The sequence below is a fragment of the Microbacterium limosum genome (genome assembly GCF_036324365.1).
GTDB classification, from domain to species: Bacteria; Actinomycetota; Actinomycetes; order Actinomycetales; family Microbacteriaceae; genus Microbacterium; species Microbacterium limosum.
The window spans coordinates 732,317-847,659 of sequence record NZ_CP137080.1; the positions used below are offsets into that span (position 1 = coordinate 732,317).

A 115,343-nucleotide genomic window follows, 5' to 3' on the forward strand; every position below is an offset into this window, starting at 1 on the left:
GCCGCTCGCGCAGGAGTTCGTCTCCGCCGTGGGTGCCGTGCCGCGCCCCAAGTATGGCTGGACGGATGTCGCGCGGTTCTCGGCGCTGGGCGTGCCCGCCGTCAACTACGGTCCCGGCGACCCGCACCTCGCGCACCACGACGACGAGCGGGTCCCTGTCGCGCAGATCGAGGCCGTCGAGCGCGGCCTGCGGGCGTGGCTGAGCGCAGCCTGACCGACACGGGCGCGTCCGCGTCCGCGTCGGGGGCCACCCTCGCGCGACCCGCGGTCCGGGTCGCCATCGTCTACCTCGCCGCGCGGGTGCTCACGTCGGGCTTCCTGATCCTCGCCTCGATGCTCTCGCCCGAGGGCTCACGGTTCGGCAGGGGAGCGGACCTCGCGACCTACGTGCTCGCGTGGGACGCGCAGTGGTACTGGCTCATCGCCGTGGAGGGCTACCCGACCGATATCCCGCGCGACGACAACGGGGATGTCGTGCAGAACGCGTGGGCGTTCTTGCCCGTCTTCCCCGTCCTGGCCCGCCTCGTGGGAGCCCCCTTCGGCAGCTGGGCCGTTGGCGCCTTCCTCATCGCCCTCGTCGCGGGATATCTCTGCTGTCTCGTGCTGTACCGCATGTTCGCCGAGCGCCTGGGCGGCACCGCCGCGACCTGGTCGGTCGTGTTCGTCGCCGCGGGGCCGCTCGCGCTGCTGTTCCAGGTGGGATACGCGGAGTCGCTGTTCCTGCTGCTCATCCTCCTCGGCATCCGGCTGCTCGAGCGGCGCCGGTACCTCCCCCTCTATCCGGTCGTGCTCGCGATGGCATACGTGCGCCCGGGGGTGCTCGCCTTCGCCCTCCTGCTGGGTCTGGTCGGGCTCTGGCGGTGGTTCTCGCGTTCCCGCGAGCCCGTCTCCGCGGGGGAGATCGCGCACATCCTGGGCGTGGGGGCGCTCGCGACGGGGGCGGGTCTGTCCTGGCCCGTCATCGCCGGTGCGGTCACGGGGGATCCCACCGGGTACCTGGAGACGGAGCTGTCGTGGCGGCGCCTGTGGGTGGGGGATGCCGGCGCCTTCGTGCCGTTCGAGGGCTGGATCCAGGCCGCGCAGTTCTGGTTCGGCGCGACGTGGCGGGTGGGCGAGATATGGGGCTACGTGGCCCTGGCGGCGATCGTCGTCGGAAGCGCCGCGCTGCTCCTGTTCGAACCGCACGTGCGTCGTCTCGGCGTCGTGCCGCGCCTGTGGGCCGCGTCCTACCTCCTCTACCTCTTCGCCGTGTTCTTCCCACAGTCGAGCGTGTTCCGGCTGCTCTTCCCGCTGGCCCCGCTCTTCGGCGCGCTCGCCGTGCCTCGCAGCACCGCGTGGCGTCTCGCCGTACTCGGCGCCTGTCTCCTCGGGCAGTGGTGGTGGATCTGGAACATGTACGGAATCGGGAGCAACTTCTGGCAGATTCCCTGACGGCGGTATACCGGTGGGAGGGCAGGATAAACTAAGTCAGCTAGATTTCGCGACGAAAGGGGCCCGAGATGGCAGCCATGAAGCCGAGGACCGGCGACGGACCGATGGAGGCCGTGAAGGAGGGGCGCCTCATCATCGTGCGCGTGCCGCTGGAAGGGGGCGGCCGCCTGGTCGTCTCGGTCAACGACGCCGAGGCCAAGGAGCTTCACGACGTGCTCTCAGGAGTGGTGGGCCCGGCCTAGGGTTTCACGACAGGCATAAGGGCCGGTTACGCCAGTGGCGGACCGGCCCTTCTCTGTGGAGAGTGCGGCGGGCTCCTACTCCGTGAGCTTCGTCAGCTGCAGCAGGCCGTCGCCCACGATGGACAGCGCCGGCAGCACCGCCTGCGAGCCCTGCGTCTCCTGGATGAGCGAACGGAACGCCGTCGTGACGGCGTCGCGCTGCACCGGGTCGGCCACACGACCCCCGTGCAGGACGCGGGGCACGAGCACCGTCCCGCCCACGCGCACGAGCCGCAGGCCGTGCTCGACGTACTCGAGCACGCGCTCCGTGTCGGCGTCGATCATGACGATGTCGTATGCCGACTCATTCATGCGCGGCAGCACATCGGCGGCGCGACCCGTGATGAATCGCGCCCGCGCCGACGGGATCTTCGCGTCCTGGAACGACGAGCGCGCCGCGGCGAGGTGCTCGGGTTCGGCATCGATCGTCGTGAGGATGCCGCGCGGTGCGCCGTGCAGGAGCCACAGGCCCGAGACCCCGGCGCCCGTGCCGATCTCGACGAGATTCAGCGAGCCGCTCGCGGCGGCCAGTACCGCCGCCTGCGCTCCGACGGCGGCATCGACGGGCGTGATGCCGAGTTCGAGCGATGCGGCGCGGGCGCGCGCGATCGTGTCGGGCTCGACGACCTGTTCGGTCGCGTACCGCCAGTTCGCTTCCTGTCCGCTCACGCATGCCTCCGACCCATAGCGTAGGGCCCGATCCGTGCCCGCGGCCGGAGGCGCGGCGGTACCCTGAGGAGATGTTCTTCGGCCTGACGATCGAGAAGCTCTTGCTGATCGGCGTCCTCGCCGCGCTCATCATCGGGCCCGAGCGGCTTCCCCGGTACGCCGAGGGTCTGGCGCACCTCCTCGGGCGCCTGCGGGAGTTCCTGCGGGGCGCGAAGACGCGTGTCCGCGACGAGATGGGCTCCGATTTCGATGACGTGGACTGGCGCAAGCTCGACCCGCGCCAGTACGATCCCCGGCGCATCATCCGCGAGGCGCTGCTGGATGACCCGCCGATCCCCGCGGTCAAGCCCGTGTCCGCCAACCCCGCTGCGGCGGTCGCGCCCGTCGCTCCGGTGGCCGCGGTGCGAGCCCAGGCGCAGCCCGCGCGTGAGCCGGGAACCCCGCCGCCGTTCGACAGCGAGGCCACCTGACCGCGCGACGCGCTCAGGTGAACGAGAGCACCTCGTCGCCCCGCATCGCGTCGGTCGTCCCGCACGTCTTTCGGCCGGGCTCAGCCGGTGGTGAAGGGGAGGGAGCGTCCTGCGAGCCCGCGCGGGGCGATGAGCCGCGCCGCAGCCTCGAGGATCGCCTCTGACGCCGGGTCGGCGGGATCGGCGACCACGACGGGCGCGCCCTCGTCGCCGCCCGTGCGCAGGGCGGGACTGAGGGGCACCGAGGCGAGCAGGGCGACGGGCTCCGCATCGGTCGACAGCGCCTCGGCGACGGCCGCGCCTCCGCCCGAGCCGAACAGGTCCAGGCTCCCGCCGCCGCGCAGCGACATGGCGGCCATGTTCTCGATGACGCCCACGACGCGCTGCCCCGTCTGACGCGCGACGAGGCCGCTGCGGATCGCGACGTCGGCCGCCGCCGGCTGTGGCGTCGTGACGACCACGACCTCGGCGTGCGGCAGCAGCTGCCCGACGGAGATCGCGACATCCCCCGTGCCCGGCGGCATGTCCAGCAGCAGCACGTCGAGGTCGCCGAAGTGCACGTCGGTGAGGAACTGCGACACGGTGCGGTGCAGCATCGGTCCACGCCAGGCCACGGCCTGCCCCTCGTCGCCCTCCCGGAGGAACATCCCGATCGAGATCACCTTCACGCCGTAGGCGACAGGCGGCACGATGAGGTCGTCGATCCGGGTCGGGCGCGCGGTGCGGCCCGCGGCATCCACGAGGCCCAGCAGTCCCGGGATCGAGAAGCCGTGCACGTCGGCGTCGACGAGTCCCACCGACAGTCCGCGCGCGGCGAGGGCGACGGCGAGGTTGGCCGTGAGCGTCGACTTGCCGACACCGCCCTTTCCGCTCGTGACGGCGATGACGCGCGTGAGGGAGTCGGCGGTGAACGGGATGCCGCGGGGGCGCCCCGCGCGCAGCTGTTCGGTCAGCACGGCGCGTTCGGGCGGGGTCATCACCCCGAGCGAGACCTCGGCCGCCGAAACGCCGTCGACCGCGAGCGCCGCCTCGCGCACCTCGCGCTCGATCCGGTCCGATGCCGGGCAACCCACGATCGTGAGGGCGATCCCGACGCGCGCGATGCCCTCCTCGACCCTGATGTCGCGGAGCATCCCGAGCTCGGCGAGCGAGCGGCGCAGCTCGGGGTCGAGAACGCCCCCGACGGCGCGCCGGACGGCCTCCGACGGCGCTCCCGCGGCCTGCTCAGATGTCACGTGAGCCTCGGTCGGCACGGTCGCGGCGCTCGGCCTTGGCCCGGCGCTCCTCGCGTTCGGCGGCCGCCTCCGGGTCGTCCTGCGAGTCGTCGAGGTCGGCGAGCAGGTCCTTCAGCTCGGCGCGCAGCACGTCGCGCGTGACGATGTCGTCGGTCATGTCTCGCAGCGCCAGGCGCAGGGCCACGATCTCGCGCGCGAGGTATTCGGTGTCGGCGAGATTGCGTTCGGCTCGCTGGCGATCCTGTTCGATCTGCACGCGGTCGCGGTCGTCCTGACGGTTCTGCGCGAGCAGGATGAGGGGCGCGGCGTACGACGCCTGCAGCGACAGCACGAGGGTGAGGGCCGTGAATCCGAAGGCCGCCGAGTCGAAGCGCAGGTGCTCGGGCGCGATCGTGTTCCAGAGGATCCAGCCCGCGCAGAAGGCCGACAGCCCCACGAGGAACCAGGGGGTGCCCATGTTGCGAGCCACCCACTCGGTGGCGCGGCCGAAGCGGTCGCGCGAGGGCTGCGGCGCGCGAGAGCGCAGCCCGGCGCGGCCGAGGGGCGCGTCGAGGCTCTCGCGGCGGGGAGCGCGGGCCATCAGCGGCGCCTCGTTCCCGCGGCGCGCGCCACCGGGACGGCCGGTGGCTCGTCGGCGTCGTTCGTGCGCCAGTCGTCGGGGAGCAGGTGATCGAGCACGTCGTCGACGCTCACGACACCCACGAGGCGGTGGGCCTGGTCGATGACCGGAAGCGACACGAGGTTGTAGCTGGCGAGAAGCCGGGCCACCTCCGCCGCGGGCGCCGACGCCGAGACGGGCTCGATGGAGTCGTCGATGATCGTGCCGAGACGCTCGTGCGGCGGATAGCGGAGCATGCGCTGGAAGTGCACGACGCCGAGGAGGCGTCCCGTGGGCGTCTCGTACGGGGGCAGGGTGACGAAGACGGCCGCGGCGAGGGCGGGGTGCAGCTCGTGGCGCCGGATCAGCGCCAGGGCCTCGGCGACGGTCGCCTCGGCCGAGAGGATGATCGGCTCGGGCGTCATCAACCCGCCCGCCGTGTCGGGGCCGTACGCCAGCAGCGCGCGCACGTCCTGCGCCTCCTCCGGCTCCATGAGCTCGAGGAGCGCCTCGGAGCGGCTCTCCGGCAGCTGCGCCAGCAGATCGGCTGCGTCATCCGGCTCCATCGCGTCGAGGATGTCGGCGGCGCGCTCGTCGCCCAGCCGCTCGAGGATGTGCGCCTGCTCGTCCTCGGGCATCTCCTCGAGCGCGTCGGCGAGCCGGTCGTCCGGGAGCTGGTCCGCGACCTCGATCATGCGCTCCTCGGGCAGGTCGAGCAGCGTCGTCGCGAGGTCGGCCGCGTGCAGCTCGGAATAGGTCGCGACGAGCTGCTCCGCCGACTGGACGCCCCCCGGCTCCTGGTCCTCGCGGACGTCCTTCCACCCGGCGAAGGTCGTGGGGCCCTTCGCGAACGGCGATGCCGAGGTCTTGGGCCTGCGCAGGAAGAGCTGACCGATCGCCCACTCGCCGATGCGGTTGCGCTCGATCGCGACGTCTTCGATCTCGGCGCTCCCGCTGCCGTCGCGCAGGAAGACCTTGCGCCCGAGGAGCTCGGCGACCACGCGCACCTCGCCGCCGCGCTGCTGGAATCGACGGACGTTGATGAGCCCCGTCGTGATGACCTGACCCGTCGCGATGGTCGTGACGCGGCCGATGGAGAGGAACACGTGGCGCCGGCCGGGGATCTCCACGACCAGCCCGACCACGCGGGGCGGATCGTCCTTGCGGAAGACGACGACGACGTCGCGGACGCGGCCGAGGCGGTCGCCCGCGGGGTCGAAGACGGCGCAGCCGACCAGCCGCGCGACGAAGACCCTCTGCGTGCTCACGCCCCCAGCGTAGCCCGCTCATCGGATCCTCCCCGGGGTGGCGTGGGACAATGGCCGAATGAGCATGTGGGGTCCGAAAGCAGGCGGCAAGCGCGCCGACCAGGTGGGGGAGACCGTCGCGAGCTTCCCCACGTACGAGGGAGCCCAGAAGGCGGTGTCCCAGCTCATCGCGGGCGAGGTCCCCGCGCGGCAGATCGCGATCGTCGGGCTCGGCCTGCGCTCCATCGAGCGCATCACCGGGCGACTCGGCTACGCCGCCGCCGCACGATCGGGCGCCATCAACGGGCTGTTGATCGGCCTGCTGTTCTCGCTCATCTTCGTCGTCGGAGCCCCCACGGTCTCCCTGCAGGCGTTCGTGGGAGTGCTCTTCGTGGGAATCGCGATCGGCATGCTGATGAGCCTCATGACCTACTCGTTCGTGCGCCGCCGCCGCGATTACGCCTCGGTCATGCAGGTCGTCGCCGACCACTACGAGGTCACGGTCGAGGCCGAGGGGCTCGCCAAGGCGCGCCAGGTTCTCGGCCGTGCGTCCGAGTCCCCGGCTGCGCCCGCCGCGCCCGCCCCGGGGGCCGCCGCCCCGCCCGCACCGCCCCTGCCCCCGGCGACCCCGCCCGCCGACCCGCCCCGCTACGGCGAGCGCACGACAGAGCCGCCCCGGTACGGAGAGCGGATCGAGCAGCCTCGCCGCTCCGACGACGACGGGGATGCCGGGGCATCCGGCACAGGCGGCGACGAGAACCGGTGAAGATCGCCGTCGCCCTTCCGCGCGACACCGTGGAGATCTCGGCCGTGCTCGAGGGTCCGGCCGACCCGTGGGCGGCCGTCGTCCTGGCGCACGGCGCCGGGTCGGGGATGGAGCACCCGTTCCTCGTGGGGCTCGCGGGCGCGCTGAACGGCGCCGGGATCGCGACGCTGCGCTTCACGTTCCCGTACCGGGAGGCCGGACGCCGCTTGCCCGGCCCCGCGGCGCACGCGATCGCGACATGGCGGGCCGTGCGCGACCGCGCCGCCGATCTCGTCGACGCGCCCCTCTGGGCGGCGGGGAAGTCGTACGGCGGGCGCATGGCGTCGATGGCGGCCGCCGAGGACGGGTTCGCCGTGAAGGGCCTCGTGTACCTGGGCTACCCCTTTCATCCGCAGGGGCAGCCCGAGAAGACCCGGGGCGTGCACCTGGCGGCTATCCAGGAGCCGCAGCTGTTCCTCTCGGGCACGGACGACCCCTTCATCCAGCCGCGTGCGGACTTCCAGCGGGTCGTGGCGGGCTGCCCCGCTGGCCACCTCCACGAGCTCCCGGGCGCGGGGCACTCGTTCGAGGTGAAGGGCGCCCGGCGCCCCGCCGACGAGATCGGCGCGTCGCTCGCGCCGGTGCTGACCGACTTCGTGCGCGCTCGCTCCTGAGCGGCAGCTAGCGCGAGAGCCGGGTCATCCACGCCTCGACGTCGTCGGCCGTGCGCGGGATGTCGGCGGAGAGGTTCACGGGTCCGTCCCCGGTCATGAGGATGTCGTCCTCGATGCGAACGCCGATTCCCCGGTACTCCTCGGGCACGGTCACGTCGTCGATCTGGAAGTAGAGGCCCGGCTCGATCGTGAAGACCATCCCCGGTTCCAGGATGCCGTCGTAGTACATCTCGCGGCGGGCCTGCGCGCAGTCGTGCACGTCGATGCCGAGGTGGTGGCTCGTGCCGTGCACCATGTAGCGACGGTGGTGCCCGCCGCGATCGGCGTCGAGGGCCTCGTCGGCGCTCACCGGGAGCAGGCCCCACTCCGCCACGCGGGCAGCGATGACGGTCATCGCCGCCTCGTGCACCTCGCGGAATCGCGCGCCCGGACGGGCGGCGGCGAAGGCCGCGTCGGCCGCCTCTCGCACCGCCTCGTACACGCGGCGCTGCACGGGGGTGAAGCGGCCGGACACGGGGAGCGTACGGGTGATGTCGGCGGTGTAGAACGTGTCGACCTCGACGCCGGCGTCGACGAGGATGAGGTCACCCGGCACGACTTCTCCGTCGTTGCGGGTCCAGTGCAGGTAGCACGCGTGCGGTCCGGAGGCGGCGATCGTGTCATAGCCCTCCCCGTTGCCGTCGCTGCGCGCACGCTGGTGGAACACGCCCTCCACGACGCGCTCGCCGCGGGCGTGCGCGGTGGCGCGGGGCAGCTCGCGGATGATGTCGTCGAAGCCGTCGGCCGTGACGCGCACCGCGAGACGGAGCTGCTCGATCTCGAACGCGTCCTTGACCAGGCGCAGCTCGGAGACGAACCGCGTGAGGTCGTCGTCGACGCCGACCGTGAGGTCGTCGTCCGTGGCGGTGAACGCGTCGATGTGCGCCGTGGCCAGGCCGAGGTCCGCGGCGACCGCGCCGAGCGAGGGGCGCGGTCCGATCCAGAACTCGCCGATCGCGGCGTCCGCGTAGAACTCTGGCGTCGTGCGGTCGGCCCGCTCGCGGAAGTACAGCGTCGCGGTGTGCGCGGAGCCGTCGGGGTCGAGCACGAGCACGGAACCCGGCTCGCTGTCGTTCTCCCAGCCGGTCAGGTGCGCGAACGCCGAGTGCGGGCGGAACGGATAGTCGGTGTCGTTGCTGCGCTGCTTCAGTGACCCCGCCGGCACGACGATGCGGCGCCCCGGGAACGCGGCGGAGACGGCGCGGCGCCGGTCGGCGGCGAAGGCGGCCTGCGGGCGCTGCGAGACGGCGTCGTCGGGGCGCTCGGCCCACCCGCCCGAGATGGAGTCGAGGAAGCCCTGCCCGAAGCGCTGCCGGCGATTCGCGACCCCCTGCGGCTGTGCGGCCGCGGCATCCTGAGGGGCGGTCTCGATCGTGCCGGTCTCACCTGTTGCACTCATCGCACCAGTGTCCCATGCCGCGGCCGGCAGAGCTCAGGAGGTCGGCTCGAGCTGCACCACGAGGGGGCGGTGATCGCTGCCTGCGCCATCGAGCGAGTGGAGCACCACGGATCCGGTGGTGCGCCATCCCGAGGAGTGCAGGACGTGGTCGATGGGTGCCCCGACGAGCGCGGGCACGTCGGTGCTCCAGGTTCCGACGCCGCCGTTCCCGGAGTCGGCCGCGGCGTCGTGGCATGCCCCCAGCACCCCGCCGTCGACCCCGAACCGCGCCATGTGGTCGATCGTGGCGTTGAAATCGCCCGCCATGATGACGTTGTCGCCGGCGCACTGGTCGGCCAGCCACCGGAGGTCGTCGCGCCACTTCTGCATGTACGCCGGCCGAGGCGCCACCGCGTGCACTGCGACGACGATGGGGCCCTCCCCGTCGACGGGCATCGCCACGGCCGAGGGCAGCACGCCGGTGTTGCTCGAGCCGTCCGCGGAGGACTGGATGACGGCGTAGTCGCCGAGATCGGGGGTGATCAGCAGCGTCGTGGAGCCGGCGTCCCACGAGTCCTCGCCGAATTCGACGTGGTGGGCCCACATGGGGCTGCCGAGCTCGCGCATCGCGATCGCGACCTGCTCGCCCGTCTCGATCGTCGTCTCGGGGAGCGAGACGATCTGAGCGCCCATCGCGACGGCGGTCTGGGCCACCAGCGCCGGGTCGGTGGCCTCGCCGGCGGTGTTCCACGTCATGACGCGCACGCTGTCGTCGGTCGCAGCGGGCAGCTCCGCCGTCCCGAGGCCGCGAGAGGCGACGACGGCGGCGTTGGCGGCGCCGGCGGCAGCGAGCACGACGACCATCGACAGCGCGAACGCGCGCACGGGGCGGGCCGCGGCGAGGAGGAGGAACACGACCGCCGCGACGCCGAACCCCACCGCGAGAAGCGGCCGGAAGGAGATGATCTGGGCGACGGGGAACGTCTGGTCCAGGCGGAAGAAGCCCGGAAAGGTCAGCACCGCCGCCGCGATCGCGGTCAGCACGGTGAGAAGGACCCCCGACGCGCGCAACACGGCGCCGACTCTATGCGCCGCGGCTGGGAGAAGGACGCGAACGGCGGGGGAGGATGCCGAGCGCGGGCTACGATCGGTGGGTGGTCGGAGGGCATCGGGGTTTCGCAGGTCCGACCGACCTGCACCTGCACTCCGCCCGGTCGGACGGCACCGAGACGCCCGCGGGCGTCGTGCGGGCGGCGTACGACCACGGGCTGCGGACGATGGCGCTGACGGACCACGACACCACGGCGGGCTGGCACGAGGCGGCGCGGGCGGCGGCATCCCTCGGGATGACCTTCGTGCCCGGCATCGAGCTCAGCGCGAAGCACGAATGGCGGAGCGTCCATCTGCTCGCCTATCTCTTCGATCCCGGCGACGAAGGCCTGCGCGCCGAGACGGAGCGCATCCGGACCGACCGTCGCGGACGCGCCGAGCGGATCGTCGACCGCATCGGCCGGGACTTCGATCTCACGTGGGACGACGTGCTCGCCCAGACCTCCGACGGGGCGACGGTGGGGCGCCCGCACATCGCCGATGCGCTCGTCGCACGCGGCCTGGCGGGCGATCGCTCCGAGGCCTTCGCCGGCATCCTGCATCCCCGCGAGGGGTATTACGTGCCGCACTACGCCCCCGATCCGTTCACGGCGGTGCGGCTCGTCGTCGCCGCGGGAGGCGTGCCGGTGATCGCGCACCCTGCCCCGTCCGGCCGCGACCGCATGATGCCCGAGCCGGTGATCGAGGAGCTCGTCCGTCTGGGGCTGGCCGGGTTCGAGATCGATCATCGCGAGAACACGCCGGCGGGCAAACGCGAGCTGCACCGGATCGCGGCGGCGCACGACCTCATCGTCACGGGCTCCAGCGATTACCACGGCTCGGGCAAGCCCAACCTGCCGGGTGAGAACACCACGAGCGACGAGATGCTCGCGCGCATCCTCGAGCGCGGCACCGGTTCGGCGCCCACCGGGCCTTGACCGTCCCCGGCGCGGGCGGCGTCAGGGGGCGAGCGCCTTCGCGTCCGTCGACACCGGGATGCCGGAGCGCATCGCCGGTCCGCGCCCGCACCCGCCCGCGCGAGGTGAGCTCAGGCGCCGGTAGCGCCCGTCGGACGCCGCCGCCGACGACGCCGACGCGCGGGAGCCGGGTGTCCATCGTGGTGCTCGGCACCGCCGCCGTCGTGGGTTCCGCCGCCCTCGGCGCGCTTCTCCTCGGTCTGGACCGTCGCATCGCCGGGCGCCGCACCGCCCTCGCCGCCGCCCGAGCGTGAGCGCCGGCGACGACGACCCTTCGCGTCGTCGGATGCCGCGGCATCCGAGCCGCGGCCCGAGCGCTGGGTCTTGACCGACTGCGTCTTCGGAGCCGTCACGAGGCGGCCCTTGGTGCCCTCGGGGATGCCGAGGTCGGAGTAGAGGTGGGGGCTCGACGAGTACGTCTCGGTCGGCTCGGGCTGACCGAACTCCAGCGCGCGGTTGATCAACGCCCACTTGTGCAGGTCGTCCCAGTCGACGAACGTGACGGCGATGCCCGTCTTGCCCGCGCGGCCCGTGCGGCCCGCGCGGTGCAGGTAGGTCTTCTCGTCGTCGGGGATCGTGTGGTTGATGACGTGCGTGACGTCGTCGACGTCGATGCCGCGCGCCGCGACGTCTGTGGCGATGAGCACGTCGCGCTTACCGGCCTTGAACGCGGCCATCGAGCGCTCGCGGGACTCCTGGCTCATGTCGCCGTGCACGGCCGCCGCGTTGAAGCCGCGGTCGCCGAGCTCGTCCACGAGCTTCTGCGCCGCGCGCTTGGTGCGCGTGAAGATGACGGTCTTGCCGCGCCCCTCGGCCTGGAGGATGCGGGCGATGATCTCGTCCTTGTCGAGCGAGTGGGCGCGATAGACCAGGTGGCGGATGTTCGCCTGCGTGAGGCCCTCGTCGGGGTCGTTCGCCCGGATGTGGATGGGGTTCGACATGAACCGGCGCGCGAGCGTCACGATCGGCCCCGGCATCGTGGCGCTGAACAGCTGCGTGTGCCGCACCGCCGGCACCTTCTGGAAGATCTTCTCGATGTCGGGCAGGAAGCCGAGGTCGAGCATCTTGTCGGCCTCGTCGAGCACGACCTCGGTGGCGTTCGAGAGGTCGAGCAGGCGCTGACCCGCGAGGTCGATGAGGCGACCGGGGGTGCCGACGACGATCTGCGCGCCCGCCTTGAGCTGCTCGATCTGGCCCTCGTAGGCCTTTCCGCCGTAGATCGCCACGACGCTCGTCGGGCGGTTCGCGGTCAGCATGTCCATGTCTTCGAACACCTGGACCGCGAGTTCGCGGGTGGGAACGACGATGAGCGCCTTCACGCCCGGGGCGGGGTCGAAGCCCAGCCGCTGGACGACGGGGATGCCGAAGCCGAACGTCTTGCCCGTTCCCGTCTTGGCCTGGCCGATGATGTCCTGGCCCGGAAGGCCGAGGGGGATCGTCTGCTCCTGGATGGGGAACGCGTCGACGATGCCGCGCGCGGCGAGGGCGTCGACGATGTCCTGATCTACTCCGAGATCGGCGAAAGTCGTCACGGTGCGAGTGCCTGTCCGGCAGTGAGATGCTGCCTGTGTGTGCAGCGCCCGGGGGCGCGAGGGGTGGATCCACGCCCTCCACTCATCCGCAGGCGCGGGGCCCCGATCCATCGCCGGGGCTGCTCCAGCCTACCCGAGGCGCGCTGCGGGCCTCACGGGGGCGCCGCACCGTGCGCATTAGGCTGGGGCGGTGCTGAAATGGTTCCGGCGCCGGCGCACGCCCGGTCGCGTGCTCACCCTCCGTTCGCGGGGGGAGTCCTCGGACGCGACGCGTGTGGACTTCGCCGAGCTCGCCCCCGACGTGGACACGTTCCTCGGGCAGGCGGCGTACCTGCAGCTCGGATACTTCGAGACGCTCAGCCAGCTCATCACCGCCACGCCCGACCTGGCGGGCAAGGAGTCCCTCTCGCGGGCGGCGGGGGCCGCGCTGATCAAGCATCGCGACCTCGTGGCGCTCATCCGCGATCGCGGCGACGACCCCACCACGATCATGCTGCCCTTCCGCGAGCAGCTCGAGCAGTTCCGCCGCACGACGCGCGGCGAGCGGTCGATGGAGACCCTGCTCAGCGTGCACGTCACGGCGGGCATCCTCGACGACTTCTACCACGCGCTCGCTTCCAGCTACGGCGAGACGGGCCGCCGCGTCTCCCGCATCCTCGAAGCGGACGACGACCGCGGCGCCATCGTCGACATCATCGGCGAGGCGATCGAGGGAGACGGAGAATGGCGATCGATCCTCTCGCTGTGGGGGAGGCGCCTGGTGGGCGACACGCTGCTCGTGGCGCGCGCGGCCCTGTCGACGCAGGACGCGCTTGATCTCGCGGCCGAGAAGCGGGTGGAGCCCGTCTTCACCGAGCTGATGGCCGCGCACTCGCGGCGAATGGATGCCATGGGGCTGAACGCCTGACCCGCCCGGCCCTCGGGCCGGGCGGAACGATCAGCCGATGCCCAGACGCGCCCGCTCGCGCGCGTCGTGCGCCGAGCGCACGCGGGTGAGCGCCGCGACGAAGGCGACGGTGAGCGCCGCCGGGACGGCCAGGCCGATCAGCCAGAGGAGGAGGTCGGCCTCCGAGAGCCCCGCCCAGGTGAGGGCCGTCCACACGACGCCCGCGACGCCTGCGGCGAAGAGCGGCGCGACGGCCGCTCCGCGCAGGTCGCGGCCGGGCATCCCCCAATGCAGCGCGAGGCCGATCGCCGCGGCGACGACGAGGGCGAGGACGATGAACATGTCAGCCGACGAAGCCGACGCGGCGCTGCTCCTCCGTGCCGATCTCGACGTAGGCGAGACCCGCGGAGGGGACGATGTAGGAGTTGCCCTTCTCGTCGCTGAAGGAGATGTGCGACGAGCCTGCGTCGAGCGCGCTGATGACCGAGGCGCGCACGGTGTCGGCGGACTCCGCGCTCTGGAAGTTCAGCTCGCGGCCGGTGTTGGCGATGCCGATGCGAATCTCCACGGGTGACTGCCTTTCCTCGGGATGCGCGGCGCCCTCGCGCCGCCACGTCCGAGCCTATGACACCCGTTCGCGCTCGCCGCTCGCCCGCATCACGCTCACGGCGAACGCGGCGGGAGTGGAGATGTCGGATGCGGCGGCTACCGTCTTTTACGTGCCCGATTCCCTCCCGACCCGCGCCGGCGGACGCATCGACGAGCCCGACGAGCCCGACGAGCCCGACGAGCTCGACCCGCCCGCCCTCCCCGGTCTGGACGAGCACCAGGAGCGCGTCGTCGGGCTCGAGGCATCCGCGTCGGGCGTCGTCGTCGGCGGCCCCGGAAGCGGCAAGACGGCCGCGCTGATCGCGCGCGTCTCCGCGCTGCTGCGGTCGGATGCCGTGGATCCCGACCAGATCCTCGTGCTCACGCCCACGCGCGCGAGCGCCACCTCCCTGCGCGACCGCCTGCAGGTCGCCGCGGATCGGCCCACGGCCGGTCCGCTCGCGCGGTCGGTGGCCGCCTTCGCCTTCCAGATCGTGCGAGCACAGGCGGTGCACGCGGGCGAGGAGCCGCCCCAGCTGCTGACCGGCGCCGACGAGGACCAGATCATCCAGGATCTCCTGGCCGGCGACGCCGAGGACGCCGCCGACGGCAACGACCGGTGGCCGGCGTGGCTGCCTCCCGATGTGCGCGAGACCCGTGCCTTCCGCACCGAGGTGCGCACCTTCCTCGCAGAGTGCGCCGCGCTCGGGATCGATGACGGCGCCCTCGCGCGCCTGGCCCGCGCGGGTGGCCGCGAGGCGTGGGAGGCGATGGCGTCGTTCCTCGGCGAATACCGCGAGGTGCGTCGGTCGATGCGCGGCGCGCATCGCGACGCGGCGGGTCTCGTGAGGGAGGCGGCCGCGATCACGACGATGGCGGCGTCGGACGATGCTGCGCTGGGTGCCGCGTCGGCCCTGCGTGTCATCCTCGTCGACGACGCGCAGGAGCTCACCGTCGCGGGCGTGCACCTGCTCGAGGCCTGGCGTCGGCGCGGGGTCGCCGTGCTGGCCTTCGGCGATCCCGACGTCGGCTCGGGGGCGTTCCGCGGGGCATCGCCCGCGCACTTCGCCCGTTTGGCGGCATCCCTCGGCTCCGTGCACGTCCTGCACGGCACGCATCGCGGCACCCCGGCGATGATCGCCCTCGCGCGGCGCGTGACGGCGCGCATCGGCACGTCCGGAATCGCCGCGCACCGCGCCGCGCCGGTCCCGCCCGCGGCCGACGACACCTCGGTGCGCGTGCTCACGGCGCGTTCGGCCTCGGAGGAGCTGGATCGCATCGCGCGTCTGCTGCGTGAACGCCACGTCTTCGACGGGGTGCCCTGGCACGACTGCGCCGTCATCTCGCACGACTCGGCGCAGGTGCGGGTGCTCGAGGCCGAGCTCGCGGCTCGGGAGGTGCCCACGCGGGCTGCCGGACCCGGCACGCCGCTGGGCAGCCGCTCACCGGTGCGCGACCTCCTGGGGGTCATCGCACTCGCCGCGCGCGAGCCCGCATCGTGGACGGCCGAGGATGTCGAGGGGGTTCTCTCGGGCTCGATCTGCGGGCTCGACCCCATCGGTCTCCGAAGGCTCCGCCTCGCGATGCGCCACGCCGACCTCGCCTCGGGAGGATCCACGCCCCCGCGCGAGATGCTGCGCTCCGCACTCGCGAATCCGCTCGAGTTCTCGTTCGTCGACACGCGGGAGGCTCACCGCGCCGCCCGTGCCGCCCACACGCTGCGCCGGGTGCGCGAGGGGCTCGCGCGCCGCGAGACCCCCCACGAACTGCTCTGGAGCGTGTGGGAGGAGAGCGGTCTCGAGCGCTCCTGGGCCACGGCATCCCGTGGACACGGTCCCTTGGCGGCGCAGGCGGATCGTGACCTCGACGCCGTCGTGGCGCTTTTTGAGGCCGCCAAGAGGTTCGTCGAGCGCACTCCGGACGAGGACGCGATGGTCTTCGTCCGGCACGTGCTCGACTCGGACGTGGCCGAGGATTCCCTCACGGCGCCCGCCGTCGCCCCCGCCGTGCGCGTGCTGACGCCCGCGGCCGCGCTCGGCGAGCAGTTCGACACCGTCGTGGTGGCGGGGGTCCAGGAGGGTGTGTGGCCCAACACGCGCCTCCGCGGCGGACTGCTCGAGACCTGGCGTCTGGCCGATGCGATCGTCTCCGGCGGCGCGCACGAGCCCGACGTGCTCGACCGTCGCAGAGAGGCGCTGCACGACGAGCTGCGGCTGTTCGTGCGCGCGGTGACGCGGGCGCGGGCGATGCTGGCCGTCTCCGCCGTCGACGACGACGACACCGGTCCCAGCATCCTGTTCGACCTCTTGCCGGCGCCGTCGGTTCCGCCGGCGGGCAGTGAGCACCCCCTGTCGCTGCGCGGGCTGGTCGCCCGCCACCGGCGCACGCTCACGAGCGGCCGGGCGGACGATCCCCGCGCCGCCGGCGAGCTCGTGCTGCTGGCGCAGGAGGGCGTCGCCGGCGCTGCGCCCGGTGAGTGGTACGGGATGCTGCCGCCGACGTCGACGGCCGCCCTCCGCTCGCCCGAGGAGCAGGTGCGCGTGTCGCCCTCGCGGGTGCACACGCTCGAGGAATGCGAGCTGAACTGGGTCATCGCCGAGCTCGGAGGAGAGACCGCCAGCGCCGCGGCGGGGCTGGGGACGATCCTTCATTCGGCGCTGGAGACCGCCGGGGCAACCGACGAGGAATCCCTGTGGCGCGTCGTCGAGGACCGCTGGGGGGAGCTCGAGTTCGAGGCCCCGTGGCGGGAGCGCGCGGAGCGGCACCGCGCGCGGGATCTCGTGCGACGCCTGCACCGCTACCTCGTCTCCTTCGAGCGCGAGGGAGGACGGCTGCTGGACGCCGAGCCGCACTTCGAGATCCCGCTCACCCCGGGTGACGAGCACCGGGGCGAGGTCGTGCTGAGCGGGTACATCGACCGCGTCGAGGTCACCGGTGCGGGAGAGGTGGTCATCGTCGACCTGAAGACGGGTAAGAGGGAGCCGCAGACCGACGCGAAGGTGGTTGACAACCCCCAGCTCGCCGCGTACCAGCTGGCTCTCGAGCACGGGCTCATCCCGGGCGCCGACGGACTGCGTCCCGGCGGAGCGAAGCTGCTCGTCCTCGTGCCGACCGCCACGCGCCGGGACTGGGCCGAGCCGCGGCAGGCGCCGCTCGACGACGCCGCCCGCGCCGCGTTCCTGTCGCGCATCGACACGGCCGCCGCGACGATGGCGGGCGCCGCTTTCCGCGCACCCTTCGACGAGCACTGCCGGAAGGACCACTCGTACGGCCTCTGCCGCATCCACACGATCGGCGCGGTGAGCGCGCCGTGACCTCCCCCACGCAGGGTGGGCCGCGGGTGTCGGCTCACGCGATCGCCGCCGCGCTCGGCCAGTTCCCGCCCACCGACGAGCAGGCGGAGGTCATCGAGTCTCCGCTGCGCCCCGCCCTCGTCGTGGCGGGTGCGGGCAGCGGCAAGACGGAGACGATGGCCTCGCGGGTCGTCTGGCTCGTGGCCAACGGGCTCGTCCGTCGAGACGAGGTTCTCGGGCTGACCTTCACACGGAAGGCCGCGGGGGAGCTCGGCGAGCGGATCCGCCGGCGGCTCGAGCGGTTGTCCGAGTTCGAGGAGCGCGGCCTCCTGGCGCGCCTCGGCGCGTTGCACACGGAGGGCGCGCTGGAGGAGTTCGCGCGCATCGAACGCCGCGCGGAGCAGGAGCGCGACGCGGCGTCCCGCGCCGGCCGCGACACCGCGCCGATCGAGCTCCGGGCGCGGGCGGCGCGGACGGCGGCGCTGGATCGTCTCGCGCCGGTCGCCGTCCGCGTGGAGGGAGGGGATCTGCTGCAGCGGCCCACCGTCGCGACGTACAACAGCTTCGCCGATCAGATCGTGCGGGAGAACGCGGTGCTGCTCGGGCGCGACGCCGATGCGGCCGTGCTCTCGGAGTCCGCCGCGTGGCTGCTGATGCGCCGCGTCGTGCTCTCGAGCGACGACGAGCGTCTCGAGCACCGCACGGAGGCGATGTCGACGATCATCGACGGCGCGCTCCGCGTCGCGCGCGACGCCGTCGACAATCTCGTCGAGACCGATCGCCTCCGCACGATGGCCGCGGAGTTCGCGGACGTGCTCGAACGCCCGAGCGAAAAGCGTCTGCCCGACGGGGTGTACCGCGACGTGCGGGTCGCTGCGGAGAAGGTGTCGGGGCTCGCGGTGCTCGCCGACCTCGCCGACGCGTATGCGGCCGAGAAGGCGCGACGCGGGGTGCTCGACTTCTCCGATCAGGTCGCGGGGGCGCTGCGCATCGTGCGGGCCCACGCGGCCGTGGGGCACGAGCTGCGGCGCCGCTACCGCGTCGTCCTGCTCGACGAGTATCAGGACACGTCCGTCGTGCAGACGCTGCTGCTGTCCGAGCTCTTCGGCGGCGAGGCGGTCATGGCCGTCGGCGACCCTCATCAGTCGATCTACGGGTGGCGGGGCGCGAGCGCCGGGAACCTCGGCGGCTTCGCGCGCGCCTTCGGTCGCGGGGGATCGACGGGGGAGCACGCCCTCATGACCAGCTGGCGCAACAGCGATGTCGTGCTGCGCGCCGCCAACGCCGTCCTCGCGCCGCTCGCCGCCTCCAGCCCCGTGCCCGTCCGTCCCCTCCGGCCCCGTCCGGGGGTCACGGCGGGGCGCCTGGAGGTCGCCTTCGAGAACGACGTGGACGCCGAGGCGGATGCCGTCGCCGCATGGTTCGAGGCGGTGCGCGCCGAGCGCACCGCGCAGGGGCGCTCCACGCGCGGCGCGATCCTCTTCCGCGGGAAGAAGCACATGCAGCGGTTCGCGGACGCCCTGGCCGCGCGCGGCATCCCGCGTCACATCCTCGGCCTCGGCGGGCTGCTCTCCACGCCCGAGGTGGTGGATGTCGTGAGTGTCCTGCGCGTCGTCGACGACCCGACCGCGGGATCGGCGCTCATCCGCGTCCTCTCCGGCCCGAGGTTCGCGGTGGGGCTCGCCGACCTGCGGCTGCTCGAGAAGCTCGCGCGACGCCTGGCGAGCCACGACCACACGCTCGCGCCACTCGAGCCGGCCGTCGCGGACGCCGTCCGCACGGGTGCGGGCGCGGACCAGCCCGGGTCGATCGTCGAGGCGCTCGACTTCGTCGGGCGCGCGCGCGACGACCACGGCTGGCTGCGGGATTTCTCACCCGCGGCGCGCGAACGCCTGCGCGAGGCTGCGGCGATGTTCCGGGGACTCCGCCAGGCCGCGGCTCTGCCGATCCCCGAACTCGTGCGGATGATCGAGCTCGAACTGCGGCTCGACATCGAACTCGCCGCGAACGAGGCCCACGGGCCGGCGCGGATCGCCTCGGCGCAGCTTCGCGCCTTCACCGACGAGGTGCACGCTTTCCTCGCCGCCGATGACCGGGGCACGGTGCGCAGCCTGATCGCCTGGCTCGACCACGCCGAGCAGCTGGACGAGTTCGCGCCGCGCACCGAACCCCCCGAGGACGACGTCGTGCAGCTGCTCACGATCCACGGTTCGAAGGGGCTGGAGTGGGATGCCGTCGCCGTCGCCCGCGTCGTCGAGGGCGAGCTCCCGGTCGCACCCCGCGACACGAAGGCCTGGCTCGGCTTCGGGGTGCTGCCCTACGACTTCCGCGGCGACGCGGAGTGGCTGCCGCGCCTGGCGTGGCGTGCGCACGACGCCCCGACGCAGCAGGCGCTGAACGCCGCGATCGCCGAGTTCGTCGAGGCGGGAAAGACCCGCCAGCGCGACGAGGAACGGCGCCTCGCCTACGTCGCGATCACGAGGGCGCGGGAGCACCTGCTGCTGTCGGGCTCCTCCTGGGCGGGTGGGCAGAAGCCGAGGGAGCCCGCCCCGTACCTGGCGGAGATCGCCGCGGCCCTGGGCGTCGATCATGTGCGGCCCGAGCCGGGCGAGAACCCCTTCGAGGGCGACCGACGCATCATCACGTGGCCGATGGACCCCCTCGGCGAGGCTCCCCGCACGCGTCGTCCGCGCGTGGCGGCGGCGGCGGCGGCGGTCGCGGCGGCGGCGGAACGGCCGCCGATCGAGGCGTCCCGCGACCTCGCGCTCCTCCTCGCAGAGCGTCGCTCCCGCGGCGGGGATGCGCCGGAGCCGCCGGTCAGGGTACCGGCGTCCCGATTCAAGGACTGGGTCGGCGACTACGAAGGGACGCTGCGGCGCATCGCGCGTCCGATGCCCGAGCGCCCCTACCGCCAGACCCGGATCGGCACGCTCTTCCACGCATGGGTGGAGCAGCGTTCGGGTGCGGGCGGACGCGGGCCTTCGTTGGACGACGCCCTGTGGGAGCTCGACGACGACGAGGCCGAGGCCTCCTCGGCCTCCGACGACGATGCTGCGCGGCTCGAGGCGCTCAAGGGCGTCTTCGAAGCGTCCGAATGGGGGCCGCTCGCCCCCGTCGAGGTCGAGTCGGAGATCGACTTCGTTCTCCGCGGCACCCGGGGCGCAGCGCACGTCGTGATCTGCAAGCTCGACGCCGTCTACCGGCGCGATGGCCGGTACGAGATCGTCGACTGGAAGACCGGACGCCCGCCCGCATCCGATGCCGAGCGGGAGGAGCGGATGCTGCAGCTCGCGCTGTACCGCCTGGCCTACCACCGGGCGCGCGGCGTCCCCCTCGAGGAGATCGACGTGGCGCTCTACTACATCGCCGACGACCTCGTGATCCGCGGGGAGGGCTCCTACTCGGAGGAGGACCTGGCCCAGCGCTGGAATGCGGCGCGGGAGGCCCGCTGAGCCTCGCGGACCTCGTCGCTGTCATCGTGACCGGGCGCGGCGGAGCGCTCGCCCGCCGCTGCGCCGTCGGCGCCCGACTCGGCGGCGCCGGGGTCGGAGCGCCAGCCGGCCAGATCGATCGGGTCGATCGGGGCCGTGTCGGCGCCGGCATCCTGTCGCTCGTCCGGCCCGTCGTCGCCCCGCACGGTCGAGGGGCGGGAGAGGCCGGGCGGAGCCTCGGCGTCCTCGTGCTCGAGCTCCTTTGCGACGAACAGCGACATCATGCGGGGGTCGTACGCATCGGTCTGCATCGCCGTGGACGGCTCCTCCGGCAGCGCGGCGGCGGGCGTCCCCTCGTCGAGCAGGCGCATCGCCTCGTCCACGCCCGCGGCCGAGGCGGCGTCCAGGCGCGACCTCGACGATCCGAGGCCGTCCACCAGGGCGTCCAGGAGGGCGACGGCATCGTCGACGATGTCGGGGCGCTGCTGCTCGTGACCGTGCAGGAGCCACTTGGCGAACTCGAGTTCGGCATAGAGGCGGGCGCGGGTGCGCAGGTTGGCGTCGGGCGAGCGCGGGCCGGTCTCGGCGTACGCGGTGTACACGTCGTCGATCGCCTCGGGAGCGCCGGCCAGCCAGTGCAGGTCGACGGCGGGGTCCCCGACGCCGAAACGGTGCCACCCGAGCACGCCGACGACGGTCGGTGCGTCGCCGCGGTCCTCGAATAGGAAGGATGCCGCGCTGGTCTCACCGAGGATGACGGTGGACTCGAACCGCCACAGCTCCTCGTCGTCGATCGCCGAGCGCCACCGGGTCGCGAGGGCCGCGTGCAGCCGGCGGGTCGCCGCCGTTCGCTCGATCAGAGTCTCCACGGTGCGGCGGACGTCGGCGGGCGTGCGCAGGGGAAGCCCCTCGGCGCGCACGACGGAGGCGGGCAGCGCGTGCACGGCCGCCAGAGCGGCGCCGATGGATGACGCGGCGCCGGGCCCGGAGGGGATGTGGGGCGGCTCGATCCGGTACCCCGGGAGGAAGTCGGCGACGACGATGCGGTCGTCGCCGAGGGTCGCCTCCCCCCGCACCTCGGGCACGCGGAAGGGCAGCAGGGCGCGGGCGCCCGGCGTCAGCGCGCGCAGCGCGAGCACCTCCGCCGCCAGGTCGCTCGCGGCGGATTCGTCCGTGGGAACGCGCACGACGACGCGCGTGCCGTCGTCGAGCCCGAGCAGTGCCGCATCGTAGCGACCCGACTGCCCGGTCGAGAGCGTCGACGTGGTGACGGCCCCGACGCCCGGCAGGGCGGCGCTCGCCGCCGCGGCTAGAGTGAGGGGGGAGCGTGCCATGTCCCCAGGGTAGGTCGGCGCTCCGCCTCAGGATCTGCGCCACGCCCGCGAAAGAGGTCATCCATGACGCTGCAGCGCGCCGCCGGAGCGGTGCCCGCGCCGCGGGTCCCGCTCTCACGGGCGGCCGAGGAACGCGCCGAGCCGGACGTGATCGCGCGAGCCCTGCGCTCTCCCGGAACGCGGGTCCTCCGACTGCGCGAGGGAAAGGCCGACGTCGGCGCGGGCGACGCTCTCGTGCTGGTGGGCCCCGGCGAGATCGCGCCGGGGGACGCCGTCGCGCTCCTCGGCCGCGGCGAGGACGGCGGGATGATTCTGCTCGCGCTCGAGGAGGGCCACGCTCCCGAGGGCTGGGCCGAGCTGCGGGCCCTGGGCGGGGCGCTCCCCGCCGCAGACACCGCCCTGCTGACCGAGGCGCGCGCCCTGGGCCGCTGGATCTCCGAGTCCCGATACTGTCCGGCGTGCGGCGCGGAGACCGAGCTGCGCCAGGCCGGCTGGGCGCGGCACTGCCCCGGCTGCTCGCGGGAGCACTTCCCCCGCACGGATCCCGCCGTCATCGTCGCCGTCACCGACGGCGAGCGGCTCCTGCTGGGCTCGAACGCGGCGTGGGGGCCGGGACGCTACTCGTGCTTCGCCGGATTCGTCGAGGCGGGGGAGTCGGCCGAGGAGGCGCTGGTACGCGAGATCGAGGAGGAATCCGGCATCCTCGTCAGCGACATCGAGTACGTCGGCTCGCAGGCGTGGCCTTACCCGCGCTCGCTCATGCTCGGCTTCCTCGCCCGGACCGACGACGCCGGGACCGCGCGTCCCGACGGCACCGAGATCGTGGACGTGCGCTGGTTCACCGCCGACCAGATCGGGCTCGCGCTCGCCGGGGAGGGGGAGATCGGCCTGCCCGGACCGGCGTCCATCTCCCGCGGTCTCATCGAGCGCTGGCACGCACGGGCGAGCGCCGACGCATGACCGCCGGCGTGACCGGCCCGGACGGACCCGATCGCGCGCTGTCCGGACTCGACGAACGCCAGCGCGAAGCGGCCGTCGCCCTCCGCGGTCCCGTGCGGGTGCTCGCGGGAGCCGGCACGGGCAAGACCCGCGTCATCACGCACCGCATCGCCCACGGCGTCGACACGGGGGCGTTCTCGCCGCAGCGCGTCATGGCGCTCACCTTCACGACGCGCGCCGCGGGGGAGATGCGAGGGCGCCTGCGGGCTCTCGGTATCGACGGGGTGCAGGCGCGCACCTTCCACTCCGCCGCCCTCGCTCAGGTGAACTACTTCTGGCCCGTCGTCGCGGGCGGCGAGAGCGCGCCGCCGATCGTGCCGAACAAGGTGCGCGTCCTGGCCGATGCGGCGGTCGCCGCCCGCCGCGACCTCGACACGGCCACGCTTCGCGACCTCGCCGCCGACATCGAGTGGCGGAAGGTCGCGATGATCTCCATCGAGGCGTACGCGCGGCTGGGTCGCCCGGGGATCGGCCGCCTGGGCGGCGACGACGTCGTCGAGCTGCACGCCGCGTACGAGCGACTGAAGGACGAGCGCCGTCAGCTCGATTTCGAAGACATCCTGCTCGTCTGCGCGGGGATGATGGAGTCCGAGCCGCGCGTCGCGCGCGCCGTGCACGAGCAGTACCGGCACTTCACCGTCGACGAGTACCAGGATGTCTCGCCCCTCCAGCAGCGACTGCTCGAACTGTGGCTCGGATCGCGCGACGACATCTGCGTCGTCGGCGACGCGAGCCAGACGATCTACTCGTTCGCGGGCGCCGACCCCCGGTTCCTGCTCGAGTTCGAGCGGCGCCATCCCGACGCGACCCTCGTGCGGCTCGAGCGGAACCATCGCTCGAGCGACGACGTGCTCGGCGCCGCCAACACGCTCATGCGCGGGCGTCCGGGCGCTCTCTCGCTCGTGGCGGCGGGCGCCGAAGCGCCGGCGCGGATGGATGCCGAGGGCATCGCCGTCTCGGTGCACCCGACGGACGAGGCCGAGGCGCGCGACGTCGCGCGCTCGATCCGCACCGCGATCGACCGCGGCGCGCGGGCCGACCAGTTCGCCGTGCTCTACCGCCTGCACGCCCAGTCGGCGATGCTGCAGACCGCGCTTGCGGCGGAGGGCGTTCCCACGACGGTGCTGGGAGGGCGCCGGTTCTTCGACCTGCCGGAAGTGCGCGAGGCGGTGATGATGCTGCGCGGTGAGTCGGTGGCGCGCCCCCGGGGCGACCTCGTCGACGCGGTGCGCGACGTGCTGCGCTCGCTCGGACAGTCTCCCGAGCCGCCCGACGCGGCGGGTGCCCTCCGTGACGCGTGGGAGGCGCGCGCGGCGATCGCGCGCCTCGCCGAGGCGGCGCCGCCCGAGACGACGCTCCGTGCCTTCACCGACGACCTGGCGGCACGAGCGAAGGACCAGCACGAGCCGGAACGGCAGACGGTCACGCTCGCGACGCTCCACGCCGCGAAGGGCCTGGAATGGGACCACGTGCGCATCGTCGGCCTCGCCGAGGGCCTGTTGCCGATCTCCTACGCGAGGGGTATCGAACAGGCGGATGAGGAGCGCCGCCTGCTGTACGTCGGGCTCACGCGGGCACGGCGAACCGCTTCACTGTCGTGGTCGCTCCGGGGAGAGCGCGGGGAACGGGAGCCGTCGCGGTTCCTGGCAGAGCTCGGCACCCGCACTGCGCGTGCGGCGGGTGCACCCGGGTCTGCGTCGTCCCGTCCCTCCGCAGCTCGCTCGCACGCGCGGGGCCCCCGCCCGCCGCGCTGATCAGGCGCACCGTCTCGGCGGCGGCCTCGTGCGCGAGATCGGCGGGCACCGGCACGGGCGGAGCGTCGAGCAGCTGGGCGGCCAGCGCGGGCCAGTCCTCGTCGGCGTCGCGCCGCGCGAGATCGAGGCACGTTCCGCACGGAGTGACGCCGGGAACGATGAGCGGACCCACCGTCACACCCGTCCCCGTGGCGACGACGGGGAGATGCGTGCGGTCCGCGGCGAGGTGCGCTCGGGCGGTGCCGGGGTCGAGGACGTGATCGGCGAGCAGCACGACCGCATCGCACGCTGAAGACGGGGGATAGGGGGCGTCGTCGCCGTCGCGCCGTCGCTCCCACACGCCGACGCGCGCGCCCGTGCCCTCCAGGGCCGTGATGACGGCGCGGGCCAGCACGCCCCGCGCCGCGCCTCGGGGCGTCTCGACGAAGAGGCGCGGGATGACGGCGGCCCGCCCGGTGTCGGAGCGGAGCACGGCCCGACCCAGCCGGTCGAGGAACGCGCGCACCTCGCGCGAGTGGATGCGGGACAGGTCGGCCCAGACGTCGAGCCCCGACTCAGGGAACCCCCGCTGGAGTTCGCGCAGCAGCCGTCCCTGCCAGGGCTCGACATCCTGCAGGACGGCGTGCGCGTGGGCTCCGAACTGCAGGGTCGTGGCGTCGCGCCAGAGCGGGACGAGGGCGGGGTCCAGGCGAAGCATCACCGTCATCCCGCGATTGTGGCGGGGGATGCGCCGCCGAATCCCGCTATCCACACCGACCCCAAAGCCGGGAGCGGCGCGACGAGGTGTGGAGGAGGATCAGCGACCGGGCGTCGGCTCCCCGCCGGGCCCGTCGTCGTCCGCGCCCGCCGCGTCCGCGTCGTCGCCGGTCGCCGCGTCGTCCGCCGGATCCGACGGCTCCTCGCCCGCGAGGATGCGGGCGATCGCGTCGTCCACCTCGTCGGCCGCGTCGGCGGCGACGCCGCCCTCGCGGGATCGGATCCGCGCCACGAGCGCGTCGGGGTCGTCGATGTCGGACGCGCCGGGCATGAAGTCCGGGTAGTCCCAGAGCGCGTCGCGCGAGGCGACGCCCACGGCATCCGTCACGACGCGCCACATCATCGCGGCCTCCCGCAGCCGGCGCGGACGAAGCTCGAGCCCCACGAGCGAGGCGAGCGCCTGCTCGGCGGGCCCGCCGGCCGCGCGGCGGCGCCGCACGGTCTCAGCGATCGCGTCGGCGCGGGGCAGGCGCGCCGTGGCATCCGCCGTCACGACATCGACCCAGCCCTCGATGACGGCGAGCAGGTTCTCCAGCCGTGAGAGCGCCTCTCGCTGAGCCTCGGTGTGCTGCGGGAGCAGGGCACCGCTCTCGAGCGCCTGGCGCAGCTCCTCGGGACGCTGCGGGTCGAAGCGGCCCGCCAGATCCTCCAGGGCATCGGTGTCGATGTCGATCCCGCGCGCGAACTCGGTCACCTGGCTGATGACGTGCAGACGCAGCCACTTCGCGTGCCGGAAGAGGCGCGCATGGGCGAGCTCCCGCACCGCGACGGCGATCGCCAACTGGTCCTCGCCGATGTCGAGCCCGCTGCCGAAGTCGGCGAAGTTCTGCGGCAGGATCGCGGCGTCACCGGCCGGCATCACGGGGATGCCGACATCGCCGCCCGAGATGACCTCGGTCGAGAGACGGCCGACGACCTGGCCCAGCTGGGTCGCGAAGAGCGATCCGCCCACCTGGCGCATGAGCTTGCCGGCGCCCTGCAGCATCGCGCGCATCTCCTCCGGCGCCTGCTCTTCGAGCGTGCGGGTGAGGGCGTCGGCGATGCTCGTCGCAACGGGCTCGGAGAGCTCCCGCCACACGGGCATGCTCGCACGCACCCACTCGGCGCGCGTCATCACCTGCGGCGAGCGGGCGAGGCCGGAGATCGTCGTGGCCTCGCCCAGCCACAGCTCGGCGAGACCGAGGGCCGTGTCGAGTTCGACGCGCTGGCCGTCGGTCACGCTCAGGCCGCCGGCCTCCGACAGCTGCATCGCCTGTCGCTCCGCAAGCTCCCACGGGATGCCGTCGGCTCCGGACTCGAACATGCCGCGCATCTGCTGCATCGCCTGCGCCATCATGGCCGGGTCCACGCGCATGCCGGTCAGCCGCTCGATCTCGTCGGGGTCGATCTGGCCGCCGCCCATCATGCGCCGCAGGATCTCGGAGAAATCCTCGGGTCCGGGCTCGTCAGGATCCACTTCAGCCGCCTCCCAGCGTGTCTGCCAACGGTGGTTCTACGCTAGTCGCAGCACCCCGCGCCCTGGCGGCCGGGCTCCTCCTCAGCGTACGCCGACCGCGAACGCCCCATCCCGCCTGGACGGCGAAGAAAGGTTGTGCCGTGGCGCTGTTCGACGAGAACGTCACCGTCGCGCCCGCCCGGCGACCGCCCCTCCGTCGCGGCGTCCGCGCCGGATACACGGCCCTCGCGGTGGCCCTCGTGATCCTGGCGGCGCTGTCGTTCCTGCCCACCGGCTACGTCATCCAGCAGCCCGGACCGGTCTACAACACCCTGGGGGTGACGACCGGCGCCGACGGCGAGGAGATCCCCCTCATCCAGGTGGAGGGCGCGGAGACCTTCGAGACGACGGGCGCCCTCCATCTGACGACGGTGCAGGTGGTGGGCAACCGCGAGCGCACGCCCTCCTGGCTCGAGCTCGTGGGTGCGTGGTTCGACTCCTCCCGCGCGGTCGTTCCCCTCGACTCCGTCTTCCCGGCGGGCCAGAGCACGCAGCAGCGCAGCGAGCAGAACGCGGCGCTGATGGTGGATTCGCAGCAGGAGGCCACGGCGGCCGCCCTCTCGCAGCTCGGGTTCGACATCGATTCGCGGGTGCAGGTGTACTCCGTGCCGGAGGGGTCTCCCGCCGAGGGCATCCTGGAGCCCGACGACGTGCTCCTCGCCGCGGACGGCGAGCCGCTGGTCGACGTGGACGAGCTGCGCGAGGCCATCCAGCGCGCCGAGGGCGAGCCCGTCTCCCTCACCGTGGACCGGGGCGGCGAGCGGCGCGAGGTCGAGGTCACGCCGACCTACAGCGATGCGGACCAGACCTGGCAGATCGGCGTGACGATCATCTCGGACTACGACTTCCCGATCGACGTCACGATCCAGCTCGACAACGTCGGCGGCCCGAGCGCCGGCATGATGTTCGCGCTCGGCATCATCGACACCCTCACGCCCGACGATCTGACCGGCGGCGAGGCCGTCGCGGGCACCGGCACGATCACGGCCGACGGCGATGTGGGGCCGATCGGCGGCATCCGTCAGAAGCTCCACGGCGCGCGGGATGCCGGGGCCGACGTCTTCCTCGCCCCGATCGAGAACTGCGACGAGGTCGTGGGGCACGTGCCGTCGGGGCTGCGGGTCTTCGCCGTCGACACCCTCGACGACTCCCTCGCGGCCCTCGACGCCCTGCGGGAGGGCGGGGACCACGACGCCCTGCCCTCGTGCGAGACGCCCTGAGGCCCGCTCCCGGCGGCCCCACCGCGCGCGCCGCCGTCCCGGTTCCTCGCGGCACGCTCGTGGCTCGCGTACAGACCGGCGCGCCTAGGATGGAATGGTGACCACGACTTCTGCGCCGAAGCCGGCGGCCCCTCGCACCTCCCGACGCGTCGTGGCGATATCGCTCGCGATCGTCGCCGCCCTGCTCATCGGGTTCTTCCTTTTCGCGTCGCTGTACTCGGATTGGCTCTGGTACCGCCAGCTCGGTTTCGACTCGGTGCTGGTGACGCAGTGGATCGCCGGCGCGTCCATGTTCCTCATCGGGTTCTTCGCGATGGCGGTCCCCGTCTGGCTGACCATCCAGCTCGCCTACCGTCTGAGGCCCGTCTACGCCCGGCTGTCGAGCCAGTTGGACCGCTACCAGGAGGTCGTCGAGCCCCTCCGACGCCTCGCCATGTGGGGCATCCCGGTCTTCTTCGGCTTCTTCGCCGGCTTCACCGCCTCCACCCAGTGGGAGACCGCGTGGCTGTGGGTCAACGGCGTGACGACCGACATGGCCGACCCGGAGTTCGGCCTCGACACCGGCTTCTACCTGTTCGCGATGCCCTTCTACAGCGCCCTGCTCGGCTTCGTCTCGGCGGTCCTGCTGATCTGCCTCCTGCTCACCGGCGTCGTGTCGTACCTCTACGGCTCGGTGCGCGCGGGTGCGCGCGACGGCGGTCGCTGGGAGCTGCGCATCTCGAAGGCCGCGCGCATCCAGCTCGCCGTGCTCGCGGGCGTGTATCTCCTGGTCCAGGCCGCCAGCCTCTGGCTCGACCGCTACAAGACGCTCACCGAGACGGGCGACCTCATCACCGGCCCCGGGTACACGGGCGTCAACGCCGTCATCCCCGGGCAGGCCATCCTCGCCGGCATCGCCGCCCTCGTGGCGCTGCTGTTCTTCGTGACGGCGGTCATCGGCCGGTGGCGGTTCCCCCTCATCGGGACGGCGCTCCTCGTCGTCTCGGCGATCGTCGTCGGAGTGGGCTACCCGTGGGTCGTCGACCGCTTCCAGGTCGCGCCGAACCAGTTCACCCTCGAGAGCCAGTACATCGAGCGCAACCTCGAGATGACCAAGAACGCCTACGGCATCGACGGCCTCGAGAAGACCGAGACCACGGCCGTCACCGACGCCACGCCGGGCGCCCTGCGTGCGGACGCGGAGACCACGGCATCCATCCGCATCATGGACCCGGCGATCATCGGCCCCACGGTGCGCCAGCTCGAGCAGTTCCGCGCCTACTACCAGTTCACCGAGGTGCTCGACGTCGACCGGTACGAGATCGACGGCCAGTCCCAGGACACCGTGGTCTCGGTGCGCGAGCTCGACCTCGAGGCGCTCGGCGACGCGGCGACGTGGCAGAACCGCACCGTCGTCTACACCCACGGCTACGGCCTGGTCGTCGCGGCGGGCAACCAGCGCACGACCGACGGGAACCCCGTCTTCCTCGAGCAGGGGATCCCCACCACGGGCTTCCTGAGCGAGAACCCCGACTTCCAGCCCCGGGTGTACTTCGGCGAGAACTCGCCGCTGTACTCGATCGTGGGCGCCCCCGAGGGCTCCGAGCCGGTCGAGCTCGACTACCCGCGCGGGGAGGAGGGCGCGAACGAGACCAAGACGACCTTCACGGGCGACGGCGGGCCGAAGATCGGCAACCTCTTCCACCAGCTGATCTACGCGATGAAGTTCCAGTCGACCGACATCCTGCTCTCGGACTACGTCAACCCCGACTCGCAGATCCTCTACGACCGCGACCCGTACACCCGGGTGTCCAAGGTCGCCCCGTACCTGGACCTCGACGCCGATCCGTATCCGACGGTCGTCGACGGCCGGATCGTCTGGGTCCTCGACGGATACACGACGGCCTCGACGTTCCCGTATTCGCGCACCGTCAGCCTCTCGCAGGCGATCGCGGATTCCGCGAACCCGTCGCCGACGTTCGCGATCGACGACATCAACTACATCCGCAACTCGGTCAAGGCCACCGTGGACGCGTACGACGGGTCCGTCACGCTCTACGCGTGGGACCCCGAGGACCCGGTGCTCCAGGCGTGGCAGAACATCTACCCGGCGACGATCGAGCCGATCAGCGAGATGTCGGGCGAGCTCATGAGCCACGTCCGCTATCCCACCGACCTGTTCAAGGTGCAGCGGGCGATGCTCGGCCAGTACCACGTCGACGACGCGCGCTCGTTCTACCAGCGCGACAACGCATGGGCCACGCCGAACGACCCGCAGGACTCCTCGCGCCTGCAGCCGCCGTACTACCTCTCCATGCAGATGCCGGGACAGGAGGAGCCGACCTTCTCGATGTTCACGACCTTCATCCCGCCGGGAACCGGAACGGCCTCGCGCAACATCCTCACCGGCTATCTCGCCGTGGACTCCGACGCCGGCGGCGACGCGGGGACGGTCGCGGAGGACTATGGGAAGCTGCGGATGCTCGAGATCAGCGCCGACACGACGGTGCCGGGTCCCGGCCAGGTGCAGAACACCTTCGACGCCGATCCGGTGATCTCCGGCCAGATCAACCTGCTGCGTCAAGGACAGTCGGAGGTGCTCAACGGCAACCTGCTCACGCTCCCGGTGGGAGGCGGCTTCCTGTACGTCCAGCCGGTCTTCGTGCAGTCCTCGGGCGGCACGCAGCTGCCCACGCTGCAGAAGGTGCTCGTCGCGTTCGGTGACGAGATCGCCTTCGAGGACACCCTCGACGAGGCCCTCAACACCCTCTTCGGCGGCGACTCGGGCGCCGACGCCGGCGACGGCGAGGTCGAGCCCGAGCCCGAGCCGACGCCCGGGGAGACCGCGGCGCCCGGCGACGGGGACGCGGGCGACGGCGGCACCGGCGGCGGCACCGTCAATGTCGAGATCGACGCGCTCCTGCAGGAGGCCAATGCGGCGATGATGCAGCGCCAGGCGGCGCTGCAGGCGGGCGACTGGACCGCGTACGGCGAGGCCGATGCCCGCCTGACCGCGGCGCTCGAGCGCCTGATCGCGCTGACCGACTCGCAGTAGGGCGCGGCGCCCGCGGCATCCGGGCAGGTTTCGCGCCGTGGGGCAGGGAAGAACCCGCCCCACGGTGCAGGACCTGCCCCGTTTCCGCGTGCGGATGCCGCGGCTCGACCGGCGGCGGCAGGCATCGCGGATGCCGCGGCTCACGCCGTGAGGATCCACCACCAGATCAGCAGGAGCGTCACCCCGAAGCCGGCGAGCTGATTGAGCCACAGGAAGGCCCGCCACCCGCGCGTCGCGGCGTCCGCCGACGCATCGGGGATGCTGCGGTAGGGCCAGACCGCGACGAGATAGGGCACGACGAGCAGCCCCGCGAGCGGACCGGGCCACGTCGCGGCCAGCATGACGAGGCCGGCGGCGGCGTAGCAGACGAGGGCGAACCGGACCGTCCACGCGGCGCCGCGTGCGGTCGCGATCGAGGCGATCCCCGCCTCGCGGTCGGCGACGACGTCCTGCACGGCGCCGAAGGCGTGCGAGGCGACGCCCCACAGCGCGAACGCCGCGACGATCGCGACCAGCTGGGGCGTCCAGGCGGCGCCGGCGAGCACCAGGCCGTACACCGCGGGGGAGAAGAAGTGGATGCTGCTCGTGATCGAATCGGCGAAGGGCCGCTCCTTCAGCCGCAGCGGCGGCGCGGAGTAGAAGACGACGAAGAACAGGCTGGCCGCCAGCACGATCCACGACGCCGGCGGGCCGACGACCGTGAGGAAGACGACGAACGGCGCGCAGGTCAGTCCCGCCGCCCACAGCGTGATGCGGTGCATCCGCCGGTCGAGCACGGCGCCGTGGGCGCCGCCCTTGCGCGGATTGCGCAGGTCCGATTCGTAGTCGAAGACGTCGTTGATGCCGTACATCGCGAGGTTGTAGGGCACGAGGAAGAACAGGAATCCGACGACGAGGACGAGATCGATCTCGCGCACCGTGAGCAGGTAGGCGGCCGCGAAGGGGTACGCCGTGTTGATCCACGACACGGGGCGGGAGGAGACGACGAGCTCCCGCAGGATCCGTCCCGCGGTCAGGGGAGCGGGGGGTGTCACGGGGCCTCCTCGCGGCCGGAGAGCAGCGTCCACACGGCGGGCACGAGGAATGCCGCCGCGAGCGGGTAGGAGAAGTCCTCGAGGGGGGCGAGCCCGATCCGGAGGCCGCTGAGATGCTCGGCGGGGTAGGTGAAGAGGCCGACGGCGATCATGACGTTGTCGAACACGGCGGTCAGGGCCAGCAGGAGGACGGCGGCGATCGCGGAGGCTCCCATGCGCCGGCCGAAGTGCGGCCGACGGATCGTCGCGAGCGTCACCGCTGCCGCGACGAGGAGGAACGGCAGGACGATGAGCGGATAGGTCACGGGCCCTCCCCGCCCCGCGCCCGGCGGCGTCGCGAGCCCTCCTGCACGCGCCGGCCCGCCGCCCACGCGACCAGGGCCAGATAGCAGAGGAAGGCGAGGAAGAAGACCTCCTCCAGCGGAAGCTCCGGCGCGATCGTCACGCCTGCGTAGAGGGGGCTGTCGCCCTTGACGAAGACGCCGGTGAGGATGCCCACGGCATCCCAGGCGAGGAAGAACGCCACGCCGATGCCCGTGGCGGCCAGGGCCCGCCGGGGCGCGCGCCGGACGACGAGCCCGGCGCGCAGATCGATCAGCAGGATGCCGACGAAGGAGACGAGGATCGCGAGCAGATACCCTCCCGGCACGCTATCCCCGCTCCGTCGCGGGCGCGGGCGCGGGCTCCGGCAGGCGCGCCGCGGACACGTCCCCCGACAGGCGCTTCGCCACGAGCTCGGCCGAGATGAGGCACATCGGCAGGCCGATGCCGGGGAGCACGTCGGCGCCGGCGTAGTAGAGCCCGGAGACCTTGCGCGAGGCGTTCTTCGGGCGGAACAGGGCGCTCTGCGCGAGCGTGTGCGAGAGGCCGAGCGCGTTGCCCCGCCACGTGCGGAGGTCGGCGGCGAAGTCGCCGGGGGCGATCGTGCGACGCACGACGATGCGCTCGGCCAGGTCGTGCGCGCCGCTCCAGGCCGCGATCTGCGCGATCATGCGATCGGCCGCGCGCTCGACGGCGGGGTCGCCCGCCCCGTCGACGCCGCCACGCCCGATCCGGGCGTCGGCGGGCATCGGGACGAGCACGAAGAGGTTCTCGTGCCCCTCGGGGGCGACGGTGGAGTCGGTGGCGCTCGGGCGGCACACGTACACGGAGGCCGGGTCGGGCACCCGGGGGCTGTCGGAGAAGATCGCACCGAAGTTGCCGCGCCAATCATCGGCGAACAGGAGCGTGTGGTGCGCGAGCTCGGGCAGCTCGCCGCGCACGCCGAGGAGGATCAGGAGCGCGCCGGGGCTCGGGGTGCGTCTTCTCCACCATCGCTCGGGATAGGTCTGCAGGGCTTCGGGGAGCAGCGCGGTCTCGGTGTGGTGCAGGTCGCCCGCGCCGACCACGACGTCCGCCTCGTGCACCGAGGCGGTGCCCGCGGCATCCCGCACCCGCACCCCCGTCGCCACGGCGCCCTCGGTCTCTATCGCGACGACCTCGGCCCCCGTGCGGATGACGACGCCGCGCTCGCGGGCCAGGGCGGCGATGCGCTCGATGAGCACGGTGAAGCCCCCCTGCGGATACAGCACGCGATCGCCGAGGTCGAGGTGGCTCATGAGGTGGTAGAGGCTCGGCACCTCGAACGGCGAGCCGCCGAGGAAGACGGCGGGATACCCCAGCAGGCGCTGCAGCCGGGGGTCGCGGAAGCGGCGACGGATGTGCGTGTGGAGCGGGCGCGTGAGCAGGCCCGCGAGCCGCGGAAGGCGTCGCAGCAGGTCGCGATGGGTCAACCCCCGCAGGTTCTCATACGGGTCGTAGAGGAATCGGGAGACGGCGAGGTCGTAGGCGTCGCGGGCCGAGTCGAGGTAGGCGCGCAGGCGCCGCCCCGACCCCGGCTCGACGCTCTCGAAGAGGGATGCCGCGGCATCCGTGCCGCTGTGCACGTCGAGGCCGTCGGGGTCGCCCTCGGTGTACATGCGGTACGCGGGATCCAGGCGCACGAGATCGAGCTGCTCCGCCATGCTGGTGCCCAGGAGCCGGAAGTAGTGCTCGAACACCTCGGGCATGAGGAACCAGCTGGGGCCGGTGTCGAAGCGGAAGCCCTCGTGCTGCCACGAGCCCGCCCGCCCTCCGACCTCGTCACGGGCCTCGAAGACGGTGACCTCGTCGCCGCGGTGCGCCAGCAGCGCCGCCGTCGCGAGTCCCGAGACGCCGCCGCCGATGACGGCCACGCGGCGGGTCACGACCGGCCTCCCGCCATGCGCACCGGTGCCATGCCGAGACCGGCTCGGGCGAACAGCGCGACCTTCACGGCATCCGGCACGCGCACGCGCCCGTCCTCGGGACGGGCCCTGCGCAGCCGCGCGCTCAGCTCCGCGAACAGATCGTGCGCCGCCGTCACGGCGCGCCTGCAGTCGGGCGGGAGGAGCGGGATGACGTCGGCCGCGGCATCCAGATCGGAGTCGATGCGATCCAGCACGGCGGCACGGCCCGCGGCGCCCCGGATGCCGAGGTAGTCGCGACCGAGGTCGCCGCGGTCGGCGCCCTCGTCGCGCAGGAAGTTCACGTCCTGGAAGGCGGCTCCCAGGCGCCGGGCGCCCGTGACGAGCCGCTGCGGCGCGGGGCCCGGCCGGGGGGAGTCGGCGTTGACGAAGGCCTGCAGGCACATCAGGCCCACCACCTCCGCGGATCCGTAGACGTAGGCCTCGTGGGAGTCGGCATCGTGGGTCCTCACCTCGATGTCCGTGCGCATGGACGCGAAGAAGGGGCGCACGAGGTCCTCGCCGATCGCGCAGGCGCGCGCCGTGCGGGCGAAGGCGTGGACGACGAGGTTCGAGCTGAAGCCCGAGGTGATGGCCGCGAGCGTCTGCTCCTCGAGGGCGTCGAGCTCCCGGCGCTCCTGCTCGGGATCGAGGCCGGCGTCGCGGGCCGGCCCGTCGACGACCTCGTCGGCGATGCGCACGAGCGCGTACACGGCGCGCACGTGGCCGCGCACCCGGGGTCCGAGCAGGCGGCTCGCGAGCCCGAACGAGGTGGAGTAGCGGGCGATGACCGTCTCGGCGGCGGCCGCCGCCGTGCGGTCGTACAGGTCCAGTCCGGTACGGCCCGTGCGGGAGCGGGACGGTGTCGGGGTGTTCACGGGACGCGGGCCTCCACGGCATCGGCGAGGGCGCCGAGAAGATCACGGGCGGGAAGGGGGAGCTCCGCGTCGCGCAGCACGGCGCGGGCGTCGGAGAGGGACTGCTGGACGAGCTGCTCGAGGGCCGCGCGCGCACCGCTGGCGTCCAGGGCCGACTGGGCGCGCCGGACCGCGATGGGACCCGTATGCGCCTCCGCGAGGGCCGTCCGCACGTCGGGCCACGCGGTCGTCGCCCGAGCGAGCGCGATGAGAGCGGTCTGCTTCGCCTCGCGCAGGTCGGCGCCCTCCGGCTTGCCGGCCTGCTCGGACGTGCCGAACGCTCCGATGAGATCGTCCACCAGCTGGAACGCGAGGCCCAGCCGGCTGCCGTAGCGGGCGAGGTCGGACTCGGTGCTCTCGTCGGCGCCCGCGAGCACCGCACCTGCTCGCAACGGCGCCGCGAACGAGTAGACCGCGGTCTTGTCGTGGGTCGCGGCGAGGATGGCGGCCGCCTCGGGCGCGTCCTCGCGGAGCGAGTTCGCGATGTCGGCGAGCTCGCCGGCCGCCGAGACGAGAACCGCCTCGTCGAGCAGGTTCAGCAGGCGCTCCCTCGCCCCCTCCGGCGTGGGGGCGAGGGCGATCAGCCGCTGGGATTCGTGCAGGAGCAGGTCTCCCGCGAGCAGGCCGGCGGCGTCTCCGAGCAGCGCCGAGCCCGCGGCATCCGCGCCGTGGCCCTCGGCGTAGGCGCGGAACTCGCCCGAGACGTTCGGGACGCCGCGGCGAAGCGTGTCGTGATCGAGGATGTCGTCGTGCATGAGGAACGCCGCGTGCAATAGCTCGAACGAGGCGGCGACGGGGTAGAGCGCGGGGGTGTCGGCTTCGACGCCGCCGAGCGCGTCGAAGGTCGCCACGACGAGGGTCGGCCGGAAGCGCTTGCCGCCCTTCGTGGCGCGGCGCATCGCGGCGCCGAGGTCGGCGAAGGCGCCCCCGAAGGGCTGCATGCGCCGCTCGATGCGGGCCACGGCGAGGTCGACCGCGCCGTCGACCTCCGCACGACGCGAGCCGAGGAAGGAGGGTGAGAGGGGGGTCATGATGCGCGTCGCCCCGCGAGCGCGGGAGGGGAGCGGAAGAGCTCGAGCTGCTGGGCCTGCAGCACCAGCCACGGGCTGAAGGCCCACGGGGTGGCCCGCAGCGACGCGGCGAGATCGCCCGGATCCACCCACGTGGCGTCGAGCACCTCGCGGGGATCGGGTCGGAGCTCGTCCCGCGTGCGGGCGGTGTACACGGGGCAGATCTCGTGCTCCACGATGCCGCCGGCATCCGTCGCGCGATAGCGGAAAAGCGGCAGTGCGAGCTCGATGTCCTCGACGGAGATGCCCAGCTCCTGCTCGGCGCGGCGCCGCACCGCGTGGAGGAGGGGCTCCGCCGGGCGGGGGTGCCCGCAGAAGGAATTGGTCCACACGCCGGGCCATGCCCGCTTCTCCAACGCTCGGCGCGTGACGAGGATCCGTCCCGCGTCGTCCTGGACGTGGCACGAGAATGCGAGGTGCAGCGCCGTGTCCGTTCCGTGCACACTGGACTTCGGAGCGGTGCCGATCTCGTTGCCTTCGTCGTCGAGAAGGACGACCAGTTCGAGGTCCGCCATGGTGTCCGCTCCATCCCGTTTGCTAGTTTAGCTAGCTAATTCGTGTTGCCGATGATACACAGGAGGGCAGGGGGTGTCCACGCGACCGTGAGAGAGCGCGACGAGAGCATTCTCGCGGTCCTGCGCGCCCTCCGGGGGCTGGGCGACGCGCTCGATCGGATGCACGGAGCCATGGGCGAGGGCATGGACATGAACCAGACCGACCTCCGCGCGCTGCGGATGATGGTCGAGCGGGAGTCGCGCGGGGAGATCGTGAGCCCGCACGACCTCGCACGGCACCTGCGCATCTCGACCGCGTCGACGTCGAAGCTGCTGGACAGGCTCGAGCTCGCCGGCCACGTCGAGCGCCGGCCGCACCCGAGCGACGGCCGGGCGCGCATCGTCGTCCTGACGGAGCACTCCCGGCGAACCTTCTTCACGCACTTCGGCGAGCACCTGGAGACGATGGGACGCATCGCGCGTGAGTACAGCAAGCCGGAGCTGGCGACGATCGCGAAATTCCTCCGCGACATGGCCGGGGCGCTCGATCCGCGCTGAGCGCGATCGCACCCACGGCCGCTCCGGCCGCGGATTCGATGCCCGCGCGCGACACGCGGCGCAATCCTCGAAGATATGTCCGGTCGGGCGTACGCTCCTTCACATGGGATAGGAGAGGGTGCTCTCCCCGGTACATCCCGCGTCCGTCGGCAATGTCGGAGGCCGGATCTAGCGTGGGGAACCCACTCACCCAACGCCTTGTCGAACGGCGGCGGATCGCTCGATCCGCGGGCGACGACAGCCTGCAGGCGACCGGAATGCGAGATCAGAAGGAGCACCCCATGCCCACACCCGCCGACCGCGAGAAGGCCCTCGAATCGGCCCTCGCTCAGATCGACCGGCAGTTCGGGAAGGGCTCGGTCATGCGGCTGGGCAGCGACGATCGGGCGCCCGTGGAGGTCATCCAGACCGGCTCCATCGCCCTGGACGTCGCGCTCGGCGTGGGCGGCCTGCCCCGAGGGCGCATCATCGAGATCTACGGTCCGGAGTCTTCGGGCAAGACGACCCTGACGCTGCATGCCATCGCCAATGCGCAGCGTGCCGGCGGCATCGCCGCGTTCATCGACGCCGAGCACGCGCTCGACCCGGAGTACGCACGCAAGCTCGGCGTCGACATCGACCAGCTGCTGGTCTCCCAGCCCGATACGGGTGAGCAGGCGCTCGAGATCGCCGACATGCTCATCCGCTCGGGCTCGATCGACCTCATCGTGATCGACTCCGTGGCCGCCCTCGTGCCGCGGGCCGAGATCGAGGGCGAGATGGGCGACTCCCACGTGGGTCTGCAGGCGCGACTGATGTCGCAGGCGCTGCGCAAGCTCACCGGTGGGCTCAACCAGACCGGCACCACGATGATCTTCATCAACCAGCTCCGCGAGAAGATCGGCGTGTTCTTCGGCTCTCCCGAGACCACGGCCGGCGGTAAGGCGCTCAAGTTCTACGCGTCCGTCCGCCTCGACATCCGTCGCATCGAGACGCTAAAGGACGGATCGGATGCCGTCGGCAACCGCACGCGCGTCAAGGTCGTCAAGAACAAGATGGCCCCGCCGTTCAAGCAGGCCGAGTTCGACATCCTCTACGGCACCGGTATCTCGCGCGAGGGCAGCCTCATCGACTTCGGCGTAGAGCACGCGATCGTGAAGAAGTCGGGCGCCTGGTACACGTACGACGGCGAGCAGCTCGGGCAGGGCAAGGAGAACGCGCGCAACTTCCTGCTCAAGAACACCGACGTCGCCGCCGACATCGAACAGAAGATCAAGCAGAAGCTCGGCATCGGCGTGCCCAAGGCGCTCGCCCCCGTCGACGCCGACGTGCCGGTCAAGCGCCCGGCCTGATGGCGGTCCGCTTCTCCGACGGGGGCGGGGAGAGTCTCGCCCCCGTCCTCCCGCTCTTCCCCCGCGCCGTTCGCCCCTCGGGGGAGGAGCCCGGGCGCCCCGGGTCCGGGAGCACGGCGTGGCACGAGGAGGAGTGCCACCCCGACGCGCATGCGGCGCCCGTGACCCCGGCATGGCCGGCCTGGAACGCCGTGTCGGATGAAGAGACGCCGGTACCCGCCGCCGAGCGGATCGATGCGGCCGAGCAGCTGCTGCTGAAGAGGCTGCGCGGGCGTCAGCTCTCCGTCGAGGAGGCGCGCTCGCTCCTGATGGAGCGCGAGCTCGACGCCGACGAGGCGGAGGGGATCGTCGGCGACTTCGAGCGCCGGGGCTATCTCGACGATGCACGACTGGCCGACCAGCTCGTGCACGGGGCCCTCTCCCGCAAGGCCCAGGGTGCGCGCGCGATCGCGCAGGCGCTGACCGCTCGGGGCATCTCCCGTGAGGTGGTCGATGCCGTGATGGCGGACCTGCCCGACGACGAGGCCGAGCGAGCGCTCGAGTTCGCGCGGCAGAAGGTCCGCGCCATGCGCTCGCTCGAACGCGACGCCGCACTGAGACGGCTGCACGGGCAGCTCGCCCGGCGCGGCTTCGGAGGACCGGTCGCGATGACGGCGGCGCGCACCGCCCTCGACGAGGCGGGCATCGGAGCGTCGGGCCCCCGATTCCGCTGAGCCGGCCCGTCGCCGACGACCGCCCCCGCACCGGCAGGCGGCACACGCTCGTAGAATCGATGGATCATGTCCTCTCCCTCCTCCGCCCCGACGCTCATCGCGCCCTCGCCCGCCGCGCACGCCCCCGATGGAGCGGTGCGCACGTACGAGGTGCGTACGTTCGGGTGCCAGATGAACGTCCACGACTCTGAGCGCCTCTCCGGGTCGCTCGAGAGCGCGGGGTACGTGCGCGCCGAGGCGGGAACCGACGCCGACGTCGTGATCATCAACACGTGCGCCGTGCGCGACAACGCCGCCGGCAAGCTCTACGGCACGCTCGGCCACCTCAAGTCGCGCAAGGACAAGCGCGAAGGCATGCAGATCGCGGTCGGCGGATGCCTCGCGCAGATGGACAAGCAGACGGTGCTCGAGAAGGCGCCGTGGGTCGACGTCGTCTTCGGCACGCACAACATGGGGTCGCTGCCGAACCTCCTCGAGCGCGCGCGCCACAACGACGAGGCGCAGCTCGAGATCCTCGAGTCCCTCGAGGTCTTCCCCTCGACCCTTCCCACCAAGCGCGACGCGGTGCACAGCGGGTGGGTGTCGATCTCCGTCGGGTGCAACAACACCTGCACGTTCTGCATCGTGCCGAGCCTGCGCGGCAAGGAGCGCGACAGACGGCCCGGCGACATCCTCAGCGAGATCAAGCTCCTCGTCGACGACGGCGCGATCGAGGTGACGTTGCTCGGCCAGAACGTCAACTCCTACGGCGTGGAGTTCGGCGACCGCCACGCCTTCGGCAAGCTACTGCGCGCCGCGGGCGAGATCGACGGCCTCGAGCGCATCCGCTTCACGAGCCCCCATCCGGCGGCGTTCACCGACGACGTCATCGACGCGATGGCGGAGACTCCCGCGGTCATGCCGCAGCTGCACATGCCGCTCCAGTCCGGCAGCGACCGCGTGCTGAGGGCGATGCGCCGCTCGTACCGCAGCGAGCGATTCCTCGGCATCCTCGACCGCGTGCGCTCGAAGATCCCGCACGCGGCGATCTCCACCGACATCATCGTCGGCTTCCCCGGAGAGAGCGACGAGGACTTCGAAGACACCCTGCGCGTCGTGGAGAAGGCGCGTTTCGCCAGCGCGTTCACGTTCCAGTACTCCATCCGCGAGGGCACCCCCGCGGCGACGATGCCGGATCAGGTTCCGAAGGCCGTCGTCCAGGAGCGCTACGAGCGACTCGTGGCGCTGCAGGAGCGCATCAGCCTGGAGGAGAACGCCGCGCAGGTCGGCCGTGAGGTGCAGGTGCTGGTCTCCACCGGAGAGGGCAAGAAGGATGCCGCGACCCACCGCCTGACGGGCCGCGCCGAAGACAGCCGACTCGTGCACTTCGAGGTGCCGCCGGGATCCGAGACGCCGCGTCCCGGCGACGTCGTGACGGCGATCGTCACGCACGCGGCCCCGTTCCACCTCCTGGCCGACTCCCCGGACGCCGCGCCGCTGCGCATCCGCCGCACGCGCGCGGGGGACGCCTGGGACCGCTCGCAGAGCGAGTCGTGCGCGGTGCCCGCGCCCTCGGCATCCGGCGCCCCGCGTGCCGTCTCGCTCGGTCTGCCCGCCCTGCGTCCCCGCGCGTGATCGCACACCCCGCCGCCGCACCCTCACTCTGGGCCGTCGTCGGGGCCACCGGCACGGGCAAGAGCGAGCTCTCGCTCGATCTCGCCGAGGCGTTCGCCGCCCGGGGCGCGGCGGCGGAGATCGTCAACGCCGACGCGATGCAGCTCTACCGCGGGATGGACATCGGCACGGCGAAGCTCCCGGTGCACGAGCGGCGCGGCATCCCGCATCATCTTCTCGACGTGCTGGAGGTGAGCGAGGACGCCGCGGTCGCGGCGTATCAGGCAGCGGCCCGGGAGGCGATCTCGGGCATCCTCTCGCGCGGGGCGCACGCGATACTCGTCGGCGGCTCGGGGCTGTACGTCTCCAGCGTGCTGTTCGACTTCTCGTTCCCGCCGCGCGACGAGCGGCGGCGCGGCGAGCTCGAGGCCGAACTCGCAGAGCGCGGCCCCGGCCCCCTGTTCGCCCGGCTGCGGGAGCTCGACCCGGCCACGGCGGCGCGGATCGACGCGCGCAACGGCCGGAGGATCGTGCGTGCGCTCGAGGTTCTCGCCCAGGGCGCCCGGACGCACGGCGCCGCGCTTCCCGAGCAGCCGCGCGCGTGGCGGCCGGCGAGGATCGTGGGCCTGCACGAGGAGCGGGCGACCCTCGTCCAGCGGTTGGACGCGCGGGTCGAGCGGATGTGGGAGCAGGGGCTGCCCGCCGAGGTGGACGCACTCCGCGCCGCCGGCCTCGAACGGGGAATGACGGCTCGGCGCGCGATCGGCTACGCGCAGGCCCTCGCCCAGCGGGAGGGCGAGCTGACGGAGGCCGAGGCGATCGCCCAGACGCAGGCCCTCACCCGCAGATACGCCCGTCGGCAGGTGTCGTGGTTCCGCCGCTACGAGGCGGTGCGGTGGATGCCCGCGGGCGGCGCCGATGCGGCATCCCTGGTCGCCGCGGGTTGATCCGGGGGCGGATGACGGCGGCCGCGCCGAACTAGGCTGGGAGCATGCCCACCATCGCGTTCACGAAGGGTCACGGGACGGGGAACGACTTCGTCATCGTCGCCGACCCCGACGGCCAGCTGGACTTCTCCGACGCCCAGGTCGCCGCGCTGTGCGACCGCCGCTTCGGCATCGGGGCCGACGGGCTGCTGCGCGTGGTGCGATCGGCCGCGCTCGCGGAGGGGGCGGATGCCGCGGCATCCGGCGCCGAGTGGTTCATGGACTACCGCAACGCCGACGGCTCCGCGGCCGAGATGTGCGGCAACGGCATCCGCGTCTACGCGCGCTACCTCGCCGACGCGGGCCTCGCGGTGATCGACGGCGAAGGCATCCTCATCGGCACGCGCGCGGGAACCAAGCTCGTCACGCGCGTCGAGTCCGGTTTCGAGGTCGATCTCGGCACGTGGACCGTCGACGAGGACGGACCGCTGGTCCGGGCGCGCGGGCTGGTCGTCGCCCGCCCCGGACTCGGCATCGACGTCGGGAATCCTCACGTGATCGTGGCGCTGCCGGGCGACGACGAGCTCGACGGGCTCGATCTGTCGTGGCGGCCGGTGCTCGACCCGGAGCCCCCGGCCGGCGCGAACGTGGAGTTCGCGGTACCCGCCGACCCGCTCGTGCAGGCGGGCGTCGGCGTCATCCGGATGCGGGTGTTCGAGCGGGGCGTCGGCGAAACCCTGAGCTGCGGGACCGGCGTCGCCGCCGCGGCGCTCGCCGTGCGTCACTGGGCGGGGGCCGGTGCGCCCGACGTGTGGCGCGTCACGGTCCCGGGCGGCGAGCTGGGCGTGCGGATCCAGGCGCACGACGGGGGCGCGCACGTGCTGCTGTCGGGCCCCGCGACGCTGGTGTACTCGGGGGAGGTCGCCCTCGCCTGACGGCCGAGGCGGTTCGCCCGCCGGAGCGAGGGCGGGCGGTCAGCCGACGATGTCCACCGGCGCGGTCGGCGGGGTGCCGTGCCGGCGCACCTTCAGCACCCGGTAGCCACGACCCGTCGCGGCTCGGTGCACGCTGAAGCCCTTCTCGAACGTCGCGGCGAGCCAGCGCTGCAGCGAATCCGATCCGAGGTTCCGCTGCACCACGAGCCATGCGTCGCTGCGTTCGTCCAGCCGGGGTATCCACCGCTCGAGCAGTCCGTGCAGTTCGTTCTTGCCGACCCGGATGGGCGGGTTCGAGCGGATGGAGCGGAAGCGCACGTCGTCGGGAACATCCTCGGGCAGCCGGGCGTTGACATTGTCGAGGCCCAACTCGGCGGCGTTGCGTCGGACGAGATCCAGGGCCCTCTCGTTCACGTCCACGGCCCAGATCGTCGCGTGCGGCGACTGCAGGGCGAGGGTCAGCGCCACGGGGCCCCAGCCGCAGCCGAGGTCCAGGAGATTCCCGCCGGGAGGGGCGGGGGGAGTGTTGGCCAGCAGCACGGCGGTCCCGGCATCCAGGCGGTCGGGACTGAAGACCCCGCCGGCGGTGGTCACCTCCCTCTCTCGACCATGGAGGGGAACACGGATGCGACGGAGCTTCTCGGCGCTGGCGGGGGACGCAGAGAAGTAGTGGTCGCTCGCCATGGGAGCGAGCGTAGCGGGTCTGCCGCCCGACGCGGGAGACTAGAGTGCACAGACGCCGCGGAGGGGCACTGCCCCGCGGCGACGACGAGTGCGCGGCACGGCCGCGCACCGAGAGGACATCGATGACGGACAACACCCCACAGACCCCCGAGACCCCGGAGCTCGCCGACGACGCCGTCGCGCGTGTGCTGGCACGCGCCGACGCGCGCGCGGGGGTGCGGGTCTTCGGCGGCGCGCAGGCGCTGCAGGGTACCCGGACCACCGATCGAGGCGGCGACGACGGCGACCAGTGGGACCTCGAGGACCGGCAGGCGCTGCGCCGCGTCCCGGGTCTTTCCACGGAGCTCGAGGACGTCACCGAGGTCGAGTACCGGCAGCTGCGCCTGGAGAACGTGGTTCTGGCGGGGGTCTATCCGCAGGGCGAGCAGGAGGATGCCGAGAACTCGCTTCGCGAGCTCGCGGCGCTGTGCGAGACCGCCGGGGCGATCGTCCTCGACGGCGTGCTGCAGCGGCGACCGCATCCGGACCCGGCCACCTACCTCGGCCGGGGCAAGGCCGAGGAGCTGCGCGACCTCGTCGCGGCGGTCGGCGCCGACACGATCGTCGTGGACACGGAGCTCGCGCCGAGCCAGCGCCGCGCCCTCGAGGACGTGGCGAAGGTGAAGGTCATCGACCGCACGACCGTCATCCTCGACATCTTCAGCCAGCACGCCAAGAGCCGGGAGGGCAAGGCGCAGGTCGAGCTCGCGCAGCTCGAGTACCTCCTCCCGCGTCTGCGCGGATGGGGTGAGTCCATGAGCCGTCAGGCCGGTGGCCAGGTCGGCGCAGGCGGCGCGGGGATGGGCTCGCGCGGTCCCGGTGAGACGAAGATCGAGCTCGATCGGCGCCGCATCCGCACCCGCATGGCTCAGCTGCGTCGTCAGATCCGCGACTTCGCGCCGGCGCGCGATGCCAAGCGGGCCGAGCGCAAGCGCAACACGATCCCGTCCGTCGCGATCGCCGGATACACCAACGCGGGCAAGTCGAGTCTTCTCAACCGCCTCACCCGCGCGGGAGTGCTCGTCGAGAACGCGCTCTTCGCGACGCTGGATGCCACCGTACGCCGCTCGGAGACGGCCGATGGCCGTGTCTACACGCTCACCGACACCGTCGGCTTCGTGCGGAACCTGCCTCATCAGCTCGTGGAGGCGTTCCGTTCGACGCTCGAGGAGGTCGCCGGATCCGATGTCATCCTCCACGTCGTCGACGCAGCGCATCCCGACCCCGCCGGCCAGCTTGCGACGGTGCGGGACGTCATGGGGGATGTCGGGGCCCGCGGCATCCGCGAGATCGTCGTCTTCAACAAGGCCGATCTTCTCGACGACGACGAGCGCCTCGTGCTGCGGGGCCTGGAGCCGGGGGCCCACTTCGTCTCCTCCCGCACGGGCGAGGGCATCCCCGAGCTGCGGGCCGCGGTGGAGGAGGCGCTGCCGCTGCCCGCCGTCGAGGTGCACGCGCTCGTGCCGTACGACCGCGGTGATCTCGTGTCTGCGGCGCACGACTCCGGGCTGATCGTGTCGGAGCGTCATGAAGAGGGCGGCACCGCGCTGCACGCGCACGTCTCGGCACGCTTGGCGGTGGAGTTCGCCCCGTTCCTGCGGTGACCCGCGCCGCCGCTCAGTGCAGCGGGAGCGTCGGGACGCCGGGCGTTTCGAACCCGAAGACCTGACCGAGGAAGCTCAGTTCGCTCTCGAGCGCCGTCACGATCGTCTCGGCACGACGGAAGCCGTGGGACTCGCCCTCGAACACCACGAGGGCGTGCGGGATGCCGCGGGCGGCCAGCGCGTCGCGCACGGCTTCGGACTGCGCCGGCGGCACGACGGGGTCGTCCGCGCCCTGCAGCAGCAGGACCGGTGCCGTGAGCCGATCCGTGCGGCTCAGCGGGGAGCGTTCGATGTAGACGCTCTCGGCCTCGGGCAGGGGGCCCACAAGACCGTCGAGGTAGCGCGCCTCGAAGTCATGCGTATCGGCGGCGAGGGCGCGCAGGTCCGCGACGCCGTAGCGGCTGATGCCGGCTGAGAACGCGTCGCTGGTCGTCAGCGCCGACAACACGGTCCATCCGCCGGCGGATCCGCCCTTGATCGCGAGGCGATCGGGGTCGGCGAGACCGGCCTCGGCCAGCCCGCGCGCCGCGGCGACGACGTCGTCCACGTCGACGACGCCCCACTGACCGAGCAGCCGCTCACGATAGGCGCGCCCGTAGCCGCTCGACCCGCCGTAGTTCACGTCGAGGACGCCGATGCCACGGCTCGTGAAGTACGCGACGGCGGGGGATGCCTCGCCCGCGACGTGCGCGGTCGGTCCGCCGTGCACGGTGACGACATAGGGCGGCCGCTCGTCCTCCGGGGCGGCGACGCCGGGGTTGGTGGGCGGATAGACGAAGGCGTGCACGGGGCCGTGCGGACCCTCGACGGTGAGCTCCCGTGCCCGCGGGTACCAGGCCGGGTTGCGCCCGAGGTCGCCGCCGCGCACCCGCACGGGGGCCGACGCGCCTGCGGAGGCGTCGACGAGCCAGAGGCCGGCGGGGACCTCCGCGCCGGCCCCGGTGACGAGGAGCCGGTCGCCGTCGGCGTCGCGCACGAGAATCTGTGCGCTGAGCGGCGTCGCGAGGGGGCGGGCGCCCTCGTCGTCGATGACGATGAGCTCGTCGCGACCCTGCGTGCGGGCGGCCACGATACGACCCGGGCCCGTCGGTGTGAACCACCGTGCCCCGAGGTTCCAGAGCGGGCCGCCGGTGTCGGCGTCGCCGTGCGTCAGCACGGTCGCCTCTCCCGAGCCCACATCGTGCCGGACGAGCTGCCAGCGGCCGGAGGAGTCGGTGGTGTAGAGGAGCGTGTCGTCGTCGATCCATGCCGGCTGCAGGACGGATTCGCCGGGGCCGCCCGCGAGGACGCGCTCCGTGCCGCCCTCGGCGACGACGAGGGTCGTGGCGTCCCACGGCATGGACGGGTGGGACCACGCGATGAAGGCCAGGCGGTCGCCCCGTGGCGACAACGCGGGCGCGGCGAAGAAGTCGTGCCCCGCCGCGAGGACCACCAGGCGGCCGGAGTCCTCCGCCGCGGAACCGTCGAGCGGGACCTCCATGATCGCGCGCTCCGGCACGCGGGCCTCGCCGTGCCGCTCGCTCACGGCGAGCAGACGGCCGCCCGCGATGGTCAGGTCGGCGAAGCGCAGGCCGTCACCCGCGGGGGTCAGCGCACGGGGGGCCGCTCCGGCGTCGGGGGACAGCCGGTATATCCGCTGGTCGGAATGCTCGACGAAGACGAGGTCGTCGCCGAGCGCCGCCCACGCGCCGCCGCCGTACTCGTGCACCCGGGATCGCGCGCTCCAGGGCGCGGGAAGCACCACTTCCGGTTCATCGCCCGGCCTGGTTCCCGGCACGCTCAGGATCGCCGTCCGGCCGCGCTCGGCCGGCAGCGATTCGCTCCACCAGATGCGATCGGCGACGAAGCGGGCGCCGTCGATGCGCGGCGCACCGCGGGTGACCTCGTGGGCATCCAACGGCGAGGGCCAGGACCCGAAGGGCAGTGTCGTGGTCATTCCTTCAGGCTACGCGTGCCCGGTGCGCCGGCCCCGGGGGGTCAGACCGCACGGAGCACCGCGACGACCTTGCCGAGCACGCTCGCGTGGTCACCGAGGATCGGCTCGAAAGCGGAGTTGCGGGGCAGCAGCCACGTGTGGCCGTCGCGGCGGCGGAACGTCTTGACGGTGGCCTCGTCGTCGAGCATCGCCGCGACGATATCGCCGTTCTCGGCATCCGCCTGGGAGCGCACGACGACCCAGTCGCCGTCGCAGATCGCGGCGTCGATCATGGAATCGCCGCTGACCTTGAGCATGAAGAGGTCGCCCTTGCCCACGAGCTGACGGGGGAGCGGGAAGATCTCCTCGACCTGCTGATCGGCGGTGATCGGGACGCCGGCGGCGATGCGTCCTACGAGGGGGACGAGCGCGGCATCCCCCAGCGACGGGGCCACGTCGGCGGGATTCTCGCCGCTGAGGCCCGGAAGATCGATCAGCACCTCGATGGCGCGCGTCTTCCCGGAGTCGCGGCGGAGGTAGCCCGACAGCTCCAACTGGTTGAGCTGGTGCGTGACGCTCGAGAGTGAGCGCAGGCCGACGGCGTCGCCGATCTCGCGCATGCTGGGTGGATATCCCTGCCGCTGGATGGCGCGCTGGATGACCTCGAGGATCGCGATCTGCTTGTCGCTCAGGCTCTTGCGGCGCCGGGTGCGGCGCCGTTCCGGGCTGTCCTCGCCGAGCTCCGCGTCGGGCTGGTCGGTGGTCATCGGGCTCTCCTTCATGCCGCGCGGCTCCAATGTCGGTGGCCCCTGGTGGACTGTGCGCACATCGGCCGCCACGGTCGAAAGGTTATCCGACAGCGATGGCGGATCGGCACATTCGTTCGAGCGTGTCGACCGATCATCCCCACACACGTTCGAAGAGGGTGTTGACGAATGAGCGTATTCGAAGATAGGTTCGGAACACAGATTCGCACCCGCACCGCCCGCCGTACGAAGGAGGAGCCCATGACCACAGCGACCATCACCACCGGGTCCCTGGGCGCACCGACGATGGGTGTCGCGCCGCGCACGCGACTGCGTCTGACCGACCGCGGCCGCCGAGTCGTGGCGGGCCTCCTGGCGGGTCCCGTCGCCGCGGCGATCCTGTTCGGCTCGCTCGCCGCGGGCGAGGCGCTGGCGTCGCGTGAGACGACAGCGTCGGCGGGCTCCTTCGAGACGGTCACGGTCGAGCCGGGCCAGTCGCTCTGGGCCATCGCGGCCGACGTGGCGCCGAGCGCCGATCCCCGCGACGTGGTCGACGAGATCGTCCGCCTCAACGCGCTGGAGTCCTCCACCGTGCGAGCCGGCCAGCAGATCGCGATCCCGACCTCGTACGCGCCGTAGCATGGGAGGGGTGAGTCCCCGCCTCGACGACCTGCCCCTCAGAGACGACCTCCGCGGAAAGACGCCGTACGGCGCACCGCAGGAGAGCGTTCCCGTCGCGCTGAACGTCAATGAGAACACCCATCCCGTTCCGCAGGAGGTCGCGGACGACATCCTCGACTCGGTCGCCGTCGCCCTCCGCGAGGTGAACCGCTATCCCGACCGGGAATTCGTCGAGCTGCGCGAGGCCTTCGCCGACTATCTCGGCCACGGCCTCGTGCGAGACCAGCTGTGGGCGGCGAACGGCTCCAATGAGGTGCTGCAGCACGTCATGCAGGCCTTCGGCGGGCCGGGACGCACCGTCTTCGGGTTCGCCCCCACGTACTCGATGTACCCCCTGCTGGCCTCGGCGACGGGGGCGACGTGGGTCGCGGGGGAGCGCGCTCACGACTTCACGCTCACCCCGCAGTCGGCCGCCGAGCAGGTGGCCGAGGCCGATCCCGACATCGTGCTGCTCTGTTCCCCGAACAACCCGACGGGGACGCCCCTGCCGATCGACGTCATCGACGCCGTCTACGAGGCCTCACGAGGCGTCGTGATCGTCGATGAGGCCTACTGGGAGTTCGCGCCTCGCGATCAGCGGTCCGCCCTCACGCTGCTGCACGAGCGACCGCGGCTGGCGGTCTCGCGCACGATGAGCAAGGCCTTCGCGTTCGCGGGCGCCCGTGTGGGATACCTGGCGGCCGACCCCGTGTTCATCGACGCCCTGCGGCTCGTCCGCCTGCCGTACCACCTCAGCTCGCTGACGCAGGCCGCGGCGCTCGGCGCGCTGCGGCACGCCGACACGATGCTCGCGATGGTCGACGACATCGTGGCGCAGCGCGACCGCATCGGGGCGACGCTCTCGGCGCTCGGATACGAGCCCTACGAGTCCTGGTCCAACTTCGTGCTGTTCGGTGGCGTGGCCGACCCCCAGGCCACGTGGCGTGCGCTGCTCGAGCGGGGCGTGCTGATCCGCGACGTGGGCCTGCCGGGAACGCTGCGCGTGAGCGCGGGCACGGAGGAGGAGACCACGAGCTTCCTCGACTCCCTCGCCTCGCTAGGATCGCAGTCATGAGCACGCGCACGGCGACCCGCACCCGTCGCACCAGCGAATCGACGGTCGAACTCGACCTCGACCTCGACGGGACCGGGCGCAGCCGCATCGACACCTCCGTCCCGTTTTTCGACCACATGCTGACGGCGTTCGCCAAGCACTCGCTGACCGATCTCACGGTGCGGGCATCGGGCGACACCGATATCGACGCCCACCACACGGTCGAGGACATCTCGATCGTGCTCGGCCAGGCGATCCGCGACGCGCTCGGGGACAAGTCGGGCATCTCGCGGTACGGCGACGCGCTCGTGCCGCTCGACGAGGCGCTCGCGCAGGCCGTCGTCGACATCTCGGGCCGGCCTTACCTCGTGCACACGGGAGAGCCCGCGGGCTTCGAGCACCACCTCATCGGGGGGCACTTCACGGGCTCGCTCGTCAGGCACACCTTCGAGGCGATCACGTTCAACGCCGGCCTCACGGTGCACGTCCGCGTGCTCGGGGGCCGCGACCCGCACCACATCGCCGAGGCCGAGTACAAGGCCTTCGCTCGTGCGTTCCGGCAGGCGAAGGCCCTCGATCCCCTCGTCGAGGGCATTCCCAGCACGAAGGGTGCTCTGTGACCGAGGCCGAGGCATCCGGGCCCGAGCCCTCGTCCCCGCGCCCTCTCGTCGCGGTGCTCGACTACGGGTCGGGCAACGTCCACTCCGCGGTGAAGGCCCTCGAGGCGGCGGGTGCCGACACGCGCCTCACCGACGACCCCGGACTCGTCCGCGACGCGGACGGGCTCGTCGTCCCCGGCGTCGGGGCGTTCCAGGCCGTGATGGCCGCCCTCCTCGAATCCGGCGGCGACCGCATGATCGAGCGCCGCCTCGCCGGCGGCCGGCCGGTCCTCGGCATCTGCGTGGGCATGCAGGTGATGTTCGAGCACGGCGTCGAACGAGGGGTGGACACCCCCGGCCTCGGCGAGTGGCCGGGCGCGGTCACCGAGCTCGACGCACCCGTCCTGCCGCACATCGGCTGGAACACCGTGCGCCCCGACGAGGGCTCGCGGCTCTTCGCCGGGCTCGAGCAGGAGCGGTTCTACTTCGTGCACTCCTACGGCGTGCAGAGGTGGACGCTCGAGGTCACCAAGCCGTTCCCGTCGCCCGCGTTGACGTGGACGGAGTACGGTGCCCCGTTCCTCGCGGCCGTCGAGAACGGGCCCCTCTCGGCCACGCAGTTCCACCCCGAGAAGTCCGGCGCCGCCGGCATCCGGCTGCTGCGGAATTGGATCGACGGGCTGCCGCTTACTAGGATCTAGGCTTCGTGCCCATCGGCTTCACTCCAGGGCCATCCCGACTCATCCGCCCATCGGGCAGCCGTCATCGCACGAGGATTCATGAACGACTTCAACGCCACACCCGAACTGGTTCTCCTGCCCGCCGTCGACGTCTCCGGGGGCAAGGCGGTGCGCCTGACCCAGGGCGAGGCCGGCACCGAGACGTTCCACGGGGATCCCGTGGACGCCGCGATGGACTTCGCGCGGCAGGGCGCCCAGTGGGTGCACCTGGTGGATCTCGACGCGGCCTTCGGGCGCGGCAGCAACGCCGCCGTGCTGCGCAAGGTGATCAAGCAGGTGCGGGGCGTGCAGGTCGAGCTCTCGGGCGGCATCCGGGACGACCGCACGCTGGAGGCCGCGCTCGACAGCGGCGCGGCGCGCATCAACCTCGGCACGGCGGCGCTCGAGAACCCCGAGTGGGCGGCGGATGTCATCGCGCGGTACGGCGAGGCCATCGCCGTCGGGCTCGACGTGCGGGGGACGACCCTCGCCGCGCGCGGATGGACGAAGGAGGGCGGCGACCTCTGGACGGTGCTCGATCGGCTCGAGGCCGCGGGCTGCAGCCGGTACGTCGTCACCGACGTGACGAAGGACGGCACGCTGCGCGGCCCGAACATCGAGCTGCTGCGGGAGATCACCTCCCGCACGCCGAAGCCCGTCATCGCCTCGGGCGGGGTCTCGAGCCTCGACGACATCGCCGCCCTGCGCGAGCTGGTCCCGCTCGGCGTCGAGGGCGCCATCGTGGGTCGGGCGCTCTACGCGGGTCAGTTCACGCTCGCCGAGGCGCTGGATGTCGCAGCCGGCTGACGGAGACTCGCCGTCCGGCGATGCGTGCCACACGCCGTCGGACTCGGCGGGCGTGCCCTGGGAGGGGCGCGCGTTCCGTGAGAACGCGCACTCCGACGATGACGGCAGCGCCCCGCTGGACTTCCTCGCTGCCATCGCCTCCTTCCGGGCGGGCGAGGCCGGGCCCGACGCCGTCGTCGACGCCCTCCGCGGTGCGCGGCTGCTCACGCCGCTCGTCGCCGAGCGCGGCGAGGAGGGGCTCTCGTCGCGGGGTCACGTCGTCGACAAGACACAGGAGCTCTCGATCGTCACGGTCGCCGCGCCGGATGGCCGCACCGTCATGCCCGTCTTCAGCAGCGTGACCGCGATGTCCTCCTGGGATGCCGGGGCGCGCCCCATCCCCACCCCCGCCGTGCGCGTCGCTCAGGCGGCCGTGGGCGAGGGCACCGACCTGATCGTCGTCGATCCCGGCTCGGAGACCGAGTTCGTCGTGCGGCGGCCCGCGGTGTGGGCGCTCGCGCGCGGCGAGGACTGGATGCCGCCGCACGCGTCGCCCGCGGTGCGTCAGGCGTTTCTCGAGTCCATCGCGTCGGAACTGGCCGCGATCGATGTGGAGCTCTCCGCGGGCGATCCGCAGGCGCACCTGCGCGGTCCCGAGACGATCGTGCGCCTGCGGCTGCTCGACGGTCTCGACCGCCGCGAGCTCGACGCGGTGCTCGGCCGTCTCGCGCAGCGGTGGGCGGCCGACGACCGGATCGCGACGCTCGTCGACTCGCTCACCGTCAAACTGGAGCGAGGCGCGGCATCCTGACCGCGCGTCCGCTCAGGTGACGGGGCCGGTGTACTTCTCGCCGGGGCCCTGACCGATCGGGTCGGGTACGAGCGACGCCTCTCGGAAGGCCAGCTGCACGCTGCGCAGGCCGTCGCGCAGCGAACGGGCGTGCATGTCGCTGATCTCGGGGGCGCCGGCGGTGATCAGGCCCGCGAGGGCGTTGATGAGCTTGCGCGCCTCGTCGAGGTCGGTCTGCGTCTGCGGGTCGTCGGCGAGGCCGACCTTGACGGCTGCCGCGCTCAGGAGGTGCACGGCGGTCGTGGTGATGACCTCGACGGCGGGCACGTCGGCGATGTCGCGGCCGGCGCTCTGCGACGCGGCGCGGTCCTGCTCCTCCCACCGGGAGTGTCGGGGATCGTCGTGGCGGTCGGGGGTGGGATCGGGAATCGTGGTCACGCGGAACTCTCTGCTAAGCTATGGCGGGCTCCGGGGCATCTGTCCCGGTTCATAAAGAGGATTCGCATCCCACCCGCGTCGGCCGCTCCAGGCTACCGGGTCCTCCACGCTCCGTCGGTCCCTCGCTCGCGAGGTCCGGCAGCCAGGGCGTGACACCGGCGGACAACGCACACGTGCGCCGGGTGGAGTGCGGCATCCCCTTCACCCGGATCCGATCCCTCGTGTCCGGGTGGCCCCGCACAGCACCGTGCGACCCACCTCACGACAAGGAGTTCCGCATCAGCGATCCCCGCACCAATGACCGCATCCGCGTCCCGGAGGTCCGACTCGTCGGCCCCGCGGGAGAGCAGATCGGTGTCGTCCGCATCGAGGTTGCGATGCGCCTGGCGCAAGAAGCCGACCTCGACCTGGTCGAGGTGGCTCCCAACTCGAAGCCACCCGTGGTCAAGATCATGGACTACGGGAAGTTCAAGTACGAGGCGGCGCAGAAGGCCAAGGAGGCCCGGCGCAATCAGGCGAACACGGTCCTCAAGGAGGTTCGCTTCCGCCTGAAGATCGAGGCGCACGACTACATCACCAAGCTCAAGCGCGCCGAGGGCTTCCTCAAGGAGGGCGACAAGGTCAAGGCCATGATCCTCTTCCGTGGCCGCGAGCAGTCCCGTCCCGAGCAGGGCGTGCGGCTGCTGCGCAAGTTCGCGGAGGACGTCGCCGAGTTCGGCACGGTCGAGTCGAGCCCGACGATCGACGGCCGCAACATGACGATGGTGGTCGCGCCGCACAAGAACAAGTCCGAGGTCAAGACGGAGCAGAACGAGAAGCGGGCCGCCAACAAGCAGGCCGCGCGCGAAGCCCGCGGCGGCCGCCCGGACGATGCCGAGCAGTCCGAGACGGCCGCCGAGTAACCACCGACTCCCGCCCCGCGGGTGACCCACACAAGAAGGAAACGACAATGCCGAAGCAGAAGACCCACTCGGGCAGCAAGAAGCGCTTCAAGATCACCGGCAGCGGCAAGCTCAAGAAGCAGCAGGCCGGTATGCGCCACAACCTCGAGGGCAAGTCGAGCCGGCGTACGCGTCGCCTGAACCAGGACCAGGTCCTGTCCAAGGCCGACACAAAGGTCGCCAAGAAGCTTCTCGGCCGCTGAGCGCGCCGCACACGATAGGAAACCAGAGAAATGGCTAGAGTCAAGCGCGCCGTCAACGCGCACAAGAAGCGTCGCGTCATCCTCGAGCGCGCGTCCGGTTACCGTGGACAGCGCTCGCGCCTGTACCGCAAGGCGAAGGAGCAGGTCACCCACTCGCTCGTCTACGCGTACCGCGACCGCCGCAAGCGCAAGGGCGACTTCCGCCGCCTGTGGATCCAGCGCATCAATGCCGCGTCCCGTCAGAACGGCCTCACCTACAACCGCTTCATCCAGGGCCTCGGCCTCGCGGGCGTGCAGGTCGACCGTCGCATGCTGGCCGAGCTCGCCGTGAACGAGCCGGCCGTCTTCGCTTCGCTCGTGCAGACCGCCAAGGCGGCCCTGCCGGCCGACAACAACGCGGCGAAGTCGGCGTAAGCCGTCTCCCGCGAAAGCCCCGGTCCTCCTCGAAAGGGCCGGGGCTTTCCGCTGCTCCCGGCCCGTGCGCCCTCGGGCGGACCTCTCGTCTGAGCGCCCTCTCCGGTTCGACGCGGGCCCCTAGACTGGATCCCGTGCTGGAGAATCCGCGGTCGCCGCGCGTGCGGGCCGTCGCCAAGCTCAGCAAGCGCAGCGCGCGAGTCGAGACGGGTCTGTTCCTGCTCGAAGGCCCTCAGGCCGTTCGCGAAGCGCTGGCCTATCGCCCCGAGGGGATCACCGATCTGTTCGCGACGCCCTCCGCGTGGGAGAAGCACGCCGATGTGCGCGAGGCCGCGCAGGCCGAGGGCGCCGCGGTGACCTTCACGACCGAGGGCGTGCTCGACGCGATGGCCGACACGGTCACGCCCCAGGGCCTCGTCGCGGTCGCGAGGCAGTTCCCGGCATCGGTGCGCGACGTGTTCGCGGCATCCCCCCGCCTCGTCGCGATCTGCGAGGAGGTGCGCGATCCCGGCAACCTCGGCACGATCATCCGCGCCGCCGACGCCGCGGGAGCGGATGCCGTGGTGCTCACGGGCCGCACCGTCGATCCCTACAACCCCAAGGTCGTGCGCGCGACGACGGGCTCGCTGTTCCACCTGCCGATCTCGCTCGGCGGGGGGCTCGAGGGGGTGCTGACGCGGGCCCGCCAGGCGGGACTGCGCGTCGTCGCGGCCGATGTGAAGGGCGGCGACCTGCTCGAGGCCCGATCGAGCGGCCTTCTCGCGGAGCCGACGGCGTGGCTCTTCGGCAACGAGGCGCGCGGGCTCGATGACGACGCCCTCGCGCTCGCCGACGCGTCGCTGAAGCTGCCGATCTACGGTCGTGCCGAATCGCTCAACCTCGCAACGGCCGCGAGCGTGTGCCTGTACGAGAGCGCCTTCGCGCAGCGCTCGGCCCTGGCCTGATCCCTCCGAGCCCGGATTACGGTCCGGTAAAGGTCGTGTCACGCTGCCGGTCGTTCGGCTGAACCTGAGCATATGCTGACCGTCATGGTCGGTCAGAGCGATGTGCAGCCCCGGACGTCGAACATCTCCGCACGACGCGGGGAGCCGCTCGTCGTCGTTGAGCACGTTGACAAGCACTTCGGCGACCTGCACGTCCTCCGCGACATCAACACCGTCGTCAATCGCGGCGAGGTCGTCGTCGTCATCGGACCGTCGGGCAGCGGCAAGTCCACCCTCTGCCGCGCGATCAACCGCCTGGAGACCATCGACTCGGGGGTCATCACGATCGACGGCGCGAAGCTCCCCGAGGAGGGCTCGGGTCTGGCCAGGCTGCGCGCCGACGTCGGTATGGTCTTCCAGTCCTTCAACCTCTTCGCGCACAAGACGGTGCTGGAGAACGTCACCCTCGGACCGATCAAGGTGCGCGGGATGAAGAAGAAGGCGGCCGAGGAGAAGGCGATGGCCCTCCTGGACCGCGTGGGCGTGGCCAACCAGGCGAAGAAGATGCCCAATCAGCTCTCGGGCGGTCAGCAGCAGCGCGTCGCGATCGCGCGCTCCCTGGCGATGGATCCCAAGGTGATCCTCATGGACGAGCCGACGAGCGCGCTCGACCCCGAGATGATCAACGAGGTGCTCGATGTGATGGTCGGCCTCGCGGCCGACGGCATGACGATGATCGTCGTGACGCACGAGATGGGCTTTGCCCGCAAGGCGGCCGACCGGGTGCTGTTCATGGCCGACGGAGCCATCGTCGAAGAGGCCACTCCCGAGCAGTTCTTCACCCACCCGAAGAGCGAGCGCGCGAAGGATTTCCTCTCCAAGATCCTCGATCACTGAGAAGACTTGGCCGCCACAGCGGCCGGGACCCTACGAGATGGCCGCCACCCCGCGGCCCCCACAGCAAAGGACAGGTAGGACATGAAGCGATCAAGACTCTCCCTGATCGGCCTCGCGGCCGCGGGAGCACTGGCACTGACGGCGTGCGCGGGCGGCGCCGAGACGGGTGGCGAGACCACGGTCGAGCCCGAAGAGGCGCCCTCGTTCGAGGCCGGCACGACGATGGCAGAGCTCGCCGAGGCGGGCACCATCACGATCGGCACGAAGTTCGACCAGCCGCTGTTCGGTCTGATGGGCCCGTCGGGCGTGCCCGAGGGCTTCGACGTCGAGATCGGCAAGATCATCGCCGCCGAGCTCGGCATCGCGCCCGAGGACATCGACTGGGTCGAGACGGTGTCCGCGAACCGCGAGCCCTTCATCGAGAACGGCCAGGTCGACATCGTCATCGCGACCTACACGATCAACGACACCCGCAAGGAGGTCGTCTCGTTCGCCGGGCCATACTACATGGCGGGGCAGTCGATCCTGACCCTCGCCGACAACGAGGACATCGAGAGCGAAGAGGACCTCGTCGGCCAGCCGGTGTGCTCGGTGACGGGTTCGACGCCCGCCGCCAACCTCGAGGCCCTCGGCGCCGAGGTGCTGCTCACCGACACCTACTCGAACTGCCTCGAGCCGCTGCGCAGCGGGGCCGTCGTCGCCGTCTCGACCGACAACGTGATCCTCGCGGGCCTCGCCGCCCAGAACGAGGGCGAGTTCAAGGTCGTCGGCGAGCCGTTCACCGACGAGCCCTACGGCATCGGCCTGGCGCTGGACGACACCGAGTTCCGGATGTGGATCAACGACGTGCTCGAGGCCTCGTACGAGGACGGCCGCTACGAGGACGCGTGGAACGCGACCGCCGGCACCATCCTGCCGTTCGTGGACCCGCCCACGCCCGACCGCTACTGAGCGACCCGGGATGCCTCGGGGCGGCCGATCACGTCGACCCGAGGCATCCCCGTCCTGAGCTTCAAGGAAGGAGGGGTAGTGGACCAGCTGATCTCGCTCGCTCCCGTGTTCTGGGAGGGCTTCAGGGTCACCCTGCTGCTGCTCGCCGTCTCGGGAGCGCTCGCGCTGGTGCTCGGCACCGTCATCGCCGCGATGCGCATCTCGCCCGTGGCTTCGCTGCGCATCTTCGCGTCGGTATGGACCGAGGTCGCGCGCAATACGCCGTTGACACTGGTCTTCTTCTTCTTCGCTTTCATCGTCCCGTTCCTGGGGCTCCGGCTTCCCTACGTCGTGCTCGCGATCTTCGCGCTGACGTACTACACCTCTCCGTTCGTGGCGGAGGCGCTGCGCTCGGGGATCAACGGCGTTCCCGTCGGCCAGGCCGAGGCCGCGCGCAGCATCGGCCTCGGTTTCGGCCAGAGCGTCTCGCTCGTCGTCCTCCCGCAGGCGTTCCGCATGACGATCCCACCGCTGATCAACGTGTTCATCGCGCTGACGAAGAACACGTCCGTCGCCGGGGGATTCTTCGTGGCGGAGTTGTTCGCGTCCACCCGTGAGCTGACCAACGCCAACGGAAACATCGTCATCCCGATCCTGCTCGTCACGGCGGGGCTCTATCTCGTCGTCACCGTGCCACTCGGCCTGTTCGCCGGGGCCCTCGAACGAAAGCTGGTGGTGCGGCGATGAGCGGCTCGAGCGTACTCTTCGATGCGCCGGGTCCCCGGGCCCGCCGCATCTCGCTGATCGTCTCCCTCATCGGCCTCGTGCTGATCGCAGGGCTCGTCGCCTGGGTCGTGGTGATCCTCGCCGCTCCTCGCACCTCGGGCGGCATCGTCGTGCCCGGCATGTTCTCGCCGACGCGCTGGGACATCTTCACCGACCCGCAGGTGTGGAGCTTCATCGGCCAGGGTGTGCTGGGAACGCTGCGGGCCGCGGCGGTCGCCGCGGTCGGCGCGATCGTGCTCGGCATCGCCCTCTCGCTCATGCGCAGCTCCACGATCGCGTGGGTGCGCATCCCGACGGCCGTCTTCATCGAGTTCTTCCGCGGCATGCCCGTCCTGCTGATGATGCTGTTCATCCTGCTCGTCGCCTCGACAGGCGCCTTCTGGGCAGTGGTCATCGCCCTCATCCTCTACAACGGCACGCTGATCGGCGAGGCCCTGCGCGCGGGCCTGGCCGCGCTCCCGCGGGGACAGCGCGAAGCCGCGCTGTCGGTGGGCATGCGCGAGTTCCAGTCCAAGATCCTCGTGGAGTTTCCGCAGGCCTTCCGCCAGATGCTGCCGATCATCGTCGCTCAGCTCGTGGTGCTACTCAAGGACACCTCGCTCGGGTACATCGTCGGCTACAACGAGCTGATCCGCACGACGATGAACAACCTGGCGTCGTTCTACGGCAACCGCTACCTGTTCTCGCTCTTCGTCGTGACGCTGGTCATCTACCTCGCGATCAACCTGTCGCTGTCGTGGTTCGCGCGCTGGCTCTCGCGCCGGACGGCGAGCGGCGGCACGCGCGCCAAGAAGGGCAGGGGCGGCGAGGACGTCGATCCCGACCAGGCGATCATGCTGGCGCAGGCGTCGGCGGCGGCGCGCACATCGGGGCGCACGGGCGGCGCTCTCTGACTTCTGCGGGCGCGGGAGGCGGCATCCACCCCCGGTAGACTCGCCTCTCGTGTCTGACACTCCCGAGATCACGCCCCAGGCGGTCCAGGATGCCGTGGATGCCGCGCTCGCGGCCATCGCCTCGGCAGCCGACACCGCAGAGCTCAAGGCCGCCCGCTCCGCCCACCAGGGCGACGGGTCGCCGCTTGCCGCGCTCAACGCGCGCATGCGCGATGTGCCGAAGGAGCACAAGGCCGAGTTCGGCAAGCTCGTCGGGCAGGCGCGCGGCGCCGTGACGCAGGCGCTCGCCGCGAGAGAGGCGGAGCTGGCCGAGGCCGAGACGGCGGCGCGGCTCGAGGCGGAGCGGATCGACATCACGGCGGTGCCCTCCCGCACGCGCGTCGGGGCTCGGCATCCGCTGTCCCTCCTTCAGGAGCAGATCAGCGACATCTTCGTCGGCATGGGGTGGGAGATCGCGGAGGGGCCCGAGCTCGAGCACGAGTGGTTCAACTTCGACGCCCTCAACTTCGACGTCGACCACCCCGCGCGCCAGATGCAGGACACGTTCTTCGTCGACCCGGTCGACCGCCACCTCGTGATGCGTACGCACACCAGCCCGGTGCAGGTGCGCTCCATGCTCGAGCGAGAGCTGCCCATCTACGTGCTGTGCCCGGGGAGGGTCTACCGCACCGACGAGTTCGACGCGACCCACCTGCCGGTCTTCACGCAGTTCGAGGGCCTCGTCATCGACAAGGGCATCACGATGGCGCACCTCAAGGGCACGCTCGACCACGCCGCGCGCGTGCTGTTCGGCCCGGAGGCGAAGACCCGCTTCCGCGCCAACTATTTCCCCTTCACCGAGCCGTCGGCCGAGCTCGACCTCTGGCACCCGACCTTCAAGGGCGGCGCGCGCTGGATCGAGTGGGGCGGCTGCGGAATGGTCAACCCCAACGTCCTCCGCGCCGCGGGCATCGACCCCGACGTCTACTCCGGCTTCGCCTTCGGGATGGGCATCGAGCGGACGCTGATGTTCCGAAGCGACGTGCAGGACATGCGCGACATGGCCGAGGGCGATGTCCGCTTCAGCGAGCAGTTCGGGATGGTGGTCTGATGCGCGTTCCGCTGTCGTGGCTGCGGGAGTACGTCGAGGTGCCGGCGGATGCCGCGCCCGAGGACGTGCTCGAGGCCCTCGTGTCGGTGGGCTTCGAGGAGGAGGACGTGCACGGCTTCGGCCTCCAGGGGCCGATCGTCGTGGGCCGGGTGCTCTCGTTCGAGGCCGAGCCGCAGTCCAACGGGAAGACGATCCGGTGGTGCCAGGTCGATGTCGGCGAGGGCGAGCCCCGCGGAATCGTGTGCGGCGCCGGCAACTTCCTCGAGGGCGACAAGGTCGTCGTGACCCTGCCGGGGGCCGTGCTGCCCGGGCCCTTCCCGATCGCGGCGCGCAAGACCTACGGCCACGTCTCGGACGGCATGATCGCCTCGGCGAAGGAGCTGGGCCTCGGCCAGGAGCACTCCGGCATCCTGCGCCTCGGCGAGCTGGGCCTGGACCCCGAGGTCGGCACCGATGCGATCGCGCTGCTCGGGCTCGACGACGTGGCGGTGGAGATCAACGTCACGCCCGACCGCGGCTACGCCCTGTCGATCCGCGGCGTCGCGCGCGAGTACTCGCACGCGACCGGCGCGGCGTTCACCGACCCGGGCCTGCGCGAGGTCGACGCCCCGGGTACGGGCTTCCCGCTCCTCATCGACGACCGGGCGCCGATCCGCGGCCGCGTCGGGGCGAGCGAGTTCATCGCACGCGTCGTGCGCGGGGTGGATGCCTCGGCGCCGACCCCGCCGTGGATGATCGCGCGCCTGGCCCTCGCCGGCATCCGCTCGCTCGGCGTGCTGATCGACATCACCAACTACGTCATGCTCGAGCTCGGCAACCCGATCCACGGCTACGACCTCGACAAGCTCTCCGGCGGCATCACGGTGCGCCGGGCGGAGCCGGGGGAGAAGCTCGAGACGCTCGACGGCCAGGTGCGCACGCTGCACCCCGAGGACCTGCTGATCACCGACGAGTCGGGCCCGATCGGCCTCGCGGGGGTCATGGGCGGCGGCACGACCGAGATGAGCGACACGACGACGAACGTCCTCGTCGAGGCGGCGGTGTTCGACCCGGTGTCGATCGCCCGCACCGCCCGGCGGCACAAGCTGCCCTCCGAGGCATCTCGCCGCTTCGAGCGCGGCGTCGACCCGCTCGTCTCCGTCGTCGCGGCGCAGCGCGTCGTCGACCTCATGGTCCAGCTCGCCGGGGGCACGGCGGACGCACTCGGGGGCGCGCTGCAGCCCGAGCACGTGATCGAGGGGATCGAGCTGCCCGCCGGCTTCGTCCAGGGGCTCATCGGCGTGGACTACACGGCGGTAGAGGTCGAGGACGCCCTTCGCATGATCGGCTGCGACGTGCACGAGGGCGCCGACGGATGGAACGTCATCCCGCCCTCGTGGCGCCCCGACCTGACCGATAAGTGGACCCTCGCGGAGGAGGTCGCCCGCATCAGCGGGTACGACCGCATCCCCTCGGTGCTGCCCACCCCGCCCTCGGGACGCGGGCTCACGCCCGCCCAGCAGGGTCGCCGGCGCGTGTCCAACGCGCTGGCCGCCGCCGGCTTCGTCGAGACGCCGGCGTTCCCCTTCACCACCGAGGAGGCGAACGATCTGCACGGGTCGGCCTCGGGCGCGCACCTGCCGAGCATCAAGCTCGCGAATCCGCTCGACGGCCAGGCGCCCTTCCTGCGGCGCTCGCTCGTGCCGGGCCTGCTCCAGACCGCCCACCGCAACCTCTCCCGCGGGCTCACCGACCTGGCCCTGTTCGAGGTCGGCACGACCTTCGTGCCCGAGCCGGGCGTCGTCTACGGCACAGAGAGCGTGCCGCCGCTGGCCGTGCGGCCGGATGCCGCGACCCTCGCGGCGCTCGACGCCTCGATCCCGCCGCAGCCGCGCCTCGTGGCGGTGCTGCTGGCGGGCAACGTCGCGCCGAAGCAGCCGGGGCGCGCGCCCGAGCCGGCGGGGCTCGCCGAGGCCCTCGACGCCGTGCGCATCGTCGCCGCCGCCGCGGGGGTGACGATCGACGTCGCGCAGGGCGCGCGCGCCGCGCTCCACCCCGGGCGCACGGGCGTGCTCTCCGTCGCGGGCACGGAGGTCGGCTACGTCGGCGAACTGCTGCCCGCCGTCGCTGAGGCATCCGATCTGCCCGGTCGCGTGGTCGTCGCAGAGCTCGACCTCGACCTCGTGCTCTCGATCGCGGGGGAGAAGGTCGTGGCCGCCTCGCTGTCGACCTACCCCGCGGCGACGCAGGACGTCTCGCTCGTCGTGGGGGCCGACGTGCCCGCCGCCGCCGTGCGGGGGGCCGTCGCGGAGGGCGCCGGCGAACTGCTGGAGTCGCTGCGCCTCGTGGACGACTACCGCGGGCAGGGCGTGCCGGAGGGATCGAAGAGCCTGACGTTCGCGCTTCGCTTCCGCGCCCCGGATCGCACGCTGACCGCCGCCGAGGCGACCGACGCGAAGCTCGCGGGCGTCGCCGTGGCGGCCGAGCGCTTCGGTGCCAGCATCCGCGACTGACGCGGGAGCCGCGGCGAGCTGCCGACGACAGGCGATCCGACGGACGCAGGACGATGCGCTCGGGATCGTCCTGCGTCGGCACGATCTCCTGACTCGGTGCACGGGTGTCGACGTGCAGCGGGGCGCGATTCTGAGAGAGTGGTCCAGACGGGGGATATGGGGGGGCTTCGGGCGTGGCCCGAGAAGGAGGGAGTCGTCGGAGATGTCCTCCGTTCTGTACCGCATCGGCCGCTTCTGCGCGCGTCGCCGCTGGTGGGTCGTCGCGGTCTGGCTCGTCCTCGCCGTCGGCGGGGGAGCCGCGGCCGGTGCGCTCGGCAATCACCTGCAGTCGTCCTTCGATATCCCCGGCACCCAGGCGCAGACCGCGCTGGATGCGCTGGAGCAGCGGTTCCCGCAGCTGAGCGGGGCGAGCGGCCGCATCGTCGTCGTCGCGCCGGAGGGGGCCACGATCGCCGGCGACGCGGATGCCATCGCCACGGCGTGCGAGGGCGTCGCGGCCGTGGCCGAGGTCACCGCGGTCGGCTGCCCCTATCCGATGTCGGCGAGCGGTTCGACACCCGCCGGCGCGGGGGCGCCCGCGCAGATCTCCGCGGACGGCCGGATGGTCTTCCTCTCGGTGCAGCTCTCGGTCGCCGCCGAGGACGTCCCGGGCACGCTCGTCGACGCGATCGATCAGGCGACGTCGCCCCTGAGCGACGCCGGGCTGCAGGTCGCCGTGTCGGGGATCACGGCCGCCGCCTCCTCCGGCGTCGACTGGACCGAGATCGTGGGCATGGCCGTCGCCTTCCTCGTGCTGGCGGTGACGTTCGGCTCGCTCCTGGCCGCGGGGATGCCGCTCATCACCGCCGCGATCGGCGTCGGCGTCGCGACGAGCTCGATCACGATCGTCGCCGCCTTCGCGCCGGTGCAGGCAACCGCTCCGGTGCTCGCGACGATGCTGGGTCTCGCGGTGGGCATCGACTACGCGCTGCTGATCACGTCGCGGCATCGCGACAACCTCCGGCAGGGCATGGCGGTCGCCGAATCCGTCGCCGTCGCGATTGCGACGGCGGGCACGGCGGTCGTCTTCGCGGGTCTGACCGTCATGATCGCGCTGCTGGGGCTCGCGGTCGCGGGCATCCCCTTCCTGACGGTCATGGGGCTCGGCGCCGCGGCTGCCGTGCTCTGCGCGCTGGCGGTCGCCGTCACGCTCCTCCCGGCGATCCTGACCCTGTGCGGCCGGCGACTCATCCCGAAGCCTCCGCGCCGGAAGCGCACGCCGAAGGCGGCGGTGCCGGATGCGCGGAGGCCTGGCCCCGCGTGGGTGAGGATAGCGACGCGCGCACCGCTTGCCACCGCGGCGATCGTCGTCGTCGCGCTGCTGGCTCTGGCGGTGCCCGCCGCGGGGATGCGCCTGACTCTTCCCGACGCGGGATACGACCCGGCGGGTTCGCCGGCGCGCGTCGCCTACGACCTGCTGAACGAGGGGTTCGGCCCAGGATTCAACGGTCCGCTGCTCATCACCGCGGACATCTCCCGCACGCTCGATGTCGAGCAGGCGCTCGACGCCCTCGACGGAGAGTTCGGATCGGTCGAGGGCGTCGCCGCGACCTCGCAGGCGTTCCCCAACGAGGCGCTCGACCTCGCGGTGCTGACGATCACCCCCACCAGCGCGCCGAGTTCGGCCGAGACGGGCGACCTCGTGCAGCGGCTGCGCGACCTGGCCCCGGCCTTCGAGTCCGCGCACGGGTTCGGGTTCCAGGTCACGGGCCAGACGGCCCTCGCCATCGACATCTCCGACCGGCTGGGCGCGGCGCTCCTGCCGTTCGCGCTGGTCGTCGTCGGGCTGTGCCTGCTGCTGCTGATGATCATGTTCCGCTCGATCGCGGTTCCCGTGACCGCGACGTTCGGCTACCTGCTGACGGTGGGTGCCGCGCTCGGCGTGTCGACGGCCGTCTTCGAGTGGGGGTGGGCGGCCGATCTCCTGGGCGTCGGGAAGGTGGGCCCCGTGATCAGCTTCATGCCGATCCTCGTGATGGCGGTGCTGTTCGGCCTCGCGATGGACTACCACGTCTTCCTCGTCTCGCGGATGCGTGAACGCTACGCAGCGACAGGCGACGCGCGCGTGTCCGTCCGGGAGGGTTTCTCCGCATCCGCGCGGGTCGTCACGGCCGCCGCGCTCATCATGTTCTCGGTCTTCTTCTCCTTCGTCCCGGGCGGCAGCGCGATCATCCAGCCCATCGCGCTCGCGCTCGCCGTGGGCGTGCTCATCGACGCCTTCGTCGTGCGGATGACCCTCGTCCCCGCCCTCATGACGCTGCTCGGCGACCGCGCGTGGTGGTTGCCGCGGGGTCTCGCCCGGGTGCTCCCTGACGCGGATATCGAGGGCGAGGCGGTGCAGCGGATGCTCGCGCAGCGACGGTGGCGCGACGACGACGCCGACCGCCGAGCGGGGCTGCACGCACGGGATGCCGTCGTCGGAGACTCCCGCGCGGCATCCTTCACCGTGCCGGACCGCGGCGTGCTGCTCGTGCGCGGCGACCGCGCCGACGACCTCTGCGCGGCGCTCGCCGGTCGCTCGGCCGATATCGGGGGCGACGTCGCGGTGCGCGGACATGTGCTCCCGTTCGAGCGGGCTGCGGTGGCGTCGGCGACGGCCTACGTGGGGGCGGTGCCCCCGCCGGCCGACGCCGAGTCGGTGGGCGACTACCTCGGGGGGATGCTGCGGCTGAACGGTGTTCCCCGACGCGACCTGGCCGCACGGACGCACCTCGCAGCAGGGGTCTTCGACGCGCTCGTCGACGCGATGGGTGCGTCCGGGGTGCCGACGGGCGAGACCGGTCCGGACACCCCCGTCGCGCGCCTGGACGAGTCAGGACGGTGGGCGCTCGCCGCAGCAGTCGCCCTGGCAAGTGGCCTGCCGCTCGTCGTCGCCGACCTGCGCGGCAGGGCCGCGCCCGTCGTGGCGACGGTGCTGGGCCGGCTCGACCCGTCGGCGACCGCCGTGTTCGCCGTCGACGACGCCGTTCAGCCGCTCACGGATCGCAGCATCGTCTCGGTGCGAGCCGACGCCACCGCACACGAGAGGAGCCGCTCATGAACCGCTTCTGGAGCCTCGTGCCCGCACCCGCCCGGTCGCGGCGGCGCACGGTCGCGGTCATCGTGCTGGCGGTGATCGCACCGCTCCTCGTCCTCCTCGCGCTGCTTCCTCACCGCAGCGTGGAGAGGGTGTCCGCCGCGGTCGTCAATCTCGATGCGCCGCTGGACGCGGACGGCGCCCCTGTCGCCGTGGGCAAGCTCCTCACCGAGAACCTGCTGACGGGTGATGACGGCGTGACCTGGACGCTCACCGACGCGGCCACGGCCGATGCAGGGCTCGCCGACGGCGGGTTCCAGGCGGTCGTGACGATCCCCGCCGAATTCTCGAAGGACGTCGCCACGATCGGTTCGGACGCGCCGACGGTCGCCCAGCTGCAGGTGCGCACGAGCACGCGCCACGGATATGTCGAGGGGACGGTCGCGGATGCGCTCGCGGCCGGGCTGCCCCGCGGCGTCGCGGCGGAACTGACCTCGGGCTACGTCGCGGGGACCCTGAGCGCGTTCGCGGACCTCTCCGAAGCCCTCGGCCAGGCGTCCTCCGGCGCTCGGGACCTGACCGCCGGCATCCAGGGCGCCGGTGAGGGAGCGGGCGCGATCGAGGCGGGAGCGTCTGACCTCGCATCGGGCATCGGTGAGATCGCGCGCATCCTCGACGCCCTGCCCGAGGGGGCGCGGGACCTCGGCGCGCTCAGCGCGGCGGCGTCCGCCGACACCGCGGCCCTCGCGGTCTCCCTCGCCGAAGAAGCGCTCGTCGCCGAGGAGCTCGCTCTGGCTCAGGACGTCGGCGTCATCGGGCTCGATGAGATCGCCGCGCTCATCGCTCTCGACCCGGCGCAGCCGGCGGGCGCGCTGGTGGACGAGATCGAGGCGCTGCGTCAGGGCGCGGCGGGCATCGCGGCGCGCATGCAGACGCAGGCCGGCGCGCTGGCGGGCCACTCGCTGGATGCCGCGGCCGTCGCCCTCGGCACAGGGGTCGTCGCCGACGTCGCCGCCCCGGTCGCCGACGGGCTGGGCCTGCTCGCATCGGCCGAGGCGGCCGCGGGGGAGGGGGCCCGCGAGCTGGCCGGTGGCGTGGGCGACCTGCGCGCGGGGCTCGGCGAGCTCGCGACCGGGTCGGGCGCGCTGGCGTCCGGCCTCGACACGGCGGCCGCCGACATCCCCTCCTACACTTCGGATCAGCAGAGGACGATCGCCGGCGTCGTGGCCGACCCGATCGGCGTGGAGACCGCCTCGTCGGGTGGTCCGACGACCGCGAGGGCCGCGGCGGTCGCGGCGCTCGTTCCCGTCGCGCTCTGGCTGGGCGCGCTGGCGGCGTCGCTGGTCGTCGCGCCGTTCTCCCGGGCCGCCCTCTCCACGTCCGCCTCCGCCCGACGTATCGCGGGGCAGGCCGCGCTCGTCGCCGTCGCGGTCGGCGTCGTCCAGGCCGTGCTCGTGTGGATCGGGGTCGCCGTCCTGGGTGTCGCTGCGGAGCGCATCGCCGTGGCGTTCGGCCTGACCGTGGCGATGTCGGTGTGCTTCGCGCTCGTCCACCAGGCGTTGTGCGGGCTGCTCGGTCGCGCCGGTCTCGTCGTCTCGGTGATCGCTCTGGGCGTGCAGGTCGTCGCCGCGGGAACCCTCGGTCCCGTGCTTGCGGGGTCGATCGCGGCGGGCCCGCTCGCGCTACTCCCGCTCAGCACCGGTCTGCAGGGCACCCAGGCCCTCCTCGGGGGCTCGCTCCACGCCGTCCTGCAGTCGGCGATCGGCCTGCTGCTGTGGGCGGGGGTCGCCGCGCTCGGTGCCGTCGCGGCGGTCGCGCGGGCACGCGCGTCCGTGGCGCCCGCGGCGGCCTGACGATCGCGCATCGAGGAAGGGCGCGGTCCGTGCGGACAACATGCCGGTGACACCGGTGACCTGGCGCCGGGCCCGCCCGGAACGACGGGCCTTCGGCCGACGTCCGGGCGTACTTCGCCGGAGTGTTGTCCGAGCGAACGAGGACGGGTCCGCCGCCGCGGCCCAGCCGGGTGCGACTTCCGTGGGATGGATGGATGACGAACGGGCTGATCCTGGGCGGCACCGGCTGGCTGAGCGGGGCGATCGCCGGGGCGGCGCTTCACTGGACGTACGTCTCGTCGGTCCCGGTCTACGCGGTCGACGACGAGGACGGCGCAGGGTGTCGCGCCGTGGATGGGTCCGCGCTCGCTGCCGCTGTGGCTGCCGGCCGGGATGCCGGGATTCATGACCCGCTCGAACGCCGCGTATCGCGCCGCCGGGGAACGGCGCGCGGGGCTCACACGCGCCAAGAAGCGGGAACTGCTCGCCGCGCTGGGGGCCTGACCACCCACCCCACGAACGCCGGAGATTTGCGGATGCCGCGGCACGGCCGCTATCGTCGGCGCATGCCTTCGGCCGCCACCGCCCTCGAGACGCCTTCCGTGCGCCTCGCCGGTGCGCGCCGACGTCTGGGCGGCCGCCGACTGTAGGCGACCCCGCACGCCCCGCCCCGTGGGCGCGGCAGCGGCGTCGCCGTCGACATCCTCCGCGCCACCGCGCGGGGGCGAGGCCTCCCAGACCCTAAGGTTGACACCATGCCCTATCAGGTAGCCGTCTCCGGCGCCTCCGGATACGCCGGCGGGGAACTGCTCCGGCTGCTCGCGGCGCACCCGGATGTCGAGATCCGCACGGTGACCGCGCACTCGAACGCCGGCCAGCCGCTCGCCCTGCACCAGCCGCACCTCCGCTCGCTCGCTCACCTCACTCTGCAGGACACGACGCCCGAGACCCTCGCGGGGCACGACATCGTCTTCCTCGCCCTGCCGCACGGTCAGTCGGGGCAGTACACCGAGGCGCTCGCCGAGGCGCCGCTCGTGATCGACTGCGGCGCGGACCACCGGCTCGAGTCCGTCTCGGCGTGGGATCACTTCTACGGCGGCGAGTTCCACGAGCCGTGGGCCTACGGCGTGCCCGAGCTCCTGGTCGGAGGCGGCGCCAAGCAGCGCTCCCGCCTGGCCGGGGCATCCCGGATAGCGGCGCCCGGCTGCAATGCATCGACCGTGAGTCTGAGTCTCGTCCCCGGCGTCGCTGCCGGGGTGATCGACACCCGCGACATCGTGAGTGTCCTCGCCGTCGGGCCGAGCGGCGCCGGCAAGAGCCTCAAGACGAACCTCCTCGCGAGCGAGATCCTCGGCTCCGCCAACCCGTATGCCGTCGGCGGCACGCACCGGCACATCCCTGAGATACGCCAGGCGCTCGCCGCCGCGTTGCCGGTGGCGGACTCGGCGAGCGAGCCCGAAGACCGGGTATGGACATCGCTCACCGACGCCATCCGCATCTCGTTCACGCCCGTCATCGTGCCGATGGCGCGCGGCATCCTCGCCACCAGCTCGGCCCCGATCGCGCCGGACGCGTCCGACGCCGACATCCGCGGCGCGTGGGAGGCGGCCTACGGGGACGAGACGTTCGTGCACCTGCTGCCGGCAGGGGAATTCCCTCGCACGGCCGACGTGCTCGGCGCGAACACCGCGCTGATGGGGCTTGCGATCGACCGTGCCGCGAACCGGGTCGTCGTCGTCACCGCCCTCGACAACCTCGCCAAGGGCACGGCGGGCGCGGCGATCCAGTCGATGAACATCGCCCTCGGCCTCCCCGAGGCCACGGGCCTGACCGTGAACGGAGTGGCGCCGTGAGCGTGACCGCACCCCAGGGCTTCGCGGCGGCGGGCGTCGCCGCGGGGCTGAAGTCGACGGGAAAGCCGGATGTCGCGGTCGTCGTCAACCGCGGGCCGCTCAAGGCGGGCGCGGCGGTCTTCACGAGCAATCGCGCCAAGGCCAACCCGATCCTGTGGTCGGAGGTGGCGGTGAGGGACGGCGTCGTCGAAGCGGTCGTGCTCAACTCCGGCGGCGCCAACTGCTTCACGGGCAGCTTCGGGTTCCAGACGACGCACCAGACCGCCGAGAGGGCCGCCGAACTGCTCGGCGTGAGCGCCGGCGACGTCCTCGTGTGCTCCACCGGCTTGATCGGCACGGGCGACGAGGTCTTCCGCGCCAAGGTGCTGGAGGGCACGACCCGCGCGATCGCGGGGCTGACGCCCGACGGCGGCGAGGCCGCGTCGCTCGCGATCATGACGACCGACTCCCGCCCGAAGCGCACCGTCGTGCACGGCGACGGCTGGTCGATCGGCGGCATGGCGAAGGGTGCAGGGATGCTCGCGCCCGGCCTCGCGACGATGCTCGTCGTCCTCACGACCGACGCCGTGCTCACCGCCGAGGAGGCCGACGCCCACCTGCGCGCCGCGACCCGCGTGAGCTTCGACCGGCTCGACTCCGACGGGTGCATGTCCACGAACGATCAGGTGACGCTCATGGTCAGCGGCGCATCCGGTGTGACGCCCGACCCGGTCGAATTCGCCGCCGCCCTCCGCGAGGCCTGCACGAGCCTCGCGACGCAGCTGCAGGGCGACGCCGAGGGCGCGAGCCACGACATCACGATCGAGGTGACCGGCGCGGCATCCGAGGAGGACGCCGTCGACGTCGGCCGCTCCGTCGCCCGGAACAACCTCTTCAAGGCGGCGGTCTTCGGGAACGACCCCAACTGGGGCCGGGTGCTCGCCGCGATCGGCACGACGCATGCCGCGTTCGATCCGTACGACGTCGACGTGAGCATGAACGGCGTCCGCGTCTGCACGAAGGGCGGACCCGACCGGCCGCGGGAAGAGGTCGATCTCACGCCGCGCGCGACGCACGTCGGCATCGATCTGAAGGCGGGCGACGCCTGCGCCACGATCTGGACCAACGACCTGACGCACGACTACGTCCACGAGAACAGCGCGTACAGCTCATGACCGACATCCAGGACACCAGCCCGGAGGAGGCGGCCGAGAAGGCCGCCGTGCTCATCGAGTCGCTGCCGTGGCTCAAGCGCTTCCGCGACCAGATCATCGTCATCAAGTACGGCGGCAACGCGATGGTCTCTGACGAGCTGCAGCAGAGCTTCGCCGAGGACATCGCCTATCTGCGCTTCGTCGGGGTCAAGCCCGTCGTCGTCCACGGCGGGGGCCCGCAGATCTCGGCGATGCTCGATCGGCTCTCGATCCCGAGCGAGTTCAAGGGCGGGTACCGCGTCACCTCGACCGAGGCGATCGGCGTCGTGCGCATGGTGCTGACGGGCCAGATCAATCCGCAGCTGGTGGGCCGCATCAACGCGCACGGGCCGCTCGCGAGCGGCGTGAGCGGCGAGGACGCCGGCCTGTTCGGCGGACGCCGCCGGGGAGTCGTCATCGACGGCGAGGAGCACGACCTCGGCAACGTCGGCGACGTCGTCAGCGTCGATCCGACGACGGTGCACGACCACCTCGAGGCGGGACGCATCCCCGTCGTCTCCTCGATCGCGCCCGACCTCGACAGGCCGGGGCAGAGCCTGAACGTCAACGCGGATGCCGCGGCATCCGCCCTGGCCACGGCGCTCGGCGCTGCGAAGCTCATCGTGCTCACCGACGTCCCCGGTCTCTACGCCGACTGGCCCAACCGGGACTCGCTCGTGTCGCACCTGACCGCGACCGAGCTGCGCGCCATGCTGCCGAGCCTGGAATCGGGCATGATCCCGAAGATGCAGGCGTGCCTGGACGCGGTCGACGGCGGCGTCGACTCGGCGGCGATCATTGACGGACGGGTGCCGCATTCGGTGCTCGTCGAGGTCTTCACGAACAAGGGAATCGGCACGGAGGTGGTCGCGGGATGAGCTGGCAGGACGACGCGGGACGGGATCTGGTGCGCAGCTTCGGCGAACGCATGGCGATGTTCGTCCGCGGCGAGGGTGCGTATCTGTGGGACGACGCCGGCCGCCGCTACCTGGACTTCCTCGGCGGCATCGCCGTCAACTCCCTCGGCCACGCGCACCCCGTGTTCGTCGAGGCGCTCGCGCGGCAGGCGGCGACGCTCACCCACGTCTCGAACTACTTCGCCACGCCCCCGCAGCTGCAGCTCGCGGCGACGCTGAAGCGGCTCGCCGGCACGGGGGAGCGGGGCCGGGTGTACTTCGGCAATTCCGGGGCCGAGGCGAACGAGGCGGCCTTCAAGCTCGCCCGGCTGCACGGACGCGAGAGCGGCCGCCCCCGCATCCTGACGCTCGAGAACGCCTTCCACGGCCGCACGATGGGAACCCTCGCGCTGACGGGCAAGCCCGCGATGCAGGAGCCGTTCTCGCCGATGGTGCCGGGGGTGGAGCACATCCCCGTCACGATCGAGGCGCTCGAGGCCGCGCTCGACGACACCGTCGCGGCGCTCGTCGTGGAGCCCATCCAGGGCGAGGCGGGCGTGGTCGAGCTTCCGGAGGGCTATCTCGCGGCAGCGCGGGAGCTGACCTCGGCGCATGGCGTGCTCCTCATCGTCGACGAGATCCAGACCGGCGCAGGCCGCACCGGCGCGTGGTTCGGGTTCCAGCACGCCGGCATCACGCCCGACGCCATCACCGTGGCCAAGGGCATCGGCGGGGGCTTCCCGATCGGCGCGCTCATCACGTTCGGCGACGCGAGCGAGCTGTTCTTCCCCGGCTCCCACGGCTCCACGTTCGGCGGCAACGCGCTCGGCACCGCCGTGGCGGGCGCCGTGCTCGGTGAGATCGAGCGCGCCGGACTCGTGGCGAACGCCGCGGCGCGCGGTGCGCAGATCCGCGACGCGATCGCGGACATCCATTCGCCGCTGGTGACGGGATGCCGCGGCCAGGGCCTGCTCATCGGCATCGCGCTCGCGCGGCCGGTCGCCGGTGCGGTCGTCGCCGCGGCGCAGACCCATGGGCTCATCGTGAACGCCGCGAATCCCTCGACGGTGCGCATCGCCCCGCCCCTGACGATCGGCGACGACGAGATCGCCGAGTTCGTCGACCTCTTCCAGGCCTCGCTGGCCACCGCAACCGAAGCCCTGCTTCTCGACGACGCGGCCGACGCCGCCCCCGCAAAGGTGAACGCATGACCCGCCACTTCCTCCGCGACGACGACATCACCCCCGCCGAGCAGTCCGAGATCCTCGATCTCGCGCTCGAGCTGAAGAAGAACCGCTGGGCGCAGAAGCCGCTCGCCGGTCCCCAGACCGTCGCCGTCATCTTCGACAAGTCCTCCACCCGCACGCGCGTCTCCTTCGCGGTCGGCATCGCCGACCTGGGCGGCTCGCCGCTGGTCATCTCCACCGCCAACAGCCAGCTGGGCGGCAAGGAGACCCCGGCGGACACGGCTCGGGTGCTCGAGCGGCAGGTCGCGGCGATCGTGTGGCGCACCTACGCGCAGGCCGGGCTCGAGCAGATGGCCCAGGGCACGCGGGTGCCCGTCGTCAACGCACTCTCCGACGACTTCCACCCCTGCCAGCTGCTGGCCGACCTGCTCACGATCCGCGAGCACAAGGGGGAGCTGAAGGGGCTGACGCTGACGTTCTTCGGCGACGGCATGAGCAACATGGCCCACTCCTACGTGCTCGCCGGTGCGACGGCGGGGATGCACGTGCGCGTCGCCTCGCCCGAGGACTACGCGCCCCGCGAGGACGTCGTCGCGGATGCCGACCGGATCGCCGAGGGCACGGGAGGCTCGGTCACGCAGTTCACCGACCCGCTCGAGGCCGCGGCGGGGGCCGACATCGTCGTCACGGACACGTGGGTGTCCATGGGCAAGGAGGAGGAGAAGATCGCGCGTCTTCGCGACCTCGGCGCCTACAAGGTCACGAACGAGACGATGACGCTGGCCAAGCCCGACGCGATCTTCATCCACTGCCTCCCCGCCGACCGCGGCTACGAGGTGGACGCGGAGGTCATCGACGGACCCCAGTCGGTGGTGTGGGACGAGGCCGAGAACCGGCTGCACGCGCAGAAGGCCCTGCTGGTGTGGCTGCTGGCGCAGAGCTGACGACCGGCCGACCGGGCAGGCTCGCCGCGAACTGGCGGGGCCTGAACGGTCCCGCGCGCCTGGCGGGCATCGATCTCGCCCGGGGGCTCGCCGTCATCGGCATGCTCGCGGCCCATCTGCTCGTCACCGACGACCTCGTCTGGACCGACCCCGCCACGTGGACCGGCATCGTCGACGGGCGCTCCTCGATCCTCTTCGCCACCCTCGCGGGCATCTCGATCGGTCTGCTCACCGGCGGTCGCGCGCCGGTGCGCGGCGAGCGCCTCGCGCGCGCGGCGACCGGCCTGGCGGTGCGCGCCCTGATCATCTGGGTGCTGGGCATCCTGCTGATCGCCACCGGCGTGCCGGTGTACGTCATCCTGCCCGCCTACGCGATCCTGTTCCTCCTCGTCCTCCCGCTGCTCACGCTGCGCCCCGTCGTGCTGTTCGGGATCGCGGTGGGTCTGGGGCTGGTGACCCCCTGGGTCTACGCGGCGATCATGACGCTTCCCGTGTGGCGGACGCCGGGAGTGGAGGATGCGAGCCTGCTGATCGGGTGGCAGTACCCGTTCGTGGTGTGGAGCACGTTCATCGTGGCGGGGCTCGGCGTCGGGCGGCTCGATCTGCGCTCCGGGAGCGTGCAGACGGCGCTCGTGCTCTTCGGCGCGGGGATCGCCGCGATCGCCTACGGGCTCGCCCCGCCGGAGGGGCGGCGGGATGCCGCGGCATCGGCGTCGCTCGTGGATGCCGTGTGGACGGCCGAGCCGCACTCGAGCGGCGTGCTCGAGGTGTTCGGTTCGGGCGGCTTCGCGCTCGCCGTCGTCGGCCTGTGCCTCCTGGTGTGCCGGCCCTGGTGGCGAGGGGGCGTCGTCGGTCCGCTCGGATGGGCGGCGCTCCCGCTTCGGGCGCTCGGCTCCATGCCGCTCACCGCCTACGCGGGGCAGATCCTCGCGTGGGCGATCGCGGCCACCATCCTGCTCGGCAGCCCCTCCGACCTGTCCGGGTTCCGCGCGCTGCACCCGTTCGGGAGCTTCGTGTTCTGGAGCATCGTGGGCTGCACGGCGTGGGCGCTCCTGATGGGGCGGGGACCGCTCGAGGCGGTGGTGGCCGCAGCGGTGCGCCGCACGGCATCCCGCATCGTGCGCTGACGGCCCGACGGGCGCGGCACCCGAGGCTGGATAGGGTGGAGCGGTGAGCACCGAGAAGACCGAGGGAACGAACGAGGGCGCCCTGTGGGGGGCGCGATTCGCCAGCGGACCCGCGCCCGAGCTGGCCGCGCTGAGCCGGTCGACGCACTTCGACTGGGTGCTCGCGCCCTACGACATCGCGGGGTCGAAGGCCCACGCCGAGGCGCTCGCCGCGGCGGGCTACCTCGAGGCCGAGGAGCTGACGGCGATGCACGCCGCTCTCGACGAGCTGGCGGCCGACGTCGCGTCGGGCCGCTTCGTCGCCGATCCCGGCGACGAGGACGTGCACGGAGCGCTCGAGCGCGGCCTGATCGAGCGAGCGGGAGCAGAGCTGGGCGGACGCCTGCGCGCCGGCCGCAGCCGCAACGACCAGATCGCGACCCTGGTGCGGCTCTACCTCCTCGACCACGCGGGGGTCATCGCGCGCGACGTGCTGCGGATCATCGACGCCCTCGTCGCGCAGGCGGATGCCGCGGGGGACGCGATCATGCCCGGGCGCACCCACCTGCAGCACGCCCAGCCGATCCTGCTCGCGCACCACCTGCAGGCGCACGCCTGGCCTCTCGTGCGCGACCTCGAGCGGCTGCGCGACTGGCGGGAGCGCGCGAGGGTCTCGCCCTACGGCGGCGGAGCGCTCGCCGGATCGAGCCTCGGGCTCGACCCCGCCCTGGTGGCCGAGCGCCTGGGCATGTCCCGGCCCTCCGAGAACTCGCTCGACGGCACGGCGGCCCGCGACATCGTGGCCGAGTTCGCTTTCATCACCGCGATGATCGGCGTCGACGTGTCGCGGCTGGCCGAGGAGATCATCCTGTGGAACACGCGGGAGTTCGGGTTCGTCACGCTCGATGACGCCTACTCCACCGGCTCCAGCATCATGCCGCAGAAGAAGAACCCCGACATCGCCGAGCTCGCGCGGGGGAAGTCGGGACGCCTGATCGGGAACCTGACGGGACTGCTGGCCACGCTCAAGGCCCTGCCGCTGGCGTACAACCGCGACCTCCAGGAGGACAAGGAGCCGGTGTTCGACTCCGTCGCGACGCTCGAGGTGCTGCTGCCCGCCGTGGCCGGGATGATCGCGACGCTGCGCTTCGACACCGCGCGGATGGCCGAGCTCGCCCCGCAGGGCTTCTCCCTCGCGACCGACGTGGCGGATTGGCTCGTGCGTCGCCGCGTTCCCTTCCGGGAGGCGCACGAGATCTCCGGTGCTCTCGTGCGCGTGTGCGAGCAGCACGGCATCGAGCTTCACGAGGCCGGCGACGAGATGCTGGCAGCCGTCTCCGTCCACCTCGAGCCGTCCGTGCGGGAGGTGCTGACGATCGAGGGATCCGTCCGGAGCCGCAGCGCGGCGGGCGGAACCGCTCCCGAGCGGGTGTCCGAGCAGCGGGCGGAGCTGATCGCACGGGCGCAGAGCGCGGGGCACGACCTCGGACTATAGGTCTTATATTCTGCATAAATAAGCTTTATGCTTATTTCATGGCGATATCGGTGCTCGCAGACATCGTGGGCTCGCGACGACTCGACGACCGGTCGAGCGCCCAGCGCACGATCGAGGCGGCGATCGACCGTGTGCACGGCGACCTGCCGGTGGCCGTGCAGCCCCTCGCGCCCACGGTCGGAGACGAGTTCCAGGGCGTCTTCGCAGAGCTCGAGCACGCCCTCGCCTCGGTGCTGCTCCTGCGCCTCGCGCTCCCCGACGGGCTGGAGTGCCGGTTCGGCGTGGGCGTCGGCGACATCCGCACGGTCCCCTCGGCGGCGGGGGCGATTCCCGAAGGGCCGGGGTGGTGGGCCGCGCGGGAGGCGATCGAGGTCGTACACGCGCGGCAGCAGCGCGCCGTCCCCGCGCTGCGCACGTGGGTTGTCGGGGGCGAGGAGGAGGATGCCCTCATGCACCGGCAGATCTCCCTCGCCAACGCCTACCTCCTCAGCCGCGACCAGGTGGTGGGCGCCATGGCGGAGCGAACGCGACGCCTCGTGTACGGCCGATGCCTCGGTCGCACGCAGAAGCAGCTCGCCGAGGGCGAGGGGATCACGCAGTCCGCGGTGTCGCAGGCGCTGACCTCGTCGGGTGCGGCGGGGGTCGTCGAGGGCTACCGCCTCCTGATCCGGGCGGGTGCCGCGTGATCGCCGCGGGCCTCGTGCTCCTCGCCCTCGGCCTCGCCGATCTCGCGCGCCAGGCGGTGCACCGTCACCGGTGGGTCGCGCTCGCCGCCGTCCTGATCGTCGTGCTGGCCCTGGGCGTGGTCGTGGATGCCGTGCCCGCCGCCGCGATGGCGCTCGCCGTCACGACGGGGTGGGTGTGGCTGATGCCCGTGGGGGCGCCCGCGCGGGCGGGCGTCTGGCCCGCCGTGGCCGTCTTCGGCCTCGCGACCGCGAGCGTGGCGTGGATCGCGCCGCGCAGCGAGCCGGGACTGATCGGCCCCGTCTGGCGGATGCCGGTCCCCGGCGGAGAGCTGACCCCCGACCACGCCGTGCTCGTGATCGGGGCCGCCGTCTTCCTCCTCGAGAGCGCGAACGTCGTGGTGCGTGCGGCGCTCGGCACGCACGCCCTCCCCGCGCGCACGGGCGGGGCGCGGGCGCCCCGGAGCGCCGAGCCCCGGCATCCCCCTCCCGTCAGCGACGGCTTCGTCATCCCGCCGCGCCCGCCGCTGCCCGGCGCCCCGGCGCGCGACGAACCGCCCGAGCCGGAGGGCGGGTCGGCCGACGACGCCGTGCCGCTGCCCGAGCGGCCCTCGCTCAAGGGCGGTCGCCTCATCGGTCCCCTGGAGCGGATCCTCGTCTTCGCGCTGACGCTCGCGGGCGCCTACGCGCTGCTGGCGGCGGCGCTCGCGGCCAAGGGCATCGTGCGCTTCCCGGAGATCTCCCGCGACGACGCCGGCGACCGCGCCGAGTACTTCCTCGTCGGCAGCCTCGTCAGCTGGGTGCTCGCGCTCGCCTCGGCCTTCCTCGTCTGGTGGGGGTTCGGCCTCGCGCGTTGAGCCCTCCGGGGACCGAGGCGCGGGGATGCCGCTGGTAGCCTCGAAGACGTGCCCACCGACCCCTCCGATGCCGTGCTGCGCGCCGTGACCCCCGCCAACGATCCGTCGTTCGACAACGTCTGGGACGAACTGGTCTGGCGCGGCCTGGTCCACGTCTCCACCGACGAGGAGGCCCTTCGCACGCTGCTCGGCGGCGCCCCGATCGTGTTCTACTGCGGGTTCGACCCCACCGCGCCGAGCCTTCATCTGGGCAACCTCGTGCAGCTGCTGGTCATGCGGCGGCTGCAGCTGGCGGGTCACCTGCCGCTCGGTCTCGTGGGGGGCTCGACCGGCCTCATCGGAGATCCGCGGCCCACCGCCGAGCGCACCCTCAACACGCCCGAGACGGTGCAGGAGTGGGTCGCGAAGCTGCGGGCGCAGATCGAGCGCTTCCTGAGCTTCGAGGGCACCGGGGCCGCGCGCGTGGTCAACAATCTCGACTGGACCGCCCCGCTGTCGGCGATCGACTTCCTTCGCGACATCGGAAAGCACTATCGCGTCGGCACGATGCTGAAGAAGGACGCGGTCGCCGCCCGGCTGAACTCCGAGGCGGGGATCAGCTACACCGAGTTCAGCTACCAGATCCTGCAGGGCATGGACTACCTGGAGCTGTACCGCACCTACGGCTGCGTGCTGCAGACCGGCGGCAGCGACCAGTGGGGCAACCTCACCAGCGGAACCGACCTGATCCACCGCGTCGAGGGCGTGTCGGCCCACGCGATCGGCACTCCGCTGATCACCAACAGCGACGGCACCAAGTTCGGCAAGAGCGAGGGCAACGCCATCTGGCTGGATGCCGCGATGTGCAGCCCCTACCGGATGTACCAGTTCTGGCTCAACACCGACGACGCCGACGTCATCGAGCGCCTGAAGATCTTCACGTTCCTCACGCGCGAGGAGATCGAGCACTACGCGCGGCTGGTGGAGAGCGAACCGTTCCGCAGGGCTGCGCAGAAGCGCCTGGCGCACGAGGTGACGGCGCTCGTGCACGGGGCGGATGCCGCGGCATCCGTCATCGCCGCCTCCGAGGCGCTGTTCGGACAGGGCGACCTGCGCGCGCTCGACGCCCAGACGCTCGCGACCGCGCTGCGGGAGCTGCCCCACGCGGAGGTCGAGGCCGGCACGGGCGTCGTGCACGCGCTCGTGGAGACCGGGCTCGTGCAGAGCCTCTCTGAGGCCCGGCGCGCGATCGCGCAGGGCGGGGTGTCGCTCGACGGCGAGAAGGTCGCCGATGACACCGCCGTCGTCGCCGGCTCCCTGCCCGGGGGCGTATCGGTGCTGCGGCGGGGGAAGAAGACGCTCGCCGGGCTGTTCCTGCGGAACTGATCCGTGCCATTCACGCCGAGCCATGCGGTCGTCGCGCTGCCGTTCGTGCGCACGCCGCTGGTACCGGCCGCGATCGCCGTGGGGGCGATGACACCCGATCTGCCGATCTTCACTCGCGGGTACCTCCTGCGGTATTCCGCCACCCACGACTTCGCGTGGCTGCCGGCGACGCTCCTGCTCGCCCTCGCCCTGCTGCTCGTGTGGCGCTGCGTCCTGCGACCGGCCGCGCGGGAGCTCTCGCCGTCATGGCTCGCGGCTCGGCTGCCGAGCGAATGGGACCGCGGGGCCGGGCGTGCGCTGGCGGAGACGCTCGGCGGGGGCGTGCGGGGCATCCTGCTGCTCGTCGCCTCCCTCGCGATCGGCGTGGTCTCCCACATCGTCTGGGACCTGTTCACCCACCACGGGCGCTGGGGTGTGCGGCTCCTGCCGGCTCTCGACACCGGCTGGGCGGGGCAGCCGCTCTACGCCTGGCTGCAGGATGCGTCGTCGGCGCTCGGGCTGGGGATCCTCGCCGTCGCTGGGGTGCTGTGGCTGCGACGCCCCCCGGCGTCGCCCCCCGTCCGGCGGTTCCCGCGGCTCGTCCGGTGGACGTGGTGGGTTTCCCTGCCCGTCGCGCTCGCGGCGGCCGCGGTGTGGGGCTACGTGGTCTTCGGGCCCTTCCGCCCCGGATTCGGCATCGAGCATCTCGCGTATCTCGTGCTGCCCCCGGCCGCCGCGCTCTGGGGCGTCGCGACGCTCGTGCTGGCCGTCGTCGTCGCGCCGTCGCGTCGACGCTGAGCGCGGCCGGGGAGGGGGTCACGCCCATCTCGGCTCGTCCTGTCCCCAGGGCCGCGGAGGGTCGAAGCGTGTGGGACCGCCCGGGTAGCGGGGCGCCGGGGCGGCGGTGGTCACGGCAGTCCCGGCGACGACGAAGTCCTGCAGGTGCGGGGTGGGGTCCGGCTCGGCGATCCGCGGCCGGTGCGGAAGCCGTGGCATCCCGAGCAGCTCGGCGGCCATGCGGCGCAGCGACGTCTGCACGAGCCAGGAGCCGCCCTCGTCGCGACGGCGGGCGAGGGCGCGCATGACGCCGGCCGCGAGCAGATAGCCCGCCGAGTGGTCGAGAGCCTGCACGGGGAGCGCGCCGGGGCGGACGCCGTCGCCGGATTCGACCCGCGCGATGCCGGAGGCAGCCTGCACGATGCTGTCGAACCCGCGGCGGGAGCGCGCCGATCGCTCGAAGCCCCACGCGGAGAGCCGCGCGACGACGATGCCGGGATGGCGGGCGGCGAGGGTGCGGGGATCGAGACCCCAGCGAGCCGCGGAGTCGGGGCGGTAGCCGTAGACCACGACATCCGCGCGGCCGAGCAGCTCATGCAGGCGGGAGGCGGCCGCGGCCTCCCGCAGGTCGAGGAGGGCGGAGCGCTTGCCGTGCCCCGTGTCGAGGTGCTGCCACGGCGCCTCGGGGTGGGTCACGGGGTCGATGCGCAGTACGTCGGCGCCGGAGAGGGCGAGGGTGCGCGTCGCGATCGGGCCGGCGATGACGCGGGTCAGATCGAGCACGCGTATCCCTCGCAGCGGCGCCGACGGGGTGGGGCCGGGCAGTGGATGCCGCGGGTGCGCGCCCAGGCGCCGGGTCGCGACGAGCGGGGATTCGCGAAGCGCGGCGTCCCGGACGGGGACCTCTTCCCGCACCCGTGCGGCGACCCCGCCCGCCCGGACGATCAGCCGCTCCGCCGCGAGGGCGCTCATACGGGAGAGGGCGGCCGCCAGCTGCGCCTGGTCCGCGTCGGAGGGAAGGAGCAGGGCACGGGTGAGCGCGAGCGCGTGGTGCGCGTAGTTGCCGTGGGTGCGCAGCCAGCCGCTCCGGGTGGGGAAGAACCCGGAGAGGGCGCTCCAGATATCCGGCCGCTCGCCGTGGACGCGGAGATGGCGTTCGCTCGCATAGGCCACCGCCACGCGGTCCGGATCCGGGTGGGGGAGCGCGGCGTCGGCATCCGTCAGGCGCGCCATCGCGAGCGACGCGTGCCGCACCGCGCGGAGAGCCAGCTCCGGCACCGCTGTCCGAGCGGGGAGCGGGGGCAGCGACTCGGGCGACGATGCCGTCTGGTCGTGCGGGGGCATGCAGGGAGGCTAGACGCTGCGCACCCCGGGGCGCGAGGTCCGATCCGCAGGCGGTGGCACGACCGCTCCGTACCGCGGAAACACGGGCGACACGCCCGGGATGTCAGCATGATTTGCCCAACCGGAAACCTCCGCGTAACTTATTACTTGTTCGCCCCACAGGGAAGCGGAAAGGCCCGAGAGCCTCACCCCCCTCAAGCGGAGAACCACCCCCCTTCGAACGGACCTTCACTTGAGGGTCCAGACCCCTGGGTCTAGAATGGGGTTCCTGCTCACTCGAGCACCGTCTCTTCAGGCTGGCCGGATCGAATCCGCCGAAAACGCCGATTTGACAAGCCGAGCGAAACGGATAAGATAGAGAAGTTGCCCTGCGGAGCAGCCGAGAGGCCAGAACGCAGGAGCATCCGATCCTTGAGAACTCAACAGCGTGCACTTGTCAAATGCCAAAAAACCTCGCGGTCAGCTTAGCTGATCGATGAGATTCTTTTGAGATTAAACGGATATGTCAGTAATGACATCCGATCGTCAGATCAAACTCGCTACAGCCGAACCCATTCCGGTCCGGCCGTAGCAAAAATTCTTTACGGAGAGTTTGATCCTGGCTCAGGATGAACGCTGGCGGCGTGCTTAACACATGCAAGTCGAACGGTGAAGCAGAGCTTGCTCTGTGGATCAGTGGCGAACGGGTGAGTAACACGTGAGCAACCTGCCCCGGACTCTGGGATAAGCGCTGGAAACGGCGTCTAATACCGGATACGAGCTGCGAAGGCATCTTCAGCAGCTGGAAAGAATTTCGGTCCGGGATGGGCTCGCGGCCTATCAGCTTGTTGGTGAGGTAATGGCTCACCAAGGCGTCGACGGGTAGCCGGCCTGAGAGGGTGACCGGCCACACTGGGACTGAGACACGGCCCAGACTCCTACGGGAGGCAGCAGTGGGGAATATTGCACAATGGGCGAAAGCCTGATGCAGCAACGCCGCGTGAGGGACGACGGCCTTCGGGTTGTAAACCTCTTTTAGCAGGGAAGAAGCGAAAGTGACGGTACCTGCAGAAAAAGCGCCGGCTAACTACGTGCCAGCAGCCGCGGTAATACGTAGGGCGCAAGCGTTATCCGGAATCATTGGGCGTAAAGAGCTCGTAGGCGGTCTGTCGCGTCTGCTGTGAAAACCCGAGGCTCAACCTCGGGCCTGCAGTGGGTACGGGCAGACTAGAGTGCGGTAGGGGAGATTGGAATTCCTGGTGTAGCGGTGGAATGCGCAGATATCAGGAGGAACACCGATGGCGAAGGCAGATCTCTGGGCCGTAACTGACGCTGAGGAGCGAAAGGGTGGGGAGCAAACAGGCTTAGATACCCTGGTAGTCCACCCCGTAAACGTTGGGAACTAGTTGTGGGGACCATTCCACGGTTTCCGTGACGCAGCTAACGCATTAAGTTCCCCGCCTGGGGAGTACGGCCGCAAGGCTAAAACTCAAAGGAATTGACGGGGACCCGCACAAGCGGCGGAGCATGCGGATTAATTCGATGCAACGCGAAGAACCTTACCAAGGCTTGACATATACGAGAACGGGCCAGAAATGGTCAACTCTTTGGACACTCGTAAACAGGTGGTGCATGGTTGTCGTCAGCTCGTGTCGTGAGATGTTGGGTTAAGTCCCGCAACGAGCGCAACCCTCGTTCTATGTTGCCAGCACGTAATGGTGGGAACTCATGGGATACTGCCGGGGTCAACTCGGAGGAAGGTGGGGATGACGTCAAATCATCATGCCCCTTATGTCTTGGGCTTCACGCATGCTACAATGGCCGGTACAAAGGGCTGCAATACCGCAAGGTGGAGCGAATCCCAAAAAGCCGGTCCCAGTTCGGATTGAGGTCTGCAACTCGACCTCATGAAGTCGGAGTCGCTAGTAATCGCAGATCAGCAACGCTGCGGTGAATACGTTCCCGGGTCTTGTACACACCGCCCGTCAAGTCATGAAAGTCGGTAACACCTGAAGCCGGTGGCCCAACCCTTGTGGAGGGAGCCGTCGAAGGTGGGATCGGTAATTAGGACTAAGTCGTAACAAGGTAGCCGTACCGGAAGGTGCGGCTGGATCACCTCCTTTCTAAGGAGCATCTGGAACTCCTCGGAGTTCCCAGAGCCCGCTCGAGGCGAATGTCTTCGAGGGGTCAGCTCATGGGTGGAACATTTGACGAGGTGCCGTTCGCAGATCTCGAACTCAGTACGCCGCTTGCGGCTGGAACGGTTCTGGTGATGCGGCCGGCACATGCACGCTGTTGGGTCCTGAGGGACCGGATGCCTCTTCGGAGGCGACCAACCTCAGGGCCTTTCTGGCTGTCCGAAGGACAAGCGGGAAGGTACCGCCCGTACTTTGAGAACTACACAGTGGACGCGAGCATCTTTGAGATGATCTCGTCATCAGACGAACCGGCTTGCCGGGGAGTCCGATGAGGAGTCATTTCACATAGATGATCTTTATAGATCATTAGTCAATTTCAAACCGGATTCCGATCCGGGCCGAAGAGACGAACTCATGTGATTTTCAAGTCTTTAAGAGCAAACGGTGGATGCCTTGGCATCTGGAGCCGAAGAAGGACGTAGCAATCTGCGATAAGCCTCGGGGAGTTGATAAGCAAACTTTGATCCGAGGATGTCCGAATGGGGAAACCCCGCTGGGCGGCGTGCCGACCCAGTGACTCCCGTCTGAATATATAGGGCGGGTAGAGGGAACGTGGGGAAGTGAAACATCTCAGTACCCACAGGAAGAGAAAGCAACAGCGATTCCGTTAGTAGTGGCGAGCGAAACCGGAACAGGCTAAACCGAGTACGTGTGATATCCGGCAGGAGTTGCGTATTCGGGGTTGTGGGACTTTTCATGCTGCTCTGCCGAGCAGCGAGCGTGATGCGACGATATAGGCGAATAACCTTGAAAGGTTAGCCACAGTGGGTGCCAGCCCCGTAGTCGAAATGTCTGTCACAGCGCGAAGAGTATCCCAAGTAGCACGGGGCCCGAGAAATCCCGTGTGAATCTGTCAGGACCACCTGATAAGCCTAAATACTCCCAGATGACCGATAGCGGACAAGTACCGTGAGGGAAAGGTGAAAAGTACCCCGGGAGGGGAGTGAAATAGTACCTGAAACCGTTTGCTTACAAACCGTTGGAGCAGCCCTAGCAGCTGTGACAGCGTGCCTTTTGAAGAATGAGCCTGCGAGTTAGCGATATGTGGCGAGGTTAACCCGAGTGGGGTAGCCGTAGCGAAAGCGAGTCTGAATAGGGCGATTCAGTCGCATGTCCTAGACCCGAAGCGAAGTGATCTATCCATGGCCAGGCTGAAGCGACGGTAAGACGTCGTGGAGGGCCGAACCCACTTAGGTTGAAAACTGAGGGGATGAGCTGTGGATAGGGGTGAAAGGCCAATCAAACTTCGTGATAGCTGGTTCTCTCCGAAATGCATTTAGGTGCAGCGTTGCGTGTTTCTTGCCGGAGGTAGAGCTACTGGATGGCCGATGGGCCCCAAAAGGTTACTGACGTCAGCCAAACTCCGAATGCCGGTAAGTGAGAGCGCAGCAGTGAGACTGTGGGGGATAAGCTTCATAGTCGAGAGGGAAACAACCCAGACCACCAACTAAGGTCCCTAAGCGCGTGCTAAGTGGGAAAGGATGTGGAGTTGCCTTGACAACCAGGAGGTTGGCTTAGAAGCAGCCACCCTTGAAAGAGTGCGTAATAGCTCACTGGTCAAGTGATTCCGCGCCGACAATGTAACGGGGCTCAAGCACGCCACCGAAGTTGTGGCATTGACATTATTGGTAGGCCTTCGTGGTCCAGCCGTGTTGATGGGTAGGAGAGCGTCGTGTGGCCAGCGAAGCGGCGGTGTGAACCAGCCGTGGAGGCTACACGAGTGAGAATGCAGGCATGAGTAGCGAAAGACATGTGAGAAACATGTCCTCCGAAAGACCAAGGGTTCCAGGGTCAAGCTAATCTTCCCTGGGTAAGTCGGGACCTAAGGCGAGGCCGACAGGCGTAGTCGATGGACAACGGGTTGATATTCCCGTACCCGCGAAGAACCGCCCAAGCTAATCCAGTGGTGCTAAGAGTCCTAGCTCGGAATGTTCGGATCCCTTCGGGGTGATGACGTCCTTGTGAACGCTCGACCCCATGCTGGTGCGGCTAGCGTATTAACAGGTGTGACGCAGGAAGGTAGCCGGTCCTGGGCGATGGTAGTCCCAGGCCAAGTGTGTAGGCCGAGAGATAGGCAAATCCGTCTCTCACATAGGCTGAGACACGAAGGGGAGCTGTAACAGGCAAGATCCGGTGATCCTATGCTGCCAAGAAAAGCATCGACGCGAGGTTCAAGCGGCCCGTACCCCAAACCGACTCAGGTGGTCAGGTAGAGAATACCAAGGAGATCGAGAGAATCGTGGTTAAGGAACTCGGCAAAATGCCCCCGTAACTTCGGGAGAAGGGGGGCCTTCGACGTATAAGGACTTGCTCCGAAAGCGTTTGGAGGCCGCAGAGACTAGTGGGTAGCGACTGTTTACTAAAAACACAGGTCCGTGCCAAGTCGCAAGACGATGTATACGGACTGACGCCTGCCCGGTGCTGGAAGGTTAAGAGGACCGGTTAGCCGCAAGGCGAAGCTGAGAATTTAAGCCCCAGTAAACGGCGGTGGTAACTATAACCATCCTAAGGTAGCGAAATTCCTTGTCGGGTAAGTTCCGACCTGCACGAATGGCGTAACGACTTCCCAACTGTCTCAACCGCGAACTCGGCGAAATTGCACTACGAGTAAAGATGCTCGTTACGCGCAGCAGGACGGAAAGACCCCGTGACCTTTACTACAGCTTGGTATTGGTGTTCGGTGTGGCTTGTGTAGGATAGGTGGGAGACTGTGAAGCATGGACGCCAGTTCATGTGGAGTCGTTGTTGAAATACCACTCTGGTCATTCTGGATATCTAACTTAGAACCGTAATCCGGTTCAGGGACAGTGCCTGGTGGGTAGTTTAACTGGGGCGGTTGCCTCCCAAAAAGTAACGGAGGCGCCCAAAGGTTCCCTCAACCTGGTTGGCAATCAGGTGTCGAGTGTAAGTGCACAAGGGAGCTTGACTGTGAGACTGACAGGTCGAGCAGGGACGAAAGTCGGGACTAGTGATCCGGCAGTGGCTTGTGGAAGCGCTGTCGCTCAACGGATAAAAGGTACCTCGGGGATAACAGGCTGATCTTGCCCAAGAGTCCATATCGACGGCATGGTTTGGCACCTCGATGTCGGCTCGTCGCATCCTGGGGCTGGAGTAGGTCCCAAGGGTTGGGCTGTTCGCCCATTAAAGCGGTACGCGAGCTGGGTTTAGAACGTCGTGAGACAGTTCGGTCCCTATCCGCTGCGCGCGTAGGAAGTTTGAGAGGATCTGACCCTAGTACGAGAGGACCGGGTTGGACGAACCTCTGGTGTGTCAGTTGTTCTGCCAAGAGCACCGCTGATTAGCTACGTTCGGGATGGATAACCGCTGAAAGCATCTAAGCGGGAAGCCGGCCTCAAGATGAGACTTCCATGCCTTCGGGCGAGAGGCTCCCAGCCAGACTACTGGGTTGATAGGCCGGATGTGGAAGCGTGGCAACACGTGAAGCTGACCGGTACTAATAAGCCGATGACTTGATAATCACCTTCCTAGGTGCTTGCGTCCACTGAGTGGTTCTCGATGTACGGTCGGGAACCGCATGACAATGACTTTTGTTGTGCAGACTGAAACATCAATAGTGTTTCGGCGGCCATAGCGAGAGGGAAACGCCCGGTCCCATTCCGAACCCGGAAGCTAAGCCTCTCAGCGCCGATGGTACTGCGGGGGGGACCCCGTGGGAGAGTAGGACACCGCCGGACTTCTTTCGAGAAATGGCCACCCAGAGCTGGGTGGCCATTTCGCGTTAACGCGCAGATCTGCCGAGAGGACGACCCATGACCGACGAGGAACGCGACCGCTCCGAGCACGAGCGCCGTCCGGGGTCGGGATCTTCCCGTGACGCCGGACGGGGCGATCGTGCTCCTCGCCGCAGCGGTGACGGTACGGACCGACGTCCGTATGCCAAGCGTGAGGGGGCGGGGCCCGCTGCTCAGCGCGGCGGCGCTGCCCGTAAGCCCTCGGTGAGGCGCGACGATGCGGACCGTAAGCCATACGCAAGGCGCGACGGCGAGACGCGCAAGCCGTACGCGAAGCGCGACGATTCCGAGCGCAAGCCGTTCGTGCGTCGCGATGACGCCGAGCGCAAGTCGTTCGTGCGTCGCGATGACGCCGGCCGTAAGCCGTACGTGAAGCGCGACGACGCCGGCCGTAAGCCGTATGCGCGTCGTGATGACGTGGACCGTAGGCCGTATGCGCGTCGTGATGACGGCAACCGCAAGCCGTACGGCCCGCGGGACGCGGGTGCCGGCAGGCCGTACCGCGCCCGCGACGATTCGGGACGCTCCGGCTTTCCGCGTCGCGACGGCGATCGTCCCTCGCGGCCGCGACAGATCGATCGCGCCGACAGGCCCATGGATCCGGAGATCCCCGAAGAGGTCACCGCCCGGGATCTCGGCGGCGCGCGGAACGAGCTGAAGACGCTCAGCAAGGAGAACGCGGACACCGTCGCGCGTCATCTCGCGATGGCGGCTCGTCTCATCGACGACGACCCGTCGGCGGCGCACGAGCACGCGCTGGCGGCATCCCGTCGAGCGGGCCGCGTTGCTCTCGTGCGCGAGACCGTGGCCATCACCGCGTACGCGGTGGGCGACTTCGCGCTCGCGCTGCGGGAGCTGCGGACCTACCGCCGGCTCACCGGGCGCGACGATCAGATCGCGCTGATCGTCGACAGCGAGCGGGGGGTCGGTCGCCCGGACCGCGCCCTCGAGGAGGGCCGCGGTGTCGACCGTGCGAGCCTCCCGACGGAGACGCGCGTGCACCTGGCCATCGCGATGTCGGGTGCCCGGCTCGACCTCGGCGACGCGGTGCGGGCGCTCAGCGAACTGGACATCCCCGAACTCGATCCCGACCGCGCCTTCGCGTGGAGCCCGGCCCTGTTCGATGCGCGCGCGGAGGTGCTCGACGAACTGGGTCGCTCCGACGAGGCCGCCCGGTGGCGGACCCGCGCCCGCATCGCCGAGGAGGCGCTCGGCGGGGGAGCGGGCGACGTCGTCGAGGTCGTGGACATCGACGAAGAGGGCGGCGACGAGGAGCGGTCGTGATGCGATTGTTCGCCGGCGCCCGAGAGACGACTCCCCTCGACGGCACCGACGCGGTGCTGGCCGACCTCGACGGGGTTGTCTATGCGGGCCACCGCGCCCTGCCGCACGCCGTGGAGTCGCTCGTGCGCGCCGCCGACGGGCGCCGCCTCGGCTACATCACCAACAACGCCTCCCGCACCGACGAGACGGTCGCCGCACAGCTGCGCGAGCTCGGGCTCCCGGCGCAGAAGGACGACGTGATCACGAGCCCGCAGGCGGCGATGCGCCTTCTGCGCGATCGGGTGCCCGCGGGGTCCCGCATCCTCGTCGTCGGAGGCGAGGGGCTCGTGGTCGAGGTGGAGAAGGCCGGGTTCATCGTCACGCGCAGCGCCGACGACGACCCCGCCGCCGTCGTCCAGGGGTTCTCGCCCGAAGTGGGCTGGTCGCAGCTCGCCGAGGCGGCGTACGCGCTGGCGCTTCCGGAGGAGGAGGGCGGCATCCCCTGGATCGCCACGAACACCGACTGGACGATTCCGCAGGCACGCGGCGTGGCCCCCGGCAACGGCACGCTCGTCTCGGCAGTCCACACGGCGGTCGGCCGGTTGGCGACCGTCGCGGGCAAGCCCGAGACCCCGATCTTCGAAGAGGCCGTCGCGCGCTTCGGCGCGCAGAGGGCGCTCTTCATCGGCGACCGCCTCGACACCGACATCCTCGGGGCCGCGCGCGCCGGGATCGCCTCCGTGCTCGTGCTCACCGGCATCGACCGGCCCAAGCATGTGCTCGCGGCTCCTCCGGGGTCGCGCCCCGACTTCATCCTCGCCGACCTGCGAGAGCTGCACGAGCCGTATCCCGCGGCCAAGGTGCGCGGAAAGGACGGGGCGGTGACGGTCGGAACCGCCACGGTGCGTGTCGCGGGGGCCGACGTACAGATCCTGTCGGCGGGTGATCGGCCGATCGACCTGCTTCGCGCCGGCGCACGCGCCATCTGGGACTCCGGCAGCGCGATCTTCGGTCTCCGCGTCCCCGAAGCGCTCTACGCCGACCCGTTCCGCGTCCGCTGACGGCGCGCGCCCTCCGAAGGGTCGGAGCGCGCGCGTATCCTGGAGCAATGTCCGAGCAGAGCCCGCGTCCCGACCTCCTGTCGGCCATCGAGGTGATCGAGGATCAGCCGCTCGCTTCGCGAGCCGACGCGTACGCGGGTCTGCACGAGGAACTCACGCGCCTGCTCGACGGTGCCGGGGGCATCGGCGAGACGCGTCGCGACCGTCCATGACGCCCCGCCTGGACGCGGCCCTCGCGGCCCGGGGGCTCGCCCGGTCGCGCACCCACGCGGCGACGCTGATCGCGCAGGGGCTCGTGAACGTCGACGGGCGCACCGTCGTCAAGTCGTCGACCCAGGTCTCCGACGACGCCGGTCTCGAGGTGGCGGCCGCCGATCACTACGTCAGCCGCGCCGCGCACAAGCTGATCGCGGCCCTCGACACCTTCGGCGTCGACGTCGCGGGGCGGATCGCTCTGGATGTCGGGGCGTCCACGGGCGGGTTCACGCAGGTGCTGCGCGAGCGCGGTGCAGCCCCCGTCGTCGCCCTCGACGTCGGCCACGACCAGCTCGCGGACACCGTCCGCGCCGACCCGCAGGTGATCTGCGTCGAGGGCTTCAACGTGCGGGAGCTGAGCGCCGGCGCGTTCGCCGACGTCAGCGGGCTCACGGCACCGCCGAGCGTCGTGACCGGAGACCTCTCCTTCATCTCGCTCGCGCTCGTCCTTCCCGCCCTGGCGGCCACGGCGGCCTACGACGCCGACTTCCTGCTGCTGGTCAAACCGCAGTTCGAGGTGGGGCGCACGGCCGTCAAGGGCGGACTGGTCACCTCCGCCGCGCTGCGCGCGGACGCCGTCAACGGCGTGCTCTGGCGGGCGTGGGACGCGGGTCTCGGCACGCGCGGCGTGATCGCCTCGCCGCTCGTGGGCACGCACGGCAACGCCGAGTACGTCGCCTGGTTCCGGCGGGGCGAGGGCGGGACTCCGGCAGAATGGTCGGGCACGGTCGACCGACTGACGGGAGTGGCATGAGCGCTGCGCGCAACATCCTGGTCGTCGCGCACGCCCTGCGCGAGGAGACGGTCAACGCGGCCCGCCGAGTCGCTGAGGCGCTCGAGGCATCCGGCGCCCGCCCCGTCTTCGCCGCCGGCGACCGCGCCGAGCTCGACAGCGCCCTCGACCACGTGCCCGGCATCGCGACCCTCGGCGAGGACGTCGACGTGTCGGAGCTGGAGCTCGCGATCGTCCTCGGCGGCGACGGCACGATCCTGCGCGCCGCGGAACTCGTCCGTGGCGGCACCGCTCCCGTGCTCGGCATAAACATGGGCCATGTCGGATTCCTCGCCGAGATCGAGCGGGACGACATGGACGAGGCCGTCCGCCGAGCGATCACGGGCGAGTACGCCGTGGAGGAGCGCCTGGCGCTGGCCGTGACGGTCGTGGATGCCGCGGGTCGCGCGATCTACCAGACCTGGGCGCTCAACGAGGCGACCATCGAGAAGGCCAGCCGCGAGCGGATGCTCGAGGTGGTCGTCGAGATCGACGGGCGTCCGCTGTCGACCTTCGGGTGCGACGGCATGGTCATCGCGACGCCGACGGGCTCGACCGCGTACAACTTCTCGGCGGGCGGACCCGTCGTCTGGCCGACCGTCGCGGCCATGGTCGTCGTGCCGCTGTCGGCGCACGCGCTCTTCGCCAAGCCGCTCGTCGTGGGGCCCGAGGCCTCGGTCGCGATCGAGGTGCTCGAGCGCACGAACGGCACCGGCATCCTGTGGTGCGACGGTCGCCGGTCCCACGAGCTTCCTCCCGGCGCCCGCGTCGTCGTGCACGCCTCGCCGGAGCCCGTGCGCCTGGCCCGGCTGCACCCCGCCGCGTTCACCGACCGACTCGTGCGCAAGTTCCGGCTTCCCGTCCAGGGATGGCGGGGGCCCGCGGCGGCGCCGGAGGCGTCGGCGTGATCGAGGAGATGCGTCTGCGGTCGCTCGGCGTCATCGCGGAGGCGACGCTGCCGCTCGGGCCGGGCTTCACCGCCGTCACCGGGGAGACCGGCGCGGGGAAGACGATGGTCGTGACGGGCCTGGGCCTGCTGCTCGGCCAGCGCGCCGACTCCGGGGTGGTGCGCGCCGGCGCCGCTGCCGCGGAGGTCACCGGCATCTGGGTCGTGCCCGACGAGGGCGGTGTCGTCGAGCGCGTGCGCGAGGCGGGCGGAGACGTGGAGCCTGCCGGGGCCGGCGCCGCGGAGCTGTACATCGGGCGCACCGTGACGGCTGAGGGCCGCAGCCGCGCGTCGGTGGGCGGCCGGGCCGCCCCGGCCGGCGTGCTCGCCGACCTCGCCGATCAGCTCGTCGTCGTGCACGGGCAGTCCGAGCAGCTGCGGCTGCGCTCGCAGTCGGCGCAGCGGGGGGCGCTGGACCGCTTCGGCGGCGAGAGCGTCCGCGCGGCGCTCGAGTCGTACCGCTCGGCCTGGTCGGTCTGGCGCTCGCTCGACCGCGAGCTGGAGGAGCTCGTCACGAGCCACGACGCGCGGATGGCCGAGGCGCAGGCCCTGCGGGAGGACCTGGCCGAGATCGAGGCCGTCGCGCCCGTCGCGGGCGAGGACGCCGAGCTGGCCGCGCGGACGGAACGGCTGACGCACGTGGAGGAGCTGCGCATCGCGGCTGCGACGGCGCGCGAGGCGCTCTCGTCGGAGGCGGGCGGTGTCGACGTGTCGAGCCTCGCGGGGGAGGCGCGGCGCGCGCTCGAGCGCGCGGGCGAGGCGGACGCCGTGCTCGGGGAGTACGCCGAGCAGGCCGCGGAGGTGTCGTTCCGCGCGAGCGAGCTCGCGATGGCCCTCTCGAGCTACCTCGCCGATCTCGACGAGACCGGACCGCAGGAGCTCGACGCCCTGCAGGAGCGCCGCGCCGCGCTCGCCGCCCTCGTGCGGCGCCACGGCGGGACGCTCGACGACGTGCTCGCGCTCGCCGCGACGGGCGGGGCCCGGCTCGCGGAGATCGAGGACGACGACGACCGCATCGACCAGCTGCGCGCAGAGCGGGATGCCGCGGCATCCGCCCTCGACGACGCCGCCGCGACCCTCACGGAGCGTCGCACGTCGGCGGCCGAGCGCCTGGGCGCCGCGGTGACCGAGGAGCTGCACGCGCTCGCGATGCCCGACGCGCGCCTGAGCGTGCGGGTCGCCCCCGGCACCCCGTCGGCGGAGGGCCGCGACGAGGTGGCGCTGCTGCTCGCCCCGCACCCCGGAGCCGATCCCCGGCCGGTGGCACGGAGCGCGTCGGGCGGCGAGCTCTCGCGCGTCATGCTCGCGATCGAGGTAGTCATCGCGGGCACCGACCCGGTGCCGACGTTCGTGTTCGACGAGGTCGATGCGGGCATCGGCGGCGCGGCCGCGATCGAGGTCGGCCGGCGGCTCGCGCGCCTCGCCGAGACCTCGCAGGTCATCGCCGTGACCCACCTCGCCCAGGTGGCGGCCTTCGCCGGCAACCACCTCACCGTCGTCAAGGAGAACGACGGCTCCGTGACAGCCTCCAGCGTGCGCCGGCTCGAGGGCGCCGCTCGCGAGGCGGAGATGGCGCGCCTGCTCTCGGGGCTCGCCGACTCCTCCGCCGCCCTCGAACACGCGCGCGAGCTGCTCGAGCTCTCGCCCGCACGCGACTGATAGGATAGAAGCCCGTGGCGGAATCTGCATCGGGACCATCGAACGACATCACCAGACACATCTTCGTGACGGGTGGTGTCGTCTCTTCGTTGGGCAAGGGCCTCACCGCCGCGAGTCTGGGAAATCTCCTCACGGCGCGCGGTCTGCGCGTCGTGATGCAGAAGCTGGATCCGTACCTGAACGTCGATCCGGGGACGATGAACCCGTTCCAGCACGGCGAGGTCTTCGTGACCGACGACGGCGCCGAGACCGACCTCGACATCGGGCATTACGAGCGCTTCCTCGACATCGACCTGGCGCAGTCGGCGAACGTGACGACGGGTCAGGTGTACTCGCAGGTCATCGCGCGCGAACGCCGCGGCGAGTACCTCGGCGACACCGTGCAGGTCATCCCGCACATCACCGACGAGATCAAGCGGCGCATGCGCCTGCAGGCCGACGAGGACCCCAAGCCCGACGTCATCATCACCGAGATCGGCGGCACGGTGGGCGACATCGAGTCGCAGCCGTTCATCGAGTCGGCGCGCCAGATCCGCCACGAGCTCGGTCGCGGCAACGTCTTCTTCGTCCACGTCTCGCTGGTGCCCTTCATGGGCGCGTCGGGGGAGCAGAAGACCAAGCCGACGCAGCACTCCGTCGCGGCGCTGCGCTCGATCGGCATCCAGCCCGACGCCCTCGTGTTGCGCAGCGACCGCCCCGTCACCGAGTCGAACAAGCGCAAGATCGCGCTCATGTGCGACGTCGACGAGGATGCCGTGGTCAACGCCGTCGACGTGCCGAGCATCTACGACATCCCCACGATGCTCCACGAGCAGGGCCTGGACGAGTACCTCGTGCGGGCGCTCGGACTGGGCCACGCGAACGACGTGGACTGGAGCCGGTGGGACCGCGTCCTCAAGGCCGTGCACAACCCGAAGCACGAGGTGACGATCGGCCTCGTCGGCAAGTACATCGATCTGCCGGATGCGTACCTGTCGGTGACCGAGGCGATCAAGGCCGGCGGCTTCGCCCACGAGACACACGTGAGCATCCGCTGGATCCCCTCCGACCTGTGCGAGACGCCCGAGGGCGCCGCGAAGGCGCTCGCGGACGTGGACGGGATCTGCGTGCCGGGCGGCTTCGGCATCCGGGGCATCGAGGGCAAGCTCGGCGCCCTGAAGTTTGCGCGCGAGCAGGGCATCCCCACGCTGGGGCTGTGCCTGGGCCTGCAGTGCATGGTGATCGAGTACGCCCGCAACAAGGCCGACCTCGCGGGTGCGTCCTCGAGCGAGTTCGACCCCGACACCCGGTTCCCCGTCATCGCGACGATGGCCGAGCAGGTCGAGATCATCGCCGGCGGCGACCTCGGCGGCACGATGCGGCTGGGGCTGTACCCGGCCGACCTGCGCGAGGGGTCGGTGGCCGCCGAGGCGTACGGCGCGACGCGCGTGTCCGAGCGCCACCGCCACCGCTACGAGGTCAACAACGCCTACCGCGACCGCCTGGCCGAGGCCGGTCTGGTCTTCTCGGGGCTCTCGCCCGACCGCAACCTCGTCGAGTACGTCGAGCTGCCGCGCGAGGTGCACCCGTACTACATCGCCACCCAGGCGCACCCCGAGCTGCGGTCGCGCCCGACCGAGCCGCACCCGCTGTTCCGCGGGCTCGTCGGGGCGGCGCTCGATCGCCACCGCGCGAGCGAGCTGTTCGACGTCGAGCAGGATGCCGATGCCTGATCCCGGCGAGACCGGCGGCTCCGACGGGTCCGACCTGCGCGACGAGCCGCTCGACGTCGAGATCGTCGAGAGCGACGTCGTCTTCGACGGCCGCGTGTGGGACGTGCGGCACGACACCTTCCTCTACAACGGCGAGCGGGTCAGCCGCGACTACGTCGACCACACCGGCGCCGTCGCGATCGTCGCGCTCGACGACGAGGACCGCGTGCTGCTGCTGCAGCAGTACCGGCATCCGATCCGCTCCCGCGACTGGGAGATCCCGGCGGGGCTGCTCGACATCGCGGGGGAGGAGCCCCGCGAGACCGCGCGGCGCGAGCTCGCGGAGGAGACCGACCTCGTCGCGCGCGACTGGTCGCCGCTGCTGAGCATCCACACGACGCCCGGCGGCAGCGACGAGGTCGTGCACATCTTCCTCGCCCGAGGTCTCGCCGACGCCCCCGAGGTGCACGCGCGCGAGGAGGAGGAGGCCGACATCCGCCTGGCATGGGTGCCGCTGGATGACGCGGTCGACGCCGTGCTCGCCGGGCGGATGCGCAACGGCATCCTCGCCTCCGGCGTGCTCGCCACGGCGGCTCTGCTGCGGCGGGACGAGCGCGCGAGCCGCTGACATGCGGGCGGACCGGGCCCTCTCCGCGTACCTGCGGCACGTCACGATCGAGCGCGGGCTCTCGGCCCACACGGTCGCGGCGTACCGTCGCGACCTCGAGGACTACGTCGCCTGGCTGGCGGCGCGCGGCATCGACGACACCGCGCAGATCGATGCGTCGGTCGTCGCCGCCTTCGTAGCCGAACGCGCATCGGCGCAGCCGCGGCCCGCGTCATCCTCGCTGGCACGCCTGCAGTCCTCCGTGCGCGGGTGGCACCGCTTCCTCGCGCGGGAGGGCATCGAGAGCGTGGATGCCGCGGCTCGGCTGCGCCCGCCCAAGGCGCCGCTGCGGCTTCCCAAGGCGCTGACGATCGACCAGGTCGAGGCCCTGCTGCAGGCCCCCTCGCCCGAGGACCCCGTCGGGATACGCGATCGCGCGCTGCTGGAGCTGCTGTACGCGACGGGCGCCCGGGTCTCGGAGGCCGTCGGCCTCGACGTCGACGACGTCACGCGCGACGAGGGTCTCGTGCTGCTGCGCGGCAAGGGCGGCAAGGAGCGCATCGTGCCCGTCGGATCGTTCGCGCGCGACGCCGTGTCGGCCTACCTCACTCGCGTGCGGCCGGGCTTCGCTGCGCGCGGCCGGGCGAACGCCCGGCTCTTCCTCGGCGTGCGGGGCGCGCCGCTGTCGCGTCAGAGCGCGTGGCTCGTGCTGCAGCGCGCCGCCGAGGGCGCGGGGCTCTCGGCGCACGTGTCTCCGCACACGCTCCGGCACTCGTTCGCGACGCACCTGCTGCAGGGCGGCGCCGACGTCCGCGTCGTGCAGGAGCTGCTGGGGCATGCGTCGGTCGCGACCACGCAGATCTACACGCACGTCACGGTCGACGCCCTGCGCGACGTGTACGCCGGGGCTCACCCGCGCGCACGCTGAAGGGCGCCCGGCGCCGGTGCGCCCCCGGCATCCGCCGTGCACGGCATGCCGACCCGGCTCGGGCGGCGCGGGGTGGCTAGAATCGACCGACGGTACGGCAAGGTCAGGAGAATCGGTGGCGGGCAGCGCGCGGGGCACGAAGAAGCCCTCCGAGACAGGCGACGCGCCCGTCGGCCCCACCGGCCGCCCGTACCACGGCTTCCCCACCCCCGCCCCGCTCGACGGCCACGGTCCCGCACGCATCATCGCGCTCTGCAACCAGAAGGGCGGCGTGGGCAAGACCACGACGACCATCAACCTCGCGGCCTCACTTGCCCGCTACGGGCGGCGCGTGCTCGCGGTCGACTTCGACCCGCAGGGCGCGCTCTCGGCCGGCCTCGGCATCGCGACCCACGACGTGCCGACGGTCTACGACCTGCTGCTGGACACCAAGCGCGAGCCGCGCGATGTCATCGTCTCCTCGAACGTCGAAGGACTCGACGTGCTGCCGGCCAACATCGACCTGTCGGCGGCCGAGGTGCACCTCGTCAACGAGGTCGCCCGCGAGACGATCCTCTCCAGGGTGCTGCGCAAGGTCGCCGGCGACTACGACGTCATCCTCATCGACTGCCAGCCCTCGCTCGGCCTGCTGACGGTCAACGCCCTCACGGCGAGCCACGGCGTCATCATCCCGCTCGAGTGCGAGTTCTTCGCGCTGCGCGGCGTCGCGCTCCTCATCGAGACGATCGACAAGGTGCGCGATCGCCTCAACCCCGCGATCGAGCTCGACGGGGTGCTCGCGACGATGTACGATCCGCGCACGCTGCACTCCCGCGAGGTGCTCGAGCGGGTCGTCGAGGCCTTCGGCGACGATGTGTTCGAGACGGTCATCGGGCGCACCGTGAAGTTCCCGGACGCCTCGGTGTCGGGCGTCCCGATCATCGACTTCGCGCCCGAGCACTCCGCAGCGCAGGCCTATCTGAGGTTCGCGCGGGAGCTGGTCGCCCGTGGCGACGTCGCCTGAGGGCTCGGCCGGGCAGGCTCCCTCCGACGAGGGCGAGGGCGGATTCCGCGTCTCGCTGGCGAACTTCGACGGCCCGTTCGACCTGCTGCTGAGCCTCATCTCCAAGCACGAGCTCGACATCACCGAGGTATCGCTCAGCCGCGTCACCGACGAGTTCATCGCGTACCTGCGTCAGCTCGGCCCCGACGAGGAGCTCGACCAGGCCAGCGAGTTCCTCGTGGTGGCGGCGACCCTGCTCGACATGAAGGTCGCCGGGCTGCTGCCGCAGGGCGAGCTCGTCGACTCGGAGTCCGTCGCGCTCCTCGAGGCCCGCGACCTGCTCTTCGCGCGCCTGCTGCAGTACCGCGCGTTCAAGGAGGTCTCGGGCTGGTTCGGGGCGCGGCTGCGGGCGGAGGACACGCGGCACGCCCGCACCGTGCGGCTGGACGAGAAGCATCGAGCGCGTGTTCCGGAGCCCGTGTGGACGCTCACGCTCGACGACTTCGTCGCGCTCGCGCTGCTGGCGTTCGCGCCGAAGGAGATCCCGCACGTGCGCCTGGATCACCTGCACGCGCCCCTCGTGAGCATCCGCGAGCAGGCCGCGATCGTCGTGACGCTGCTGCGCGGCCGCGAGCAGCTGACCTTCCGCGAGCTGATCGCCGGCGTGGATGCCCCGGGCATCGTCGTGGCGCGCTTCCTGTCCATCCTGGAGCTGTACCGCCACGCGGCACTCACCTTCGAGCAGCTCGAGCCGCTCGGCGAGCTGACGCTGCGCTGGAGCGCGGAGACCTGGTCCGACGAGAAACTGGCGACGCTGGGAGCCGATTATGACCGATGAGAGGGAGGCCGCGGCATCCGTCGCACGACGCCTCGAGGCGATCCTCATGATCGTCGAGGAGCCGCAGAGCCTCGTGAGCCTCGCGACCGCGGTGGGCGCGCCCGTCGCGGCCGTGCGTCAGGCGATCGAAGGCCTCGCCGCCGACTACGACGGCGAGGCAGGCGGGCCCGTCCGCGGCTTCGAGCTGCGCGAGGTGGGTGGCGGCTGGCGGCTCTACGTGCGCGCCGAGTTCGACGACCTCGTCAGCGACTTCGTGACGACGCAGGCCCCCTCCCGCCTCTCGCAGGCGGCGCTCGAGACCCTCGCCGTGATCGCGTACAAGCAGCCCGTGACCCGCGGTCAGGTCGCCGCGATCCGCGCCGTGAACGTCGACTCGGTCGTGCGCACGCTGCTGGCGCGGGGTCTCATCACCGAGGTGTTCACCGACGGCGACACCGGCGCCATCCACTACGGCACGACCGACGCGCTGCTGGTGAACCTGGGCATCAACTCGCTCGACGAGCTGCCGCCCATCTCGCCGCTGCTCGACGACGGCGCCGACGGATTCGACGACACGGTCCCCCGATGAGGGCGGACGATGCAGGAGGAGAGCCGATGAGCGAGCGTGAGACGACGGGGCAGGATGCCGCGGCCGACGGCGTGCGGCTGCAGAAGGTGCTCGCGCAGGCGGGCGTCGCCTCGCGGCGCGTGAGCGAGCAGCTGATCGTGGAGGGGCGGGTGCGCGTCAACGGCGAGGTGGTCACGGAACTGGGGTCGCGCATCCGCCCCGAGACCGATCTCGTCGACGTCGACGGCGTCGCGGTGCAGCTGGACGCGAGCAAGCGCTACGTCATGCTCAACAAGCCCACCGGCGTCGTCAGCTCGATGCGCGACGACCGCGGGCGCGACGACCTGCGCCGGTTCACGCAGGACTATCCCGAGCGGCTCTTCAACGTCGGCCGGCTCGACGCCGACACGAGCGGCCTGCTCATCCTCACCAACGACGGCGACCTCGCGCACGTGCTCGCGCACCCGAGCTTCGGGGTGACGAAGGTCTACATCGCCAAGGTCGACGGCATCGTCACGGCGCAGACGATCGCGCGGCTCAAGCGCGGCGTCGAGCTCGAGGACGGCCCGATCGCCGCCGACAAGGCGCGTCTGCTGGATGCCTCGGGCCCCCGCACGGGAGGGACGAGCCTCGTCGAGCTGACCCTGCACTCGGGGCGCAACCGCATCGTCCGTCGGATGATGGCGGAGGTCGGCCACCCCGTGCTCGAGCTGGTGCGCCGCCAGTTCGGCCCCCTCCACCTGGGAACGCTTCCGGTCGGGCGCTCACGCGAGTTGACTAAGGTGGAACGCGGCGCGCTGCTCACCCTCGCGCGCCGCGACGCCGCCGACGAGAGCGCAGCAGATGCGCCGCCGCCCGCGTCGCCCCAGTCAGGAGACCCGACGTGACCGATTCCGCCTCGACCCGTGCGTCCGCGACCGCCGTCGCCGCGCGCACGACGGGCACCGTCCGCGTCGTCGGGGCGGGGCTGCTGGGCGCGAGCGTGGGGCACGCGCTGCGGGCCGCCGGCGTCGACGTCGTGCTCGATGACACCTCGCCGGCGCAGCTGCGCCTCGCGATCGACTACGGGGCGGGGCGCGCCGCGCGGGACGACGACCGTCCGACGCTCGTCGTCGTCGCCGTGCCGCCGGATGTCACCGCCGACGTCGTCGCGCGGGAGCTCGCCGCACACCCCGGCGCCGTCGTCACCGACGTCGCGAGCGTCAAGCTCGAGCCCTACCTGGCCCTGCGCGGTCGCGGAGTGGACCTCACGCGGTACATCGGGTCCCACCCGCTCGCCGGGCGCGAGCGGGGCGGCGCGATAGCGGCCCGGTCCGACCTCTTCGTCGGCCGGCCGTGGGTCGTCTGCCGCGACGAGGAGACCTCCCGCGAAGACCTCGCGCTCGTCGAGGGCCTCGCGCTGGATCTCGGCGCGACCCCCGTGGAGATGACTCCCGAGGAGCACGACCGCTCCGTCGCGGTGGTCTCGCACGTTCCCCAGATCGTCGCGAGCGTCCTGGCCGCCCGCCTGCGGGAGGCGCCCGACGCCGCGCTCGGGCTCGCGGGGCAGGGCGTGCGCGACACGACCCGCATCGCGGCATCCGCCCCCGAGCTGTGGGTGCAGATCCTCGGCGCCAACGCGGGCCCCGTCGTCGACGTGCTCGACGCGCTCGCCGACGACCTGCGCGACGTGACCGAGGCGCTGCGCGCACCGGATGCCGCGGGCTCGCGCCGCGCCGTGGCCGACACGATCCGCCGCGGCAACGAGGGCGTCGAAAGACTCCCCGGCAAGCACGGCCAGAACCGCCGCTTCGAGCAGGTGGTCGTCATGGTCGACGACCGGCCCGGTCAGCTCGGCCGCCTCTTCGGCGAGCTCGGCGAGCTCGAGGTCAACGTCGAGGACCTGCGCCTCGAGCACTCTCCCGGGGCCCAGTTCGGCCTCGCCGAGATCAGCGTCGTACCGTCGGCCGTCGGCCGCGCGGTAGAAGGACTCACGGAGCGGGGATGGCGGATTGCGAGCACCAGCAATGACGGGTGACCAGGTGAACGCCGGCGCCGGCGCGGCCCCGGTCGTCGTCGCGATCGACGGCCCCGCCGGCAGCGGCAAGTCGAGCGTGTCGAAGGCCGCGGCATCCCGCCTCGGCTACGACTATCTCGACACGGGCGCGGCCTACCGGGCGCTCGCGTGGCACGTGCTGGCCCGCGGCGCCGACACGGGCGACGCCGCCGACGTGCTCGACGCCACCGGCGACTTCGACTTCTGGATCTCGACCGACCCGGCCGCCTACGCCGTGCGGGTAGGGCAGGCCGACGTGACCGAGGCGATCCGCGAGCCGCGGGTCTCGGACGTCGTCAGCGGCGTCGCCCGCGTGCCCGCCGTGCGCGAGGCGGTCACGGCGATGTTCCGGCGCATCATGGCCGGCGCCTCGCGCGGGATCGTCGTCGAGGGACGCGACATCACCACGGTGGTCGCGCCCGACGCGCCCGTGCGGATCCTGCTCACGGCGGCCCCCGAGGTGCGCGCCGAGCGGCGCAGCGCCGAGCTGAGCGGCGAGGATGCCGCGGCCGTCGCGGCCGCGCTCACGCGCCGCGACGCGTCGGACTCCGCCGTCGTGGACTTCCTCAGCGCCGCGCCGGGCGTCGAGGTCGTCGATTCCACCGAGCTCGATTTCGAACAGACCGTCGACGCGGTGCTCGCCGTCGTCGCGGAGAAGGCAGGGGTGCACCATGGCCGGTGACGAGGAGTACGAGGGCGGTCCCGACCGCCTCGCCGAGCGGCTCGCGGAACTGGACGAGACGCTCGTCGAGCAGCGCGCCGAGACGCTGCGTGCGTCGCTGACCGATTACGACCTCGACGACGAGGACGCCGCGCTCCTCGAGGGGCTCGGGATCGGCGAGGACGGGATCCAGTACTCGCCCGCCCTGCCGGTCGTGGCGATCGTGGGTCGACCCAACGTCGGCAAGTCGGCGCTCGTGAACCGCATCCTCGGCCGCCGCGAGGCCGTCGTCGAGGACACCCCCGGTGTGACACGCGACCGCGTGACGTACAAGGCCGAGTGGCTCGACCGACGGTTCTCGCTCGTGGACACCGGAGGGTGGGAGCCCGACGCGAAGGGCATCGACGCGTCGGTCGCCGCGCAGGCCGAGGTCGCGATCGACCTGTCGGATGTCGTGCTGTTCGTCGTCGACGCCATGGTGGGGGCCACCTCCACCGACGAGAGCGTCGTGAGGCTGCTGCGCAAGAGCGGCAAGCCCGTCTTCCTCGTGGCGAACAAGATCGACGACGCCCGGCAGGAGCCCGAGGCCGCCGCGCTGTGGAACCTGGGGCTCGGCGAGCCGCACCCCGTCTCGGCGATCCACGGACGCGGCGTCGCCGACCTGCTCGATGAGGTCGTGAAGGTCTTGCCCGACGTCTCGGCGGTGGCCAAGGCCGAGATCGGCGGCCCGCGCCGCGTCGCGATCCTCGGCCGGCCGAATGTCGGGAAGTCCTCGCTGCTGAACAAGGCCGCGGGGGAGGAGCGGGTCGTGGTCAACGAGCTCGCCGGCACGACCCGCGACCCGGTCGACGAGATCGTCGAGCTCGGCGGCAAGCTGTGGCGCCTGGTCGACACCGCCGGCATCCGGCGCCGCGTGCACCTGCAGCAGGGCGCCGACTTCTACGCGTCGCTGCGCACCTCTGCCGCGCTGGAGAAGGCCGAGGTCGCCGTCGTCGTGCTGGATGTGTCGGAGACGCTCAGTGAGCAGGACGTGCGCATCATCGACATGGTGCTGGAGTCGGGCCGCGCGCTCGTGCTCGCCTTCAACAAGTGGGACCGCCTGAACGACGACGACATGGAGAACCAGGATCGTCGCCGCTACCTCGAGCGGGAGATCGAGCAGGATCTCGCCCACGTGGCGTGGGCCCCGCGCGTGAACATCTCGGCACGCACCGGTCGGCACCTCGACAAGCTCGTCCCGGCGCTGGAGACCGCGCTGGAGTCGTGGGATCAGCGCATCCCGACGGGCAAGTTCAACGCCTTCCTGTCCGAGCTCGTGGCCGAGCACCCGCACCCCGTGCGGGGCGGCAAGCAGCCGCGCATCCTCTTCGGCACGCAGGCGTCGACGCGTCCGCCGACCTTCGTGCTGTTCACCACCGGATTCCTCGACCCGGGCTACCGCCGGTTCATCCAGCGGCGCCTGCGCGAGCTGTTCGGGTTCGAGGGCACGCCGATCGTCGTCAACATGCGCGTGCGGGAGCGTCGCCAACGCTGACCGCTGCGCGAGGGGCCGAGGTGGGGCGAGCGTCCGCACGCCGGGCCCCGCGGGGTGTGCGAGGCTGTGGTGATGACGATCCAGCCGCCCCTCCCGGGTGAGCCGCGCCGTCCGCACGGGCCCCGAGACCCCGGCGATGCGTGGGTGATCGCCGAGACCGGCGAACGGTATTGGGGACGCTTCGGCGCGGCGGGGCTGCTGGCCGTGGACGCCGGCCGCGGGATCCTGTTGCAGCACCGCGTGGCGTGGAGCCACTTCGGCGGCACGTGGGGTCTGCCGGGCGGCGCCCGGCACGAGGGCGAGTCGGCGATCGACGGCGCGCTGCGCGAGTCGGGGGAGGAGGCCGGTGTGCCGGAGGGCGCGGTGGCGCCCCGGTTCACGCACCTGCTCGACCTCGGCATCTGGACATACACGACGCTCATCGCCGATGCGGTGACGCCCTTCGAGCCCGTCATCAGCGACCCCGAGAGCGTCGCGCTGGAGTGGGTCGCCCTCGACGAGGTGGACGACCGCCCGCTCCACCCCGGCTTCGCGGCGGCGTGGCCGTCGCTGAAGGCGGGCCTCTCGCACCGCCCGGCGATCGTCGTCGACGGCGCCAACGTGGTGGGCTCGGTGCCCGACGGCTGGTGGCGCGACCGCGCCGGGGCGGCCGGCAGGCTGCGCGACCGGCTGGATGCCCTGGCATCGGCGGGCGTGCGTGGGGCCGACCTGGGGCTGCCGCACGAGAGATGGTTCCCGGAGACGACGCTCGTGGTGGAGGGGAAGGCCCGGGGGTTGGATGACGCGGCCGGCGCGCTCGTCCGCACCGTGCGCGCGCCCGGCGAGGGCGACGACACGATCGCCGCCGAGGCCCTGCGCCTGGCGGGCGGGGGTTACGACGTGACGGTCGTGACGAGCGACCGCGCTCTCGCGGCCCGCGCGCAGGATGCCGGGGCGCACGTGCGCGGGGCCGGCTGGCTGCTCGGCATCCTCGACCGCGCCTGAGTTCTGCGCGGGGCGCGCTCTCGGGGCGGGGCCCCCGCCCCCGAGTGGGGCAGCTTCTGTGCAACGGGGCAGGCTACAACCTGCCCCGTCGCACGCAACCTGCCCCGTAGCTATCGGGCGTCGATCAGGGAATCGTCATCGATCGCCCGGACGGGTTCTCGCACCGCGACTTCCTTCACCTGTGCGCCGACGGCGCGCCGCTCACTCGCCACGTGCTCCGCGCAGCTTGTCGATCTCGCGGCGCTCGCGCTTGGTGGGTCGACCGGCGCCCCGGTCGCGCACGGGCACGCTCGCGACCGTCTCGCGCGGGGGCGGGGGAGGGGTGCGGTCTTCGAAGGCCGCGGCCGCGACGGCCGCTCCCACGCGCTTGGCGATCGGCTGACGCACCACGAGGATGCGGTCGAAGCCCTGGATCCGCACTCGGAGCTCGTCGCCGGGGCGCACCGGCTGCGCGGCCTTCGCGCGCTCGCCGCCGACCCTGACGTGTCCGGCGCGGCAGGCCGTCGTCGCCGCCGAGCGGGTCTTGTAGACGCGGATGGCCCACAGCCACGAGTCCACACGGACGGATGCCGCAGGGGTGCTCTCGCTCGACGTCGGCATGCTCTCGAGGGTAGCCCGAGGTGCACGCGCGCCGCCCCCGCCCGCCGACGCGAAACGGTTCGCAGGCGCACGCGCGAGCAGGTAGGATGGTGGAGTTGTCCGCGCGCGAGCGGGGACTTCGGGATGTGGCGCAGCTTGGTAGCGCACTTGACTGGGGGTCAAGGGGTCGCAGGTTCAAATCCTGTCATCCCGACCGGTAGGGCTGTTGGCAGAACTGATTGCAAAACAGCTCGGCAAGGTTGGAGAACACGAAGGGCCTCTGCGAATCGCAGGGGCCCTTCGTGTGTCTGGTTCTCGCGCGGCCTCGGTGGCTGCTCTGGATGGCTGCGGACCTGCGCTCTGCGGCGGCTTCAGCGCGCGCGGTCGGTTTTCGGGCGCGCAGAATCGTTCTGTGAGCGGGGTGTCGCCGGTCTCCGGCTGGTGGCGGGGGTGACTTGCGCGTCAGGTTCTCATCGGGCGGATGGTTGCCCCCGGAGACGCGTCGGGGGGTGAGGCTGGCTTGCTGCTCTTGCGTCCGGTCCGGGCTACGGTGAGGTCGCCGTGTCAATCAGGTCACCTCGCTCCCGCACAGTGCACACGACTTCAACGCCTACTACGAAGCACGGCGCACAGCGCTCGCCAACAGAATCCGGCGCAAGCTCCACGCTGACGTTCTCGTCCAGGTGTCGGCGGTGTCAAACGACGAGTACAACGGTACGGAACTGGACTCCGCACTCGAGGACTGAGACAGCAGCCTGAATCGTGCAGACTACCGATTCCGACGAGCCGCCCGGAAGCGCGGGATGTGCGTGCGGCGCCGTGGATACGATGTGGAGACAGATCGCGTCACTTCGGCCCAGCGAGCGCCTGCATATGCTGACGCACGGACACGGAGGTTCGCGTGGGCACCATCAACGAAACACGCGCTGCGCTGAAGACATGGCGTGAGGGGCTCGTCGGACTTGACCGCCGAAGCCGTCTCCTACGATTCCGTGCCCCCAAGACATCATCACTACGTCTGGATGGGCCTTCCCCTGACGCGATCCTGGAACTGCTTCGATCCGGCAAGCTTCAATCGTTCGTGGGCGATGTTGTCGACCCCGAAACGGGAGTTGCCCGTCCGGCGCGCGCTGGCACGTTCCTCCACGTCCCTCGCGTGGATACGGAGATTGGGCCAGTCGTCCGCACCCTCATGCGTCGCGCGAACGAGGAATTCCTCGACCGGGGACTGTCCGTCCTCTACGTCGCGTTCGGCATGCTGAAGTGGAAGGACGTAGACGGCTCCGAGATGGCCAGCCCGATCTACCTCCTCCCGGTGGAGCTTCTCCCGGAGGGGCCGCGAGCCACCCCGAGAATCAAGGGAGGAGAGGATGACGCGGTCCTCAACCCCGCGCTTCCGCTCCGGCTCAATGAGTTCGGCGTCACCCTGCCCACCTACGAAGACGTCGACGGCCTGAGCTTGTCGGAAATCCTCGACCGGTACACGAGCGCTCTCAGTACAGCGAAAGACTTCAAGGATTGGAGCCTGGATCCCGAAGTTCACTTGTCGACGTTCTCCTTCGCGAAAGAAGCGATGTACAAGGACCTCTTGGACAATGAAGCAGCAATCGCAGAACACCCCGTCATCCGCGCTCTCGCCAATGGTGATCCCACCAGCCAGAGTGATGAGTTCCAGTTCGACCCGGTCGATCCGGTTGACATCGACGAGATCGCACCGCCGGAGCGAACGCCTCTCGTGCTCGACGCAGACTCTTCGCAGCGCGCCGCGGTAGCGGCAGCCCTCGCCGGGCGCAGCTTCGTTATGGACGGCCCGCCGGGCACCGGCAAGTCGCAGACCATCGCGAACATGATCGGAGCGCTCCTACATGCCGGCAAGTCGGTGCTGTTCGTATCTGAGAAGATCGCCGCGCTCGATGTGGTGAAGAACCGTCTGAAGGACAGTGGACTCGAGAGCTACCTGCTGGAACTTCACTCCCACAAGACGAACCGTAAAGACGTCGCGAACGAGCTCCTCCGCACGCTCGACAACGTTGCCCAGCCACCGCGCGCGATGTCAGCGTCGACAAGGACTGCGCTTGAAGACCGTCGCCGCCGTCTCAACTCCTACGCGCTCGCGATGAACGAGGCTCGCTCACCGCTGCAAGCTTCACTTCACGACATTCTGGGAGAGCTCGCCGGGATGGTGCACGTGCCAGTCGCGCCCACGCCCAACCGGCCACCGCTCCAGCTCTCCGACGATGGCCGTGCTGCGCTGTCCGACACGCTGAAGCGTCTGGAGCGGACGTGGCGTCCAGCGGCACAAGGTTCCACCTTCCTCTGGAGGGACGTCACGGACGAGACCTCGTTGGAGTCGCGGCTGTACTCGGCACGTACCGCACTTGAGGAACTCGAGGGCACAGTCCAGCTCAATCGAGGCTTGGCCGAAGCGTTCGAGCTGACTGCGCCGCGACAGACGCAAACGTTGATCGACTTGCTCGCCCTCCAGCACACGAACCGACCCCCGTACGTGAACGACGGGTGGCTCACCACATCGGACTGGAGTTCGATTCAGACCGACCGAGCCGACCTCGGCTCGTTGGTTGCCGCCTTCCATGAGGCAGCCGACAAAGTGATGACGCTGGCCGGTGTCGACTACGAAAGTTTCCCGCCAGAACTCCCGCCCGCGCCCGAGCCGATCCCCGTACGTGGCGCCGTGGACATCGCCGCCCTCACCACCTCCGAGTTGCGGACGACAGCGGACGCGTTCGAGGCGCGCGAGTCGTCGCTCACGTCGACGGTCGAGTCGGTCAGCAATCTCGCGCGCCTCATAGGCATGCCAGAGATCGTCTCCTTTGCCGACACTGACCGTGCCGTCCGTATCGTGCAGATCCACCGTGACTACCCCGGGATCGATGCCTCATGGTTCACAGCTTCCGACCTCCGAGCAGCACGCGATGCCGCAAGCACGTTGCACCACAAGTCCCTTGCACTCGACCATGCGGAGAACCAGGCGAGCAAGCTGTTCTCCCCGACAGCTCTCGCAGCGCCGCTGCGAGAGCTCGAGGACCGATTCACCAACCTCCACACTGGAATCCGCAAACTGAGCGCCGCGTACCGGACCGACAAGAAGGCCCTCGGTGCGCTTCTCGCCGATGCGAAGCAGGTGAAATCGGGCATCGCTCGCCTGTCGGATGCCATCGCCTGGTCCGACGCAGCCAGCGAGTTCGATGCGGCGGGGGCCGCCTACGGGGCAGCATTGGGGCGATGGTGGCAGGGGAGAGCGACCAACTGGGACGAGCTCACTCGCTTCATGGCCGCAGCCGAAGAAGTCGTCGCGCTCACGGGAGACACGGTCTCACCTGCGTTGAAGGCGTACATGGCTCACACCTCGGCTGACGCCGCCCACGTTCATGTTGCGGACACCGCGCGTGAGGTGATCGCTGCATGGCGGAACGATGTGGCTCCGCAGCCAGCGCTCACTGGTCGCCCAGAATTGCTCGTCGAACCCGTCGCAGCGTCGGTCTCGTGGCTGTCCGCACACGTCGCACCGATGCGGTCGGCTGCAACCCGAGTCGAGTCGATCTCCCGCCATTCCGCGCGGGATCACACCTTGGCGGAAGCCGAATCGATCATCGCCGCCGTTGACGTCGCTCGAGAAGCCGTGCGCGCCCTCGACGCATCGGCGGAGAAGATGACGCGCCAGTTCGGCGGCCTCTTCGTGAGCCATCGGACCGATCTCGCTGCCGTGGATTCCGCGTTGGAGTGGGCGTCGCGCGTACGCGACACGGTGGACGGGGCACTCACAGTGGCCCAAGTCCACGCACTCAACGCTTCAGCCGATACCGAAAACCTCGCGAACATCCTTCATAAATGGGAGAGCGCCCGCGACGAGATCGTCCGTGCCTTTCATGCAGACAGGACCTCAGAGCTCCACCACGACTTCGGCGAAGTCCGCGCGGCGTTCGAGCTCATCGCAGAGTTCCAGCAGGACACCATCGGTCAACGTGAATGGTTCGACTATCAGTCGATCCGGACTGAGCTTCGAGAACTCGATCTGGACAGCACGGTCGAATTCTGCATCGAGCAGCGCATACCTGCGTCGGACGTCCCGAAAGTCGTGGAACGCGCCCTGCTTCGAGCATGGGCCGACGAACACATTCGGACGGACACCCGCCTCCAACCCCTGCTCGCCGCTGATCGCGCGGCGCTCGTCGAAGAATTCCAGAACCTGGACCGCGAAGTCGTAGCTGCGGCCACGAGCGACATCATCCAGGCAGCGAACACGCGCCGCCCTGCCAATACCTCGTTGGGTGAGCCCGCCCTCATCCGAAGGGAGGGCATGAAGCAACGGCGTCACATGGCAGTGCGGAACCTGATCGCGCAAACCCGATCCGCGACACAGGCGATCAAACCGGTGTTCATGATGTCCCCGCTTGCCGTCTCCCAGTACCTACCTCACGACCTGAAGTTCGATGTGGTGATCTTTGACGAAGCCTCGCAGGTCACGCCCGGTGACTCCATCAACTGCATCTATCGCGGCAGGTCCTTCATTCTGGCGGGCGATGACCGACAACTGCCGCCGTCCCAGTTCTTCGAGCGAGTCATCGAGTCAGACGATGTCGATGATCTCGAGTCTGATGTGAAGGACTTCACCTCGATCCTCGAGCTCGCCAAGTCTTCAGGAGCCTTCCGGAACCTCAGCCTGAGGTGGCACTACCGGTCCCGCCACGAAGCCCTCATCGCGTTCTCGAACTATCGCTTCTACGAAGGCCACCTCATCACCTACCCCTCTGCGCAAGAGGAAGGCGCGGACGTGGGCGTCGAGTTCATCCATGTCGACGGCATGTACCGCCGCGGTGGAGGCGCAGACAACCCGAAGGAAGCGAAGGCCGTCGCCGAGCGGGTCATTCACCACTACCGAACGCGCCCAGGGCTCTCGCTCGGCGTCGTCACATTCTCAGTCGCGCAGGCGGCCGCGGTCATCGCTGCCGTCGACGACGTACGCAACCAACACCGCGATCTCGACGCCCACTTCGACAAGAGTGACCGTCTCAACGGCTTCTTCGTGCGTTCGCTCGAGTCCGTCCAGGGCGACGAACGTGACGTGATCCTCTTCTCCATCGGGTACGGACCCGACGAAGCCGGGAAAATCTCGACCAACTTTGGAGTGCTCAACAAGGCCAAGGGGTGGCGGCGCCTCAACGTTGGAGTCACGCGTGCGAGGCAACGTATCGAGGTCGTCGCCTCCATGGAAGCCGGCGACATCCCGCCCTCCTCGAACGAAAACGTCGAAGCCCTCCGTGCATACCTCGACTTCGTCCGCCGAGGCATCACCACCCTTGGGACTCAAGCCTCCGCGACGGGCCTGATGCCTGATTCTCCGTTCGAGGAATCGGTGATCCGTGCCATCCAGTCCTGGGGATACGTTGTCGAGCCGCAGGTCGGAGCCGCCGGTTTCCGGATCGATATTGGAGTTCGTCACCCAGCCAAGCCCGGTTCGTTCGTGCTGGGCGTCGAATGCGATGGCTATCAATATCACTCCGCACCCGCTGCGCGTGACCGAGACCGTCTCAGAGACCAAGTGCTCTCTGGACTCGGGTGGACACTCCACCGCATCTGGGGGACCGGGTGGTATCGAGACCGGATCCAGGAGGAGAGCCGCCTGCGCGCAGCCATCGAAGCAGCAGTCGCCGGCACCTCCTCGCGCACACGAACGTTCGCTATCGTGCGCCCCACGGTCGAAACGGCTGCGGCAGAAATTGACACTCCCTACGCATGGGCGGTCGACTACGTCGAAGCCGCCCCAGTCAAGTTGCCTCACTGGGTCGAGCCAGCCGAACCCGGCAACCACCTCCACCTGGTCGAGGCACTCGTAACGCTTGCCCAAACGGAGGGTCCCGTCCACCTCGACACGGTCAGTGAACGAATCCGCGAGTGGTGGTCGGTCGGGCGCGTCACATCCCGACTCAAGGACAACATCGACCGTGCGATCCTCAAAGCGGGCCTCGAACGGGACGGTGACTTCATCGACGTGCCCAACCGCCCCGTCTCGAAGGTTCGATCCCGGAATCAGAACCGCAAGCCCGAGCAAGTCCACCTCGACGAATTCGCGCTCGCAGCCGAGATGCTCGTTCGCGATGTCGGCGGAGCGTCGAGATCCGAAGTCATCGTCGCCATCGCACGTCAGTTCGGTTGGGGAAGGACGGGCGCAATCGTTGACGCGCGTCTCAACGCGGCTGTCGAGCAGGCTGTCGAGCGCGGCGTTCTCGTCCAGAACGGGGAGGCGCTCTCCAGCGCCCGTACGGCGCCCTGAACCAGTGCCGCGCGCACACTCAAGCAGCGGCTCGCTAGAGTCGACGCGGAGGGGTCGTGGGGTGACTCCTCAGAATGGAGCGCGGGCTTGTCCGTACTAACTCGGGCCGACGTTCGTCTTCTCTTCATGCGCGAGGGGAAGATCGCGGGCGGTCTCTGGCCGTGGCTCGAGGATGAGCCTCCGGCTCACGTCCGAGCGCAGCTTTTGACGCTGATCGATGCTGTGACAGATGCCTATTCGACTCTCAGCGAGGACGACCGGGAGGGTGAAACTTGACCACGTCATCGCAATGCCATCTCGCAATGCCATCCTTTTGACCGATTCAGCGCCGTATCTCGGCTCAGGCGCTCGGGTGGCTCGGGTGGCTCGTCTTCGCTCCGGTTGCTTCCGAACGGTGGGGCGACGTCGTGCGCACCTACTGGGTACGAACACACCGCGATAGCTCGCTTCTTCACTGATTCGATCATCACGCCGAAAGGGTCACTGCGGCGCAAGTTGTTGTGCCAGCCAGGTGAGTGCCGGGATTCCGATGACGAGGTTGAGGGGGAAGGTGATGCCGATGCTGGCGGTGAGGGACAGGGCGGTGTTCGCGTCGGGCAAGGCGAGGCGGACGGCAGCGGGTGCAGCGATGTAGGACGCGCTGGCGCAGAGAATGCCGAGGACGACCGCACCTCCGACGTCCATCCCGATGAGTGCCGCGGCGGCAACTCCGAGCGCTCCGGCGGCGAGGGGGAAGACCAGCGCGAAGGCGATCAGTCCGGCCCCGCCTTCTCTGATGGTGCCCAGGCGGTGTCCGACTTCCAGGCCGAGCGCGAGGAGGAACAGCACCAGCAGTCCGCGGAACGCGTCGGTGAACACCGGTTCGATGGGCGTGTACCCGGCGGGACCGGCGATGAGGCCGATGGCCAGGCCGCCAACCAGCAGGAGCACGGACTTCCCGGTGAGAACTTCGTGCAGGGTCGGCCACCATCCGGCGGTCTTGGCGAGGTGCCTTCGGGCCAGCAGGATGCCGATGAGGATGCCGGGCACTTCGAGAACGGCGAGCAGGGTGGCCGCGTAGCCGGGGTAGGCGATGCCGGCGCTGTCCAGGAACACCAGCGCCGCGGTGAAGGTGACAAGGGAAGTGGACCCGTAGTGCGCGGCGATCGCGCCGCGGTCGACCCGGCTCAGGCGAGTCACCACGCGCAAGGCGCCATAGGCCGCGGCAGGGATGATCACCCCGAGGGCCAGGGAAAGTGCGACTGGGCCGAGCACTGCGGCAGCGGTCTCACCGCGCAGCGCCACTCCGCCCTTCAGACCGATCGCCAACAGCAGGTAGATGGACAGCGCCCGCATCATCGCGTCCGGAACCTTCAGGTCAGACTTCATGGCGGCGGCGAGCACGCCGAGTCCGAAGGCGAGGACGGGGGGTGAGAGCAGGTTGGTCAGGGCTGCGTCGAACAAGAGGGTCCCCCATCGTGATTGGTGAAGCAAACTTCTGCCATCGCAGAATAGCGGAAGTTCTCTTCACCAAATGACAGGGATGTTTGGCAGGATGGGGGAATGGCGCAGTGGACCTTTCTCACACATCACGCGCATGTACTCCTGGCGGTCGCGCAGAACAACGACGCCGCCGTCCGGGACATCGCCGCGGTGGTCGGGGTGACGCCGCGGTCAGCTCTGACGATCCTCAACGACTTGGAGTCGGCGGGGTACCTGGAGCGGGAGAAGCGAGGCCGACGCAACCACTACGTGCTACACGCAGACCGCCCGTTGCGTCATCCGTCCAACGCCGCGCACACCGTCGACGACCTGATCCGCGCCCTCCTCGATGTCACGTAGCCCCTCCGCCGAACGATCATCCAGCACCGCGGCGAGAAGACATTCGCTCGCTTCCGCTAGACGGTATGTAGTGACCGCCTTCTGGTGAGGGGGTCGCGGGACGGGGCCTCGCTCACAAAACTCGTGGGTTACCGGGTGGAGATGGTCCGCCCGGCCTATCCGACATTTGTGGGAGGCCCCGTGTTCACTGAGCGTACGAGTGTTGGGCTCGATGTGCACGCCCGTTCTGTCGCAGCCGCGGCGATCGATGGCGTGACCGGCGAGCTGTTCCAGGCGAAGCTGCCGCCGGGTCATGACCGCATCCTGGGCGGTCCATCTGGCGCGACTGCTGCGTCTGGATGAGATCACACCAGTGACGGTGCCGACGGTCACCCAGGAGGCTGCCCGGGATCTGGTGCGTGCACGGGAGGACTGCCGAGGCGATCTGATGCGCGCCCGTCACCGGCTGAGCAAACTGCTGCTGCGGCACGGGATCGTCTACGACGAGGGCAGAGCCTTCAACATCAGCCCGGAACTGTTTCCGGGGAAGAAGCACTTGACGTGAAGTGTACTTCTCCTGTTACAGTGTTCTCGAAGGGGAGTAATCCTCGCTCCGCATCGTCAATACGTTCCCGCCGCGGGATCCGGTGCGCAGGGCCAAGGCGCCGATGAGACCTTCACGAGAAACTCGTGGAGGTCTCTGTCATGACTGTTCCCTTGTGGGCATGGTTCGCCGTGCTGGGCGTGATCCTGGTGATGCTCGCCGTCGACCTGGTCGCGCACCGAAAAGCCCACGTGATCGGGGTGCGGGAAGCGGCCGTCTGGTCGATCGTCTGGGTCACCCTCGGTGTCGCGTTCGGCGTGTTGGTCTGGTCGCTGTGGGGGGCGGAGTTCGGGCAGCAGTACTTCGCGGGCTACCTGATCGAGAAGTCCCTCGCCGTGGACAACGTGTTCGTCTGGGCCATCATCTTCGCCGCGTTCGCGGTCCCGCGGGAGTACCAGCACCGGGTGCTGTTCCTCGGGGTGCTGGGGGCGCTGATCTTCCGGGGCATCTTCATCGCCGCCGGGGCCGCGCTGATCGAGAACTTCTCGTGGATCCTGTATGTGTTCGCCGCGTTCCTGATCTACACCGGGTGGCGGATGTTCCGCTCCCGCAACGACCACGTCCACCCCGAAAAGTCGAAGATCCTGAAGTTGTTCCGCCGGGTCGTGCCGATGACCGACGCGTACCACGGACAGAGGTTCCTGATCCGCAGGGCTGGGATCGTGGTGGCCACCCCGCTGCTGGCGGTGCTGGTGCTGGTTGAGATCACCGACATCATCTTCGCGGTGGACTCCATCCCGGCGATCTTCGCCGTCACGTCTGAGCCATTCCTGGTCTTCACCGCGAATGCCTTCGCGATCCTCGGCCTGCGGGCGATGTACTTCCTCCTGGCCGATCTCATCCACCGGTTCATCTACCTCAAGGTCGGACTCGCGTTCGTGCTGATCTGGGTCGGCATCAAGATGCTGCTCCTGGACGTGCTCTACATCCCCACCACGATCAGCCTCGCGGTCGTGGCCACCATCATCACCGTGTCGATCGTCGCCAGCCTCCGCGCCACCCGCGGGCAAGGCCGCCGCGAGGTGCACACCGAAGCGGCCGGCGCGTTCCGGATCGCGACGCCCGAGGAGCTCGCAGCCGCCGAACCGGTGTTTCGGCGCCGCCGCCGCGTGAGCGCCACAGGCCCGCGAAGGGGTGACTCCGATGTCTGAAACGAGCCCCTCGGCGGTCCTGGCCCCCGTACCCCACCGTGTGAGGAGGGGCCGCCGAGGCCTGACCTGGGCCACCTTCCTGCTGCCCGCCTTCGCGGTGGCCGGCGTACTCGGAGTGGCCTGGGCCGCCGGGGTTGGTGATTCCTGCGGCGGGCCGCTTCCGGGCTGTGGGAACGTCCGCAACGCCGGCAACCTCCCTGCGACTGTCCAGTCCACCAACCTGACGGCAAGTGACGGCGGGAACCTCACCTCGGTGGTGGCGCCCGGTGAGCGGGCTGTGCTGTGGGGTGCACAGAACGAGGTGTGGGTTGAGGCCGAACAGTGCCTCATCGCCGACGGCGGACCCTTCTGGGACGCCCGCACGATCACGGACCGGTCCGCTGAGCCAGCGGGGCGGTGGTATCGCGTCGATGACTGGGGTGCGCGTCTGCACCTGTTCGACGGCGTATGCGCGGAGAGGAGCTGACCATGGCGTCTGACGCGTGCCAGCTGCGACTGGCGGAGCTCACCACCCCGATGGGACGCACCGTCCTGGAAGCACCCGTCTGGCCCAATGATCTGCGCGGCTTCGCGGAGCACCGGGACCTGTGCGTGCATGTCGTCCTTCCGAAGGAGCAGGCCCGCTGGGGCGGCCTGTTCGCGGGAGTCCGCGCGCTCGGCTCACGCACCGCACACGTGCGGGTGCACGTGCAACCTGCACGTGGCGCCTTCAGCCTGGACCCCGCCGTCCTGATGCTCTCCCGCACCCGGCGCCGCGCGGAGGCCCTCGTGGCCGTCGTCGACGACGCTGCCGCGGCCGGTGTCGAGCTCACCGCGCAACAGGTGATCATCGACACCTACCCACGAACACGCTCCACCCTCCGCCTCCCCCGGCGACCGATCATGCGCTCGCGTGGGGAGTGATGAGCGTCGCCTGGTTTCCGCTCGCAGGTCCGCACCCGTCACCCCGACCGGGCGCGCCAAGGCAGGCTAATCCCACCCGGGGGAGGGAGCACGCATGAGGTCGACCAGACCCTTGCCGCCGATCAAGAACTCCGACAGTTCACCCTTGCGAAATGTATATCTGGGGTCCATGATCTTGGCCAGAACGAGATTCGTCTCGCGGACT

General features: G+C 70.9%; 99 protein-coding genes, 1 tRNA gene and 3 rRNA genes (1 of these 103 cut by a window edge). 78 read left to right on the forward strand and 25 right to left on the reverse strand.

The genetic code is table 11. The features are described 5' to 3' along the window. From dapE to RYJ27_RS03570, 3 genes are all read left to right on the forward strand, one after another. A protein-coding gene (gene dapE, locus RYJ27_RS03560; RefSeq protein ID WP_330171379.1) for a succinyl-diaminopimelate desuccinylase crosses the window boundary here: on the forward strand, positions 1 to 214 show its 3' portion. 863 nt of this gene lie to the left of the window's left edge; only the last 214 of its 1,077 coding nucleotides appear in the window; its start codon lies off the left edge, out of view; it ends in the stop codon at positions 212 to 214. Continuing rightward, a complete protein-coding gene (locus tag RYJ27_RS03565; protein WP_330171380.1) occupies positions 196 to 1,431 on the forward strand; it encodes a hypothetical protein in 1,236 nt (411 codons plus the stop codon). The genes dapE and RYJ27_RS03565 overlap by 19 nt, the downstream gene beginning before the upstream one ends. Positions 1,432 to 1,499: 68 nt before the next feature. Further along, positions 1,500 to 1,673 (forward strand): DUF3117 domain-containing protein, encoded by a 174-nt coding sequence (locus RYJ27_RS03570; RefSeq protein WP_330171381.1) that lies wholly within the window; start codon positions 1,500 to 1,502, stop codon positions 1,671 to 1,673. Positions 1,674 to 1,748: 75 nt separating this feature from the next. Here RYJ27_RS03570 and RYJ27_RS03575 read toward each other — a convergent pair whose 3' ends face one another. After that, a complete protein-coding gene (locus tag RYJ27_RS03575; protein ID WP_330171382.1) occupies positions 1,749 to 2,381 on the reverse strand; it encodes an O-methyltransferase in 633 nt (210 codons plus the stop codon). Positions 2,382 to 2,452: 71 nt separating this feature from the next. On the opposite strand from RYJ27_RS03575, the gene RYJ27_RS03580 reads away from it, so the two are divergent. After that, the gene (locus tag RYJ27_RS03580) at positions 2,453 to 2,851 is read left to right on the forward strand and encodes a twin-arginine translocase TatA/TatE family subunit (RefSeq protein WP_330171383.1); all 399 of its coding nucleotides are present in this window, start codon (positions 2,453 to 2,455) and stop codon (positions 2,849 to 2,851) included. Between the two features lie 80 nt (positions 2,852 to 2,931). Here RYJ27_RS03580 and RYJ27_RS03585 read toward each other — a convergent pair whose 3' ends face one another. The 3 genes from RYJ27_RS03585 to RYJ27_RS03595 are packed head-to-tail and all read right to left on the reverse strand — an operon-like array spanning position 2,932 to position 5,952. Continuing rightward, positions 2,932 to 4,086: an Mrp/NBP35 family ATP-binding protein gene (locus tag RYJ27_RS03585; RefSeq protein WP_330171384.1), complete on the reverse strand. Its 1,155-nt coding sequence runs from the start codon at positions 4,084 to 4,086 to the stop codon at positions 2,932 to 2,934. Further along, on the reverse strand, positions 4,076 to 4,666 hold the full coding sequence (locus RYJ27_RS03590; protein WP_330171385.1) for a DUF1003 domain-containing protein: 591 nt from the start codon (positions 4,664 to 4,666) through the stop codon (positions 4,076 to 4,078). Before RYJ27_RS03590 ends, RYJ27_RS03585 begins: the two co-directional genes overlap by 11 nt. Continuing rightward, positions 4,666 to 5,952 carry a magnesium transporter gene (locus RYJ27_RS03595; protein WP_330171386.1) on the reverse strand — a complete coding sequence of 429 codons (1,287 nt, stop codon included), beginning with the start codon at positions 5,950 to 5,952 and terminating at the stop codon, positions 4,666 to 4,668. The genes RYJ27_RS03590 and RYJ27_RS03595 overlap by 1 nt, the downstream gene beginning before the upstream one ends. A gap of 58 nt (positions 5,953 to 6,010) precedes the next feature. On the opposite strand from RYJ27_RS03595, the gene RYJ27_RS03600 reads away from it, so the two are divergent. Beyond that, on the forward strand, positions 6,011 to 6,697 hold the full coding sequence (locus RYJ27_RS03600; protein ID WP_330171387.1) for a general stress protein: 687 nt from the start codon (positions 6,011 to 6,013) through the stop codon (positions 6,695 to 6,697). Beyond that, positions 6,694 to 7,350 carry an alpha/beta hydrolase family protein gene (locus RYJ27_RS03605; protein WP_330171388.1) on the forward strand — a complete coding sequence of 219 codons (657 nt, stop codon included), beginning with the start codon at positions 6,694 to 6,696 and terminating at the stop codon, positions 7,348 to 7,350. Before RYJ27_RS03600 ends, RYJ27_RS03605 begins: the two co-directional genes overlap by 4 nt. A 7-nt stretch (positions 7,351 to 7,357) precedes the next feature. Here the strand turns inward: RYJ27_RS03605 and RYJ27_RS03610 are convergent, their stop codons facing one another. Together RYJ27_RS03610 and RYJ27_RS03615 are read right to left on the reverse strand one after the other, a co-directional pair. Beyond that, complete coding sequence (locus RYJ27_RS03610) at positions 7,358 to 8,788, reverse strand: aminopeptidase P family protein (RefSeq protein WP_330171389.1); 1,431 nt, start codon at positions 8,786 to 8,788, stop codon at positions 7,358 to 7,360. A gap of 33 nt (positions 8,789 to 8,821) precedes the next feature. Continuing rightward, positions 8,822 to 9,841, reverse strand: coding sequence for an endonuclease/exonuclease/phosphatase family protein (locus tag RYJ27_RS03615; protein ID WP_330171390.1), 1,020 nt, complete (start codon positions 9,839 to 9,841; stop codon positions 8,822 to 8,824). A 53-nt stretch (positions 9,842 to 9,894) separates the two neighbouring features. Between RYJ27_RS03615 and RYJ27_RS03620 the strand changes: the two genes are divergently transcribed. Then, positions 9,895 to 10,794, forward strand: coding sequence for a PHP domain-containing protein (locus tag RYJ27_RS03620; protein WP_330171391.1), 900 nt, complete (start codon positions 9,895 to 9,897; stop codon positions 10,792 to 10,794). Positions 10,795 to 10,904: 110 nt separating this feature from the next. Here RYJ27_RS03620 and RYJ27_RS03625 read toward each other — a convergent pair whose 3' ends face one another. Next, positions 10,905 to 12,365: a DEAD/DEAH box helicase gene (locus RYJ27_RS03625; protein ID WP_330171392.1), complete on the reverse strand. Its 1,461-nt coding sequence runs from the start codon at positions 12,363 to 12,365 to the stop codon at positions 10,905 to 10,907. 190 nt (positions 12,366 to 12,555) lie between these two features. On the opposite strand from RYJ27_RS03625, the gene RYJ27_RS03630 reads away from it, so the two are divergent. Continuing rightward, complete coding sequence (locus tag RYJ27_RS03630) at positions 12,556 to 13,272, forward strand: ferritin-like fold-containing protein (RefSeq protein ID WP_330171393.1); 717 nt, start codon at positions 12,556 to 12,558, stop codon at positions 13,270 to 13,272. Between the two features lie 30 nt (positions 13,273 to 13,302). Here the strand turns inward: RYJ27_RS03630 and RYJ27_RS03635 are convergent, their stop codons facing one another. Both RYJ27_RS03635 and RYJ27_RS03640 read right to left on the reverse strand, forming a co-directional pair. Next, positions 13,303 to 13,593 carry a hypothetical protein gene (locus RYJ27_RS03635; protein ID WP_330171394.1) on the reverse strand — a complete coding sequence of 97 codons (291 nt, stop codon included), beginning with the start codon at positions 13,591 to 13,593 and terminating at the stop codon, positions 13,303 to 13,305. 1 nt (position 13,594) lies between these two features. Further along, positions 13,595 to 13,819, reverse strand: coding sequence for a DUF3107 domain-containing protein (locus RYJ27_RS03640; RefSeq protein ID WP_330171395.1), 225 nt, complete (start codon positions 13,817 to 13,819; stop codon positions 13,595 to 13,597). A 151-nt stretch (positions 13,820 to 13,970) separates the two neighbouring features. Here RYJ27_RS03640 and RYJ27_RS03645 point away from each other — a divergent pair, with 151 nt between their 5' ends. Together RYJ27_RS03645 and RYJ27_RS03650 are read left to right on the forward strand one after the other, a co-directional pair. After that, positions 13,971 to 17,153, forward strand: coding sequence for an ATP-dependent helicase (locus RYJ27_RS03645; protein WP_330171396.1), 3,183 nt, complete (start codon positions 13,971 to 13,973; stop codon positions 17,151 to 17,153). Beyond that, complete coding sequence (locus RYJ27_RS03650; protein WP_330171397.1) at positions 17,150 to 20,584, forward strand: ATP-dependent DNA helicase; 3,435 nt, start codon at positions 17,150 to 17,152, stop codon at positions 20,582 to 20,584. Before RYJ27_RS03645 ends, RYJ27_RS03650 begins: the two co-directional genes overlap by 4 nt. On the opposite strand, the gene RYJ27_RS03655 is transcribed toward RYJ27_RS03650, so the two are convergent. Further along, positions 20,530 to 21,897 (reverse strand): phosphotransferase, encoded by a 1,368-nt coding sequence (locus RYJ27_RS03655; protein ID WP_330171398.1) that lies wholly within the window; start codon positions 21,895 to 21,897, stop codon positions 20,530 to 20,532. The two genes, RYJ27_RS03650 and RYJ27_RS03655, sit on opposite strands and share 55 nt — an antisense overlap. Positions 21,898 to 21,960: 63 nt before the next feature. Between RYJ27_RS03655 and nudC the strand changes: the two genes are divergently transcribed. Both nudC and RYJ27_RS03665 read left to right on the forward strand, forming a co-directional pair. Further along, positions 21,961 to 22,857, forward strand: coding sequence for an NAD(+) diphosphatase (nudC, locus tag RYJ27_RS03660; protein ID WP_330171399.1), 897 nt, complete (start codon positions 21,961 to 21,963; stop codon positions 22,855 to 22,857). Next, positions 22,854 to 24,650 carry an ATP-dependent helicase gene (locus RYJ27_RS03665; protein ID WP_330171400.1) on the forward strand — a complete coding sequence of 599 codons (1,797 nt, stop codon included), beginning with the start codon at positions 22,854 to 22,856 and terminating at the stop codon, positions 24,648 to 24,650. The genes nudC and RYJ27_RS03665 overlap by 4 nt, the downstream gene beginning before the upstream one ends. Positions 24,651 to 25,446: 796 nt before the next feature. Here the strand turns inward: RYJ27_RS03665 and RYJ27_RS03670 are convergent. Then, positions 25,447 to 26,811 carry a zinc-dependent metalloprotease gene (locus tag RYJ27_RS03670; RefSeq protein WP_330171976.1) on the reverse strand — a complete coding sequence of 455 codons (1,365 nt, stop codon included), beginning with the start codon at positions 26,809 to 26,811 and terminating at the stop codon, positions 25,447 to 25,449. 191 nt (positions 26,812 to 27,002) lie between these two features. Here RYJ27_RS03670 and RYJ27_RS03675 point away from each other — a divergent pair, with 191 nt between their 5' ends. Together RYJ27_RS03675 and RYJ27_RS03680 are read left to right on the forward strand one after the other, a co-directional pair. Further along, positions 27,003 to 28,121 (forward strand): YlbL family protein, encoded by a 1,119-nt coding sequence (locus tag RYJ27_RS03675; protein ID WP_330171401.1) that lies wholly within the window; start codon positions 27,003 to 27,005, stop codon positions 28,119 to 28,121. Between the two features lie 97 nt (positions 28,122 to 28,218). Continuing rightward, entirely contained in the window at positions 28,219 to 31,155 is a 2,937-nt protein-coding gene (locus RYJ27_RS03680) for a UPF0182 family membrane protein (RefSeq protein ID WP_422732862.1), read from the forward strand. A 140-nt stretch (positions 31,156 to 31,295) separates the two neighbouring features. On the opposite strand, the gene RYJ27_RS03685 is transcribed toward RYJ27_RS03680, so the two are convergent. Genes RYJ27_RS03685 through idi form a run of 7 tightly spaced genes read right to left on the reverse strand, consistent with a single transcriptional unit; the run spans position 31,296 to position 36,934 of the window. Further along, complete coding sequence (locus RYJ27_RS03685) at positions 31,296 to 32,189, reverse strand: prenyltransferase (RefSeq protein ID WP_330171403.1); 894 nt, start codon at positions 32,187 to 32,189, stop codon at positions 31,296 to 31,298. Beyond that, positions 32,186 to 32,494, reverse strand: a complete 309-nt coding sequence (locus RYJ27_RS03690; protein ID WP_330171404.1) for a lycopene cyclase domain-containing protein — start codon at positions 32,492 to 32,494, stop codon at positions 32,186 to 32,188. The genes RYJ27_RS03685 and RYJ27_RS03690 overlap by 4 nt, the downstream gene beginning before the upstream one ends. Beyond that, positions 32,491 to 32,838: a lycopene cyclase domain-containing protein gene (locus RYJ27_RS03695; RefSeq protein WP_330171405.1), complete on the reverse strand. Its 348-nt coding sequence runs from the start codon at positions 32,836 to 32,838 to the stop codon at positions 32,491 to 32,493. Before RYJ27_RS03695 ends, RYJ27_RS03690 begins: the two co-directional genes overlap by 4 nt. A 1-nt stretch (position 32,839) precedes the next feature. Then, positions 32,840 to 34,414: a phytoene desaturase family protein gene (gene crtI, locus RYJ27_RS03700; protein ID WP_330171406.1), complete on the reverse strand. Its 1,575-nt coding sequence runs from the start codon at positions 34,412 to 34,414 to the stop codon at positions 32,840 to 32,842. Continuing rightward, positions 34,411 to 35,310, reverse strand: coding sequence for a phytoene/squalene synthase family protein (locus RYJ27_RS03705; RefSeq protein WP_330171407.1), 900 nt, complete (start codon positions 35,308 to 35,310; stop codon positions 34,411 to 34,413). Before RYJ27_RS03705 ends, crtI begins: the two co-directional genes overlap by 4 nt. After that, on the reverse strand, positions 35,307 to 36,380 hold the full coding sequence (locus RYJ27_RS03710; RefSeq protein WP_330171408.1) for a polyprenyl synthetase family protein: 1,074 nt from the start codon (positions 36,378 to 36,380) through the stop codon (positions 35,307 to 35,309). The genes RYJ27_RS03705 and RYJ27_RS03710 overlap by 4 nt, the downstream gene beginning before the upstream one ends. Then, positions 36,377 to 36,934, reverse strand: a complete 558-nt coding sequence (gene idi / locus RYJ27_RS03715) for an isopentenyl-diphosphate Delta-isomerase (RefSeq protein ID WP_330171409.1) — start codon at positions 36,932 to 36,934, stop codon at positions 36,377 to 36,379. The genes RYJ27_RS03710 and idi overlap by 4 nt, the downstream gene beginning before the upstream one ends. An 87-nt stretch (positions 36,935 to 37,021) precedes the next feature. On the opposite strand from idi, the gene RYJ27_RS03720 reads away from it, so the two are divergent. The 6 genes from RYJ27_RS03720 (at position 37,022) to dapF (ending at position 42,969) form a co-directional block, all read left to right on the forward strand. Then, positions 37,022 to 37,471 (forward strand): MarR family winged helix-turn-helix transcriptional regulator, encoded by a 450-nt coding sequence (locus RYJ27_RS03720; protein ID WP_330171410.1) that lies wholly within the window; start codon positions 37,022 to 37,024, stop codon positions 37,469 to 37,471. A 281-nt stretch (positions 37,472 to 37,752) separates the two neighbouring features. Continuing rightward, positions 37,753 to 38,802 carry a recombinase RecA gene (recA, locus tag RYJ27_RS03725; protein ID WP_330171411.1) on the forward strand — a complete coding sequence of 350 codons (1,050 nt, stop codon included), beginning with the start codon at positions 37,753 to 37,755 and terminating at the stop codon, positions 38,800 to 38,802. Next, positions 38,802 to 39,515 (forward strand): regulatory protein RecX, encoded by a 714-nt coding sequence (locus tag RYJ27_RS03730; protein ID WP_330171412.1) that lies wholly within the window; start codon positions 38,802 to 38,804, stop codon positions 39,513 to 39,515. The genes recA and RYJ27_RS03730 overlap by 1 nt, the downstream gene beginning before the upstream one ends. A 66-nt stretch (positions 39,516 to 39,581) precedes the next feature. Next, the gene (miaB, locus tag RYJ27_RS03735; RefSeq protein WP_330171413.1) at positions 39,582 to 41,129 is read left to right on the forward strand and encodes a tRNA (N6-isopentenyl adenosine(37)-C2)-methylthiotransferase MiaB; all 1,548 of its coding nucleotides are present in this window, start codon (positions 39,582 to 39,584) and stop codon (positions 41,127 to 41,129) included. Then, positions 41,129 to 42,055 (forward strand): tRNA (adenosine(37)-N6)-dimethylallyltransferase MiaA, encoded by a 927-nt coding sequence (gene miaA / locus RYJ27_RS03740; protein WP_330171977.1) that lies wholly within the window; start codon positions 41,129 to 41,131, stop codon positions 42,053 to 42,055. Before miaB ends, miaA begins: the two co-directional genes overlap by 1 nt. 44 nt (positions 42,056 to 42,099) lie before the next feature. Further along, entirely contained in the window at positions 42,100 to 42,969 is an 870-nt protein-coding gene (dapF, locus tag RYJ27_RS03745) for a diaminopimelate epimerase (RefSeq protein ID WP_330171414.1), read from the forward strand. A 39-nt stretch (positions 42,970 to 43,008) separates the two neighbouring features. Here dapF and RYJ27_RS03750 read toward each other — a convergent pair whose 3' ends face one another. Next, positions 43,009 to 43,653, reverse strand: a complete 645-nt coding sequence (locus RYJ27_RS03750) for a class I SAM-dependent methyltransferase (protein WP_330171415.1) — start codon at positions 43,651 to 43,653, stop codon at positions 43,009 to 43,011. Between the two features lie 122 nt (positions 43,654 to 43,775). On the opposite strand from RYJ27_RS03750, the gene hflX reads away from it, so the two are divergent. Then, positions 43,776 to 45,296: a GTPase HflX gene (gene hflX, locus RYJ27_RS03755; protein WP_330171416.1), complete on the forward strand. Its 1,521-nt coding sequence runs from the start codon at positions 43,776 to 43,778 to the stop codon at positions 45,294 to 45,296. A gap of 13 nt (positions 45,297 to 45,309) precedes the next feature. Here hflX and RYJ27_RS03760 read toward each other — a convergent pair whose 3' ends face one another. Both RYJ27_RS03760 and lexA read right to left on the reverse strand, forming a co-directional pair. Further along, positions 45,310 to 47,232, reverse strand: a complete 1,923-nt coding sequence (locus tag RYJ27_RS03760) for a S9 family peptidase (RefSeq protein ID WP_330171417.1) — start codon at positions 47,230 to 47,232, stop codon at positions 45,310 to 45,312. 41 nt (positions 47,233 to 47,273) lie between these two features. Further along, positions 47,274 to 47,978 (reverse strand): transcriptional repressor LexA, encoded by a 705-nt coding sequence (gene lexA / locus RYJ27_RS03765; protein WP_330171418.1) that lies wholly within the window; start codon positions 47,976 to 47,978, stop codon positions 47,274 to 47,276. Between the two features lie 240 nt (positions 47,979 to 48,218). On the opposite strand from lexA, the gene RYJ27_RS03770 reads away from it, so the two are divergent. The 6 genes from RYJ27_RS03770 (at position 48,219) to RYJ27_RS03795 (ending at position 52,586) form a co-directional block, all read left to right on the forward strand. Then, positions 48,219 to 48,596 (forward strand): LysM peptidoglycan-binding domain-containing protein, encoded by a 378-nt coding sequence (locus RYJ27_RS03770; protein WP_330171419.1) that lies wholly within the window; start codon positions 48,219 to 48,221, stop codon positions 48,594 to 48,596. Position 48,597: 1 nt separating this feature from the next. Continuing rightward, a complete protein-coding gene (locus tag RYJ27_RS03775) occupies positions 48,598 to 49,692 on the forward strand; it encodes a histidinol-phosphate transaminase (RefSeq protein ID WP_330171420.1) in 1,095 nt (364 codons plus the stop codon). Continuing rightward, positions 49,689 to 50,291, forward strand: a complete 603-nt coding sequence (gene hisB, locus RYJ27_RS03780) for an imidazoleglycerol-phosphate dehydratase HisB (protein ID WP_330171421.1) — start codon at positions 49,689 to 49,691, stop codon at positions 50,289 to 50,291. The genes RYJ27_RS03775 and hisB overlap by 4 nt, the downstream gene beginning before the upstream one ends. Then, complete coding sequence (hisH, locus tag RYJ27_RS03785; protein WP_330171422.1) at positions 50,288 to 50,971, forward strand: imidazole glycerol phosphate synthase subunit HisH; 684 nt, start codon at positions 50,288 to 50,290, stop codon at positions 50,969 to 50,971. The genes hisB and hisH overlap by 4 nt, the downstream gene beginning before the upstream one ends. 78 nt (positions 50,972 to 51,049) lie before the next feature. Then, positions 51,050 to 51,796 carry a bifunctional 1-(5-phosphoribosyl)-5-((5-phosphoribosylamino)methylideneamino)imidazole-4-carboxamide isomerase/phosphoribosylanthranilate isomerase PriA gene (gene priA / locus RYJ27_RS03790; protein ID WP_330171423.1) on the forward strand — a complete coding sequence of 249 codons (747 nt, stop codon included), beginning with the start codon at positions 51,050 to 51,052 and terminating at the stop codon, positions 51,794 to 51,796. After that, positions 51,780 to 52,586: an SseB family protein gene (locus RYJ27_RS03795; protein WP_330171424.1), complete on the forward strand. Its 807-nt coding sequence runs from the start codon at positions 51,780 to 51,782 to the stop codon at positions 52,584 to 52,586. The genes priA and RYJ27_RS03795 overlap by 17 nt, the downstream gene beginning before the upstream one ends. A gap of 12 nt (positions 52,587 to 52,598) precedes the next feature. On the opposite strand, the gene RYJ27_RS03800 is transcribed toward RYJ27_RS03795, so the two are convergent. Then, positions 52,599 to 53,003 (reverse strand): DUF1844 domain-containing protein, encoded by a 405-nt coding sequence (locus RYJ27_RS03800; RefSeq protein ID WP_330171425.1) that lies wholly within the window; start codon positions 53,001 to 53,003, stop codon positions 52,599 to 52,601. A gap of 278 nt (positions 53,004 to 53,281) precedes the next feature. Between RYJ27_RS03800 and infC the strand changes: the two genes are divergently transcribed. The 24 genes from infC (at position 53,282) to RYJ27_RS03920 (ending at position 79,794) form a co-directional block, all read left to right on the forward strand. Then, positions 53,282 to 53,905 (forward strand): translation initiation factor IF-3, encoded by a 624-nt coding sequence (gene infC, locus RYJ27_RS03805; protein ID WP_422732882.1) that lies wholly within the window; start codon positions 53,282 to 53,284, stop codon positions 53,903 to 53,905. 47 nt (positions 53,906 to 53,952) lie between these two features. Next, positions 53,953 to 54,147, forward strand: coding sequence for a 50S ribosomal protein L35 (gene rpmI / locus RYJ27_RS03810; protein WP_330171426.1), 195 nt, complete (start codon positions 53,953 to 53,955; stop codon positions 54,145 to 54,147). A 30-nt stretch (positions 54,148 to 54,177) separates the two neighbouring features. After that, positions 54,178 to 54,561, forward strand: coding sequence for a 50S ribosomal protein L20 (gene rplT / locus RYJ27_RS03815; RefSeq protein ID WP_330171427.1), 384 nt, complete (start codon positions 54,178 to 54,180; stop codon positions 54,559 to 54,561). Positions 54,562 to 54,695: 134 nt separating this feature from the next. Next, positions 54,696 to 55,505 carry a TrmH family RNA methyltransferase gene (locus tag RYJ27_RS03820; RefSeq protein ID WP_330171428.1) on the forward strand — a complete coding sequence of 270 codons (810 nt, stop codon included), beginning with the start codon at positions 54,696 to 54,698 and terminating at the stop codon, positions 55,503 to 55,505. An 84-nt stretch (positions 55,506 to 55,589) separates the two neighbouring features. Next, positions 55,590 to 56,381, forward strand: a complete 792-nt coding sequence (locus RYJ27_RS03825; RefSeq protein WP_330171429.1) for an amino acid ABC transporter ATP-binding protein — start codon at positions 55,590 to 55,592, stop codon at positions 56,379 to 56,381. Between the two features lie 81 nt (positions 56,382 to 56,462). Next, positions 56,463 to 57,332, forward strand: a complete 870-nt coding sequence (locus RYJ27_RS03830) for a glutamate ABC transporter substrate-binding protein (protein ID WP_330171430.1) — start codon at positions 56,463 to 56,465, stop codon at positions 57,330 to 57,332. A 78-nt stretch (positions 57,333 to 57,410) separates the two neighbouring features. Next, complete coding sequence (locus RYJ27_RS03835; RefSeq protein ID WP_330171431.1) at positions 57,411 to 58,058, forward strand: amino acid ABC transporter permease; 648 nt, start codon at positions 57,411 to 57,413, stop codon at positions 58,056 to 58,058. Then, entirely contained in the window at positions 58,055 to 58,990 is a 936-nt protein-coding gene (locus RYJ27_RS03840; protein ID WP_330171432.1) for an amino acid ABC transporter permease, read from the forward strand. The genes RYJ27_RS03835 and RYJ27_RS03840 overlap by 4 nt, the downstream gene beginning before the upstream one ends. Before the next feature lie 49 nt (positions 58,991 to 59,039). After that, positions 59,040 to 60,080 (forward strand): phenylalanine--tRNA ligase subunit alpha, encoded by a 1,041-nt coding sequence (pheS, locus tag RYJ27_RS03845; RefSeq protein WP_330171433.1) that lies wholly within the window; start codon positions 59,040 to 59,042, stop codon positions 60,078 to 60,080. Beyond that, on the forward strand, positions 60,080 to 62,572 hold the full coding sequence (gene pheT, locus RYJ27_RS03850) for a phenylalanine--tRNA ligase subunit beta (RefSeq protein WP_330171434.1): 2,493 nt from the start codon (positions 60,080 to 60,082) through the stop codon (positions 62,570 to 62,572). Before pheS ends, pheT begins: the two co-directional genes overlap by 1 nt. A gap of 202 nt (positions 62,573 to 62,774) precedes the next feature. Then, the gene (locus tag RYJ27_RS03855) at positions 62,775 to 65,651 is read left to right on the forward strand and encodes an MMPL family transporter (RefSeq protein ID WP_330171435.1); all 2,877 of its coding nucleotides are present in this window, start codon (positions 62,775 to 62,777) and stop codon (positions 65,649 to 65,651) included. Further along, complete coding sequence (locus tag RYJ27_RS03860) at positions 65,648 to 67,480, forward strand: YhgE/Pip domain-containing protein (protein ID WP_330171436.1); 1,833 nt, start codon at positions 65,648 to 65,650, stop codon at positions 67,478 to 67,480. Before RYJ27_RS03855 ends, RYJ27_RS03860 begins: the two co-directional genes overlap by 4 nt. A 333-nt stretch (positions 67,481 to 67,813) precedes the next feature. Next, positions 67,814 to 67,963 carry a hypothetical protein gene (locus RYJ27_RS03865; RefSeq protein ID WP_330171437.1) on the forward strand — a complete coding sequence of 50 codons (150 nt, stop codon included), beginning with the start codon at positions 67,814 to 67,816 and terminating at the stop codon, positions 67,961 to 67,963. A 251-nt stretch (positions 67,964 to 68,214) separates the two neighbouring features. Then, positions 68,215 to 69,312 carry an N-acetyl-gamma-glutamyl-phosphate reductase gene (gene argC, locus RYJ27_RS03870; RefSeq protein ID WP_330171438.1) on the forward strand — a complete coding sequence of 366 codons (1,098 nt, stop codon included), beginning with the start codon at positions 68,215 to 68,217 and terminating at the stop codon, positions 69,310 to 69,312. Next, positions 69,309 to 70,466, forward strand: a complete 1,158-nt coding sequence (argJ, locus tag RYJ27_RS03875; RefSeq protein WP_330171439.1) for a bifunctional glutamate N-acetyltransferase/amino-acid acetyltransferase ArgJ — start codon at positions 69,309 to 69,311, stop codon at positions 70,464 to 70,466. The genes argC and argJ overlap by 4 nt, the downstream gene beginning before the upstream one ends. Next, positions 70,463 to 71,362, forward strand: a complete 900-nt coding sequence (gene argB / locus RYJ27_RS03880; RefSeq protein WP_330171440.1) for an acetylglutamate kinase — start codon at positions 70,463 to 70,465, stop codon at positions 71,360 to 71,362. The genes argJ and argB overlap by 4 nt, the downstream gene beginning before the upstream one ends. Continuing rightward, on the forward strand, positions 71,359 to 72,591 hold the full coding sequence (locus tag RYJ27_RS03885) for an acetylornithine transaminase (protein ID WP_330171441.1): 1,233 nt from the start codon (positions 71,359 to 71,361) through the stop codon (positions 72,589 to 72,591). Before argB ends, RYJ27_RS03885 begins: the two co-directional genes overlap by 4 nt. Continuing rightward, entirely contained in the window at positions 72,588 to 73,511 is a 924-nt protein-coding gene (gene argF / locus RYJ27_RS03890) for an ornithine carbamoyltransferase (RefSeq protein ID WP_330171442.1), read from the forward strand. The genes RYJ27_RS03885 and argF overlap by 4 nt, the downstream gene beginning before the upstream one ends. Beyond that, entirely contained in the window at positions 73,490 to 74,638 is a 1,149-nt protein-coding gene (locus RYJ27_RS03895; protein WP_330171443.1) for a heparan-alpha-glucosaminide N-acetyltransferase domain-containing protein, read from the forward strand. The genes argF and RYJ27_RS03895 overlap by 22 nt, the downstream gene beginning before the upstream one ends. 43 nt (positions 74,639 to 74,681) lie before the next feature. After that, positions 74,682 to 76,112 carry an argininosuccinate lyase gene (argH, locus tag RYJ27_RS03900; RefSeq protein ID WP_330171444.1) on the forward strand — a complete coding sequence of 477 codons (1,431 nt, stop codon included), beginning with the start codon at positions 74,682 to 74,684 and terminating at the stop codon, positions 76,110 to 76,112. A gap of 38 nt (positions 76,113 to 76,150) precedes the next feature. Continuing rightward, positions 76,151 to 76,798, forward strand: coding sequence for a SatD family protein (locus RYJ27_RS03905; protein WP_330171445.1), 648 nt, complete (start codon positions 76,151 to 76,153; stop codon positions 76,796 to 76,798). Continuing rightward, positions 76,795 to 77,652: a hypothetical protein gene (locus tag RYJ27_RS03910; protein WP_330171446.1), complete on the forward strand. Its 858-nt coding sequence runs from the start codon at positions 76,795 to 76,797 to the stop codon at positions 77,650 to 77,652. Before RYJ27_RS03905 ends, RYJ27_RS03910 begins: the two co-directional genes overlap by 4 nt. 48 nt (positions 77,653 to 77,700) lie before the next feature. Then, entirely contained in the window at positions 77,701 to 79,017 is a 1,317-nt protein-coding gene (gene tyrS, locus RYJ27_RS03915; RefSeq protein ID WP_330171447.1) for a tyrosine--tRNA ligase, read from the forward strand. A gap of 3 nt (positions 79,018 to 79,020) precedes the next feature. Continuing rightward, the gene (locus RYJ27_RS03920; protein WP_330171448.1) at positions 79,021 to 79,794 is read left to right on the forward strand and encodes a DUF4184 family protein; all 774 of its coding nucleotides are present in this window, start codon (positions 79,021 to 79,023) and stop codon (positions 79,792 to 79,794) included. Positions 79,795 to 79,812: 18 nt separating this feature from the next. Here RYJ27_RS03920 and RYJ27_RS03925 read toward each other — a convergent pair whose 3' ends face one another. Continuing rightward, positions 79,813 to 81,117, reverse strand: a complete 1,305-nt coding sequence (locus RYJ27_RS03925) for a CoA transferase (protein WP_330171449.1) — start codon at positions 81,115 to 81,117, stop codon at positions 79,813 to 79,815. Between the two features lie 580 nt (positions 81,118 to 81,697). Here RYJ27_RS03925 and RYJ27_RS03930 point away from each other — a divergent pair. The 20 genes from RYJ27_RS03930 (at position 81,698) to RYJ27_RS04025 (ending at position 103,809) form a co-directional block, all read left to right on the forward strand. Continuing rightward, positions 81,698 to 83,219, forward strand: a 16S ribosomal RNA gene (locus RYJ27_RS03930). 436 nt (positions 83,220 to 83,655) lie between these two features. Beyond that, a 23S ribosomal RNA gene (locus RYJ27_RS03935) occupies positions 83,656 to 86,772 on the forward strand. 100 nt (positions 86,773 to 86,872) lie between these two features. Then, positions 86,873 to 86,989: ribosomal RNA gene (gene rrf, locus RYJ27_RS03940) — 5S ribosomal RNA — on the forward strand. The 16S, 23S and 5S rRNA genes sit together here, the layout of an rRNA operon. A gap of 261 nt (positions 86,990 to 87,250) precedes the next feature. Continuing rightward, positions 87,251 to 88,330: a hypothetical protein gene (locus RYJ27_RS03945; protein ID WP_330171450.1), complete on the forward strand. Its 1,080-nt coding sequence runs from the start codon at positions 87,251 to 87,253 to the stop codon at positions 88,328 to 88,330. After that, positions 88,330 to 89,370, forward strand: a complete 1,041-nt coding sequence (locus RYJ27_RS03950; protein ID WP_330171979.1) for an HAD-IIA family hydrolase — start codon at positions 88,330 to 88,332, stop codon at positions 89,368 to 89,370. Before RYJ27_RS03945 ends, RYJ27_RS03950 begins: the two co-directional genes overlap by 1 nt. A 47-nt stretch (positions 89,371 to 89,417) precedes the next feature. Beyond that, complete coding sequence (locus RYJ27_RS03955; protein WP_330171451.1) at positions 89,418 to 89,582, forward strand: hypothetical protein; 165 nt, start codon at positions 89,418 to 89,420, stop codon at positions 89,580 to 89,582. Next, positions 89,579 to 90,379, forward strand: a complete 801-nt coding sequence (locus RYJ27_RS03960; RefSeq protein ID WP_330171452.1) for a TlyA family RNA methyltransferase — start codon at positions 89,579 to 89,581, stop codon at positions 90,377 to 90,379. The genes RYJ27_RS03955 and RYJ27_RS03960 overlap by 4 nt, the downstream gene beginning before the upstream one ends. Then, complete coding sequence (locus RYJ27_RS03965; RefSeq protein ID WP_330171453.1) at positions 90,376 to 91,305, forward strand: NAD kinase; 930 nt, start codon at positions 90,376 to 90,378, stop codon at positions 91,303 to 91,305. The genes RYJ27_RS03960 and RYJ27_RS03965 overlap by 4 nt, the downstream gene beginning before the upstream one ends. Further along, positions 91,302 to 93,002, forward strand: a complete 1,701-nt coding sequence (gene recN / locus RYJ27_RS03970; protein WP_330171980.1) for a DNA repair protein RecN — start codon at positions 91,302 to 91,304, stop codon at positions 93,000 to 93,002. Before RYJ27_RS03965 ends, recN begins: the two co-directional genes overlap by 4 nt. A 14-nt stretch (positions 93,003 to 93,016) precedes the next feature. After that, positions 93,017 to 94,714 carry a CTP synthase gene (locus RYJ27_RS03975; protein WP_330171454.1) on the forward strand — a complete coding sequence of 566 codons (1,698 nt, stop codon included), beginning with the start codon at positions 93,017 to 93,019 and terminating at the stop codon, positions 94,712 to 94,714. Continuing rightward, complete coding sequence (locus RYJ27_RS03980) at positions 94,707 to 95,321, forward strand: NUDIX hydrolase (protein WP_330171455.1); 615 nt, start codon at positions 94,707 to 94,709, stop codon at positions 95,319 to 95,321. The genes RYJ27_RS03975 and RYJ27_RS03980 overlap by 8 nt, the downstream gene beginning before the upstream one ends. A 1-nt stretch (position 95,322) precedes the next feature. Beyond that, on the forward strand, positions 95,323 to 96,228 hold the full coding sequence (gene xerD / locus RYJ27_RS03985) for a site-specific tyrosine recombinase XerD (RefSeq protein ID WP_330171456.1): 906 nt from the start codon (positions 95,323 to 95,325) through the stop codon (positions 96,226 to 96,228). 115 nt (positions 96,229 to 96,343) lie between these two features. Beyond that, the gene (locus tag RYJ27_RS03990; protein WP_330171457.1) at positions 96,344 to 97,231 is read left to right on the forward strand and encodes a ParA family protein; all 888 of its coding nucleotides are present in this window, start codon (positions 96,344 to 96,346) and stop codon (positions 97,229 to 97,231) included. Next, positions 97,215 to 98,048, forward strand: a complete 834-nt coding sequence (locus tag RYJ27_RS03995; RefSeq protein ID WP_330171458.1) for a segregation and condensation protein A — start codon at positions 97,215 to 97,217, stop codon at positions 98,046 to 98,048. The genes RYJ27_RS03990 and RYJ27_RS03995 overlap by 17 nt, the downstream gene beginning before the upstream one ends. Then, positions 98,038 to 98,616, forward strand: a complete 579-nt coding sequence (gene scpB, locus RYJ27_RS04000; protein ID WP_330171459.1) for an SMC-Scp complex subunit ScpB — start codon at positions 98,038 to 98,040, stop codon at positions 98,614 to 98,616. Before RYJ27_RS03995 ends, scpB begins: the two co-directional genes overlap by 11 nt. Before the next feature lie 26 nt (positions 98,617 to 98,642). Beyond that, positions 98,643 to 99,482 (forward strand): pseudouridine synthase, encoded by an 840-nt coding sequence (locus tag RYJ27_RS04005; protein WP_330171460.1) that lies wholly within the window; start codon positions 98,643 to 98,645, stop codon positions 99,480 to 99,482. Further along, entirely contained in the window at positions 99,479 to 100,612 is a 1,134-nt protein-coding gene (locus tag RYJ27_RS04010) for a prephenate dehydrogenase (protein ID WP_330171461.1), read from the forward strand. Before RYJ27_RS04005 ends, RYJ27_RS04010 begins: the two co-directional genes overlap by 4 nt. Beyond that, complete coding sequence (gene cmk, locus RYJ27_RS04015) at positions 100,602 to 101,312, forward strand: (d)CMP kinase (RefSeq protein WP_330171462.1); 711 nt, start codon at positions 100,602 to 100,604, stop codon at positions 101,310 to 101,312. Before RYJ27_RS04010 ends, cmk begins: the two co-directional genes overlap by 11 nt. After that, entirely contained in the window at positions 101,302 to 102,825 is a 1,524-nt protein-coding gene (der, locus tag RYJ27_RS04020) for a ribosome biogenesis GTPase Der (protein ID WP_330171463.1), read from the forward strand. The genes cmk and der overlap by 11 nt, the downstream gene beginning before the upstream one ends. A gap of 72 nt (positions 102,826 to 102,897) precedes the next feature. Beyond that, complete coding sequence (locus tag RYJ27_RS04025; RefSeq protein ID WP_330171464.1) at positions 102,898 to 103,809, forward strand: NUDIX domain-containing protein; 912 nt, start codon at positions 102,898 to 102,900, stop codon at positions 103,807 to 103,809. Positions 103,810 to 104,010: 201 nt separating this feature from the next. Here the strand turns inward: RYJ27_RS04025 and RYJ27_RS04030 are convergent, their stop codons facing one another. Next, positions 104,011 to 104,409, reverse strand: a complete 399-nt coding sequence (locus RYJ27_RS04030; protein WP_330171465.1) for an RNA-binding S4 domain-containing protein — start codon at positions 104,407 to 104,409, stop codon at positions 104,011 to 104,013. A gap of 119 nt (positions 104,410 to 104,528) precedes the next feature. Here RYJ27_RS04030 and RYJ27_RS04035 point away from each other — a divergent pair. Next, positions 104,529 to 104,602, forward strand: a tRNA-Pro gene (locus RYJ27_RS04035). Between the two features lie 687 nt (positions 104,603 to 105,289). Further along, positions 105,290 to 110,680 carry a DUF3320 domain-containing protein gene (locus RYJ27_RS04040; RefSeq protein WP_330171466.1) on the forward strand — a complete coding sequence of 1,797 codons (5,391 nt, stop codon included), beginning with the start codon at positions 105,290 to 105,292 and terminating at the stop codon, positions 110,678 to 110,680. A 480-nt stretch (positions 110,681 to 111,160) separates the two neighbouring features. Here RYJ27_RS04040 and RYJ27_RS04045 read toward each other — a convergent pair whose 3' ends face one another. Then, positions 111,161 to 112,153, reverse strand: a complete 993-nt coding sequence (locus tag RYJ27_RS04045; RefSeq protein ID WP_330171467.1) for a sodium-dependent bicarbonate transport family permease — start codon at positions 112,151 to 112,153, stop codon at positions 111,161 to 111,163. A gap of 69 nt (positions 112,154 to 112,222) precedes the next feature. On the opposite strand from RYJ27_RS04045, the gene RYJ27_RS04050 reads away from it, so the two are divergent. From RYJ27_RS04050 to RYJ27_RS04070, 5 genes are all read left to right on the forward strand, one after another. Continuing rightward, positions 112,223 to 112,501 (forward strand): helix-turn-helix transcriptional regulator, encoded by a 279-nt coding sequence (locus tag RYJ27_RS04050; RefSeq protein WP_330171468.1) that lies wholly within the window; start codon positions 112,223 to 112,225, stop codon positions 112,499 to 112,501. A gap of 292 nt (positions 112,502 to 112,793) precedes the next feature. After that, complete coding sequence (locus RYJ27_RS13540) at positions 112,794 to 113,045, forward strand: hypothetical protein (protein ID WP_330171469.1); 252 nt, start codon at positions 112,794 to 112,796, stop codon at positions 113,043 to 113,045. 140 nt (positions 113,046 to 113,185) lie between these two features. Further along, positions 113,186 to 114,235: a TerC family protein gene (locus RYJ27_RS04060; protein ID WP_330171470.1), complete on the forward strand. Its 1,050-nt coding sequence runs from the start codon at positions 113,186 to 113,188 to the stop codon at positions 114,233 to 114,235. Further along, entirely contained in the window at positions 114,228 to 114,701 is a 474-nt protein-coding gene (locus tag RYJ27_RS04065) for a hypothetical protein (protein WP_330171471.1), read from the forward strand. Before RYJ27_RS04060 ends, RYJ27_RS04065 begins: the two co-directional genes overlap by 8 nt. A 2-nt stretch (positions 114,702 to 114,703) precedes the next feature. Next, the gene (locus RYJ27_RS04070) at positions 114,704 to 115,138 is read left to right on the forward strand and encodes a hypothetical protein (RefSeq protein ID WP_330171472.1); all 435 of its coding nucleotides are present in this window, start codon (positions 114,704 to 114,706) and stop codon (positions 115,136 to 115,138) included. The last annotated feature ends 205 nt before the right edge of the window (positions 115,139 to 115,343 follow it).

Bases quoted from the DNA above. Each gene is read 5' to 3' on its own strand.
- RYJ27_RS03570 (WP_330171381.1), top strand. From the start codon at position 1,500: ATGGCAGCCATGAAGCCGAGGACCGGCGACGGACCGATGGAGGCCGTG.
- RYJ27_RS03580 (WP_330171383.1), top strand. From the start codon at position 2,453: ATGTTCTTCGGCCTGACGATCGAGAAGCTCTTGCTGATCGGCGTCCTC.
- RYJ27_RS03590 (WP_330171385.1), bottom strand. From the start codon at position 4,666: ATGGCCCGCGCTCCCCGCCGCGAGAGCCTCGACGCGCCCCTCGGCCGC.
- RYJ27_RS03600 (WP_330171387.1), top strand. From the start codon at position 6,011: ATGAGCATGTGGGGTCCGAAAGCAGGCGGCAAGCGCGCCGACCAGGTG.
- RYJ27_RS03610 (WP_330171389.1), bottom strand. From the start codon at position 8,788: ATGAGTGCAACAGGTGAGACCGGCACGATCGAGACCGCCCCTCAGGAT.
- RYJ27_RS03620 (WP_330171391.1), top strand. From the start codon at position 9,895: ATGCCGAGCGCGGGCTACGATCGGTGGGTGGTCGGAGGGCATCGGGGT.
- RYJ27_RS03635 (WP_330171394.1), bottom strand. From the start codon at position 13,593: ATGTTCATCGTCCTCGCCCTCGTCGTCGCCGCGGCGATCGGCCTCGCG.
- RYJ27_RS03655 (WP_330171398.1), bottom strand. From the start codon at position 21,897: ATGGCACGCTCCCCCCTCACTCTAGCCGCGGCGGCGAGCGCCGCCCTG.
- nudC (WP_330171399.1), top strand. From the start codon at position 21,961: ATGACGCTGCAGCGCGCCGCCGGAGCGGTGCCCGCGCCGCGGGTCCCG.
- RYJ27_RS03665 (WP_330171400.1), top strand. From the start codon at position 22,854: ATGACCGCCGGCGTGACCGGCCCGGACGGACCCGATCGCGCGCTGTCC.
- RYJ27_RS03670 (WP_330171976.1), bottom strand. From the start codon at position 26,811: ATGATGGGCGGCGGCCAGATCGACCCCGACGAGATCGAGCGGCTGACC.
- RYJ27_RS03710 (WP_330171408.1), bottom strand. From the start codon at position 36,380: ATGACCCCCCTCTCACCCTCCTTCCTCGGCTCGCGTCGTGCGGAGGTC.
- idi (WP_330171409.1), bottom strand. From the start codon at position 36,934: ATGGCGGACCTCGAACTGGTCGTCCTTCTCGACGACGAAGGCAACGAG.
- recA (WP_330171411.1), top strand. From the start codon at position 37,753: ATGCCCACACCCGCCGACCGCGAGAAGGCCCTCGAATCGGCCCTCGCT.
- RYJ27_RS03730 (WP_330171412.1), top strand. From the start codon at position 38,802: ATGGCGGTCCGCTTCTCCGACGGGGGCGGGGAGAGTCTCGCCCCCGTC.
- miaB (WP_330171413.1), top strand. From the start codon at position 39,582: ATGTCCTCTCCCTCCTCCGCCCCGACGCTCATCGCGCCCTCGCCCGCC.
- dapF (WP_330171414.1), top strand. From the start codon at position 42,100: ATGCCCACCATCGCGTTCACGAAGGGTCACGGGACGGGGAACGACTTC.
- RYJ27_RS03750 (WP_330171415.1), bottom strand. From the start codon at position 43,653: ATGGCGAGCGACCACTACTTCTCTGCGTCCCCCGCCAGCGCCGAGAAG.
- hflX (WP_330171416.1), top strand. From the start codon at position 43,776: ATGACGGACAACACCCCACAGACCCCCGAGACCCCGGAGCTCGCCGAC.
- RYJ27_RS03760 (WP_330171417.1), bottom strand. From the start codon at position 47,232: ATGACCACGACACTGCCCTTCGGGTCCTGGCCCTCGCCGTTGGATGCC.
- lexA (WP_330171418.1), bottom strand. From the start codon at position 47,978: ATGACCACCGACCAGCCCGACGCGGAGCTCGGCGAGGACAGCCCGGAA.
- RYJ27_RS03770 (WP_330171419.1), top strand. From the start codon at position 48,219: ATGACCACAGCGACCATCACCACCGGGTCCCTGGGCGCACCGACGATG.
- RYJ27_RS03775 (WP_330171420.1), top strand. From the start codon at position 48,598: ATGGGAGGGGTGAGTCCCCGCCTCGACGACCTGCCCCTCAGAGACGAC.
- hisB (WP_330171421.1), top strand. From the start codon at position 49,689: ATGAGCACGCGCACGGCGACCCGCACCCGTCGCACCAGCGAATCGACG.
- priA (WP_330171423.1), top strand. From the start codon at position 51,050: ATGAACGACTTCAACGCCACACCCGAACTGGTTCTCCTGCCCGCCGTC.
- RYJ27_RS03795 (WP_330171424.1), top strand. From the start codon at position 51,780: ATGTCGCAGCCGGCTGACGGAGACTCGCCGTCCGGCGATGCGTGCCAC.
- rpmI (WP_330171426.1), top strand. From the start codon at position 53,953: ATGCCGAAGCAGAAGACCCACTCGGGCAGCAAGAAGCGCTTCAAGATC.
- rplT (WP_330171427.1), top strand. From the start codon at position 54,178: ATGGCTAGAGTCAAGCGCGCCGTCAACGCGCACAAGAAGCGTCGCGTC.
- RYJ27_RS03825 (WP_330171429.1), top strand. From the start codon at position 55,590: ATGGTCGGTCAGAGCGATGTGCAGCCCCGGACGTCGAACATCTCCGCA.
- RYJ27_RS03830 (WP_330171430.1), top strand. From the start codon at position 56,463: ATGAAGCGATCAAGACTCTCCCTGATCGGCCTCGCGGCCGCGGGAGCA.
- RYJ27_RS03840 (WP_330171432.1), top strand. From the start codon at position 58,055: ATGAGCGGCTCGAGCGTACTCTTCGATGCGCCGGGTCCCCGGGCCCGC.
- pheT (WP_330171434.1), top strand. From the start codon at position 60,080: ATGCGCGTTCCGCTGTCGTGGCTGCGGGAGTACGTCGAGGTGCCGGCG.
- RYJ27_RS03855 (WP_330171435.1), top strand. From the start codon at position 62,775: ATGTCCTCCGTTCTGTACCGCATCGGCCGCTTCTGCGCGCGTCGCCGC.
- RYJ27_RS03860 (WP_330171436.1), top strand. From the start codon at position 65,648: ATGAACCGCTTCTGGAGCCTCGTGCCCGCACCCGCCCGGTCGCGGCGG.
- RYJ27_RS03865 (WP_330171437.1), top strand. From the start codon at position 67,814: ATGGGTCCGCGCTCGCTGCCGCTGTGGCTGCCGGCCGGGATGCCGGGA.
- argC (WP_330171438.1), top strand. From the start codon at position 68,215: ATGCCCTATCAGGTAGCCGTCTCCGGCGCCTCCGGATACGCCGGCGGG.
- argB (WP_330171440.1), top strand. From the start codon at position 70,463: ATGACCGACATCCAGGACACCAGCCCGGAGGAGGCGGCCGAGAAGGCC.
- RYJ27_RS03885 (WP_330171441.1), top strand. From the start codon at position 71,359: ATGAGCTGGCAGGACGACGCGGGACGGGATCTGGTGCGCAGCTTCGGC.
- argF (WP_330171442.1), top strand. From the start codon at position 72,588: ATGACCCGCCACTTCCTCCGCGACGACGACATCACCCCCGCCGAGCAG.
- RYJ27_RS03905 (WP_330171445.1), top strand. From the start codon at position 76,151: ATGGCGATATCGGTGCTCGCAGACATCGTGGGCTCGCGACGACTCGAC.
- RYJ27_RS03925 (WP_330171449.1), bottom strand. From the start codon at position 81,117: ATGCCCCCGCACGACCAGACGGCATCGTCGCCCGAGTCGCTGCCCCCG.
- RYJ27_RS03950 (WP_330171979.1), top strand. From the start codon at position 88,330: ATGCGATTGTTCGCCGGCGCCCGAGAGACGACTCCCCTCGACGGCACC.
- RYJ27_RS03955 (WP_330171451.1), top strand. From the start codon at position 89,418: ATGTCCGAGCAGAGCCCGCGTCCCGACCTCCTGTCGGCCATCGAGGTG.
- RYJ27_RS03960 (WP_330171452.1), top strand. From the start codon at position 89,579: ATGACGCCCCGCCTGGACGCGGCCCTCGCGGCCCGGGGGCTCGCCCGG.
- RYJ27_RS03965 (WP_330171453.1), top strand. From the start codon at position 90,376: ATGAGCGCTGCGCGCAACATCCTGGTCGTCGCGCACGCCCTGCGCGAG.
- RYJ27_RS03980 (WP_330171455.1), top strand. From the start codon at position 94,707: ATGCCTGATCCCGGCGAGACCGGCGGCTCCGACGGGTCCGACCTGCGC.
- xerD (WP_330171456.1), top strand. From the start codon at position 95,323: ATGCGGGCGGACCGGGCCCTCTCCGCGTACCTGCGGCACGTCACGATC.
- scpB (WP_330171459.1), top strand. From the start codon at position 98,038: ATGACCGATGAGAGGGAGGCCGCGGCATCCGTCGCACGACGCCTCGAG.
- RYJ27_RS04005 (WP_330171460.1), top strand. From the start codon at position 98,643: ATGAGCGAGCGTGAGACGACGGGGCAGGATGCCGCGGCCGACGGCGTG.
- cmk (WP_330171462.1), top strand. From the start codon at position 100,602: ATGACGGGTGACCAGGTGAACGCCGGCGCCGGCGCGGCCCCGGTCGTC.
- der (WP_330171463.1), top strand. From the start codon at position 101,302: ATGGCCGGTGACGAGGAGTACGAGGGCGGTCCCGACCGCCTCGCCGAG.
- RYJ27_RS04025 (WP_330171464.1), top strand. From the start codon at position 102,898: ATGACGATCCAGCCGCCCCTCCCGGGTGAGCCGCGCCGTCCGCACGGG.
- RYJ27_RS04030 (WP_330171465.1), bottom strand. From the start codon at position 104,409: ATGCCGACGTCGAGCGAGAGCACCCCTGCGGCATCCGTCCGTGTGGAC.
- RYJ27_RS04050 (WP_330171468.1), top strand. From the start codon at position 112,223: ATGGCGCAGTGGACCTTTCTCACACATCACGCGCATGTACTCCTGGCG.
- RYJ27_RS13540 (WP_330171469.1), top strand. From the start codon at position 112,794: ATGACCGCATCCTGGGCGGTCCATCTGGCGCGACTGCTGCGTCTGGAT.
- RYJ27_RS04060 (WP_330171470.1), top strand. From the start codon at position 113,186: ATGACTGTTCCCTTGTGGGCATGGTTCGCCGTGCTGGGCGTGATCCTG.
- RYJ27_RS04065 (WP_330171471.1), top strand. From the start codon at position 114,228: ATGTCTGAAACGAGCCCCTCGGCGGTCCTGGCCCCCGTACCCCACCGT.
- RYJ27_RS04070 (WP_330171472.1), top strand. From the start codon at position 114,704: ATGGCGTCTGACGCGTGCCAGCTGCGACTGGCGGAGCTCACCACCCCG.